The 115,343-nt window shown below is 48.2% G+C and carries 88 protein-coding genes, 1 tRNA gene and 2 pseudogenes (1 of these 91 running past the window's edge); 58 read left to right on the plus strand and 33 right to left on the minus strand.

Annotation, left to right across the window (positions count from 1 at the left end):
• The 9 genes from HZB61_03745 to HZB61_03785 all read right to left on the minus strand — a co-directional run.
• On the minus strand, window positions 1–4,881 hold a 4,881-nt coding region (locus HZB61_03745; GenBank protein ID MBI5055712.1), incomplete at its 3' end, for an SMP-30/gluconolactonase/LRE family protein.
• A gap of 231 nt (window positions 4,882–5,112) precedes the next feature.
• The gene (locus HZB61_03750) at window positions 5,113–6,168 is read right to left on the minus strand and encodes a hypothetical protein (GenBank protein MBI5055713.1); all 1,056 of its coding nucleotides are present in this window, start codon (window positions 6,166–6,168) and stop codon (window positions 5,113–5,115) included.
• 30 nt (window positions 6,169–6,198) lie between these two features.
• The gene (locus HZB61_03755; GenBank protein MBI5055714.1) at window positions 6,199–8,163 is read right to left on the minus strand and encodes a hypothetical protein; all 1,965 of its coding nucleotides are present in this window, start codon (window positions 8,161–8,163) and stop codon (window positions 6,199–6,201) included.
• 52 nt (window positions 8,164–8,215) lie between these two features.
• Window positions 8,216–9,478, minus strand: coding sequence for an outer membrane protein transport protein (locus HZB61_03760; protein ID MBI5055715.1), 1,263 nt, complete (start codon window positions 9,476–9,478; stop codon window positions 8,216–8,218).
• 68 nt (window positions 9,479–9,546) lie between these two features.
• Window positions 9,547–12,267 carry a CHAT domain-containing protein gene (locus HZB61_03765; protein MBI5055716.1) on the minus strand — a complete coding sequence of 907 codons (2,721 nt, stop codon included), beginning with the start codon at window positions 12,265–12,267 and terminating at the stop codon, window positions 9,547–9,549.
• 19 nt (window positions 12,268–12,286) lie between these two features.
• Window positions 12,287–12,931, minus strand: coding sequence for a zf-HC2 domain-containing protein (locus HZB61_03770; protein MBI5055717.1), 645 nt, complete (start codon window positions 12,929–12,931; stop codon window positions 12,287–12,289).
• A gap of 87 nt (window positions 12,932–13,018) precedes the next feature.
• On the minus strand, window positions 13,019–13,618 hold the full coding sequence (locus tag HZB61_03775) for a sigma-70 family RNA polymerase sigma factor (protein MBI5055718.1): 600 nt from the start codon (window positions 13,616–13,618) through the stop codon (window positions 13,019–13,021).
• Window positions 13,619–14,089: 471 nt separating this feature from the next.
• Complete coding sequence (locus HZB61_03780; protein ID MBI5055719.1) at window positions 14,090–15,298, minus strand: ATP-binding protein; 1,209 nt, start codon at window positions 15,296–15,298, stop codon at window positions 14,090–14,092.
• A gap of 254 nt (window positions 15,299–15,552) precedes the next feature.
• Window positions 15,553–16,395, minus strand: a complete 843-nt coding sequence (locus tag HZB61_03785; GenBank protein MBI5055720.1) for an HAD-IIB family hydrolase — start codon at window positions 16,393–16,395, stop codon at window positions 15,553–15,555.
• A 222-nt stretch (window positions 16,396–16,617) separates the two neighbouring features.
• On the opposite strand from HZB61_03785, the gene HZB61_03790 reads away from it, so the two are divergent.
• Genes HZB61_03790 through HZB61_03800 form a run of 3 tightly spaced genes read left to right on the plus strand, consistent with a single transcriptional unit; the run spans window position 16,618 to window position 20,722 of the window.
• Entirely contained in the window at window positions 16,618–19,287 is a 2,670-nt protein-coding gene (locus HZB61_03790) for a cation-transporting P-type ATPase (GenBank protein MBI5055721.1), read from the plus strand.
• A complete protein-coding gene (locus HZB61_03795) occupies window positions 19,280–19,699 on the plus strand; it encodes a phosphate-starvation-inducible PsiE family protein (GenBank protein MBI5055722.1) in 420 nt (139 codons plus the stop codon). Before HZB61_03790 ends, HZB61_03795 begins: the two co-directional genes overlap by 8 nt.
• Before the next feature lie 18 nt (window positions 19,700–19,717).
• Complete coding sequence (locus HZB61_03800) at window positions 19,718–20,722, plus strand: HAMP domain-containing histidine kinase (protein ID MBI5055723.1); 1,005 nt, start codon at window positions 19,718–19,720, stop codon at window positions 20,720–20,722.
• On the opposite strand, the gene HZB61_03805 is transcribed toward HZB61_03800, so the two are convergent.
• Entirely contained in the window at window positions 20,701–20,892 is a 192-nt protein-coding gene (locus tag HZB61_03805; protein ID MBI5055724.1) for a hypothetical protein, read from the minus strand. The genes HZB61_03800 and HZB61_03805 overlap by 22 nt on opposite strands.
• 93 nt (window positions 20,893–20,985) lie before the next feature.
• On the opposite strand from HZB61_03805, the pseudogene HZB61_03810 reads away from it, so the two are divergent.
• Both HZB61_03810 and HZB61_03815 read left to right on the plus strand, forming a co-directional pair.
• Window positions 20,986–21,405, plus strand: a pseudogene (locus tag HZB61_03810) (recombinase family protein).
• Window positions 21,397–22,221 (plus strand): recombinase zinc beta ribbon domain-containing protein, encoded by an 825-nt coding sequence (locus tag HZB61_03815; GenBank protein MBI5055725.1) that lies wholly within the window; start codon window positions 21,397–21,399, stop codon window positions 22,219–22,221. The pseudogene HZB61_03810 and the gene HZB61_03815 overlap by 9 nt, the downstream one beginning before the upstream one ends.
• Here the strand turns inward: HZB61_03815 and HZB61_03820 are convergent.
• Window positions 22,180–22,255, minus strand: a tRNA-Asn gene (locus HZB61_03820). The two genes, HZB61_03815 and HZB61_03820, sit on opposite strands and share 42 nt — an antisense overlap.
• A gap of 598 nt (window positions 22,256–22,853) precedes the next feature.
• Here HZB61_03820 and HZB61_03825 point away from each other — a divergent pair.
• From HZB61_03825 to HZB61_03885, 13 genes are all read left to right on the plus strand, one after another.
• Window positions 22,854–27,074 (plus strand): CoA activase, encoded by a 4,221-nt coding sequence (locus HZB61_03825; protein ID MBI5055726.1) that lies wholly within the window; start codon window positions 22,854–22,856, stop codon window positions 27,072–27,074.
• A 517-nt stretch (window positions 27,075–27,591) separates the two neighbouring features.
• Window positions 27,592–27,750, plus strand: coding sequence for a hypothetical protein (locus tag HZB61_03830; protein MBI5055727.1), 159 nt, complete (start codon window positions 27,592–27,594; stop codon window positions 27,748–27,750).
• A 162-nt stretch (window positions 27,751–27,912) separates the two neighbouring features.
• Complete coding sequence (locus HZB61_03835; GenBank protein ID MBI5055728.1) at window positions 27,913–28,272, plus strand: phage holin family protein; 360 nt, start codon at window positions 27,913–27,915, stop codon at window positions 28,270–28,272.
• A 270-nt stretch (window positions 28,273–28,542) separates the two neighbouring features.
• Complete coding sequence (locus HZB61_03840) at window positions 28,543–30,366, plus strand: HAMP domain-containing protein (protein ID MBI5055729.1); 1,824 nt, start codon at window positions 28,543–28,545, stop codon at window positions 30,364–30,366.
• Between the two features lie 3 nt (window positions 30,367–30,369).
• The gene (locus HZB61_03845; protein MBI5055730.1) at window positions 30,370–31,038 is read left to right on the plus strand and encodes a response regulator transcription factor; all 669 of its coding nucleotides are present in this window, start codon (window positions 30,370–30,372) and stop codon (window positions 31,036–31,038) included.
• Between the two features lie 133 nt (window positions 31,039–31,171).
• A complete protein-coding gene (locus HZB61_03850; GenBank protein ID MBI5055731.1) occupies window positions 31,172–31,945 on the plus strand; it encodes a DNA-binding response regulator in 774 nt (257 codons plus the stop codon).
• Between the two features lie 115 nt (window positions 31,946–32,060).
• A complete protein-coding gene (locus HZB61_03855; protein MBI5055732.1) occupies window positions 32,061–32,816 on the plus strand; it encodes a DNA-binding response regulator in 756 nt (251 codons plus the stop codon).
• A 281-nt stretch (window positions 32,817–33,097) separates the two neighbouring features.
• Entirely contained in the window at window positions 33,098–33,928 is an 831-nt protein-coding gene (locus HZB61_03860) for a sulfide/dihydroorotate dehydrogenase-like FAD/NAD-binding protein (GenBank protein MBI5055733.1), read from the plus strand.
• Window positions 33,929–35,368 carry an NADPH-dependent glutamate synthase gene (gene gltA, locus HZB61_03865; GenBank protein MBI5055734.1) on the plus strand — a complete coding sequence of 480 codons (1,440 nt, stop codon included), beginning with the start codon at window positions 33,929–33,931 and terminating at the stop codon, window positions 35,366–35,368.
• Between the two features lie 68 nt (window positions 35,369–35,436).
• On the plus strand, window positions 35,437–36,156 hold the full coding sequence (locus HZB61_03870; GenBank protein MBI5055735.1) for a response regulator: 720 nt from the start codon (window positions 35,437–35,439) through the stop codon (window positions 36,154–36,156).
• Window positions 36,157–36,245: 89 nt separating this feature from the next.
• Window positions 36,246–36,629: a (2Fe-2S) ferredoxin domain-containing protein gene (locus HZB61_03875; protein ID MBI5055736.1), complete on the plus strand. Its 384-nt coding sequence runs from the start codon at window positions 36,246–36,248 to the stop codon at window positions 36,627–36,629.
• 147 nt (window positions 36,630–36,776) lie between these two features.
• Entirely contained in the window at window positions 36,777–38,657 is a 1,881-nt protein-coding gene (locus HZB61_03880; GenBank protein MBI5055737.1) for an NADH-quinone oxidoreductase subunit NuoF, read from the plus strand.
• Between the two features lie 254 nt (window positions 38,658–38,911).
• Window positions 38,912–41,308 (plus strand): molybdopterin-dependent oxidoreductase, encoded by a 2,397-nt coding sequence (locus HZB61_03885; GenBank protein MBI5055738.1) that lies wholly within the window; start codon window positions 38,912–38,914, stop codon window positions 41,306–41,308.
• 24 nt (window positions 41,309–41,332) lie between these two features.
• Here the strand turns inward: HZB61_03885 and HZB61_03890 are convergent, their stop codons facing one another.
• Both HZB61_03890 and HZB61_03895 read right to left on the minus strand, forming a co-directional pair.
• Entirely contained in the window at window positions 41,333–42,064 is a 732-nt protein-coding gene (locus HZB61_03890; GenBank protein ID MBI5055739.1) for a VTT domain-containing protein, read from the minus strand.
• On the minus strand, window positions 42,061–42,801 hold the full coding sequence (locus HZB61_03895; protein ID MBI5055740.1) for a glycosyltransferase family 2 protein: 741 nt from the start codon (window positions 42,799–42,801) through the stop codon (window positions 42,061–42,063). The genes HZB61_03890 and HZB61_03895 overlap by 4 nt, the downstream gene beginning before the upstream one ends.
• 161 nt (window positions 42,802–42,962) lie before the next feature.
• On the opposite strand from HZB61_03895, the gene HZB61_03900 reads away from it, so the two are divergent.
• Together HZB61_03900 and HZB61_03905 are read left to right on the plus strand one after the other, a co-directional pair.
• Complete coding sequence (locus HZB61_03900) at window positions 42,963–44,639, plus strand: glycosyltransferase family 39 protein (protein MBI5055741.1); 1,677 nt, start codon at window positions 42,963–42,965, stop codon at window positions 44,637–44,639.
• A 66-nt stretch (window positions 44,640–44,705) separates the two neighbouring features.
• Window positions 44,706–47,261, plus strand: coding sequence for a cation-translocating P-type ATPase (locus HZB61_03905; GenBank protein ID MBI5055742.1), 2,556 nt, complete (start codon window positions 44,706–44,708; stop codon window positions 47,259–47,261).
• On the opposite strand, the gene HZB61_03910 is transcribed toward HZB61_03905, so the two are convergent.
• The gene (locus HZB61_03910; GenBank protein MBI5055743.1) at window positions 47,258–48,634 is read right to left on the minus strand and encodes a dihydrolipoyl dehydrogenase; all 1,377 of its coding nucleotides are present in this window, start codon (window positions 48,632–48,634) and stop codon (window positions 47,258–47,260) included. The two genes, HZB61_03905 and HZB61_03910, sit on opposite strands and share 4 nt — an antisense overlap.
• Before the next feature lie 171 nt (window positions 48,635–48,805).
• On the opposite strand from HZB61_03910, the gene HZB61_03915 reads away from it, so the two are divergent.
• A complete protein-coding gene (locus HZB61_03915) occupies window positions 48,806–49,900 on the plus strand; it encodes a radical SAM protein (GenBank protein MBI5055744.1) in 1,095 nt (364 codons plus the stop codon).
• A gap of 66 nt (window positions 49,901–49,966) precedes the next feature.
• Here the strand turns inward: HZB61_03915 and HZB61_03920 are convergent, their stop codons facing one another.
• Entirely contained in the window at window positions 49,967–50,791 is an 825-nt protein-coding gene (locus tag HZB61_03920) for a nucleoside hydrolase (GenBank protein MBI5055745.1), read from the minus strand.
• A 432-nt stretch (window positions 50,792–51,223) separates the two neighbouring features.
• Here HZB61_03920 and HZB61_03925 point away from each other — a divergent pair, with 432 nt between their 5' ends.
• The 9 genes and pseudogenes from HZB61_03925 (at window position 51,224) to HZB61_03965 (ending at window position 62,810) form a co-directional block, all read left to right on the plus strand.
• Window positions 51,224–51,958 carry a TIGR04283 family arsenosugar biosynthesis glycosyltransferase gene (locus HZB61_03925; GenBank protein ID MBI5055746.1) on the plus strand — a complete coding sequence of 245 codons (735 nt, stop codon included), beginning with the start codon at window positions 51,224–51,226 and terminating at the stop codon, window positions 51,956–51,958.
• A 536-nt stretch (window positions 51,959–52,494) separates the two neighbouring features.
• Window positions 52,495–54,789, plus strand: a complete 2,295-nt coding sequence (locus HZB61_03930) for a PAS domain S-box protein (GenBank protein ID MBI5055747.1) — start codon at window positions 52,495–52,497, stop codon at window positions 54,787–54,789.
• A 57-nt stretch (window positions 54,790–54,846) separates the two neighbouring features.
• Window positions 54,847–55,464: an MEDS domain-containing protein gene (locus HZB61_03935; GenBank protein MBI5055748.1), complete on the plus strand. Its 618-nt coding sequence runs from the start codon at window positions 54,847–54,849 to the stop codon at window positions 55,462–55,464.
• Window positions 55,465–55,499: 35 nt separating this feature from the next.
• Entirely contained in the window at window positions 55,500–57,500 is a 2,001-nt protein-coding gene (locus HZB61_03940) for an MEDS domain-containing protein (protein ID MBI5055749.1), read from the plus strand.
• A gap of 48 nt (window positions 57,501–57,548) precedes the next feature.
• The gene (locus HZB61_03945) at window positions 57,549–57,980 is read left to right on the plus strand and encodes a response regulator (GenBank protein ID MBI5055750.1); all 432 of its coding nucleotides are present in this window, start codon (window positions 57,549–57,551) and stop codon (window positions 57,978–57,980) included.
• Window positions 57,981–58,122: 142 nt separating this feature from the next.
• Window positions 58,123–58,536: pseudogene (locus HZB61_03950) on the plus strand (response regulator).
• 543 nt (window positions 58,537–59,079) lie between these two features.
• On the plus strand, window positions 59,080–60,177 hold the full coding sequence (locus HZB61_03955; protein ID MBI5055751.1) for a PAS domain-containing protein: 1,098 nt from the start codon (window positions 59,080–59,082) through the stop codon (window positions 60,175–60,177).
• Window positions 60,178–60,425: 248 nt separating this feature from the next.
• Entirely contained in the window at window positions 60,426–61,034 is a 609-nt protein-coding gene (locus tag HZB61_03960; GenBank protein MBI5055752.1) for a chemotaxis protein CheD, read from the plus strand.
• A 144-nt stretch (window positions 61,035–61,178) separates the two neighbouring features.
• Window positions 61,179–62,810, plus strand: coding sequence for a PAS domain S-box protein (locus HZB61_03965; GenBank protein ID MBI5055753.1), 1,632 nt, complete (start codon window positions 61,179–61,181; stop codon window positions 62,808–62,810).
• Window positions 62,811–62,902: 92 nt separating this feature from the next.
• Here the strand turns inward: HZB61_03965 and HZB61_03970 are convergent, their stop codons facing one another.
• The 4 genes from HZB61_03970 to HZB61_03985 all read right to left on the minus strand — a co-directional run bounded on the left by HZB61_03970 (window position 62,903) and on the right by HZB61_03985 (window position 67,109).
• On the minus strand, window positions 62,903–64,084 hold the full coding sequence (locus tag HZB61_03970; GenBank protein MBI5055754.1) for an amidohydrolase: 1,182 nt from the start codon (window positions 64,082–64,084) through the stop codon (window positions 62,903–62,905).
• A complete protein-coding gene (locus tag HZB61_03975) occupies window positions 64,071–64,358 on the minus strand; it encodes a YggU family protein (protein MBI5055755.1) in 288 nt (95 codons plus the stop codon). The genes HZB61_03970 and HZB61_03975 overlap by 14 nt, the downstream gene beginning before the upstream one ends.
• A 75-nt stretch (window positions 64,359–64,433) precedes the next feature.
• On the minus strand, window positions 64,434–65,324 hold the full coding sequence (gene truB, locus HZB61_03980) for a tRNA pseudouridine(55) synthase TruB (protein ID MBI5055756.1): 891 nt from the start codon (window positions 65,322–65,324) through the stop codon (window positions 64,434–64,436).
• 57 nt (window positions 65,325–65,381) lie between these two features.
• Window positions 65,382–67,109 carry a DNA primase gene (locus tag HZB61_03985; GenBank protein MBI5055757.1) on the minus strand — a complete coding sequence of 576 codons (1,728 nt, stop codon included), beginning with the start codon at window positions 67,107–67,109 and terminating at the stop codon, window positions 65,382–65,384.
• A gap of 91 nt (window positions 67,110–67,200) precedes the next feature.
• Here HZB61_03985 and HZB61_03990 point away from each other — a divergent pair, with 91 nt between their 5' ends.
• The 5 genes from HZB61_03990 to mutL all read left to right on the plus strand — a co-directional run bounded on the left by HZB61_03990 (window position 67,201) and on the right by mutL (window position 74,369).
• Window positions 67,201–68,841: a diguanylate cyclase gene (locus tag HZB61_03990; GenBank protein ID MBI5055758.1), complete on the plus strand. Its 1,641-nt coding sequence runs from the start codon at window positions 67,201–67,203 to the stop codon at window positions 68,839–68,841.
• 70 nt (window positions 68,842–68,911) lie between these two features.
• Window positions 68,912–69,628: a UbiA family prenyltransferase gene (locus HZB61_03995; protein ID MBI5055759.1), complete on the plus strand. Its 717-nt coding sequence runs from the start codon at window positions 68,912–68,914 to the stop codon at window positions 69,626–69,628.
• A 289-nt stretch (window positions 69,629–69,917) separates the two neighbouring features.
• Complete coding sequence (locus tag HZB61_04000; protein ID MBI5055760.1) at window positions 69,918–70,898, plus strand: glycosyltransferase family 2 protein; 981 nt, start codon at window positions 69,918–69,920, stop codon at window positions 70,896–70,898.
• A 110-nt stretch (window positions 70,899–71,008) separates the two neighbouring features.
• A complete protein-coding gene (locus HZB61_04005; protein ID MBI5055761.1) occupies window positions 71,009–72,472 on the plus strand; it encodes a B12-binding domain-containing radical SAM protein in 1,464 nt (487 codons plus the stop codon).
• 172 nt (window positions 72,473–72,644) lie between these two features.
• Window positions 72,645–74,369 carry a DNA mismatch repair endonuclease MutL gene (gene mutL / locus HZB61_04010; protein ID MBI5055762.1) on the plus strand — a complete coding sequence of 575 codons (1,725 nt, stop codon included), beginning with the start codon at window positions 72,645–72,647 and terminating at the stop codon, window positions 74,367–74,369.
• A gap of 180 nt (window positions 74,370–74,549) precedes the next feature.
• On the opposite strand, the gene fabF is transcribed toward mutL, so the two are convergent.
• Window positions 74,550–75,929, minus strand: a complete 1,380-nt coding sequence (gene fabF / locus HZB61_04015; GenBank protein ID MBI5055763.1) for a beta-ketoacyl-ACP synthase II — start codon at window positions 75,927–75,929, stop codon at window positions 74,550–74,552.
• Between the two features lie 129 nt (window positions 75,930–76,058).
• Between fabF and HZB61_04020 the strand changes: the two genes are divergently transcribed.
• The 8 genes from HZB61_04020 (at window position 76,059) to HZB61_04055 (ending at window position 85,654) form a co-directional block, all read left to right on the plus strand.
• Window positions 76,059–76,427, plus strand: a complete 369-nt coding sequence (locus HZB61_04020) for a C_GCAxxG_C_C family protein (GenBank protein ID MBI5055764.1) — start codon at window positions 76,059–76,061, stop codon at window positions 76,425–76,427.
• Entirely contained in the window at window positions 76,424–76,900 is a 477-nt protein-coding gene (moaC, locus tag HZB61_04025; GenBank protein MBI5055765.1) for a cyclic pyranopterin monophosphate synthase MoaC, read from the plus strand. The genes HZB61_04020 and moaC overlap by 4 nt, the downstream gene beginning before the upstream one ends.
• Window positions 76,901–77,003: 103 nt before the next feature.
• Window positions 77,004–77,474 (plus strand): NAD(P)H-dependent oxidoreductase subunit E, encoded by a 471-nt coding sequence (locus tag HZB61_04030; protein MBI5055766.1) that lies wholly within the window; start codon window positions 77,004–77,006, stop codon window positions 77,472–77,474.
• Complete coding sequence (nuoF, locus tag HZB61_04035; protein MBI5055767.1) at window positions 77,470–79,296, plus strand: NADH-quinone oxidoreductase subunit NuoF; 1,827 nt, start codon at window positions 77,470–77,472, stop codon at window positions 79,294–79,296. Before HZB61_04030 ends, nuoF begins: the two co-directional genes overlap by 5 nt.
• Window positions 79,297–79,313: 17 nt before the next feature.
• A complete protein-coding gene (locus tag HZB61_04040) occupies window positions 79,314–79,775 on the plus strand; it encodes a cyclic nucleotide-binding domain-containing protein (protein MBI5055768.1) in 462 nt (153 codons plus the stop codon).
• A 150-nt stretch (window positions 79,776–79,925) separates the two neighbouring features.
• Complete coding sequence (gene fdhF, locus HZB61_04045; protein ID MBI5055769.1) at window positions 79,926–82,613, plus strand: formate dehydrogenase subunit alpha; 2,688 nt, start codon at window positions 79,926–79,928, stop codon at window positions 82,611–82,613.
• A gap of 242 nt (window positions 82,614–82,855) precedes the next feature.
• Window positions 82,856–84,793 (plus strand): 1,4-alpha-glucan branching protein GlgB, encoded by a 1,938-nt coding sequence (gene glgB, locus HZB61_04050; protein ID MBI5055770.1) that lies wholly within the window; start codon window positions 82,856–82,858, stop codon window positions 84,791–84,793.
• A 90-nt stretch (window positions 84,794–84,883) separates the two neighbouring features.
• A complete protein-coding gene (locus HZB61_04055) occupies window positions 84,884–85,654 on the plus strand; it encodes an ABC transporter ATP-binding protein (protein ID MBI5055771.1) in 771 nt (256 codons plus the stop codon).
• Between the two features lie 10 nt (window positions 85,655–85,664).
• Here HZB61_04055 and HZB61_04060 read toward each other — a convergent pair whose 3' ends face one another.
• The gene (locus HZB61_04060) at window positions 85,665–86,600 is read right to left on the minus strand and encodes a class I SAM-dependent methyltransferase (protein MBI5055772.1); all 936 of its coding nucleotides are present in this window, start codon (window positions 86,598–86,600) and stop codon (window positions 85,665–85,667) included.
• A gap of 214 nt (window positions 86,601–86,814) precedes the next feature.
• Here HZB61_04060 and HZB61_04065 point away from each other — a divergent pair, with 214 nt between their 5' ends.
• The 3 genes from HZB61_04065 (at window position 86,815) to recQ (ending at window position 90,613) form a co-directional block, all read left to right on the plus strand.
• Complete coding sequence (locus HZB61_04065; GenBank protein ID MBI5055773.1) at window positions 86,815–87,717, plus strand: pirin family protein; 903 nt, start codon at window positions 86,815–86,817, stop codon at window positions 87,715–87,717.
• Between the two features lie 149 nt (window positions 87,718–87,866).
• Window positions 87,867–88,181, plus strand: a complete 315-nt coding sequence (locus HZB61_04070) for a pyrimidine/purine nucleoside phosphorylase (protein MBI5055774.1) — start codon at window positions 87,867–87,869, stop codon at window positions 88,179–88,181.
• Window positions 88,182–88,450: 269 nt separating this feature from the next.
• Entirely contained in the window at window positions 88,451–90,613 is a 2,163-nt protein-coding gene (gene recQ / locus HZB61_04075; protein ID MBI5055775.1) for a DNA helicase RecQ, read from the plus strand.
• Between the two features lie 52 nt (window positions 90,614–90,665).
• On the opposite strand, the gene HZB61_04080 is transcribed toward recQ, so the two are convergent.
• Window positions 90,666–92,522 carry an ATP-binding cassette domain-containing protein gene (locus HZB61_04080; GenBank protein MBI5055776.1) on the minus strand — a complete coding sequence of 619 codons (1,857 nt, stop codon included), beginning with the start codon at window positions 92,520–92,522 and terminating at the stop codon, window positions 90,666–90,668.
• Window positions 92,523–92,779: 257 nt separating this feature from the next.
• On the opposite strand from HZB61_04080, the gene HZB61_04085 reads away from it, so the two are divergent.
• From HZB61_04085 to HZB61_04095, 3 genes are all read left to right on the plus strand, one after another.
• Entirely contained in the window at window positions 92,780–93,955 is a 1,176-nt protein-coding gene (locus HZB61_04085) for an AAA family ATPase (GenBank protein ID MBI5055777.1), read from the plus strand.
• Window positions 93,956–94,081: 126 nt separating this feature from the next.
• Window positions 94,082–95,221 carry a class I SAM-dependent RNA methyltransferase gene (locus tag HZB61_04090; GenBank protein ID MBI5055778.1) on the plus strand — a complete coding sequence of 380 codons (1,140 nt, stop codon included), beginning with the start codon at window positions 94,082–94,084 and terminating at the stop codon, window positions 95,219–95,221.
• Between the two features lie 98 nt (window positions 95,222–95,319).
• Window positions 95,320–95,805, plus strand: a complete 486-nt coding sequence (locus HZB61_04095; protein ID MBI5055779.1) for a DUF615 domain-containing protein — start codon at window positions 95,320–95,322, stop codon at window positions 95,803–95,805.
• Between the two features lie 23 nt (window positions 95,806–95,828).
• Here HZB61_04095 and HZB61_04100 read toward each other — a convergent pair whose 3' ends face one another.
• A complete protein-coding gene (locus HZB61_04100; protein MBI5055780.1) occupies window positions 95,829–96,596 on the minus strand; it encodes a hypothetical protein in 768 nt (255 codons plus the stop codon).
• A 266-nt stretch (window positions 96,597–96,862) separates the two neighbouring features.
• Between HZB61_04100 and HZB61_04105 the strand changes: the two genes are divergently transcribed.
• Window positions 96,863–98,218, plus strand: coding sequence for a DEAD/DEAH box helicase (locus tag HZB61_04105; GenBank protein MBI5055781.1), 1,356 nt, complete (start codon window positions 96,863–96,865; stop codon window positions 98,216–98,218).
• A 91-nt stretch (window positions 98,219–98,309) separates the two neighbouring features.
• Here HZB61_04105 and greB read toward each other — a convergent pair whose 3' ends face one another.
• On the minus strand, window positions 98,310–98,804 hold the full coding sequence (gene greB, locus HZB61_04110) for a transcription elongation factor GreB (GenBank protein ID MBI5055782.1): 495 nt from the start codon (window positions 98,802–98,804) through the stop codon (window positions 98,310–98,312).
• Window positions 98,805–98,975: 171 nt separating this feature from the next.
• Between greB and HZB61_04115 the strand changes: the two genes are divergently transcribed.
• Entirely contained in the window at window positions 98,976–99,248 is a 273-nt protein-coding gene (locus HZB61_04115) for a hypothetical protein (GenBank protein ID MBI5055783.1), read from the plus strand.
• Window positions 99,249–99,343: 95 nt separating this feature from the next.
• Here HZB61_04115 and HZB61_04120 read toward each other — a convergent pair whose 3' ends face one another.
• A complete protein-coding gene (locus HZB61_04120; GenBank protein MBI5055784.1) occupies window positions 99,344–99,772 on the minus strand; it encodes a hypothetical protein in 429 nt (142 codons plus the stop codon).
• Window positions 99,773–99,961: 189 nt separating this feature from the next.
• Between HZB61_04120 and HZB61_04125 the strand changes: the two genes are divergently transcribed.
• From HZB61_04125 to HZB61_04140, 4 genes are all read left to right on the plus strand, one after another.
• Window positions 99,962–100,291: a YtxH domain-containing protein gene (locus tag HZB61_04125; GenBank protein ID MBI5055785.1), complete on the plus strand. Its 330-nt coding sequence runs from the start codon at window positions 99,962–99,964 to the stop codon at window positions 100,289–100,291.
• 153 nt (window positions 100,292–100,444) lie between these two features.
• Window positions 100,445–100,828: a response regulator gene (locus HZB61_04130; protein MBI5055786.1), complete on the plus strand. Its 384-nt coding sequence runs from the start codon at window positions 100,445–100,447 to the stop codon at window positions 100,826–100,828.
• Window positions 100,829–100,919: 91 nt separating this feature from the next.
• A complete protein-coding gene (locus HZB61_04135; protein MBI5055787.1) occupies window positions 100,920–101,165 on the plus strand; it encodes a glutaredoxin family protein in 246 nt (81 codons plus the stop codon).
• Between the two features lie 99 nt (window positions 101,166–101,264).
• A complete protein-coding gene (locus HZB61_04140; GenBank protein ID MBI5055788.1) occupies window positions 101,265–101,828 on the plus strand; it encodes a hypothetical protein in 564 nt (187 codons plus the stop codon).
• A gap of 581 nt (window positions 101,829–102,409) precedes the next feature.
• On the opposite strand, the gene HZB61_04145 is transcribed toward HZB61_04140, so the two are convergent.
• The 8 genes from HZB61_04145 to HZB61_04180 all read right to left on the minus strand — a co-directional run bounded on the left by HZB61_04145 (window position 102,410) and on the right by HZB61_04180 (window position 112,329).
• Entirely contained in the window at window positions 102,410–102,682 is a 273-nt protein-coding gene (locus HZB61_04145) for a chaperone NapD (GenBank protein ID MBI5055789.1), read from the minus strand.
• Window positions 102,683–102,836: 154 nt separating this feature from the next.
• Window positions 102,837–103,385 (minus strand): nitrate reductase cytochrome c-type subunit, encoded by a 549-nt coding sequence (locus tag HZB61_04150; GenBank protein MBI5055790.1) that lies wholly within the window; start codon window positions 103,383–103,385, stop codon window positions 102,837–102,839.
• Between the two features lie 23 nt (window positions 103,386–103,408).
• Window positions 103,409–104,206: a quinol dehydrogenase ferredoxin subunit NapH gene (gene napH / locus HZB61_04155; GenBank protein MBI5055791.1), complete on the minus strand. Its 798-nt coding sequence runs from the start codon at window positions 104,204–104,206 to the stop codon at window positions 103,409–103,411.
• A 60-nt stretch (window positions 104,207–104,266) separates the two neighbouring features.
• Window positions 104,267–105,052, minus strand: a complete 786-nt coding sequence (napG, locus tag HZB61_04160) for a ferredoxin-type protein NapG (GenBank protein MBI5055792.1) — start codon at window positions 105,050–105,052, stop codon at window positions 104,267–104,269.
• A gap of 54 nt (window positions 105,053–105,106) precedes the next feature.
• Window positions 105,107–107,878 carry a nitrate reductase catalytic subunit NapA gene (napA, locus tag HZB61_04165; GenBank protein ID MBI5055793.1) on the minus strand — a complete coding sequence of 924 codons (2,772 nt, stop codon included), beginning with the start codon at window positions 107,876–107,878 and terminating at the stop codon, window positions 105,107–105,109.
• Window positions 107,879–107,998: 120 nt separating this feature from the next.
• A complete protein-coding gene (locus tag HZB61_04170; GenBank protein ID MBI5055794.1) occupies window positions 107,999–109,459 on the minus strand; it encodes a hydroxylamine oxidoreductase in 1,461 nt (486 codons plus the stop codon).
• A gap of 358 nt (window positions 109,460–109,817) precedes the next feature.
• Window positions 109,818–110,501: a response regulator transcription factor gene (locus tag HZB61_04175; GenBank protein MBI5055795.1), complete on the minus strand. Its 684-nt coding sequence runs from the start codon at window positions 110,499–110,501 to the stop codon at window positions 109,818–109,820.
• Window positions 110,502–110,658: 157 nt separating this feature from the next.
• A complete protein-coding gene (locus HZB61_04180; GenBank protein ID MBI5055796.1) occupies window positions 110,659–112,329 on the minus strand; it encodes a DUF3365 domain-containing protein in 1,671 nt (556 codons plus the stop codon).
• A gap of 86 nt (window positions 112,330–112,415) precedes the next feature.
• Between HZB61_04180 and HZB61_04185 the strand changes: the two genes are divergently transcribed.
• From HZB61_04185 to HZB61_04195, 3 genes are all read left to right on the plus strand, one after another.
• The gene (locus HZB61_04185) at window positions 112,416–113,153 is read left to right on the plus strand and encodes a zinc dependent phospholipase C family protein (protein MBI5055797.1); all 738 of its coding nucleotides are present in this window, start codon (window positions 112,416–112,418) and stop codon (window positions 113,151–113,153) included.
• 133 nt (window positions 113,154–113,286) lie between these two features.
• Window positions 113,287–115,020 (plus strand): arginine--tRNA ligase, encoded by a 1,734-nt coding sequence (locus tag HZB61_04190; protein MBI5055798.1) that lies wholly within the window; start codon window positions 113,287–113,289, stop codon window positions 115,018–115,020.
• 145 nt (window positions 115,021–115,165) lie between these two features.
• Window positions 115,166–115,343: the 5' end (the start) of a hypothetical protein gene (locus tag HZB61_04195; protein MBI5055799.1), read on the plus strand. 266 nt of this gene lie beyond the right edge of the window; only the first 178 of its 444 coding nucleotides appear in the window; the start codon lies at window positions 115,166–115,168; its stop codon lies beyond the right edge, outside the window.

A 115,343-nucleotide genomic window follows, 5' to 3' on the forward strand; every position in this document is an offset into this window, starting at 1 on the left:
CTGTGACACCGATGATATGTCCCCTGCATCGTCCTTCGCAAAAACGGCGACCTCGTATTTGCCGAAAGCATTAAATATATTCCCTGTGCTTCCCTCATACCGGTTGTTCCCGACATCCGAAAGCACCACTATCGTCTGACTACCTTCACTGTCTCCCGGCCCCTTTGGAGATGTTACCACTGCCCACACCGGGTTTACCGCTGCAAGCGTACCCACTGTCGTTACATCGTCAGCGCGAATAAGAGTTGAAAGCGCACCCGTTAAGGTATTCGGTATTGCCGACACCGACCCTATCATCGGGTCCTTTCCCGCAAGCCTTATCCCCACCCCTATGGTGTAATTAAAGGCAACTGATCCGTCACTGCTCTCATTGCCCGTTCCATTGCCGTTATCGTCTATCCACGCCTTCTGCTCCTGTGCCGTCGAAAACTCCATCGCGCTCCGCGCATTATAAAACGCGTCACGCACGTTCCACCCGTTCATTATCCTCTTCCAGAAATAATTCGAGAATGATATGTCTCCGTCCGATAGAAAATACGCCTGCCCCCCCGAGCTCCCTATCAGTATACGGTCACGGTTTGGGTCTGCCAGCTTTGAATTGAACGCCCCTGAATAACTTGCGTCATATATCACCGTCACCTTGCCGGGAATAGTGTTTTGCAGAGTGTCAAGCCAGGTATCCAACTGGGTCGCTGTAAGCGTCTCCTGAGGCTCAGTTCCCTTGATATTAAATGAACCTGCATCGCCATTGCCGATCATATACAACACCACATCTTCCACACTGTCCGCTCCCCAGGTCTGTATCGCAGATTGCAAATTGCTCAGTGTCGATGTACCGTCAAAGCCGGATGTGAATGCCACAGGGCTGTATAAACATATATCTTCATTATTGGTACATCCCTGCTCACTGTCATCTTTATAACCCTGGAACTTCAGCGCGTTATACGCCGCCTGTGCGCCCTTCTGTATTCCATCCCAGTTCGCATCCGACTGGCTCCCTCCAGCCAATATGATCGCCCTTCTCTTTAACGGAGTTCCGACTGCAACCGTTGTGGTCATCGGCATGGATGTGTTGCCTATCCGGTCCTTTGCATAGATTGAGATATTGTATGTGCCGTAGCTGTCCGCTATGTTGAATTTGTCATAAGTCGCTGTATACTGACCCAGAGTTCCTTCTACCGGCATCAGTTCGATAGACGGCAGTCCGCTTACAGTGTTGTTTGACGCACCTGATGCGTAGCCGGGCGGAAGTATTACCGCCCATACGCGAGCTATGCCGTCCCTGTCCGTTACGTTATCGGCTGTTAATGTGGCTGTCGACTGAGTCGGTGCACTTGCAGATATACTCCCTATTGTCGGCATATCCCCGGAGATTATTGCCCCGTTTCCGATATAGGTGGTCTGGGCCAGGGCGCCATCATTAAGCAAAGGAGTTTGATTGTCTATTGCCGTTGTCAAGGCGCTCGTTGCATTGTCAAATGCTTCCTTGACGTTTGAGCCGTTAAAGACGTCCGTCCAGAAGAAGTTTGAGAAGGACACGCTGCCCTGGTTCACAAAGTATGAGCTTTCTCCGGAGGATGCGCTTGAGACAAGCACGCGCTTCTTGCCTGATGGAGGCGTATTAAGCGCTGTCAGGAAGCTGCCGGATTTGCAGGCGTCGTAGACAAATGTGACCTGACGGCATGAATTCGATGTCGATGCGCCGCTTATTTTTACATCGTCAATCTGCCACCACCAGTCATAGGCGGCATTATAATAATGGAAGCGTATCATCACATTGTTCTGTCCGGCGGCAGATGAAATATCAACAACCTCCGTTTTCGGACCCCGGTAATCCGCGCCGGTTTTTTGCCATACAGTCGACCAATCCGTTCCTCCGTTCACGCTGACATCCACATCAGCGACCTCCGCGCCTCCACTGGAGTAGTAACGAAAGTCGGTCCTGAATTCGAGCTTGACCGTGCTCATACCCGACATGTCTAAAACAGGCGTTCGCAGTTCGGTGTTCATATTTACGGCCCCGGCATTATCGCTGTCAGCAATGGCAAAGTTCCCCGGGCCGCCGGTCAGATTTCCACGGCTGCCGGGATCATCAAAGCGCCAGACCGCGCCGCTCAATGCATTGTCAACCACTGTCCAGCCCGGAGGCAAACCGTTTTCAAAGGATTGAGCAAGAATGTTGGATGTGATGGTACCGCTTATTTTTACGTCGTCAACCTGCCACCACCAGTCATAGTTGGCACCGTAATAATGAAACCTTATTATCACACTGTTTTTTCCGGCGGCTGTGCCTGTAATATCGATAGACTCGGTATGAGGTCCCCTGTAATCCGCGCCGGTTTTATGCCATACAGTCGACCAATCCGTTCCTCCGTTCACGCTGACATCCACATCAGCGACCTCCGCGCCTCCACTGGAGTAGTAACGAAAGTCGGTCCTGAATTCGAGCTTGACCGTGCTCATATTCGACATGTTTAAAACGGGAGTTCGCATTTCGGTGTTCATGTTTACTGCTCCGGCATTATCGCTGTCAGCAATGGCAAAGCTCCCGGAGCCGCCGGTCTGATTTCCTCGATTAAGAGGATCATCAAAACGCCAGACCGCGCCGCTCCCGGCATTGTCAATCACGGTCCAGCCCGCAGGCAGGCCGTTTTCAAAGGATTCATTCATGAGATACGAAGTCGGGCAAGGCTGGTTTTGATAGGTACCCAGCCATGAGTCAAGCTGAGAGACTGACAGCATCTCTGTCTCGTCCATGCGAAAGGTCCCGTTGCCGTTTTGGTCCACACCGCCGTGGTCCACAAGATACACGAAAAGATTGTCGGCGTCAGAGGCCCAGTTGACGGCAGCCTGCAGATTCGTATTTTTCGCATAATCGTCCACGTCTGAAATCTTATCTCCGTCGAGGTCGAGGTCTTTATCTTTATCAGATGACAGATAGTAAATCCTGTCGCTTGAGAAGCCCTGGTTCATAAGCGCCCAGTAAGCAAAATTGGCCGCAGTCTGCGTCGCCTCCCACAACTTGTTTCCCTCATAAGGACCGCCACCTGCCACGACTATTGCCTTGTTGTTGGAAGAGATACTTAATCTTTTAATTACCTGAACACGGTTGTTAAGCGGGTCCGGAATATAAAGCTTATCGTTATTGATAGATAAATAATTTGGTGTACTAAACAGCCCTGGTCCATATCCTGGTCCTCCGTATTTTGAGATGAAATTCCCGTTTGGGTCGAATTTCTGGATGCGATTTTTAGTAGTATCGGCAATATATACATATCCCTCGCTGTCAACAGCAATCCCTTTTGGAAAATTAACATCCCCGTCGTCATCCCCAGGATGGCCGCCCCACTTTCTTTCATACGTACCATTCAGGGTAAATTTTTTTATGTAGTTGTTATTTGTATCTGCAACATACATATAACCATCACTGCCAACTGCAACCCCATATGGATGATTAAGCAGAACGTCTCCGGAGCCTGTCTTTCCCCATTCAGTAACATACTGGGTGTCCGGGGAGAATTTTTGAATGCGGTTATTGCCTGTATCCGCCACATAAATATAACCGCTGCTGTCAATCGCTATTCCTGTAGGGCCATTGAATTGCCGGTTTCCAACACCGGGGGTCCCCCATTGGGTTTCATATTGTCCGGCCGGGGAGAATTTTTGAATACGGTTATTGTTTGTATCTGCCACATAAATATAACCGCTGCTGTCAATCGCTACGCCCGTAGGGAAATTAAACTGACCAATCCCAGCGCCTGGGCTCCCCCATTGGATATCATATTGTCCTTCAGATGTAAATTTTTGGATGCGGTTGTTGAGCGCATCGGCCACATATACTATACTGCTGCTGTTAACCGCAATGCCCACGGGCAAATTGAACTTCCCATTCCCGGCACCGTCGCTTCCCCATTTTGATACAAATTCAAGACGTGTTGAAGTAAATTTTTGGATGTGATTATAATCAGTGGTATATACAAAACCGTCGTTATCAACTGCTATACCAGACGGAGAAATGAACTGCCCATCTCCAAATCCTTGTTCTCCACATTTTCTGCTAAATGTTCCGTCGTCGTGGAATCTTAGTATGCGATGGTTACTTGTATCAGCCACATATACATCTCCGTACCTATCAACTGCTATGCCATTAGGATATTGAAATTGTAGGTTCCCTTCGCCCCGGGTTCCCCACTGGTGGATATATACTCCATCCGAACGGAATTTCATGACACGGTGGTTATTTGAATCAACAACATATACTTCTTCATCATTAGGCGCAACCGCTATGCCCTTAGGAAGATTAAACTGTGTGTTCCCATCGCCGTAGCTTCCCCATTGAGACTTATACATGCCGTTTGAGTCGAATTTTTGTACGCGGTGGTTACTTGTATCAGCAACATATACATAACCTTTTCTGTCAACCGCTATGCCACCTTGAGGAAAGTTGAATTTTCCATTTCCAGTGGTGCCATAGCTTCCCCATTGGCCCTTATACTTTCCTTTTGAATCGAACATCTGAATCCTGTTGTTGTCCGTATCCACCACATACACATTACCACTGCTATCAACCGTTATGCCTTGTGGATTACTAAACTCTCCGTTGCCAGTGCCAAAGCGCCCCCAACTTGCTACAAGTTGACCGTCGGGCGCTAACTTCATAATCCGGTTGTGATTCTTATCAGCAACGTAAACATAACCGTTGCTGTCAACCGCTAAGCCCTGTGGGTAGTCAAAATACCACGGCTGCTGGAGCGCGGGCCAGAGGCGTTCGAACTTATAGATATCTGCTGATAATGCAACGGCAGGCATAAAAAACAGGACGGCAAAGACAACGACTGTAAGCCTCAAAAAATACTGTTCAATTCTTACCCCTCTTTTCATATATTCTCCCCTGAGACCTCTTAACTCCTGACTCAAACCTCTATTCTAATTAGACGCAATTAGCCTGCAAATCTTTCATGTGTGCAGCTTTTTATATGACAAAAAGTCAGCCCGATTGAAAAAGCCCTGATGAAGATCGGGGCTAACTATCTGATTGAGAAGAGATAAAGGTAAAATAATTATTGCATATGACAAAAGGTTTGTACAGAACTTTTTTAATAAGGATAATTCCTACTGGACTATGACCCGGTCCAGCGTCCTGATCTCATCAGGACTGCCTTTTATCACCTCTGCCTTTGACATGTCCTTCATGACTTCCGTCACCCTGGCGTATCCGATGATTTTTCCCTTTGGACCCGATGGCCCCTTCTCAGGGATGCCGCTTCGGTATATAACAAGTCTGCCGTGCGGAGCGATCTCCCCTTTTTTCAGGTCCGTATAGATTTGACCGTCTTTTTGCTTTAACACGATACCGCTGAGCATAGGAAAGTCATTATGCAGATGGACAGACAGCGCCTCTGCCAGAAAGCTCATCGCAGCAAGACCTTTTCCTGAGCTGTAAATTTTTTCGGTTGCCAGGATTTCAGACGTTTCGGTGTCGATCACTCTGCCTACGATTTCCGTGCCATTGCCTGTTTCCGTTATACTGCCGGTTACAACAGCTTGGGCTGACATCAGCTTGCCCAGTTTCACCGCCGCGTTCTCATCAACCAACTGCGTGAGGTTGAGCTTCTGCTCTTCCAGTATCCTCTCTATATGGCCCCTGTCAACCAGTTGAAAGCGGCCCTGAGTTTGCAAGGCGAGAGTCAAAAGATCAAGCAACATGGCGCTTTCTCCGGTTGCCGACCCATTCTTCTCAAAGGGATATATCGCCACTCTCAGACGTCTTGCAGCGACTTCTGCCGGCAATTGAGAAAGCTGGATTTTTTTTCTGATCACGACGATGTCCTGTCTGGCCCGGTTGTCCGCGCTATCTACCGCCTCAATGGTAATTCTGTTGTTTCCCTCTTTGAGTTCGGCAAGATGGCTGAAAATAACACTCCGTCCGGGATGGTCCAGGATTGAAGAACCATTGAGCGTTAATGATTTAATTGTATTGTCATCAATGACCTGTCCTGCTATATATATTTTTTCAGTGTAGACAGTCCGGCTGTCCGACAAACCCTGAAGCTCTATAGCCGGGGGACGACTGTCATCTGATGCGCTGGGCCCTGTCCTGACGGACACTAAGGCAATCAGGAAAGCAAAAAAGAATATAAGCAGATTGATCTCTCTGTTCTTTTCCATATCAGATGAAAACGGGTTATTACATAAACCCTACCTGGTTATAACCATATCCTGCGCCCTGATATTATCAGGGCTTTTTCTGCCTGACAGCCTGGCCTTTGAAAAATCCTCGTGGATTTCTTCAATATCAGCCGTTCCCAGGTTTTCCATGTCGTAACCAAGTGACTTGCCGGTCAGGGGGTGCCTGATCTCTTTCCCTTTTCTGTAAACTATAATTCCCATGTCACCCTTTATTCCTTTGCCGGTCCCAAGATCGGTAAAGACAAACTTCTGGTCCTTTTTTATGACAATGCCTTCAACAAGAGGGAAGGCGCCCGCGACTTTTAATGCCAGACCATCCATAAGCTGCACAATGGAATCAGGACTGCTGTCTTCGCTGTATACATCTTTAACTTCCATGATCTCCGAAGTTTCAGTATTGATGACCTTTGACGTGAATTCAACAGACCTGCTGTCTGCAATAACAGATGTAGCAAGGATTGTCTCGGCAGCCATAAGCCTGCCGACTTTTATTGAATATTCCGGATCAGTGAGTTTTTCCCTTGTAAGGTTCTGTTCGAGCATTACCTGCTCCAGCCTTGCCCGCTCCGTGACATTGAACCTTTTCTGGTTGACAAATGAGCCGGTCAGATGCTCATATGCCGACAGTCCAGCGGGTATGTCCTTGTTCCCGTTTTCAAAAGGCAGGATGGATATACTCATTCTGCTTCCGACCTGCAATACTTCAGGTATTTTTCTTGTAACACCAAAACCTGCTTCCGATCTGTTACCTGATGTGTCCATGGCCTCAACCTTTATATTATTACCCCCCTCATTCAGCTTCACCAGCTTACTGAAGAATATTTTTCTGCCCTTCTTTGAAAAAATGTCCCGTCCGTTGACAATGATCTCCTCAACTTTTTTGTTGTCGGACACCTCACCCTCCACATAATATTTATCTGCAAACACCGTGGGGACCGCTTCCGTATCTTTCAGTGTAATGACCGGCGGCCTGTCATCTGATGAAAACATGTCAGCCGCTGAAAAAACCAAAAGCACAGGAGCGGATTTAATATTGGCGGCAGAAAGCTCCCTGTCTATGTCCACCTCGGCTTTAGTAATATTATCGAGTTTGTCATAGGCCTCTATAACAACCGTGGCCGAGTCAGCAGGGAAATCAAAGTAATGTGTTTTTTTACCGTCTGTCACTACAGCCTTATCATTTATCATCAGTCTGCTTATGCCCGTGCTGTCATTAACTTCGCCGGTTATCCTGACAACTTCTTTGCCTTTACTCATTTCCTTAATAACATCAAATATGCTTATTGAGGGTCCTTCCCTGTCAACGGTAATTGCTACAGTCTGGACCGATACATTGCCCAGGAGATCTTCGCTGACAACCTCTATCTGTTCCGTATCATCAGGAACACTTATCTCTTGAGTGAATTCCATTTCTTTTTTCGCAAGGCCGATCCTGTATTCAGTATTATTGACAAACAACTTTGAAATATAACCATCGCCTGCTGCTTTACCGGTCACCTTAATTTTAAAACTGTTCACCGCAGTGTCTTTTAATGGAGACCATACTGTGATCGAAGGTGGACCAGGTTTTAAGTCCTGCATAAGAAGCCCGGCTTTTCTTGCCTTATTCAAATAATAAATTGCCTTTGACGACTCCACATCCTTAAGAGACTCTTCCAGCTCCGATATGGCCTTGCTGATCTCCCCTTTATTGAAATAGACTATACCAAGCTCCCTGTGAGGGAAATAGTCTATGAAATGCATCCCATATGTCCTTGCCATCCTCTGATCTTTTGAACGCCGGGAAACGGCTGACTTAAAGCTGCTGATCGCATCTTCCCATTCTGCTGAATCCGAATAAGAGACCCCTCTGCCGTAGTAGTTATACCAGTTTCCCCTGAATGTGCCGCTGTCGTCTTTAACTATCCCTCCGGGCGACGAGCATGACAGCAGCGTGGCTGCTATTAAAAGGATGGATGTTCTTTTCATCTTCATTGCGCCCCCCGGAAAAACGATTCAAGGCCGAACTTATTTTAAAATGACAGTATTATTCAAAATAAAAAATTGACGATACCATTGCTGCATGCTGGTATATATCGGCGCTGCTCCCTTTAACAGAAGGTATATCGCCTGTAGTGTTGTTCCCGGTCCTGTAAACATATGACCAGTCTATCGCGATTCTTCCGTGCACCAGTCCTCCGCCGATCGATATCCCGTAAAAATCATCAACGCTTCCCATAGCAGGTTCGGGGTCATAAAAAAGTCCGAACCTCAGTGGGAATACATATGTCCCCCTGATATGCAGATATTCGGTACCAAGACGTATCTGTGTCGTGTCCTTCAGGCTTCCTTTACTGATCGGTTCCCTGGTTACGGGGTTGGTTTCATTCCCGTCTCTGTCCGTCAGAACAAATTCTGACCAGTCGGTCCTGTAGATATCGAATGCGACAGTCCAGACGTCGGAATGTCTGTAAGCCAGACCGACGCCGTATGAGGCAGGCATTTCCATTGAGGTGTCAAAGCTGTCACTATCAGGTGATTCTTCATGAATACCCAAACTGGGGACGTCTAATGTAACTGTTTCGGTAAATTTGTGCCGCAGGTCTGCATCGAACGCAGTTTTATAAACTCCTCCGACTGTAAAATTTCCGTTTATTGTCCATAAAAAACCCAAATGTCCGTTGACACCCTCAAAATCAACTTCATCTCTGAAGTCAATTGCGGTTGTCTGAAAACTGTTTCCAGCTACTGTCTTCTGCTTCATGACCCATCCGTTTCTGCCTGCCCAGTCCTTCCACAGGTTAAGAGTCGCTCCAATATAAAATTCAGGCGTAACCTGCACAGCCAATGCCGGAGATATCGCATAAAGCTGCCCTTCCTGATCGAACTCAATATACTGGGTAACTGAAGAGCCTTGCGGGATGAACTCAAAATCTACCATCTTGTTCATCTCATAAAGCCGCTGGTAATTTAATGAAACGAGCATGTTCCTGTTAAAGGCTGTAAAAGGGACAGCCACGCTGGCATAGTTAAGGCTGTCGGACTCCATTTTGTTTTCGGTTGCAATTTCAGGATGCGCGTCAGAGCTGTAACCCTGTTTTCTTCTGAACAATGAGTACACTGCCGATACCTCGGGCTTTTCGAGCTTGATAAGTCCCGCAGGGTTCCAGGATGCGGCGGTGGCATCATCGGCCACGGCAATAAAGGCGCCTCCCATACCAGTGGCCCTTGCTCCTGAGCCTACCGGATTTAAAGTTGATGAAAACTCGACCTGGTCCTGGGCATTTACAAAGGAGTAAGTTGATACCATGGCAATAACCACTAATAAGCACGATCTGCAATATCTTTTTATGCTCATCTCACACCTTATTACTACGCTTAATCATTAATTTCACGTATTCTGTCACCCTGTTTTATCAGTCCCGGCTTTCCCGTAACAAGTGCAAAGGAGCTGTCTTTTTCTACCTCACCAATTTCGATGATAACTTTTGCAGACTGAATTCCGCCGCTTTCAGGTTGTTCCTGAATAACTTTCAGCCTGTCCCCTTTTTTCAGTCCATGAATCTGTCCAAGATTTATCCGGCACCTTCCGCCTGAAACTGAGAGGACCTTTCCCCTGAGCGGGAAGCTCCCGCTGATCCATTTTGCAATACTGTTTCCGAGGTCATTTACCGTGTTCATTTCTATTTCTCCTGAAGAAGATCCCGTATTAATCACTTTTACGACCTGAGATGTTTCCGTGTCGATAAATTTCGAGATGACCATCAGTCCCTTCCTGTCTGGAATGATAGTCCCTGACATGATCAAGCGTGCTGAAAACAGCTTTCCGATCCTGAGCGACGTAAGCGGATCGGAAAGATCGGACTGGCTCAGCTTCAGCTCTTGAAGGAGTTTGTCAAGAATTTCTCTTTCCACGATTTTGAACCTCGTTTCCTCCTGAAGAGCCAGAGGAAGGAGAGTGAGCAGTTTTTTAGGATTACTTTCATCACTGCCGTCGAGAGACTTTACATCCATGAATACCATTGTGATCGGCATTGAGTTCCACTCGTCACGGACGTCATTCTTCTTTTGAAATCTGTCCGCTCTGTAGTCTTTAGCGAGAGAGGCCACGAGTTCATCAATCCTTTTACGTTCGGCCTCTTTTTCCCCTGCAGACACAGCACTGACTGCCGGTGATACTGTTGCATTTACTCCGGCGCCCGGTTCCGTCTTCCCCCTGCCGAAAAAAAGTGCTGCAACAGCAGCGATAAGCAGGACAGCAATCCCCGCAATTATCAAACTCCTATGGGACTTCTTTTCTTCTCCAAGCTGTATCACACTCTCTTTATGTCTCAGTTCAGGGGACACCGTCGCTTCATTGACCGGTTTATCAGTCTTATTTTCTTTTTCGCGGGCTTCCATTTCAGCATAAACGTATGCCGTTGTCGGGTCGCCGTAAAGCATGTAGCCGGCCCAGACAATCGTGTCCTCGCCATATTTGTTAATCAGGGCAACCCGGGCCTTTCTCATTGCCTCACCGATCGTTGAGCCTTGTGCAATGTATTTGTAAAAGTGAATAGCAAAATAGGACCCTGCCTCATCGGGAATTTCCCAGAATGTCCCGATATAATGCTGCACCCCGGCCAGTAAAAAAGCGTTGGCAAGACCGAATATCCTGTCCTCATAATCTTCTTCAAGCTTCCACTCTTCGGAGTGCCCCGACTTGCAAGCATTTGAAAAGACCAGCGACGGCATAGGCATAGCGCCCCTCATATTTTTTATGTCCTCTGCTCTCAGCATCCCGTCTTTCAGGACCCATCCGCTGTTCTCAGGGTCCAGGGAATCATGCTCGGCATGCCCGGCATAATGGACAATATCGAAATTCCTTATTTTTGCTTTTACATAGTCAGTCCTGATGTCTGTCGACTTTAACGTGACATCGACCCAGTCATCAAGGGCGCTGATTTCATTTTTGATTTCCACCCCTTCCTCATAGGAAGCTTTGAGGTCCCCTCCGGGGTCAGCCAGGAGCTGCATCTTAAGCGGCCTCCCCAATGCCCTTATGACGACAGATACCTGCTGTTTTGTGCTTACGGACCTGCCCAGGCTGAAACGCCGGCACAGGAACTCTTTGCCGTCAAAAAGCAGCTCCCAGGGGACAAAGACAAGACTGTCGTCAATGTTTACCATCAGATTCTTTACGCGTGTTTTGATCAGCTTGTCCTTGACGGACACGGGGATGAGTTCGTCGAACATCAGTCTGCCGAAGTCTTTCAGTTTGACCAGCAGGTCACTGCTGATCTTTCCCCGCCGGTTGGCCCTGTTGAGAAGATCAATGACCCCGCTTGTGTATTCCTTGATCTTTGCCTCATTGAAATTAATTTCTTTGTATCCCTTGACAGGACTTTCCTCCCGGCCCGCCCTTTCATACCCGCTTATTTTCAGTTTCTGACCCGATATCGAAGCCTCAAGAACGAATATGCTTTCATTCCCGTGTGAAAGTGTCCTGGTTATCCCCATGCTTAATGCTTCTTCATGCCATACCACCCTGTATACTTTTATAGCTTTCTTTTTCCCTTTGACCTGAGCATCTTCCACAAAACGGAATATGAACTCATCATTGTTTCTTACTTCCCGGTACATGTCTTCCGTAATAAAAATCTCGCCGGCGTCCGCAAGGGATTCAACCCTGCTCGCAACATTGACAACGTCCCCGAACACGTCCCCTTTGTCAACTATGGCCGTTCCATAATTCAGCCCTATCCTCACGTGAATGTGCTCGCTTTCGGCCCCGCCCTTATTCACTTCCCTCAACTTGCGTTGTATTGCAATGGCGCAACCCAGGGCGTTCGACGGAGAGTCAAAAACGGTCATGGTCGCATCACCTATAGTTTTGAGCAGCTCTCCGTTAAATTCCTTTAATAAAGGCAGCACTATCTCATTGTGCCTGTGTACCATGACCCTGCCGTCAATGTCCCCTCTTGATTCGTAGAAGGAAGTAGAGCCCTTGATATCGGTAAACATAATGGATATTGCCCTGCTGAATTTCGATTTCAGCAGAGAATCGATCTTTTCTCTTTCCGCTAAAATTTTATCTATGTCTGTCATGTTATTGTCCATGGACCCTCCCTGCTGCCGGCTATTGTATTTTAAGAGATATTTCTCCTAAGACATTCATGTTCTTATGAAGCCTGATTGTATATTTGCCTGTGGTGATGTCTTCCAGTGTCGTTTTTCCATCTTCAAGGAGGGTCGATATAAGCTCCCGCCCTCCGGATATAAGTTCAATCCTCAGGTTATTTAAAATGCTCTTATCTTTAATAGCGGCAACATGTATTCCGATATTACACAGGCTCCCGGCAGTTTTTTCAATATCGAGCTCTATTTTAATATCTTCAAACGATTTTTTAAGTGCTATCATCTTTGGAGATTCTGTCCTGCCGGCGCGTAAACCTCCCACAGGAAGGGGTGTCAGCACGTCAAAATTTTCATCGCAATGGATGACCCTGACAGAGTCTTTTATAAGACCCAGTATTATATCGAACAGGCTGTTTTTATCATGAAACAGGTTGACCGCGTTCCGTATAATATGTTCCGGGACGTCTTCAAGGTTTCTATCGTCCTTCTTAAGGATGACACTTCTGATTGCGCCAAAATTCCCCCGACAGTCTTCACATTCCATAAGCGCCTGTTCAAACGACTGTCTCTCTTCCGGAGAAAGCCTTCCATCTATATAAGCGGAAATCTCAAAGTCGCTTAAACATTTCCTGTGTTCAGGATGCATTGATACCTCTCTTTAAAGTTCTCACAATCTTATTCAATCCGTCACGTTCTTCATTCGATAGTATTTGACGTGCTCCATTCCGTTTTCTTACATGTCCTGTACATATTTTTTGATTTTTTCAATAATCCTGTGTTTGCCTGTATATACCGCAGACACCGACATATTGAGAACCTTTGCGGTATCTTCGGGAGAAAGGCCCCTGTGCAAAAGCAGATCGTATAATCTCCTGTCTTTTGGTGATAAAGCATTTATGGCCTTTGCCAGCATAGTGCTCTGCTGCCTGTCTTCGGCGTATCTGTCCGGCATATATCTGTTATCAGCTATGGTGTCCCAGATTTCCCCGTCCTCCTGTACAGGCTCTACAAAAAGCCGCGTCCTGTCTTTCCTCATATGGTCGATTGTCATTCGAATCGTCATTGTCGTTAACCATGTGGATACAGAGCATGAATATTCGCTGTTGAATTGTCTTAGCTTTTTCATGTCGTTTTCCAGCAGGGAAAGAAGCACTGCGTTAAAGAGGTCTTCAACGTCTTCCGGGGCGCAGGTAAAAGAATAGGAATGGAATGTCCTCCTGATAAAATTCCAGATAAGCCGGGAATACCTTCTTACAAAGACTTCCCAGGCGTCCCTGTCTTCATCATGGAGGCACTTGTGTATCAGCTCATTGTCATTCAGATTATTCTTCATTATTCATGTATGAACGGAATTTAACCATAAGACCCTTCCCCGTTATCAGATTTCATCAATCCCGCCGTCTTCAAGTGCCGGCAATAGATTTTCTATCTGAATTCACTGGTGTCCAAAATAACAGATTATCAATTATTCACCTCTTGTAATATATAGGTTTTCGACAGATTTTTGATGATTTTCATTTCAGGTTCCCCATTATGTATGACCTGATGCGGAAACGGCAATAGGACTGGAAAATTAAAATGGATCTATGGGAATTGCCTCCCATAGATCCGCAAAAACTTAACTCAGCAGGAAGTTTTGCTGAGAGTAATGACTGGCTCCGCGGGCGTGACGCTCAACAAAACTTTTTGAGCTATTTTTTTACGTTCTTAATGGTTCCGGTCCAGTTGAAAAACCCAAGAACCGCTTATCGGCTTCGCCGTATTTCTTGACGGGTGACCGAATTCTAAATCGTGGATAGCAACACTATAGCAATGTTTTAATAAACTGTGTAATATGCATATGCTTTATGCCTTTTTCACCGCCCTCTATCATCTTGTCCATTGAGACAACAAATTTAGGGTAATTGTCCGATATACTGTGAAGGTTCCCAAATTCCCTGTCCCAGGTCTTTTTATCAGGTACAAGATACGCTACCTGCACATAAAGCTTCTCTCCCTTTTTTTCGCCGACGAAATCAACCTCCTTTGTGCCCAACTGCCCTACTGTAACGGTGTAGCCCGACGCCCTGAGATGCATATAAACTATGTTTTCAAGCACCTTGTTGATGTCGGACAGGCGATAACCAACAAGGGCGTGTCTCAGTCCGCAGTCCTGAAAATAGTATTTGTCGTTGATCTCAAAGATCCGTTTGCCGCCGATCTCGGAGCGGCGCACCTTGAAAATGAGAAACGCGTCGGACAAAAAGGAAAGATAATTGAGAACTATATTAGGTGAGATTTTAGTCTTCTGCGATTTAAGAAAATCGCTTATCTTCTTCGCAGAAACCAGACTTCCCACATTATCCGCCACATACTCTACGAGTCTCTCAAGAAATGCTACGTTCCTGACGCTATATCTGGCAACCACGTCTTTGAAAAGTATCGTGTTGTTTACGCTCTTAAGATAATCATAGACAACTTCATCGCTCAGCTCCAGATTGATCAAATACGGGAGTCCCCCGTATTTGATATATTGCAGAAGCGAATCTTCGGAGTTGTCCAGCTTGTGGAAAGTCAGGAATTCGGGGTATGACAGACTATAAACCTCAATTTCTACATATCTGCCCGATAAGTAGGTTGCCAGTTCGCCAGAGAGGAGATCGGCATTGCTGCCAGTGCAGTAAATATCATATCCGCCGCTCGCCTGAAGGTCCCTCAGCGCCTTTTCAAACTGAGAAATACCCTGGATTTCGTCTATAAAAAGAGAAAGCTTCCTCTTTCCTTTGGCTGACTGCTTAACATAGTGCAGCAGGTCACGGTAATCTCTGAGGGCCTCAAACTCATGCAGCTCTTTGTTGATATAGAGGATATCGTTCTTTTTAATACCCTGCCCGACAAGCTCATCCATGATTTGAAGCAGAAGATAACTTTTCCCTACCCTCCTCTGACCCACAAGTACTTTGATTACGTCCTTTTTCATGAAGGGGCGTATCCGCTCAAGATAATATGTTCGCTTAATATTCTTTTTGTTCATGATTAAAACTCTTTCATTATTGTCTAATAGTTTTAATTGTACTTAAAACTCATAAATTGAGCAATGGGGTTTGCACGACAGTCCTGAAAAACTTTTTGGATCTTTTAAAAATCTTCATCTTTATCGTCAAGGAATATTGATCTTACCTGCGGCAAAACCGCAGGGAATCTAATGTAAGGAATAATTTTATTGCATGCGCTCGCTAATCCCATGGCAAGACGACGGGGAATACGCTCGCTGTCCATTTAAAAGATCTAAGGGATATGGGGCGAATTCTCAAGCAGGCGGTTTATAAGAGCTATCACTATGTTATTCCATCCTTCAGGGCCGATTCCGTCTGCCTTTATTAAACCGGGCAAGTTTATCTGCGCGTCATAAGCTCCGCCAGGTTTCTGAACGATAACCGGATAATCAACCGCTTCAAGCATCGGTATGTCATTTGAGCTGTCGCCTATGGCAATAGCTGAGATTTCAGCAAATTCCCTTTTGTATAAATCAATCAGAATAGATACGGCTTTCCCTTTATCACTGTTGCTGAGGATATGGTGAAATTGTCCCTGTGTATAGGTAAAGCCTTTCTTCTTAATGCGGTCTAACAGTTTACGGACATCTTCTTTTCCATCTGTAAATATAAACGGCTCATCAAAATCCCTCTCCTTTGCCATCTCCGCCTCTTCAATACTCAGTCCGGTTACGACTGAGACTTCCTCGACCGTCATATCGCCGAATCCTTTTATGTCAAACCCTTCTGTTCTGAGTTCATTCAGTGCTTTCCTCAGATCGGAATATTTTGCCCCTAGTCTTATCAAATCATATGGGTTGTCTTCCTCTATCATCAATTCGAGATCTGAAAGCTGGAACTTGAAATAGCCCTTAGGAATAAAGATGCCCCCGCCGTTTTCAGAAATGAAGGGATGGAGATTGTACAGCTTCCTCCTGTAATGTTCTATCTCTTTTCGTGTCTTGCTTGAACAGATAATAAGCGGTATATTTTTCTCTTTGATCAATTGAAGTGCAGGCAGGGCTGCTTCAAAGGAATAATCTGAGTAGTCCAGAAGTGTCCCATCGAGGTCTGTAAAGATGATGCTTTTTTTCATTTGTATGTAAAGAATATCATATGTCCTGCAATTTATCATTTTTAGTAACATCCCCTGCTGACAGTTTTCTTTTATTAACTTTTCAATACCCCACAGTCTCTGCTGTGGGGAAGTTCATTAATGACGTGACCTGAAGTGTCTTGTATTTGAAAGTGACGTATGAGAAAATTGAACTATGTATTCCATCTATAAAACAGCACACCCGCAGCAAGGAGGTAAAATGTGGACTGGTATCAGATAGGTTTAAAAGAAGTATTTCAAAAATTGGAGACTTCGGATAAGGGACTGACCGATGCAGAAGCAAAACAGCGCATAGCGCAGTACGGTCCGAACAAACTTATTGAAGAAGAAAAGATAAGCAAGCTGAAGATACTGCTCCATCAGTTTACGAGTCCGCTTATTTATATTCTGATCATCGCCGGCGTTGTTACATTCCTGCTTGAAGAATATATAGACTCGGGTGTTATCTTTGCCGTGGTGGTCCTCAACGCGGTCATCGGCTTCATACAGGAATATAAGGCAGAGGAGAGCGTCAGGGCTTTAAAGAAGATGGTTGTGCCGAAGGCAAAGGTTCTTCGGGAGGGAAGGGAAAAGGAGATAAACAGCGAAGAACTTGTCCCCGGAGATATCGTACTGCTTGCATCCGGCGCCATGGTCCCTGCCGACCTCCGGCTGATACACACCATAGAACTGAAGATCGAAGAGGCGATGCTTACCGGCGAGTCTCTCCCTGCTGAGAAAACCACAGGCCCTATAAAAGAAGAAAACCTGACCCCCGGCGACCAGAGGAATTTTGCGTTCATGGGGACGGTCGTGGTCAACGGCAGGGCTAAGGGGGTTGTGGTAGAGACAGGGGGAACTTCTGTGCTCGGAAGCATTGCCAGAGAAGTCAGGGAAGTGGGCATTGTGAGGGCGCCCCTTCAGGAAAAGATTGACGGCTTTGCGAAGCTTATAGGTCTTATCGTTCTTGGAGCTTCAACCGTGCTGTTTATCGTCGGATTGCTGATCGGCGAAAGCGCCAAGGACATGTTCATGACTGCAGTGGCTGCTGCCGTTGCTACAATACCGGAAGGGCTCCCCATAGTCGTAACCATAGCAATGGCAGTTGGAGTGGCGAGGATGGCGAAGCTGAATGCCATTGTAAGAAAACTCCCGGCGGTGGAGACACTGGGAAGCACCACGGTCATCGGCTCTGATAAGACAGGTACCCTCACGAAGAATGAGATGACAGTAAAGCTGATTTACGACGGTAAACATACATATGAGGTGACGGGAAGCGGTTACCTGCCGGAAGGAGAGATCCTTCACGAAGGCATCTCTGTGGAAGCGCACGACAGGAAGCAATTGATGCACGTCCTGCGCATAGGGCTTTTATGCAATGAGTCATATGTCTACGAAGAAGATGGGCAATACAGGGTTGACGGCGACCCGACAGAAGGCGCGCTTATTGTTTCAGCAATAAAGGCAGGATTAGAGACTGAAACGGAAAAGGAGAAATATCAGCAGATATCGATTGTCCCCTTTGAGTCTGACCGGGGTTACATGGCAACGCTTCATAAGCATCATGGGAAGAAATTAATATTCGTCAAGGGTGCTCCTGAAAGAATTATAGATATGTGCGTTAAATCCGTTGATGACACGGAGCTGGAAAAGAAGGATATCTTGCATGTTGCGACGGATTTTGCTAAAGAAGGACTGCGTGTCCTCGCTTTTGCATATAAAGAGGCGCCTCATGATATGGAAGAACTTACACATCAGAATGCGGAATCAGATTTGGTTTTTGGCGGTCTTCAGTGCATGATTGATCCGCCGAGGCCTGAGGCGATAGAGGCAATAAACGGGTGCAGGAGAGCGGGAATAAGGGTCGTGATGATAACAGGAGACCACGCTGTTACAGCGAGTGCCATCGCCAGGAAACTGGGCATAGACGAGAAGGGAAACGTCCTTGCAGGCAAAGAAATAGAAGACATGGATGATTCTGAGCTTTTTGAAAAGGTCCAGTCTGTCTCTGTTTATGCGAGGGTATCTCCGCAGCACAAATTGCGGATAATACAGCAGTTAAAAAACCATGGTGAAATAGTTGCTGTCACAGGAGACGGGGTCAATGATGCGCCTGCACTGAAGACAGCCCATATAGGAGTCGCAATGGGCAGAGGCGGCACGGATGTGGCAAAAGAGGCATCTGATATGGTTTTGACGGATGATAACTTTGCAAGTATTTTTAATGCAGTGAAAGAAGGCAGGATTGTGTTTGACAACATCCGCAAGGTCACCTTTTTTCTCATTCCCACCGGCGTCGCCGCCATTCTGTCCATACTGGGCACTATTGTCATGGGCCTTCCAATACCATACGTGCCGGCCCAGCTCCTCTGGATAAACCTTGTCACAAATGGGCTCCAGGACGTTGCCCTTGCCTTTGAACCCGGGGAAAAAGGAATTATTGACAGGCCGCCCAGAGACCCTAAAGAAGGCATTATGTCCCGAATCCTGATAGAGAGAACAATCGTTGTCGGGCTTATTATCTCAGCGGGTGTGGTTTATAATTTTGTGACCGCCTTAAATCAGGGTGATTCCATAGAGAAGGCCCGTACAGTGGCTGTCACCACCATGGTCTTTTTCCAGTTTTTCCAGGCATGGAACAGCCGCTCCGAACTTCAGTCGGTATTCCGCATAAAACTTTTAAGCAACCCTTTCCTGTTTTTCAGCATGATGGCCGCGTTCCTTGCCCAGCTTTCCGTGATATACGTGCCTGCGCTCCAGTGGGTTTTCAGAACAGAGCCGATAACTACTGGTGAGTGGTTGCGGATACTGATGGTTTCTGCTACGGTTGTGTTAGTCGTGGAGATTGATAAATGGATGAGGCGGAGGAAACAGGGGAACACGCATGTTTGAATATCTCAGGAAATTTAAAAAGATTCTGATTTCATCTCTCACCCTGATGATGGCCTTCGTCCTGCTGCTCTCCACTGTAGAGCTTGGATGGATTATTGCAAAAGATGTTATTACGCCTCCTGTATTCTTGCTGGAAATCAACGAACTGCTCGACATCTTCGGCCTTTTCATGCTGGTGCTCATAGGCGTCGAACTCCTGGAGACCATCATGAAAAACTACCTCACGGAAGGCGTGAATCACGCTGAAATTGTAATTTCCGTTGCGATTATCGCCATAGCCCGCAAAGTCATAATCCTCGATGTAAAGGACGTATCGGGCATTACCCTGATAGGAATAGGCTGCATTATCCTTGCCTTGTCGATTGGATACTTCCTTATAAAACATATGCGGAATGGAAAAGAGAATGAATAAGGTCGGAATAGTGCAATAATGTTCAGGAAAAACACCCATATAATTGCCATTGGAGCGTTTCTGGCACTGCTCACCATGGTGCATGTCTTTATTCTTCAGAAGCTGTCTCCGCGTGTTGTTCTTGAAGAACTGTACTACATACCAATTTTATTTGCCGCGTTTCGTTTCGGTCTGAAGGGCTCCATAATAACCTACCTGCTTGCGTCGCTGTTATATCTCCCCTTCTTTTTCGGTTTATGGTCTTCGACATATCTGGATTTGCTTGACAGGGCGCTTCACTTATTATTCTCGGCTTTATTTGCATTCCTTGCCGGTCTATTTGTAGAACGTGTGAAGCGGCAGCAGAAGGAATTGGAAAGGAACCGCTATCTTGCAAATCTCGGCCACGTTGCCGCGACTATTGTGCATGATTTAAAAAACCCCTTGATCACCATTTTAGGCTTCGCACGAAGAATCCGAGAGGGAAAAGGAAACATCGATACCGCCGCAGAGGCGATAACTGAATCAGTACAGAATATGCAAAAGATAGTCCATAACGTACTGGATTTTTCAAAGCCTGTTCAGTTGGAATTAAAAGAGGGAGACTTGAGAAACGTTATCAGACAGGCATCTGAATCTTGTATGGCAAAGGCAGAAGAGAAAGGGGTCAACTTGTCAGCTGACATCCCTGAGCTTCCAGTAACTGTAGCAACAGACAGCTTCAACATGCAAAGGGCGCTTATCAACCTTATCAATAACGCTATCGAAGCCTCCGGCAAAGGACAGCGCGTAAGGATTGCTATCGTAGCCAGGAAAAGTCGTGTTGCTATTACGATAAAGGATTATGGTTCAGGAATGGACAGCGAAACTGTCGAAAACATCTTCTTTCCTTTTTACTCAAAAAAGAGCAGCGGCACGGGCCTCGGAATGGCGATAGCGAAGAAGATTATTGATGGACATCAAGGCAGAATTATTATAAAGAGTCAGACAGGAAAGGGAACGGAAGTGGAAATCGAACTGCCCTATAACCCTGCCACCGGGTGATAAGAGACAGCAATGACAATGAGGCTTTTTTTGAGGAGTGTCTTCTGGATCGTGATAATGTCATGGCTGAGGAACTGAGCTTTGATCTCCATTGAATACATACTTGCCGGGACAGCGGTCCTTTTGCTCCTGAGCATTATTGCGAGCAAGGCCTCGGATAAACTGGGCATTCCGGCACTGCTCCTGTTTCTTGTTGTGGGGATGCTTGCTGGCTCGGACGGCCCAGGCGGAATTCATTTCGATGACCCCTACCTCGCGCCCATATGGAGAGAGAGCAAACCTCGGAAAGGACTACGGACGTCATGGCGTTCAGAGCAAAACAGGGCATGTTCAACGGAGGGTATCCGAGACTGGGTTACGATATAGATTATGAAAACAAATGTCTTGTAATAAATGAAGCAGAAGTCCCTATCGCTAAAGAGGCATTTGAAACTTATCTGAATAAAGGCTCTCTAAGTGAGACAGCCACTGCCCTTAACTCAAGAGGCTATAGAATGAAGTCATGGACGGCACAGACCGGAAGAAAAATGGGCGGCGACAGGTTTTCAAAAAATAGTCTCAGCCGGTTACTGAGCGCCCCGGTTTACATCGGTAAAATAAGGCATAAAGATAATCTGTACGATGGCAAGCATCCGGCTATCATAGACGAAGAAATATTCCATTCAGTGCAGTCCATGCTCAACATCAATAATGTCACGAAAACAGGATACAGGCAGGATAATAATAAGTCTCTTCTGAAAGGTCTTGTTTATTGCGGATCATGTCATTCGGCAATGACCCCGAGTTTTTCGTTATCAAAGGGGAAAGAATATTATTACTACCGGTGTCTTGCTGATAACGACAGAAGCAAAAAACAATGTCACACTGGAAGTGTCAATGCGCGTCAAATTGAAAATCTTGTTATAGAGGAGTTGAAGTTTCTTGCAAGAGAGCCGGAGATAATTGAGGGAGTGGTTGAAAGCGCAACAAAAGAACAGAAAGAAAAAGTAAAAGAGCTTGCGGCAAAGAAGAAGACGATACAGGAGAGCCTTAATCAGGCAGACAAGAAAGCAAAGAACCTTATGAATATCCTCGGTGAGGCAGGAAAAGATGGAGAGCGTTTCACTTATATCATGAAAGAGCTTAATGATCTCGAAGACCAGGCCTCGGGACTTAAAAAACAGATCGATTATATTACTTTTGAGATGAACAACCTGGAAAACAAGATTATTGATGCTAACGCTATCCGGGATAATTTCAAGGTCTTCAGAGATGTATTTAACCAGCTTACACAGGATGAAAAGTACGACCTGATGCATCTGTTAATCAAGAAGGTGGTCTATTATGAAGACGCGAAATATAATGGGAACGGCGTAACTGGCGATAAAACCGGCAAAATTAAAATGGATCTATGGGAGCTGCCTCCCATAGATCCACATAATCTGAACTCAGCAAATGGTTTTGCTGAGAGTAACGCCTGGCTCCCGGGGAGGGATTCGAACCCCCGACATGGTGGTTAACAGCCACCCGCTCTGCCGGCTGAGCTACCCGGGAACACTTTGCAAGTCACTTCATTAACTAAGACTATACATTATAAAGAATACCTGCCAACAAATTCAATATAAGAAATTTTCAAATTCTATAATGCGGAAATTCAATTGGCGGGGACTAAACATCTGCTTCAGCAGGAAACAATAATGGAATCCCTTACATGCGCGGAGAAAAGGGCTTTTTTGCTCAAAGGCGGGCTTAAAATAATTTGCGATACCCTGTAAGGTAAAAACCTTAATTTTCTATTCTGGGGTATTTGGCAGTTTTTTGTTTCCCCTGCGCTTGAGGGGAAAGCTTTCTTACCGCCAGCAACGCCATTTGTTGGCCGATTTGCCCGGTTCTTAGCTTAATCCGTTCCAGGGTATCGCAACATCATCTCCTGCTTTTAGTATAGCGCGATTTTGTACATAGTCAATAACATTAATCTAAATAGTGATAAATGACAAGTAACGATTGACGGGGAGAATGTGTGCCGGGCTTTTCAACTTTCGTCTGGTACAACCATGTAATTTGACAGGCAACAGAATTAGGAGTATAAAAGAATTAGAAGGTAGACACTCCATTAAATTCAACCGTGTACTACTGATCTCAGGGACTGAAGATGACAACTCAAAACAATTCAAACATCCTCGCAATAGATATCGGTTCAGTGTCTGTTTCAGTTGTAGAAATGGGCCTGAAAAAAGAAGTTGTTAAATCAGCTTATGAATTCCATCACGGCAATATCATTGAAACCGTCAGAAAGGTCCTGAAAGATTTTGATCTCTCCGGTATTTGCGGTATCGCCTCTACCTCCTCAACCCCTGCGGTCATTAAAGTAAGCGGTCAGTATGACAACCGGATATCAATAATCACAGCCGCCCGGCATTTTCACGATAAGATCGGGGCCATTTTAATAGTCGGCGGTGAGAAGTTCGGTCTGATAAGCTTTGATGAGAACGGCAATTACCTTAGTTTCAGATCAAACACCTCATGCGCGGCAGGCACGGGCAGCTTTCTCGACCAGCAGGCCAAAAGACTTAACCTGAGCGGCATAGAGGAGTTGAGCGAACTCGCGTTCAACAATAAAGGCATAATACCTAAAATCGCTACCCGGTGCGCAGTATTCGCGAAGACAGACCTGGTCCACGCGCAGCAGGAGGGTTACTCCCTGGAGGAAATCTGCGACGGCCTGTGCAGGGGGCTGGCAAAAAATATAGTGGACACGCTGTTCAAAGATACAAAGACCAGTCCTCCCATTATATTCACCGGCGGCGTATCAAGGAACAGGGCCGTTGCCAGGCATATCCAGTCAATTATCGGGATGGACATTATCGCGGATGAAATGTCCTGGCTCTACGGCGCTATCGGGGCAGGACTCAATCTTATCGAAGAACCGGACCTGCTCAATAAGCTAAATATAAAGTCTGTGGATGATGTCCTCATTCACAAGCCTCCTGAAAAGAAACACTACTATGAGCCGCTCAGTCTGAAACTCTCTGACTACCCTGATTTCAGCAGCGTTGAAAAATACGACTACACCGCATTTGGTCTGGGAGACCTGTACCCTGTGGAGGTTGATATCTATGAGAATCTTCTACCTTCAATAAAATATGATGTCTACCTTGGGATTGATATTGGCTCTACAAGTACAAAGGCAGTGCTGATGGACAATGACCGGAGCGTTCTTGCCGGATTTTATACAAGGACAGCCGGCCGGCCTGTTCATGCGGTGCAGAAGTTATTTGCGTCCATTGATGATGTTATTGAAAAGAAGAACCTGAATGTCCGTATCACCGGGACCGGCACCACCGGGGCGGGAAGGAAATTTTCAGGAAAGATAATCGGGGCTGATATCATAATCGATGAGATCACCGCCCACGCGCGCGCAGCGTATGAACTCAATCCAGAAGTGGATACAATCATTGAGATCGGAGGACAGGACTCAAAGTTCACCACCTTGAGAAAGGGCATAGTTACATTCTCTGCGATGAATAATGTGTGCGCTGCCGGCACAGGTAGTTTTATCGAGGAGCAGGCGCTGAAATTACAATGCCCTTTGTCTGATTATTCCTCAAGGACGGAAGGCAAAAGGGCGCCGGTTTCAAGTGACAGATGCACAGTGTTTATGGAGAGGGACATCAATCACTATTTAAACGAGGGGTACACAGTCGATGAAGTGTTAGCGTCGGTGCTTCACTCTATTCGAGAAAACTACCTGATGAAGGTCGCGATCGAAAGCAGCATTGGAAACACAATATGCTTTCAGGGTGCGACCGCAAAGAACAAGGCCCTTATAGCCGCCTTTGAACAGAGACTGCAAAAACCTATTCACGTGTCCAGATATTGCCATCTGACAGGCGCGCTCGGTGTCGCGCTTATGCTTTTGGAGCAAGGGGTAAAGGCAAGCAGGTTCAAAGGGCTGAAGCTTTATCAAAAACAGATACCGGTAAAATCTGAGGTGTGCGAACTGTGCGCCAATCACTGTAAGATAACCGTTGCCGATGTTGACGGTGAAAGTGTCGCGTATGGTTTTTTATGCGGAAGGGACTATGATACGAATAAATATATCAACAATAATCTCTCCGGTTTTGATCTGCTGAAAGAGAGAAGAAAGGTTTCTTCATTGAAACCTGCCGGGGAATATAAAGAGCAATGTACCATCGGTATTCCGGCGGCGCTTCACATGTTTGAAGATGTGCCGCTCTGGAAAACATTCTTTGAAGAGCTTTCCATAAAGACCATTGCCAGTGAGCATTATACAGAGGCGGTAAAAGAGGGGAAGCGTCTGGCCGGCGCCGAATTCTGCTCGCCCATAACCGCCCTGTACGGGCATGTGAAATATCTGCTTGAGAAGGCGGATTACATTTTCCTGCCCTTCTATCTCGAAAAGCAGTCAAAGGAAAAAGACGTCAGACGCCAGTTCTGTTACTATACCCAGTTCTCGCCCTCACTCGTTTCCCAGACTGCTGACAGAAACAGGTTCCTCATGCCGCTTGTTAACTATTTATACAATACGTTTTATACGAAGGTGCAGCTTTACAAAATGCTGAAACCTGTCTTAAAGCACGGCATCAGTTTCTTTGATGTTTCCAAAGCATATGACAGGGCGCTTGAATTCAAGGATTCATGCTCGCTGAGATTAAAAGAAATATATAAGAGAGAAACAAACAGCGATGATATACACGTTGTGTTTTTAGGCAGGCCCTACGCAATCCTTTCCGAAGCCATGAACGGAGGGATCCCGGATATCTTTGCGTCATTAGGCATTAAGAGTTTCTTCCAGGATATGCTGTCCTACGCGCCGGAAGACGTGGAGTCATTAGAGCCGCTTTGCAATGAGCTGCTCTGGTATTACGCCTCAGAGATCTTAAGGTCCGCCGAGGCCGTTGCGCGGTCCGAGAATGCATACCCGGTATATGTGACCTCGTTCAAGTGTTCGCCTGATTCTTTCGCCGTAGAGTATTTCAAGAAGCTAATGGATGCGCATGAAAAGCCCTACCTCATATTGCAGTTGGATGAACACTCTTCAAAGGTGGGATATGAGACGAGGATAGAGGCAGCGGTCCGCTCTTTCAGCAATCATCATCGCTCTCATTCTAAGGACGGGGCAAAGAAACCAGTTACATACGGGCCATCGCTCATTCCGTCTAAAGAGAAAGAACTTTCCGGTAAGATACTGCTCATTCCAAACTGGGACAACCTCAGCCTGAGTCTGATCGTTGCCAATCTTAGAAGTGAAGGGATAGACGCAAGGCTTCTGGAAGAAACTCAGACAAGTATTCAAAAGAGCCTGCGGTACAACAGCGGCCAGTGTATTCCGCTTAATATAATTGCCCAGGCATTTATTGATTATGTGGAGAAGCATGAGCTCGACCCTGCCAAAACCGTTTTGTGGATGCTGGACACGACCCTGGCCTGCAATCTCAGGATGTATCCTCATCACATAAAAAGCATATTGAGCACCTATGGAAAAGGAATGTCGGAGGCCGGCGTTTATACGGGGAGATTGTCCTTTATGGACATCTCGATAAAACTTCCAGTAGACACATATTTCGCCTACATGTTTGGAGGGCTTGTCAGGAAGATGGGATGCAAGATACGGCCTTATGAAAAGGTAAAAGGGGAAACAGACAGGGTGATCAAAAAGAGCATTGCTATCCTTTCGGACGCCTTTCTCGGAAACCGGTCAAAGGAAATTGCTGTTGCTGAAGTAGTGTCGTATTTTGAAGCCATTGAAACACGTTACGAAGAAAGGCCCAAGGTGGCCATCTTCGGTGATATGTATGTGCGGGACAATGAAGTGTTGAACCAGGACCTCGTGCATTTCATTGAAGACAACGGCGGCGAGGTCATCACGACCCCCTTCAGCTCTTACCTCAAGATGATCTCAGGGCAATATTTCAGGAAGTGGTTCATTGAAGGAAAATACCTGGACATACTGTCTTCAAAGACATTGATCGCCACGGTGACCATGTTAGAGAGATTTTATTATAAATTCTTTGAGCGGATATTGAATGAACCCGAACCGGAATATGATGAATCACCGGAGAAGCTCCTTGCGGAATATAATATCAGGGTGGAAAATACCGGCGAATCAATGGACAACATACTGAAGCTATTTTATATAAAAAAGTATTACCCCGATGTAGCGCTCTTCGTTCAAACAATCCCCGCCTTATGCTGCGCATCTGTCATTACTGAAGCGATGGCAAAAGAAATAGAGAAAAGAACAGGAACTCCCATGGTGTCTATCACATACGACGGCACCGGAGGAAATAAGAACGATATTATCATCCCCTACCTCAAGTACCCGGCGTCGAGGCATCTTATTGTGATTTAGAAGGTAAGTCACGGTCTGTAGGCTCCTTTGGGGCCAATATCCAAGTTGTTGAATGCTGTCATTCCCGCATGTAGTAAGCGGGAATCCAATTTAAATTTCAGTTGACGAGAGAAGAGTACACTACACTTTTAAGGTACCAAATCGGCACCTTGAAAAGAGGTCAGAAGCGCCTGAAGATCGGGTTTAAAAGAGAAGATTAAAATAAGGTTTCAACGGGCCTTTTATTTAACTTTTCCAATTCGGCACGCAGTGCGTACCAAATTAACATGGACACATTGCCGTTTGCTTCTGTCAGTTGAAAACGGGAACGCCCGAAAGAACTGGCAAGGGAGTTACGGCGTGAGATGGAGTTGATCAAGGGGGAGAAAAGGTTGCATAGATAAAAGTTTTTGAATAATTCAAATATCAATAGGAAAGTCTGACCCCATACATTCCCATACACTATTACATGGAAATTTCAGGCTATTTCCAGGCCAATCCCCATATTGGGATAGCACTGGGAGGGGTTTTATTGGTCTTGCTCATGCGAAAGCCGAAGTTGTTTTTTGTGATCGCGCTGATAGTGGCGATCAATGTATTCGTCCTGTACCTTATTTCTTATGCGGCATCAGTATCAGTAACACAAAAGCAAAACCTCGTCATTAAAGCGGCATCGGAGTTAAAAAACTCTCCCTGATGCCTTCAGAGCGTAGGCTCGAAAGATCGCAAGAGCAGAAGCGATGTCCCCATTTTTTTGATCTTAAAGAAGAACTGGATTCCGGCTTAAAGACTGCCGGAATGACAAAGAGTTGTTGACCGCTGAAAATGTTTTGATATACTTCTACTCAGGAGCTGACCGGTGAACATACTGAAGAGATGGCTGATATCAGGTCTTTCCCTTTTCGCGGCAGCGTGGCTTGTTCCGGGCATAAGAGCGGAAGGGAATGCGCTGGCCGTCTATTTCGTAATGGCCGCCATCCTGGGGCTCATCAATCTGACCTTGAAACCGATACTCTTACTGCTCTCCCTGCCGATCACCATTCTCACACTTGGACTGTTCATGCTTGTCGTCAATGCGCTCATGCTCTGGTTTGCCTCTGACATCGCGGTCAAACTGTTCAATATCGGATTCTATGTCGACGGGTTCCGGCCCGCGTTCCTGGGCGCCCTTATCGTAAGCGTTGTCTCGACGATATTGTCAGCTCTTATACGGGACTGATACAGAAAATAAGCTTTCAGCTCTCAGCAATCAACTATCGGCGAGAAAGAGGAGACCCCTACCCTGCTTATAAGTCCATTAGCTTTTTCCAATTGTAAATCAAAGTATTTTGTGATAGATAAACTTTATTGATATTTCAGCCGAACCTTTTGCAATAAGAGGGGCAGGACAGTGAAGCGTTTTAGTAACGAAGCAAAACAGCGGGCCGCCGAAGTATAAGTCTTTGGCGGGTCCGTTTTTTGTTTTCAGGAGAGAGTTTTGAGGTCGGGCTTGAGCTTCAACAGTATCAGGACACGGCTTACTTTCTGGTTATTGGTCATGACCATGATCCCGCTTTTTATGGTCAGCGTGGCGATCTATTTCTACATGGTGAACTCCCTGAAGGTGTCGATATACAACAGGCTTGAAGCTGTCCGCGACCTCAAGGCCGATGAGTTGAACCACTGGCTTGATGAAAGGACCATGTATGTCCGCACTATCGCCGCCGATGACAATATCCGCGTCCTGGAAGATAACAACGCCTCTATTTCCGGGGCGCGGGACCAGCTCAGAAAATATATGCGGAATTATTATGCCTTTCAGGAGGTCCTTGTTGTCAGCCCGAATACCAGAAAGGTAATGGTCTCTACCGACAGGAACAACGAGGGCAAAAAATTCTCAAAAGATATTCTCTTCAAGGATGGAACAAAAAGCCTGAACCTCCTTACCGAAGACATACATTATTCCGGGGCAACGGACATCCCCTGCATGGATTTTTCACTCCCTGTTTTCAGGCGGGCGGACAGCGTCAGCGTAACAGGCTTCATCGTTGCCAGGGTCAACCTCGAGGCCTCTCTCTACAAGCTCTTGAACCGCATGGGAATGGAGAGGACAGGCGAGGCCCTCCTTGTCAACAGGGACGGTATCGCGCTTAATGAGCTGCGCTGGCTCAAGGGTTCAGCGCTGAAGACGAAACTCAGGTCAAGGCCGGAGACAGAAGCCTCGCAAGGACACACCGGCATCATCGAGGCGTATGACTACAGGGGGGAAATGGTGCTGGCTGCTTATACTTTTATACCGCAGACCGGTTGGGGATTTGTAGCTAAACAGGACCTTAAAGAAGTGTATGCGCCCATTTATCAACTTAGAAGATGGATGCAGGCTATCAGCGTCATAACTTTCTTCGGGGTGATCATTGTGGCCTTCTGTGTTTCCCGGTCTATCTCCAATCCGATCAAGGCGCTGCACAAGGGAAGTGAAATAATCGGAAAGGGGGACCTTAATTATAAAGTCGGCACGGACACAAAAGATGAGATCGGCAGGCTGTCCAGGACCTTTGACCTTATGATAGAGAATTTAAAGTCACTCACTGCGTCCAGGGATGATCTGAACAAAGAGATTGCTGAGCGCAGGCACCTGGAGAAAATGCTTATCGAGATCAAGGAGCACGAACGCAGGCGCATCGGGTATGACCTGCATGACAACCTGGGGCAGCAGCTTACGGCCATTTCATTCATGACACAGGGGCTCGAAAATATATTGATGAAGAAACATGTCCCTGAGGCTGAAGACGCTGGAAGGATCACATACCTTATCGAAACGGCAAAGGCGCAGGTCAAGTCCCTTTCAACGGGGCTCTCGCCCATACTCGAAAAGGGTGAGTACAGTCTCATAACAGCCATGGTGGACCTCGCTGCGAATTCTGAAAGACTCTTCGGGATACCGTGCACCGTCAAATGCAATAAATCCGTCCTCCTGTATAACGAAGCCGCTCTGATACATCTCTACCGTATCGCGCAGGAGGCCATTACCAACGCCGCAAGGCACGCAAGGCCCATGCAGATAAAGGTCCGCCTCAACAAAGAAGGTGATGTAATTACAATGACGATCAAAGACGACGGGACCGGGTTTACGCCAAGCCGGGGCAGGGGCATGGGCCTGGAGATCATGAGATACAGGGCGGGTATAATCAACGCGTCACTTGATATTCATTCGGACATCAAGACCGGGACACATGTAAGATGTATCTTCCCGGATACGCGGGAAAGCGATGCCTTTGAGAACAACCAAAGGCCGGAACGTTCAATGTTCCCTCTATTGATCAAAGGAGTATGAACCATGAAGACCCCAAAGACCGAGAGCAGGATACAGAAGCATAAAGTTTTTATTGTGGACGACCATTGCGTTTTGCGTGAGGGACTTTCACGTCTCATCAACAGTGAAGAAGACCTCCTGGTATGCGGAGAGGCCAACAACGTTTCCGACGCGCTGGATTTGATAGCGGCCAGCAAGACCGACATCGCGATAGTTGATATAACCCTCGGAGACGGCAGCGGGATCAGGCTTATAGAAAAGCTCATGCATTCGCGTCCCGACCTTCCGGTGCTGGTCCTTTCCATGCACGACGAATCAGCTTATGCCGAACGGTGCCTTAAGGCAGGGGCCAGGGGCTACATCATGAAACAGGAGCCTTCCAAAACACTGATAGCGGCGATAAGAAAGGTCCTGAACGGAGAGATTTACGTCAGCGATAAACTGAATGTGCAGCTTTTGCACAAGCTCGTTAAAAACAATTTCGAGGACCTCGATTCCCCCACCAAGCTACTCAGCAACCGCGAACTGGAAGTCTATCAGCTCATCGGACAGGGACTGAAAAAGCACGAGATAGCGGAACGGCTGACCCTGAGCGTAAAAACCGTTGAGACTTACGTGGAGCACATCAAGATCAAACTGCAATTAAAAGGCACCCACGACGTTCTCATGCACGCGGTCAAATCTTTTGATTGAGGATGATCAGCATCCTGAAATTCCCAATGTCCCGCATAAGTAAATTACCTAAGCGCGCATAGGTAATCTCTTCAAAAAAACCTTTCACTATCTCTGGATTTACAAAGCAGCCCATGCGCCCGACAATTTCAATATGAGTGATATTTTAGTAATAGACCGCGCGGAGCAGGAGAATTTTTGGACGGACCTCAAGGGCGAGTGGAAGATCCTCTTTGTTTCCGCGGCTGACAAAGGACTGAATATGCTCTCTGTGAACGTCGGCCTCGTATTCCTCAGTACAGGCCAGCCGGGTATGAACAGCATGGAAGCACTCAGCATAATAAAAAAAGATTGGCCTTCCACGGCGGTTATCATGATCTCCTCCGGCGGGACGGAAGAAACGTGCATGGAGGCTTTCAGAAGAGGGGTGAGGGATTATATGAAGACGCCGCTGAACGCGGAAGAGGTCCTGCAAAAGATAAAACTACTGTTGAATGCGAGAGACACTTCGCAAAGACGCAGGCATATTTCCTTGTCAGTTGAGACCGTTCCTGAGGCGCATTATCCTGATGTCCCTTCGCATATTTTAAACGGCGTGCTCAAGGTGAGGGATTTCATTGCACAAAACTATTCCGAGTCATTGACCCTCGCGGGCGCGTGCAAAATGGCCTCGATGTCAAAGACCTACTTCTGCCGCTTCTTTAAAGATATCACGGGACATTCCCTCAGAGGCTATCACCATGCGGTGAAGGTGCAGAAAGCGGAAGCGCTCCTTAGGGACAAGGACCTTTCCGTCATGGACGTGGCTTTGAAACTCGGGTACAGCGATTCAAACTACTTTTCCACGGTTTACAAAAAGACCACCGGCATCTCTCCGAAATACCGGAAGCGGCGGGACATCTCCCCGCAGCCCTTTACACACCCCTAATCCCCTCTTGTTAGAGGGGACATGAAAGACCGGCATCATCCGGTTTTGGAAAAACATCAAGAAGAATTGAACAGGATTCAAGGAAATCACTCCCGCATTTTTATAAAGTTGAAACATGATGAGAGAAATCCTGGTGATGGATTGTAAGGAGCGCGAGAATTTCTGGAAGACGCTCAGGAGCGGCTATAAAATACTTTTTGCCACGACTGCAAAGCGCGGGCTGAGTATGCTCTCTGATAACGTTGACCTTGTATTTCTCAGCATAGAACTGCCTGATATGAACAGCATGGACGCGCTCAGGCTGATAAAAAATAAATACCCTGCGACCGCCGTCATCACGATCGCATCATGCGGCACAGAAGAGACCTGCGTAAAGACTTTGGGCAGAGGGACGATGGGCTACATTAAAAAAACTCTTGAAGCGGAAGATATACTGCAGGAGATCAAAACGCTCATAGACCTGAAAGACGTTTCTCCGCAGCGCAGCCCTGCATCTTTATCAGCGGAAAATTCCCCGGTTGAACATTTTCCTGATGTACCGTCACATCTGATAAGCGGCGTGCTCAGGGTGAGGGATTTCGTTTCTCAAAATTATTCCGGGTCATTGTCCCTCTCAGCGGCCTGCAGGATGGCCTCGATGTCAAAGACCTACTTCTGTCATTTTTTCAAACATGTCACGGGCCACTCTTTGCGGAGCTTTCATCACATAGTGAAGGTCCGGGCGGCGCAGGAGCTCTTGCGCGATAAAAGATCGTCAATCAAGGATGTCGCGCGGGAACTCGGGTACAGCGACCCGAACTACTTTTCCACTATTTACAAAAAAGTCACGGGCGTTCCTCCAAAACAACGGCATCTCTCCACACAAAGCTGACATCCGTCCAAAAGATTGGACAAAAGCAAAGAAATTTTGAACAGGATTTAAGGAAGCCCGTCCGCTTATCAGCTAAATTTGAAAATAACAGATAAAGAAAACCAGGAGCAACCATGGTTCGAAGACATCTTGAAAGCGATGGGATTTTTAAAGAGGACATTGAAATCTATTCTCTTTCAGAGTGCATCTTTCGACTTATCGCTAAGGTATCGCGCAATATGTCTCCTCACCATACTTGCTCCTGGTTTATAAAAATTCAAAAAGGAGAGGAGGCATAGGCGATGTTTAAAATTTCAAGAAAGGAAGAGCTGTCGGAGTACATAACCCTGTTTGAGATCGAGGCGGGTGATATCGCGAAGAAGGCGAGGCCGGGCAATTTTTTTGTTCTCAGGACCCACGAGCAGGGAGAGAGGGTGCCTTTGACCATTGCTGATTTTGACAGGGACAAAGGGACCATAACTACCGTCTTCCAGAAGGTCGGCAAAACAACCAATCACCTGGGGACATTTAATGAAGGCGATTTTATCCCTGATGTGGTCGGCCCGCTCGGCAATCATTCTCACATAGCGAATTTCGGGAGTGTCGTGTGCGTTGGCGGCGGCGTAGGCATCGCGCCCGTGTACCCGGTAGCAAGGGCGCTCAAAGAGGCAGGCAATAAGGTCACATCAATTATCGGCGCACGCACCAGATCAATTCTCTTCTGGGAAGAAAAGATGCGCGCCGTCTCAGACAACCTGATCATCACCACGGATGACGGCTCTTACGGCACAAAGGCGCTGGTCACAGTCCCCCTTGATGAAATTCTGAGCAGGGACAAAGTGGACCTCGTGGTGGCGATAGGCCCGGCGGTCATGATGAAGTTCGTTTGCAAGACAACTGAGAAATACAATGTGAAAACCATAGTCAGCCTGAATTCGATCATGATCGACGCGACCGGAATGTGCGGCGGATGCAGGGTGGAAGTCGGGGGCGAGACAAAGTTCACCTGTGTGGACGGACCTGAGTTTAACGGCCACGCGGTTGATTTTGACCTGCTTGCCAAGAGACTGCAATCGTATGTGCCGGAGGAAAATACCTCCCTGTGCTGCGCGAGAGAGAAGGGAGGAATGTAAATGGAAACGAAGGCGGAAGAGAAAAAAACAAAATCCAGGGTGATGATGAAAGAGCAGCCGCCTCTTGTAAGGGCGAAAAATTTTTTAGAGGTCCCTTATGGATACACGCCTGATGAGGCGGTTGATGAGGCGAACAGGTGCCTGTCATGTAAAAGTCCCGCGTGCAGGGTGGGATGCCCGGTTGAAGTAAATATACCTGAATTCATCGGCCTGATAAAAGAGAGAAGGTTCCTCGACGCCTGTTACAAGGTCAAGGAGAAAAATGCCCTGCCTGCCGTGTGCGGAAGGGTATGTCCACAGGAGCTTCAGTGTGAAGGCCACTGTCTTTTGGGAAAGAAGGGAACGCCGGTCGCTATCGGGAACCTTGAAATGTTCGTTGCCGATTATGAAGCAAAGAGCGGCAAGGTCAGGGTCCCCGACAAACCAAAATCTACAGGAAAAAAAGTTGCCGTGATAGGCTCCGGCCCCGGCGGATTGACCTGCGCGGTGGACCTTGCAAAACACGGGCACCAGGTCACTTTATTTGAGGCATTGCACAAACCCGGAGGCGTCCTGATCTACGGCATCCCGGAGTTCAGGCTTCCCAAGGCAATAGTGGAAAGAGAAGTCGGGTACATAAAAAATTTAGGAATAGAACTCGTATCCAACGCGGTGATCGGAAAACTTCATACCCTCGACGAACTGCTTGATGAGCAGGGATATGACGCGTGCTTCATCTGCATAGGCGCGGGGCTGCCTATGTTTTTGGGAATACCGGGAGAGAACCTCAACGGCGTCTGCTCCGCCAACGAATATCTGACAAGGGCGAACCTGATGAAGGCATACCTCTTTCCTGAATACGACACCCCGATAAAGAGGGGCAAAAGGGTCGCGGTGCTTGGCGGCGGAAATGTAGCGATGGATTCAGCAAGGGTGGCGCTGCGTCTCGGAGCTGAAAAGGTCTATCTCATCTACAGGCGTTCCGAGGCTGAGATGCCTGCGAGAAAGGCGGAAGTCCACCACGCGCATGAGGAGGGCATAGAGTTTTTATTTTTAACAAACCCTGCCCGGTTCATTGACGACGGCAAGGGCAACGTGTGCGCTGTTGAGTGCATAAAAATGGAACTCGGAGAGCCTGATGCATCGGGCAGGAGAAAACCGGTCCCGGTGCAGGGCAGCGAATTCCAGGTCGGGATAGACGTGGCGATCCCCGCATTGGGAACAAGAGCCAATCCGCTTTTAACAAAGACTATGCCTGATCTGAAGGTAAACAAAAGCGGCTACATCTTAGCTGAAGAAGACACAGGCATGACATCAAAGAGAGGCGTATTCGCGGGCGGAGATATAGTCACAGGCTCCGCAACTGTGATACTCGCTATGGGCGCAGGAAGAAAGGCGGCAAAGGCTATCAACGAATATCTCAAATGGAAGCACTGGGGTTTTCAAGCGATAAGCGGTTAGCTTTCAGCTCATTGTTTTTATTTTTAGCTTACAGCTTATTGCTAATAGCTAAAAAAGGAGGTGCAGCAATGACGGACAAAATCAACATTCTGGTCGTAGACGATGAACCAATAATTATTATGAGCGCCGAGCGGGTGCTTAAGGCCGAAGGCTATAACGTTGAGGGCGCGCTCAGCGGGAAAGAGGCGATGCTGAAAATGGGGCAGAACAATTATGACCTTGTCTTAACAGACCTCAACATGCTCGAGGTTGACGGCATCACTCTCATAAAGTGGATAAAACAGTTCCGGCCTGAGATCGGCATCGTGGTCATTACAGGCTACCTGTTCCAGGAGACAATTAAAGAGGCCCTCAAGCTCGGCATACATGACCACATGATGAAGCCGCTTACTCCCGTGGTGTTAAAAGACGTGATACACAAAGCGATAGAAGGCATACGGCCAAACGCGTCAGAACATAAACCGGAAAAAGAATTCCCGGCGTCAATGTTTGCGGAGCTGGACAATGTGATCCGGCAATACAGCAGGGGGCCGGGCTGTACTGTGCCGGTGATACCGGTGCTGCTTCGCGCCCAGGAGATTTTCGGCTGCCTCCCGGCAGTGATACAAAAGCGCGTCGCTCTGGGTCTGAACATATACCCGGCTGAGATACACAGCATCGTTTCATCGCACTCCGGTTTCAGGACGGGACCCGGAGGCGGCAAGGCCGGCTCAAATTCAGGCACAGGAGAAAGAGTATGGAGAGGTGTCATTTGCAAAACAGGAAAGGGTATCAATGAGTATCTCTAAGATACAGCTATGCGAGCTCATTCGCAAAAGAAGTATTTATTTAACTGCAACGGCGCAGAGGAATGGAGAAGTGGGAAAGGAGAAATGAGATGAATAAGCTTAGCGTGGAAGACCTTATAAACATCAAGGAGAAATACGCATCGGAATTCACATTGAGAAATGGCGGATACAGGGCCAGGGTCATTGTCCATATGGGGCCCTGCGGAATTGCCGCGGGCGCGATGAAGGTAATGAGGGCCATGATGGATGAGGTATCAAAGTCCCGGGTGACCGATGTGCTGATAAAGAAATCGAGCTGCGGCGGATTGTGCGCGAGTGAACCTCTGGCGACAGTCGAGCTGCTGGACCACCCGCCCGTGAAATACTGCAAGCTCAATGATAAGAAGGCGAGGGAGATCTTCAGGGAGCACGTCCTTGGCGGCAGGCCGGTGGAGAAATACGCGCTCGTAGTGGGCTGTGAAACAACTTGCTGAAAAAAACCGGAAATCAGCTTGGGAGGCTATTGCAAGATATTTATAAACTCAATTAAGCCGTCATTCCGGACTTGATCCGGAATCCAGACCCTCCAGAAATCTCTGGATTCCCGTTTTCACGGGAATGACAGAAAGACGAGGTTGTTTATGGGAACGATTCGCACGAATTTAATGTTATGTACAGGCACGGGCTGTGTATCCAGCGGAAGCCGCAAGGTAACGCTCGCCCTGCACGAAGAGCTGAAAAAGAGAGGTCTTGATAAAGAAATAGAGATCGTCCTGACAGGCTGTAACGGCTATTGCGCTGAGGGGCCTGTCATGGCTGTTTATCCTGATGAGGTCTTTTATCAGAAACTGACCGTGGAAGAAATTCCCGCTCTCGTTGAAGAACATTTCCTCAAAGGCAGGCCTTATCAGAAGCTGATGTTTACCGGGCCGGAAAAAAAGTCCGCCATCCCTTTATTGAAAGATATACCTTTCTTCAAGTACCAGGTCTCGCTGGTGCTGAGGAACAAGGGGCTTATTGATCCAGAGAAGATCGCTGACTATATAGCAAGGGACGGTTATCAGGCGCTTGCAAAGGTCCTTACGGAGATGAGGCCGGAAGAAACAATAAAGGTGGTGGCGGATTCAGGATTAAGGGGAAGAGGCGGCGCAGGCTTCCCCACAGGAAAAAAGTGGGAGCTCGGTCTAAAGATCAAATCCGATCTGAAATTTGTTGTGTGCAATGGCGATGAGGGCGATCCCGGGGCCTTCATGGACAGGTCGGTCATGGAGGCCGACCCTCACGCTGTCATCGAGGGAATGATAATCTGCGGTGCGGCAACTGATTCGCATAAAGGCTACATCTACGTGAGGGCTGAATATCCGTTAGCGGTCAAGCGCCTCCAGATCGCAATTGACCAGTGTTATGACGCGGGGCTGCTTGGAGAAAATATCCTCAATACCGGTTTTAACTTTGACCTCGATATTTACCAGGGCGCCGGCGCTTTTGTGTGCGGAGAGGCAACGGCCCTGATGCGCTCTATTGAGGGAAAACGAGGGATGCCGAGGCCGAAGCTCTGGCGTTCGGCGGTCAAGGGATTATGGGACAAGCCCACAGTGCTGAATAATGTCGAGACCTTTGCGAATATCCCGCAGATCATCTTAAACGGCCCTGACTGGTACAGGAGCTTCGGGACCGAAAAGAGCACGGGGACAAAGGTCTTCGCGCTTACAGGGGCCATAAACAATGTCGGGCTGGTTGAGGTCCCGATGGATACAACCCTCAGGAAAATAATCTACGACATCGGCGGCGGGATAAAAAAGAAGGGGAGAAAATTCAAGGCCGTGCAGCTTGGCGGCCCCTCAGGCGGCTGCATCCCGGAGGAATACCTGGACACCCGCGTCTCCTATGAGGACATCAAGGACAGCGGCGCGATAGTAGGCTCAGGCGGGATGGTTGTAATGGATGACAGCAACTGCATGGTGAACATCGCGAAGTTCTTTCTCGAATTTACAGCGGATGAGTCCTGCGGGAAGTGCGTGCCATGCAGGGTCGGAACAAAAGTAATGCATGACATGCTCACCGATATCTCTGAAGGACGCGGCAGAGAAGGAGACCTGGAAATCCTTGAAGACCTTTCACACGATATCATCGAGGCGTCGCTCTGCGGTCTCGGACAGTCGGCCCCTACCCCCGTGCTTTCAACACTGAGGTATTTCAGGCGCGAGTATGAAATGCACATTAATCACAAGTGGTGCGCGACCGGGGTATGCCGCGACCTCTGCACATTCTACATTGATGAAAAACTCTGTAAAGGATGCGGCGCGTGCCAAAGGGCGTGTCCCTCAAAGGCGATCACAGGCGAAAAGAAAGAGCCCCATAAGATCAGCCAGGAGCACTGCGTGCATTGCAGGACCTGCTGGGATTCGTGCAAGTTCAATTCCATAAAGATCCTCCCCGCCGCAGCGAGAAAGGCAAGTGAGGCAGATTTGCGGTTTATGGTCAGCATGGCTGAAAAGACCATGGCAGAGGTTAAAGAATAAGTAAGAAGTAGGAAGTGAGAGGTAAGAAGTAAAAAAAGAGAGCAGTGATTCTTTACTTTCCACTTCCAACTTCTCACTTCTAACTTTTATTTATAAACGGCGAGAAAGGCAAGTGAGGCAGATTTGCAGTTTATGTCCAGTATGGCTGAAAAGACCATGGCAGAGGTTAAAGAATAAGTAAGAAGTAGGAAGTGAGAGGTAAGAAGTAAAAAAAGGTCAGTACGGAAAAAGGCAGCACCATTCTTCAGGCTGCAATGAGCAACGGGATAAAAATACCCAATCTCTGCTATGACAGGAGGGTCGCGCCTCACGGCGGCTGCAGGTTATGCATCGTGGAGATCGAGGGACAGAAAAAACTGGAGGCGTCCTGCGCGACATTAGCGACCGAAGGGCTTGTCGTGTGGACAGATACCCCGAAGGTGAAAAAGGTGCGTCAGACCGTTCTTGAGCTTATGTTGGTGCACCATCCGCTTGACTGTCCGGTATGCGACAAGGCAGGCGAGTGCGATCTGCAGGAGCTGGTCTTTCAATACGGCAAACCCGCGGGACGTTTTGTAAGGGACAGGAAACACGCGCTGCCTGATACAAAGGGGCCTTTTGTAGAATTGACCGCCAACAGGTGCGTGCTCTGCGGCAAGTGCGTGAGGCTCTGCGCGGAACATCAGGGGCGCGGGGCTTTGGGTTTTATCGGCAGAGGTTTTCCAACCGTTGTTCAGCCCGCATACGGCGAGGCGCTTGAATGTGATTACTGCGGGCAATGCATTGATGTATGCCCGACAGGCGCGCTTCTGAACAAGACCTCCAAATTCAAGGCGCGGCAGTGGGCACTCGAAGAGAAGGACACGATATGTCCCTTCTGCGGATGCGGCTGCACCCTCACGCTCGGAATCTGGGAAGGAAAGATCCTGAGGGCAAGAGGGCTGCAGGACAAGGGTATAAACGAAGGCGATCTCTGCGGCAGGGGGAGGTTCGGCTTTGATTATATCTACAGCGAACACCGTCTCAACTCCCCGATGATAAGGAAAGATGGAGAGCTTGTGCCTGCCTCATGGGATGAGGCGCTTAATTATATACGCGGCAAGTTGAAAAATATAATCACCGCGCACGGCCCTTCCTCCATCGGGGCGACAGGCTCGCCGCGCTGCACGAATGAAGACAATTACGTCTTACAGAAATTTATGAGGAACACCATCGGCTCGGACAATATCGATTCCTCCGCGGCCTTCGGCTACGGCCTCGCTGAGAAGGCATGGAAAATGTCATTCGGTCAAAGCAGCCACAGGATAAACCAGAAATCCCCGCTTAGCAAAGAAGTGGTACTCATTCTTGAGTCGGATATTTCCGTGACCCATCCGGTATCCGGCCTCAACATCCTTCAGGCAAAAAGACAGGGTGCGCAGCTCATCGTTGCCGACGGCAGGGAGACAAAATTAACAAGGCACAGCACACAGTGGCTGAAGATGAAAAGCGGGACCGGCGTTGCCCTGTTAAACGGTATTATGAAAGTGATAATCGACAGGGGGCTTATTGACACTGCCGTTGCGGAAAAAGTCCCTGAGTTCAATTCTCTCAAGGCGATGCTTGAAAATTACACAACAGGGAAGGTTTCCGAGATCACAGGTGTCAGCGAAGATGAAATTATCAGCGCTGCTGAGACTATCGCGAAGGCAAAGAGCAGGATGATCTCCCTTTCCGTCAGCGCATCCGAAAATACAAAAGGACTGGACACGGCCCTGGCCGCAGCAAATTTGATCAATCTTTTAGGCGAAGGCCCTGATGCTCTACAAATTCCCGCTGAATACTCAAACACCTTCGGCCTTTATCAGATGGGCGTCAGGCCTGACAGCGCGCTTCATGGTCAGGGGATCTTCGAAATGTTTTACAGTGAGAACAGCGGCATAAAAGCCATGTATCTCATGGGAGAAAACCCGGCGGTCAATTTTCCTGACAGCGGGAGTGTCATCGAAAAACTGAAGTCACTTGACCTCCTGATCGTGCAGGACATTTTTCTTACGGAAACCGCAAAGCTCGCGCACGTGGTCCTGCCTGCCTCAAGCTGGGCAGAAAAAGACGGCACATACATGAATGCCGAAGGAGTCATGCAGAAGGTCCACAAACTCGTGGGGCCTTCAGGCGATTCGCTCCCTGACTGGATGGTCCTCAGAAATCTCGCGCTTGTAATGGGAAAAGACCTGGGGATAACAAATCTTCAATCCGTGCAGGAAGAGATAAAGTCGCTCTTATTGAAAAGACCGGCGCAGGATGAAATCCACAGGACCTTTAACCCGGTTGAATATGTCTCCTGCGAAGGGCCTGCTGCGGACTATCCGTTCAAACTCGTAGTCAGGGATGTGCTTCAGCATTCAGGCAGTATGTCAACGAAATCGAAATCACTTGGCCTTGTCGCTTCCGGGGCGCGGCTTGAAATAAACTTTAAGGACGCGGAACGGTTTGGCATTTCAGACAACGCTCATGTCAAAGTAACTTCGCCAAGAGGCTCGGCGTATCTTAAGGCCGCTGTCTCGGATGAGGTCCCGGACGGTTTTGTCTATGTGCCGGCGCATTTCCCTCACAGCGGGGTAAGCGCGCTTACTCACCTTGCGGGTAACGGAGGAATTTCAATGGATGCAGTGAGGGTTGAAACAGCATGATGGTTTGAGGTCCTTGGCCTGAGACTAAGTTGTTTCTGCCTTGTCCTTTGATAATTTTTGCGACAACTCCCTGCCCAGCGGAGAGCGCTTGTAGAATGTCTTGACCGTCAGGATAAGCAGGACCAAAAGACATGAAGCAATGGAGACCCTTAAAGCGAAGCCCCCGCGTACGCTGCTTCCAAAGAGTGTGAAGATCGCGGCCGCAGGCAGGAGGCCGATGATCGATCCTAAAATAAAGACTGATGTCCTTACTGAGGTCAGCCCTATCAGGATGCTGACAAACATGCATGTCAGAGGGAGCTGCCTCATCATTATGATCACCAGTAACCCGTGGCTCTGAAGATGGCCTTCAACAGCCTTAAGACGGCTGCCGATCTTCTGATGAAAAAGCGGGCGTCCTAAAAAACGTGTAAGCCAGAAAAGCACGCCGGAACCGGTGACGGCAGCCGCGGTGGACAATAATGTCCCGCTGAAGAAACCGAAGACCATACCAGCCAGAATGTGGATGATTGAGCGCGGAGCGCCCATGGCAATAAGTATTGCGCCGCCTGCAAAGAATATGACAGGCGCCATTGAATGATATCCTGCCAGCTTTTCCTGCAGCAGGTGCACGTGCGCAGGGTCAAGATAGTAACCCAATGGGGAATAGCGGACCAGCGCCAGAGAGCCTGTGAGCAGAAAAGTCAGCAGTATTGTTTTTATGATGTTCAGGCTGTTCTTTCCGTTTTCCGGTCCGACAAGACCGATGTCCTTCATGAAAAGTTCTCTCCGTTATCGGTATCAACTCTATGCCCCGGCACACACCGCCTTCGCCACCACCTCATCGCAAAGCAGTCAACTATTCCCCTGAACATGCGGTTGCCTATCCCGTATTTGGTCTGTCCGCGCGTCCTCGGCCGGTGATTGACCGGGACCTCTTTCACGGAGTATCCCTGGAGACGAAGCAGCGTCGGGAGGAAGCGGTGCATCCCGTTAAAGATAGGGACCTCCCTTAGAGCGGACCTCCTTAACGCCCTGAATGTGCATCCCGCGTCAGTGATTTTGTCTTTTGTGACCCAGTTGCGAAACCCGTTGGCGATACGGGATGAGACCTTCCTGACCCAATTGTCTTCGCGTTTTTTCCGCACACCGCAGACCGCGTCAAAATTGCCCATGACTTCAAGCAGAAGGGGAATATCGGCGGGATCATTCTGCTGATCTCCGTCAAGTGTGATAAGAATGTTCCCTCTGGCGTGAGCAAAACCTGTTGCCACAGCCGCGCTCTGTCCGAAGTTGCTCCTGTGACGGACCACGCGGAGTTCCGCATATCGTTTCTTCATTTCCTCAAGCACTGAAAAGCTGTTGTCGGTACTGAAATCATCGACGTATATGACCTCAAAGGGCCTTCCTGTGTTCCTGAGAACGGGGAAAAGCTCCCCGATCAGAGGTCCGATGTTCTCTTCCTCGTTGTATACGGGAATGATGACTGTCAGTTCGATTTCAGGAGTCAACATATCAGAATTTTTCCATCTCGCTTTCAGATAATCCGGCGGTTATCATTGATGATTATACCTCGCGGGTTATTATAGAACAATCATAAGCATGACGGCAAAAGAATGACAATGAAACGCGTGATATGTCTTTTTTTTCATTCTATGTTGTATCATTTCAAAACATGTCCACAAGTTCATTTTCAGAGACAAAATACACACTCCGGGATTGCTTATTGCTCCTTATCTTCGGCGCGATCATCTACATCCCGTTCCTTGGAATTCCGGTTTGGGACGGCAATGAACCTGTAAGGGTAATCGTTGCCAAAGAGATGCTCAGGACCGGCAACTGGATAATGCCCATGCTGCACGGAAACCCATACTTCGCAAAGCCTCCCCTGATGAACTGGCTCATGGCCGCAAGCGGCGGTTTGTTCGGCGTGGTGAATGAGTGGACCAGCCGCCTGCCCTCCGTGCTGTTGATGCTGATGACCGGGATGTCTGTTTATTTTCTATCTAAGAAATGGCTGGCAAGAGAGGGCAGGCTCTTCGCCGCCCTTATGATGCTTTGCATGTACGGGCCGGTCAGGGCAGGCAGGGAGGCGGAGATAGACAGCCTTCAGACCTTTGTCATCTCATTCATCCTCCTTCTCTGGATAAACGGATATTTAAAGCAATGGAAACCGGCTGTGCTGTGGGGCCTTACTCTGTCCCTTGCCGGGATCGGATTTCTTTCAAAGGGCCCCCAGATGCTAATGTTTTTTTACATGTCCATAATACCGTACCTGCTTTTAAGGAAAAGAATCTCATTTTTCTTTTCAAAGGCGCATGTATTCGGGTTAGGCCTTTTGCTTCTCGTCCTCGCTGTTTATTTAATGCTGCTACTTCAGTGGACAACGCTTGAACGCTACATACACATGTGGCTCGGCGAGGGAATGCAGCGCACTGAAAGCAGACACATTTCAGCATACCTGCTGCAAGTGCTCGAATATCCGTTTGAGCTGCTGCCGTCTTTTCTGCCGTGTTTATTGTTCCTTATTCCCCTTGCAATTTATAAAGACCTGCGGCAGGAAGCAGGGAAATTATTCGACAATGAATTTTTTACGTTTTCTTTTGTCGTGATCGCCGTCAATCTGCCTTTTTACTGGCTGCTTCCAAACACGCGGTACAGATATTTTCTCCCCGCATATCCTTTTGCCGCCCTCGCGGTAGGGTTTGTTTTTGAATTGTATCTCAGAAAGATGCAGGCCTTTCCGGCAATCAAAGTATTCTTTGTGAAGTTTTTAAAGGTCCTTGCGATACTGACGCTCTCCCTGGCAGTTGCAGTCATCCCCGCGGTCATCGCCCTGCATTTGAAATTTTCTTTCTTGATATTATTTTTCATTGCATGTCTTATGATCTCAGGCATGGTTGTTTTATATAAAGCCGGTTCCGCGCGATTGCCGCACGTCCCCGTATATGTGACGGCCATAACAGCGCTCTTTTTTCTGGTCTACACTGACATCACTGTCGGGCTTGATAAAAAACGGGGAAGCAATCCCAGGGAGATCGCCAGTGAGATAGACCTTTTATTGCCCCAGGATGCTGGCGTGGTATACGAGATGGGGTACAGGAGGTATCTGACAATAACCTGCTATTTAAACAGGGAAGTACGCCAGGTGAATTCGTTTGCGGATTTGAAAGAACTGAAAAAGGAAAAAGGCGGGATTTATTTTATCTATGACGCCGAGCTCCTGGATGTTATCACCGGGGAAGATAAAAATATCTTCCTGAAGGAGATCCATTCAGAAGAAATATATTCAAGGAAATACAAAAGCCGCCGCCGGGGAGACAGGGCAATCGCGGTCGGGAAAATATCCTGATTAGCAACAGGGACCATCATCCTGTAGAATTAAAATATCTATGAAACCCGGCAACAGAGAGGGACATTGGAAAATAACCTTGACATCAATACCGTCTCAGGGCTTTCTGAAGCAGAAGCGGCCCAAAGGCTGAAACAGGAAGGGTATAATGAACTCCCTTCAGCCAGGGAGCGCAGCATCTTCGCCATTGCGTTTGAAGTGGTCCGCGAACCGATGTTCCTGCTTCTGATCGCAGGCGGGGCGATCTATCTGTTGTTAGGCGATATAAGGGAGGCCGTGATGCTGCTGAGCTTCGTCTTTATAGTCATGGGCATCACGCTTTACCAGGAGCGCAAGACCGAGCGTGCTTTGGAAGCGCTCAAGGACCTGTCCAGCCCCCGCGCCCTGGTAATAAGGGACAGAGTGCAAAAAAGAATACCGGGACGTGAGGTAGTAAGGGGCGACATCCTGGTCCTCGCCGAAGGCGACCGCGTACCTGCTGACGCTGTGCTCATTTCATGCACAAATCTCTCGGTTGATGAATCTTTACTGACTGGTGAATCCGTGCCTGTCAGTAAAACCTCTTGTGACGGCATGAAAGAAATGGCGCGCCCCGGAGGCGACGACCTGCCTTTTGTCTTTTCCGGGACACTTGTGGTACAGGGTTTCGCTATCGCGCAGGTAAAGGCCATCGGCATCAACACCGAGCTTGGCAGAATCGGAAAGGCGCTGCAGTCAATTGAACCGGAAGAAACGCTTTTGCAAAAAGAGACCGGGCAGCTCGTGCGCAATCTCGCAATATTCGGACTGTCCCTTTGCAGTATTGTGGTTGTCGTGTATGGCCTGACGAGGGCCAACTGGCTGAACGGATTCCTTGCCGGGATAACCCTTGCGATGGCAATGCTGCCTGAGGAGTTTCCTGTAGTGCTCACCGTATTCCTCGCGTTGGGGGCATGGCGAATTTCCCGGAAAAGGGTCCTCACGCGCAGGGTGCCTGCCGTGGAGACACTCGGCTCAGCGTCTGTGTTGTGCGTGGACAAGACCGGCACACTTACTCTAAATAAAATGACCGTGCAGAAGGTCTTTGCAGACGGAAAGTTCTGCGATATAAGTCATGCGCACAATGACCTTCCTGAAGAATTCCACGAGGCCGTGGAGTTCAGCATACTTGCGAGCCAGCTTAAGCCATTTGATCCAATGGAAACAGCGTTAAGGGAACTCGGCACGAGCGCCCTTTCTGATACGGAACACCTTCATGATAACTGGACCCTGGTGCAGGAATATCCCCTGTCCCAGAAACTTCTTGCCATGTCGCGGGTCTGGAAGTCGCCTGACAATATGAATTATGTCATCGCTGCCAAAGGCGCGCCCGAGGCCATCGCGGATATATGCCACATGAATACTGAGCAGATCCAAAGCCTGTCGGAAAAAATCAACTCGATGGCTAAAGAAGGCCTGAGGATAATAGGCGTGGCCAAATCGGATTTCAGACAAACATCACTACCCGGTGAACAGCATGATTTTAAGTTTGAGTTTCTCGGCCTGATAGGCCTGGCAGACCCTGTGCGCCCCGGAGTTGCGGATGCAATTAAAGAATGCTACAGCGCGGGCATAAGGGTTGTAATGATCACCGGAGACTATCCCGTCACCGCCCAGAACATTGCGAAACAGATCGGGCTGAAACAAACAGACGGGACCATTACCGGCGCGGAACTTGACAGAATGGATGGACCAGCACTTCAGGAACGGATCAAAACAGCCAATATCTTCGCGCGTGTCGTGCCTGAGCAAAAGCTGCACATAGTGAACGCGCTTAAGGCAAACGGCGAAGTCGTTGCAATGACAGGCGACGGCGTCAATGACGCGGCAGCGCTTAAAGCGGCACACATCGGAATTGCCATGGGAGGGCGCGGCACGGACGTAGCGCGTGAGGCATCTTCTATTGTTTTGCTTGACGATGATTTCTCTTCCATCGTGCAGGCTGTGAGAATGGGACGGAGGATCTTCGACAACCTGAAAAAGGCCATGACCTATATCCTGGCAATCCATGTTCCAATCGCAGGCATGTCGCTGCTTCCGGTGCTTTTCAACTGGCCCCTTGTGCTTTTACCTTTTCATATAGTGTTCATTGAATTGATCATTGACCCAGCCTGCTCAATTGTCTTTGAAGCTGAACGTGAAGAATCCGGCATAATGGACAGACCTCCGCGCAACCTTCATGAGCCTTTGTTTAACAGGAGGAACATAGCCATCAGCCTGTTGCAGGGGCTGAGCGTACTGATCATTGTTTTGGCCGTCTTCCTTACAGCGATGCAAAGGGGACAGGGTGAAACAGACGCCAGGGCCTTGAGTTTTACCACGCTTATTATCGCGAATATCGGTTTGATCCTGACGAACCGCTCGCGGTCACGCACTATTTGGAGCACCTTGCGTACCCCGAATACAGCCCTTTGGTGGGTACTGTCAGGGGCGCTTTTCTTTCTTGGAATGGTCCTTTATATTCCCTTTTTAAGAGAGATGTTTCACTTCAGCACACTGCACTATACCGATCTCATCGTCAGTGCAGCAGCCGGGGCCGTCAGCATATTCTGGTTTGAAGGTTTCAAGATAATTAACAGGCAGCGAAAAAAGTTTTTGTATTAAGAAGCAGACGGGGCTTCAAGGTTCCCAAGCGTCTCCGTTATAAGGCCTGAAAGGGCGGGGAATATGTGCATGCACCCTGTGATCGATTTTACATTGCCTTTGTTGATCATCGCATTGACTACTTCCTGGATGAGCATCGCCGCGTGAGGCCCGATGATATGAAAGCCAAGGAGCCTTCCGGTGTTCTTTTCAACTATTGCCTTTGCAAGACCTTCCTGCTCCATCATGGCCTCCCCCATTACCGTGTCTGAATATTTCGCCCTGCCCACAAGGATCTCGTGGGCCTGCCGCGCACTCTCCTCTGTCAGGCCGACTGAGGCAATTTGAGGACAAGTGAACACAGCGTGGGGAACGGACTGAAAATCCATCCTTAGTTTTTTTCTCTTTGTGGCATTGTGCCATGCTATCTCTGCTTCCTTATCTCCTGCGTGGGTGAACATCGCCCTTCCAATGGCATCGCCCAGCGCCCATATGTGTTTCTTATTGGTCTGGAGATAATCGTCAACCTTTATGAAATTGGCTCTGTCCGCCTCAAGTCCCGCGTTTTCGATCTTCAAAAGGTCCGCGTTAGACTGTCTTCCGGTAGCGACCATAAGTGCTTCCGCTGAGATCTCCTTTGACTCACCCGTTCCGACATCCTTCACCCGCAAAGCGTAACCGCCGTCAGCCTGCCTCACTTCCTCCGTCTCCGCCGCGAGGATTTCAACACGCTTGCCCAATTCATTCTTTAAGAGCTCCGATATTTCCGGCTCCTCAAAAGGCAGGAGCCTTGCGTTTCTCATGACCACCGTGACCTTTGTGCCGATTGCCGAAAAGAAATGCGCGTATTCAACCCCTATGTATCCGCCTCCGATGATGATCATGCTTTCAGGCTTCTCTTTAAGTCCAAGCACGCTCTCGTTGGTCAGATACGGGACATTGTCCAATCCCTTCAGCGGCGGGACCACAGGGCGGGCGCCTGAGGCGATGAAGATCTTCTTCCCTCTTATTTTTTCATCACCGGCCTCAAGTGTATGGTCATCAATAAAGCTGCACTGCCTGTTATAGAAATCGATGTTGGCGGTATCTTCGAGTGCGGCTTTTATCCCGTCTATGCCTGTGGTAACGACGCCCCTCATCCGCTCCATGACCGCACTGAAATTGACATTGGTTATTTCCGCCTGAATGCCGAGCCTTGCGGCCTCCCTGACCTCAAGGACCCTGTCGGCAGTGTGTATCAGCGTCTTTGACGGGACACATCCTGTATTCACGCAGGTCCCTCCCGGATTTCCCTTGTCTATGAGGGCCACTTTCAAATCATCCGATGCCGCGTTAAATGCAATTGCCAGCCCCGCATCTCCCGCTCCAACCACGACAACATCATATCTTTTCATGATTCACCAACCTCGCACGATTTTCATTAAATGACAATAGAATTATATCACCATTTCTGATGTTGGAAAGGTATTGACGTTACAGTTTCAACCTTCATTAGCCGAAAAATTGTATAACTGTTCAAGGTTATAATATGATATTAAATAAGTCCGGAAAGCTAAATAATCAGTATGCCCAGCAAGGATAATCACAAGCAGTCTCCTGTCTTAAGAAATCTCAAGAATGCCGGGGTGCGGCTTAGCACTTTAAGGAAATATAACGGCGATCCCAGAAGGCCCACCACCATGCACGTTGGAATTACTGACAGATGCAACATGTCCTGTCCCTACTGCTTGTATAAGAACGACAATAAAAACTTCAAGGTACTCAACGCGGTCAAGGCGCTGTCCCTTATAAGCGAGATCGACAGTTCCGTCATACTGTTAAGCGGCGGCGAGCCTCTGATATTCGGCGACATCCTTGATACAACAAGAACGATCGTCCGGTCATGCAGGGAGGCAGGGAAGATCACCGGGGTGCTGACAAACGGGATTACACTAAAAAGCGTCTTAGAAAAGGACTTCCCGGAATTTATACCGGGAAGCCGGTTCTTTTTCCAGATCTCAGTTGACGGGCTGAGGGAAGAGCATAATAAATTAAGAGGACACTTCGATCTGATAATGAAGAACATCGGACATGCGAAGAGCGCCGGACACCTGATCTATACAAATACCGTAGTGAGTAAAAGGAATATAAATTCTCTTCATGAAATGGTGAAGTTCATTTCCGGTTTCAGCGACCGTGTCTATTTAAACCCGATGGTCAACAATGATGATACATTGACGTTAGATGAGACGGATCTGAAACGCCTTGGAGATTATATTATCAACCGCCAGGACTTAAAAGTCGCTAACAGCATCAACTTTGGAAAGTTCCTGAAGGGGGAACAAAACCTCAAATGCATGTTTCACAGCCTGGTAAGCGTTACGCCTTCGGGTAAACTCAAGTTCCCGTGTTACTGCTACGCGGAAGGTTCTGAATATCTCAATTCATTTCAGGAGTACCTTAACAAGGTGTATCAGCATAGAAAGCGCTTTGAAGAACGGTTGTCGCCGCAGTGCAGGACCTGCTATAATCACTGCCTGCATGAATCCTATGTCTATGCGCAATTGTCCATGAACGAAATTATTGAACAGATGAAGCGGCCCAAAAATTTATATAAAAAATATATCCGCCCTCTTTTTAAATTTGCCTGTAGAGACGCCATTAATGGCGTCTCTACATAATTGGATGGAGGGGCCCCGTGCAGACCCGTAACTGCCTTCTCCTGGTTTGTGAAATGGTAATGTGGGCTAACGTGCCGTATCCAGCGAATCTAAAAAATCCTTTTTGATACTCTCCGCGTCAATATCCGTGATAACGGTCATCGTTCCTTTCGTATCTGAATGATCGAACTTCCCGTTTTCTAATATGGCAGGACGCTTCGCCGTTATCTGTGCGCACCACTCAGGCGATTTCAGCGCCGCTATTGCGGCCACATCATAAACCGGTTTCGGGAAACCGAAGCGCCTCATCATAAACAGCTTCCACAGGTAGTTTCCGATCTCGCCCTTTCCTTTTATCCGCTGTTTATCGCTCTTGTATATCTTGAGTTTGCATGCCGGCCCGCATACAGGCACAAGTGTAAGGTCGATATCCGAGTCGAATATGACCTGCGCGGACAATATGTCATTTTCATCATTAAAACAGAAACCGCCTTCCGGCCATTTTCTCCCGGCAAGCCACAGCGCCTTTATCTTTTCTTTTATTTTAGGCTCGATCAAATATGCTGACGCTAAATTTGTTATCGCCCCGATGCAGACAATATAAAGAGGCGCGCCGGAATTTTTCAGCGCTTCTTCAATGATAAACCTTGCCGCGGGTGAATCCGCAGGCGCTGCCGCGTTTGCGAGCGCCTTCTCAGCTCCCCGTAACACGGGATATCGCCCCTCCATGCCAAGGAGCTTCAGTACAAAAAGGACCTCATCGTAACTTTTCTCCATGCTCCCCTTTTTACCGAAGTGAGCGGCGGTAAGGCCGCGTATCTCAAAACTCTCTGAGAGAGCGGCATACGTAATTGCGTACTGGTCGTCGATCTCGTTTTTAGCGTCCGTGTCGATGATTATTTTCTTGAGCATGGCAATTTGTAATTTTTCTTCGAATGTTTTTTTTATGACTATAATCTATAATAAAGACACCTGCAAAAAAATCAAAGAAGGAACGTGTATCAATTAATGTCGCAGTCTGCTGTTAAAGCTGGTTCGAAAAACAAGAAACGGAAACTGCTTACCGTTTTATTAACGGGTTTCCTGTTATTCGCAGTTGCCGGAATTTTTACCGGGGCCTTTGACAACGTTTTCAATTTTTGCAAGGCGTTCATTTATTGTAACACCTCTGAGCTTCCTGTAAAGAAATAATAACGGTCTCTCCTCACTGCACGATAATTGAACACGTTGTATAGTTTTTGAACTGTTTAGCACGCCGCATGTTGAAATTTCTTTCAAATTTATTGAGCATTGAAAAAGTTTTTGGTGGTACCGGTTTTGCTTATTAAAAACTTTTAACGTCTCATGAATTCAAAAAAGATATCCATAATAATTATTACCCTTAATGAAGAAGAACTGATCGGGAGTCTTCTGCTCTCGCTGAGGGACATTGAAGATACAGAACTTATTGTCTCTGACGGGGGAAGCATTGACAGGACAGCCAGGGTTGCAAAAAAGTATACGGACAAGGTCATCAGGGGAGAGAGGGGAAGAGGATTGCAGCTTAACAACGGCGCGGCATTGGCCACAGGGGACATTTTATGGTTTCTCCATGTAGATTCAACGCCGCCGCATAATTTTAAGCATCATATCTGGAATACCCTGGATAAGCCTGGTATTGCAGGCGGGGCCTTTACACTTGAGATCGACTCCGGGCTGTCCTCATTGAAAGTCATATCAAAGGTCGCCGGACTCAGGTCAATGGTGTCGCGGATCCCCTATGGCGATCAGGGCATATTCGTTAAAAGAAAAACGTTTGAAAAGATTAACGGGTTTAAAAACATACCGCTCATGGAAGATATCGACTTCGGCAGGAGGTTGAAAAGAGAAGGCCGGATAGCGATATTGGACCAGAGAATAAAAACCTGCGCCCGTGCATGGGAGAGAGACGGCGTTCTGAGGACCACCCTTAGAAACTGGATTTACGTAACACTCTTTTTCATGGGATATTCCCCACATAAACTCTATGAACGGTATTACCGTAAAAACATCCGTCTTACCATGCAGAGGGACGTAATAAAACAGAGGAAGCACCGGTAAGCGTTAATTTAATTTCCAGGACAAGACACGTATAAAGCCTCGCATTAAATTGCGGGGCTTTTGTTTTTTTACCATTCTTTATGGGTAGTTATTCTGGTTGACACATGCCGCTTTTGTCTTATAATGTATAAGTACGCACTTTCTCTCAGAGAAAATATTTTTGGCAAATTCAGCTTATGAAGTCTTTTTTTTACTATAGAGCCGGACAACTTTTCTGCGCCACATGAAAATAACTTGTGATGCCTGAAAAAAACAAGTCAAAAAAAGCTTCACCAAAAACGGCAGGGAGAAAACAACTCCGTCAGTTCATGACTTCCCGTCTGTTGGACATAAAAAAATGCTGCTCAATGCGCGAATGATATTGCAGGGGGACAGGCAGACCGGGATGATCCTCCTTGCAATAGAGGACATATCGGGGGAGTAATGATCCCCTCCGGTTGAGGGTGTGAATTAATCCCTCTTTCGGCGGGGAGACACATATTATCCCTTGACGGGGGAGGGTCAGGGTGGGGGTGACTAAAGGTGAGATACAGCTTATGAAAAAGAAGCAGAACGAATCCGGGGCCCTGCGTAAAAAGGCAGAGAAGAAACTGCTGGGGCAGGAAGGAAAAGTAAAGGAGCTTTCCGCCCTTGATCTCAAGCGTCTTGTGCATGAATTGGGGACGCACCAGATCGAGCTTGAGATGCAGAACGAAGAGCTGCGCAGGTCGCAGGCCGAGCTGGAAACGTCCCGCAGCAGGTATGCCGACCTGTTCGACTTTGCCCCCATAGGCTACTTTGTCTTTGATAAAGACGGAGTGATACTGGAATCAAATCTTGCCGGCGCTAATCTCCTCGGCACAGACAAACGATCATTGACCGGCAAGGCATTCTCTTTCTTTATGGTTTCCGATGACAGGAAGATCTTTACAGCGCATATAGCGGAGGTATTGAGCAAACAGGTCTTGCAGGCATGTGAGATAAGAGTGGGGAAAAAGGACAGGTCCGTATTCCATGCGCGGATACAGAGCATCGCGGTGGAGGACGAAAAAGGCGGGCTGACCCTTTGCCGCTCGGCAATAAGTGATATCACAGAGCGGAAACAACTGGAAGAGACCCTGAGGGTGTCTGAAGAAAAATACAGAAGTATTTTTGAGGGCGCGAATGACGGAATTATTTCCACTAACCTGAGGACAGGGAAGTTCCTGTTTGTCAATAAACGGATGTGCGAACTAATGGGTTATTCGGAAGAGGAGATATTAAAACTCGAAGTAAAAGATCTGCATCCCCCGGAAAGCCTGCCTCTTGTTCTTATGCAGTTCAACAGGATGGCTGCCGGAGAAGCGACTGAAGCGGTTGAAATACCGGTGCTGAAAAAAGACAAAAGTATAATATACTGCGATATCGGCTCCTCTTTTTTAGGTGGAAACGATAAAACGGTTTTGCTCGGCTTTTTCAGGGATGTCACCACGCGCAGGATGGCTTTGGAAGCCATGCGGAAAAGCAACCAGAGACTTGAGATACTTTCCGACGCGGCCCGTCTCCTGCTGACAAGCAATACGCCTGAGAAGATCGTGGAAACAATATGCCGGAAGGTCATGGACTTTCTCGACTGCCACGTCTTCTTCAATTATCTGCTTGATGAGGAAAAGATGAAGCTCAGGCTGAATGCCTATGCGGGTGTGTCCGAAAAGGCCGCAAAGGAAATAGAGTGGCTATGCTTTGGCGAAACGGTTTGCGATTACGTGGCGAGGGACGGACGCCGGATCGTCGCTGAAAATATCCAGGAAACGCTGGACCACCGGACGGACCTTGCGCGTTCAATCGGGATGAAGGCGTTTGCCTGTCATCCTTTACTTGCCAGAGGGCGGGTCATCGGGACGCTTTCATTCGGCACCAAGTCCAGGGCCTCTTTTACAGAGGATGACCTGGCCCTGATGAAGACCGTGACCAACCATGTGGCTGCGGCAATGGAACGCAAGAAGGCAGAGGAAGAAATAAGAAAGCACCGCGAGGAGCTTATGATGCTCGTGGAAGAACGCACAAAAGAGCTGCAAAAGATAAATGAAGAGCTTGAACGGGAAATTACAGAACGTATGGAGATAGAGGCTGAGATTGTTAAGCTCAACAGAGACCTTGACAGGCGCGTAAAAGAGCGCACCGCCGAACTCGAGGCCGTAAACAGGGAGCTTGAGGCGTATTCCTATACGGTCTCTCACGACCTGCGCGCGCCGCTAAGGAGCATCGAGGGTTTCACAAAAGCGATAATGGAGGATTATGCTGACAAGTTTGATGAAACCGGCAGGGACTATCTACTCAGGGTGACTTCAGCAAGCCACATGATGTCGCAGTTCATCGACGCGCTGCTGGCCATGTCCAGGCTGACGAGCGTAGAGATAAAGGAAAATACCGTTGACCTCAGCGCCATAGCCCAGGTGGCCTCATACGAGCTCAAAAAGAAACAGCCCGAACGCCGGGTGGATTTTATCATAGCCGAAAAGTTGAAGGTAAAAGGCGACATCAACATGCTGAGGGTTGTGATCGAGAACCTGTTTGACAATGCATGGAAGTTCACATCCCGTCATCCTTCCGCAAAGATCGAGTTCGGCATGATGAATGAGGAAAGAAGCCAAGGACCTGTTTATTTTGTGCGCGACAACGGCGCGGGTTTCAATATGGAATTCGCCGACAAACTCTTCAGCCCGTTCAGGCGGTTTCACAAAGAATCCGAATTCCCCGGCATCGGCATCGGACTGGCAACGGCATACAAGATCATCAAGCGGCACGGGGGTAAAATCTGGGCGGAGAGCGAAGTGGAAAAGGGAGCGACTTTTTACTTTACGCTTGGGTAAAATAATAGGTCTTATAGGACTGATACGACATTTTATTTTCTTAAAGGAGGTGTAGTCATGAAAGCATCTGGAGAGAAAAGAAATTCAGGTATAGCCTTGATCGGAGATTTGCCCTGGGGCAGTCACTTCTGTCAGTTCTACTCGACAAAAAAGGACCTGTTGGACGTGCTTGTTCCTTATTTCAGGGCCGGGCTGGAGAACAATGAATTATGCGTTTGGGTGACCTCGGACTTTCTTACCACGGAAGACGCTTTAAAAGCCATGAAGAAAGGCGTGCAAGGCTTTTCAGAATACCTGGCAAATGGGCAGATGGAGATTTTCCCTTATACGGACTGGTATCTCAAGGGCGGTAGCTTTGACCTCAAGAGGACGCTCAACATGTGGATGGAAAAGCACAATGAGGCCCTGTCCAGAGGGTTTGCGGGAATGAGAGTGAGCGGCAACCCTTACTGGATCGACAACAAAAAAGACTGGGACGATTTCGCCTGTTACGAGGCGGAGATAAACAACGTGATCGGCGGAACAAAACTGCTGGTGCTCTGCACCTACTCGCTCAAGAAGTGCGGCGTGGTTGAGATCATGGACGTCGTCAAGAACCACGAGTTCGCGCTTGCCATGAACCAGGGCGAGTGGCAGATCGTCAGCAATCCGGCCTGCGCTCACAGGCATTCATAACCCCATAAGTCTTATGAGGCTGATAGGACATATATATGCACACTCTACGCTCTGACAAACGGAAATCAGGCATTTCTTTAATCGGTGATCTGCAGTGGGGCAGCCACTTCTGTCAGTTTTACCAGACAAAGAAAGACCTGCTTGACATATTTGTCCCTTACTTCACGGCAGGGTTGAAGAATAACGAGCTTTGCGTATTTATCACATCGAGGGCGCTCGGCGCTGAGGATGCGAAGAAGGCCCTTAAGAAAACCTTGCCGCATTTTGAGCTATATGCAAAGAACGGGCAGATGCAGTTGGTCCCTTTCAGCCGCTGTCATGAAATAAAGGGGCAGGGGGCAGGGGGCAAGGTCATCGCCTCTCTGCTTGACAGCGCCATCTCCAAAGGCTTTGACGGACTGAGGATCGCGTGCAGTTTCCAGAACAAGAATGGCGGCAAGCCCCTCACATGTTTCGGGATCGATACTATAAACAAATACAACGCTCTCGCGGCCTTTGCATATCCCCGCAACAGGTTTGACGCGATAGGGCTTATGGAGGTCGTAAAGAACCACCGGTTTGCACTGGTGAAAAATTCAGGCAGGTGGGAGGTGCTTGAAAGCTCGGAGGCGCGGACCGTCAAGGACGCACTGAAGAGGAGCGAAGAGAAGCTGCATTCCCTCTTCAGCAACATGTCCGAGGGTTTTGCCTATCATAAGATTGTGCTTGATGCGAAGGGAAAACCCTGCGATTATATTTTCCTTGAGGTCAACAGGTCCTTTGAGCGGCTTACCGGCCTTAAAGGGAAAGACGTCATCGGGAAAAAAGTCACGGAAGCCATGCCGGGCATTGAAAAAGACCCCACAGACTGGATAGGGAAATACGGCAAGGTCGCTCTGACCGGAAGGCCTATGCAGTTCGAGAGCTATTCGGAGTCGCTTAAAAAGTGGTATTCAGTCTCCGCCTTCAGCCCGCACAAGGGCTATTTTGCCGTGACGTTCACAGACATCACCGGGCGCAGGCAGGCCGAGGAGGCGATAACACGTCTCGCTTCTTTTCCGCGTCTTAACCCCAATCCGGTCCTTGAAGTAAATCAGGCCGGAGAGATCACATTCCTCAATGAGGCTGCAATCAGCGCATTAAGAGCAATGGGGCTTGGTGAAAACGACGCCGCATTGTTACTTCCTCAGGATGTTGGCCAGATCTTCGGGGCCCTGCGTGATAAACAGAGAAAGATATTCTATCGTGACATAAAAATAAAAAACACCATATTCGCTGAATCAATCTACGTTGCGCCGGAATTCAACTCCATCCGCATTTATGCAATGAACATAACCGAGCGCAAGAAGGCCGAGGATGAACTGAACCAGCGCACCGCTGAGCTTGAAGCCGCAAACAGGGAGCTTGAGGCCTTCAGCTATTCAGTCTCGCACGATCTGCGCGCACCGCTCAGAAGCATCTCCGGTTTCAGCCAGGCGCTGTCTGAAGATTACGCAGGCAGGCTGGACGCGGAGGGCAAAGATTCACTTGAGCGAATACGCGGCGCCGCGCAGAGAATGGGACAGCTCATTGACGATTTATTAAATCTTTCCCGCGTGACACGGGCCGGGATAAACCGGGAGAAAGTGGACCTCAGCAATCTTGCACTGAACATTGCTGACACGCTCAGGAAAACGCAGCCTTCGCGAAACGCGGAGTTTATTATTGCCGAAGGTCTTTTTGCATACGGGGACGGGCGCTTGTTTAATGTGATGCTGGAGAACCTGCTCAACAATGCGTGGAAGTTTGCCGGAAAACGCACTCATACTGTAATAGAATTCGGAGTTACTAAGCATGAAGGCAAACGGGCGTATTTTGTAAAGGACAACGGGGTCGGTTTCGACAAAAACTTTGCCGACAAACTCTTCAGTCCCTTTCAGCGGCTTCACAGCCCGGTCGAATTCCCCGGCACCGGCATCGGCCTCGCCACAGTAAAGCGCATAATTGAGCGTCACGGCGGGCGGGTGTGGATCGAAGGTGAGATTGATAAGGGAACTACGGTGTATTTTTCGTTATAATAAAAATTGTCTTATAAGACCTATAGGACTCATAATTAGGAGGACTGAATGCAAACCAGAAACATACTTCTTGTGGAAGATAACCCTGACGATGTTAAGCTGACACTGCGCGCTCTCAAAAAAAACAGGATCCTGAACGAGGTCGTTGTTGCGCAGGACGGGGTCGAGGCGCTGGACTACCTCTTCGGCACCGGGAATTTCGCCGGGCGCGACATGAGCGTAATGCCGCAGGTGATACTGCTTGATCTGAAGATGCCCAGGATTGACGGGCTGGAGGTCCTTCAACGCATCAGGGCCGATGAAAGGACCAGGCTCCTGCCGGTTGTTATCCTTACTACTTCAAGCGAGGACAAGGACAAAATAGAAAGTTATAAGTTCGGCGCTAACAGCTACATCCGTAAACCGGTGGACTTCAACCAGTTCGTAGATGCCGTGCAGCAGCTGGGACTTTACTGGCTGGTATTGAACGAAGCGCCGTAAATTGTTTTACGTCACAGACCTAAAACACCCTTAAGCTGTCATTCCGGCAGTCCTTAAGCCGGAATCCAGTTCCTGAAAAAGACTCTGGATTCCCGCTCAAAAACCTGCGGGAATGACATGCAGTGAACATGGAGATACTGAAATGTCCAAGCCGTTACATTTATTGATTGTCGAGGACTCGGAGGACGACGCACTTCTTCTTCTGCGCGAGTTGAAGAAAGGCGGATACGGGCCTTTATTTGAGCGCGTCGAAACACCCGAAGCCATGAAGGCGGCCCTTGAAAAAGGCCGGTGGGACATAATCATTTCAGATTACGTATTGCCCAGGTTCAGCGGACTTGCGGCGCTGGACATTCTCAAGCAGAGCGGGCAGGACCTTCCGTTCATCATCGTATCAGGCAACATCGGAGAGGACATCGCGGTTGGGGCGATGAAATCCGGGGCGCACGATTACATCATAAAAGGCAATCTGGCAAGGCTCGTCCCGGCAGTGGAACGGGAACTGCGCGATGCCGGGGTGCGCCGCGCGCGCAAGCGCGCGGACAGTCTGATTAAAACTACTAACGAACTCCTCAAACTCTTCCCCGGTAAATATTCGCGCAGGGAATACCTCGAATCAGTGGTAAAGATCATCAGCGAATGGAGCGGATGCCGCTGCGTGGGCGTCAGGGTCCTGAATGAACGCGGAGAGATCCCTTATGAATCCTATTGCGGTTTTGATTATGAGTTCTGGAATTTGGAGAGCTGCCTTTCCATCAGCAGGGACCAGTGTATCTGCATCAGGGTAGTGAACGGGAAACCGGACCCGCAGGACATGCACGCTATTACAGAGGCCGGATCATTCCGCTGTGATAACACGACCAGGTTTATTGAGGGACTGACAGAGGATGAAAAGAAAAGGTTCCGGGGCGTATGCATTCAGAACGGTTTTACATCTCTCGCTGTTGTCCCGGTCCGTTTTCTTGACAGGACGTTTGCTGCAATTCAGCTTGCTGACGAAAGGGAGTTTATGGTCCCTCTTGAAACCATAGAGGCCCTTGAGACGATAACACCGCTTATCGGCGAGGCGATCCACAGGTTCAACGTGGAAGATGAACTCATGAAAAACTTCGAATCCCTTCAGAGCGCCAACGAGCTCCTTGAAAACGTCTTCTCCAACGTCTACGTCCTGATCGCATACATGGACAAGGACTTCAATTTCATCAGGGTGAACAAAAAATACGCCGAATCGGACGGACGGGAGCCGGAATTTTTTACCGGTAAAAACCATTTTGACCTCTATCCGCATAAGGAGAATGAGGAAATTTTCCGGAGAGTGGCGGAGACCGGAGAACCTTTTTTCATAAGGTCAAAACCTTTTCTACACCCTGAGCGCGGGATGACCTTCTGGGACTGGAGCCTTAAACCTGTCAAAGATGCTGACGGCAAGACCGCCGGACTGGTGCTCAGCCTGGTTGACGTAACGGAAAATATAACGCTCTATGCGGAGCTGATGCGCGCAGACCACCTCGCCTCAATCGGCAAATTGGCCGCGGGCGTCGCGCATGAAATAAACAACCCGATAAACGGCATCATTAATTACACCCAGCTTCTGATAAATAAATTTGACAGGGAGAGTAAAGAGTACGACATTTCCTCCAGGATCATAAAGGAGAGCGACCGCATCGCCGGTATTGTAAGAAACCTCCTCTCCTTTGCCCGCGACAACAAGGGAGAAAAAAGACCCGCGCATCTAAGAGAGATACTTTCTGACTCGCTTGCGCTTGCCGGGACGCAAATGAGAAAAGACGGGATAGGACTCACAGTAAATATCCCGACCGACCTGCCGCAGGTTGTTGTCCAGCCCCAGCATATAGAACAGGTGTTCCTGAATATAATCCATAATGCCCGCTACGCCCTGAACAAGAAATACCCGGAGGCTTATGCCGAAGGCAAAACTTTTGAGATCACCGCCGAAACTCTGACCATTAATAATAAGCCCTTTGTACGCATTATATTTTACGACCAGGGCACGGGAATCCCCCCCGGCGTACTGAATAAAATAATGAATCCCTTTTTTACGACCAAGCCTGACGGCGAAGGCACAGGCCTCGGGCTGAGCATCAGCCACGGCATCATCAGCAATCATGGAGGAAAGCTCACGGTCGACAGCGTTGAAGGCAAGTTTACAAAGGTCATAATAGACCTCCCCCTCTGAACACAACTCTCAACTCTATATAAAGCAGTTAACCACGGAGACACAGAGGCACTGAGTTGGAAAATAAGAGAAAATACTAAGGCGCATCCTTCACCTCGGTTGTTACGCAAAACTCTCCGGCATCCTGTTGTTTTCTCTGTGTCTCTGTGTCTCCGTGGTAAATGAACTGCCGTTTTTTTTAACTCTATTTGTAGCTTTTCCGGAGAAAGTGATAAAATCGGGTTGAAATAATACGGATCGGGTTTTAAATGAAATTACCGGAAACAAAAAACCAGTTGCACATCAGGATCAAACCTGGCGAATATCTCGCTTCCAGGCAGAGCGTAATTATCTCGACAGTGTTGGGCTCATGTGTAGCCGCGTGTTTATATGACCCGGTGCAAAAGGTCATAGGGATGAACCATTTCCTCCTGAGCAACAGGCGTTACGCCAGGAATATGCCGTATTATGTTACAGAAGCGGGCAGATACGGAATTCACGCCATGGAAATCCTTATCAATGAAATGCTGAAGCTCGGTGCGAGACGCGAAAATCTTCGTGCCAAGGCCTTCGGCGGGGCGTCATTATTTCAACCTTCAGGTGAGGCAGGAAATTTCTTTTGCGTAGGAGAAGTAAACTCTAAGTTTATCCGGGAATTCCTGGAGACAGAGGGGGTCCCGCTGGTGACCTCGGACCTCGGCGGGGACAGGGGCAGGGCCATTCATTTTCACTATGATGATTTTTCCGTTTACGTAAGAAAAATACAGAAGACCGTCAACAAAAAACTGGGCCTGAAGGAAAAACAGTTCTGGCAAAGGAGCATGGAGATACAGGAGCAGAAAGCAGTTGAATCCGATATCTGGCTTTCTGACATGTAAATAGGTTTGTCCATAAACTCAAAATTGAACTGTCATTCCCGCAGTCTTTTGAGCGGGAATCCAGTTTTTCAATAAGTTCTGGATGCCCGATTACTGACTTCGGGCATGACAAAAATAATAAAACAGACACTAAATGAAACCATTATGAAAATCAGGGACACTTTAAAATTCTCAGCCGGCAGCAACATAACAATATTCGGCTTCATCCTTATAATTCTTGTATGGATATTTGAGGCCGCTGTGCACTCCTTCATACTTAAGGAAGGCGCCTTTTTGGAACAACTGCTATTCCCTGATATGCATGAGATGTGGATGCGTCTGTTGATCTCTTCCCTTTTAGCAGGTTTTATTGTCTACGTACAAATGGCCTTTAACAGGCAGCTAAAGATAAAGAAAGATATGCTGGCAGAGATTAAAAAGACAAACGATGAAAGGGCAAAGACGGAATCAGTTATCGCAAGCGTGGGCGACGGCTTATGCCTGATGGATTCGAATTGCAGGATCACATATCAGAACAAGATCCATGAAGATATCTTCGGGAAGCAGATCGGCAATTACTGTTACAAGCTGTATAAGGGTGAGCCGACCTGCAAAGAGTGTCCCGTTTACAATACCTTCAATGACGGCGATATTAACACAACGGTAAAAACGGCGACCATTGATGCGGAACAGATGTACTTTGAGATCACGTCTTCGCCGATGAAAAATGCGGCCGGGGAAATAACAGCGGCCATTGAGATTGTCAGGAATGTAACAGAACGAAAATGGGCGGAAGAAGCGATTGTCGCGAGCGAGATGCGGTTCCGGGCGACCTTTGCCGAAGCGGCCATCGGGATGGCGCTTGTTAACATGGACGGCTGTCCCTTAGTTAGCAATTCCGCCCTGCAAAACATGTTAGGGTACAGTTGGAAGGAGCTTTGCAATATGGTCTTAAAGGGGCTTACCCATCCGGACGACGCAGATGCCGACAGGCGACTTTACGAGGAATTGATGGCCGGCAAGCGCAACTCCTACCAGATAGAGAAGCGTTACATCCGCAAGGACGGACAACTGCTCTGGGGGCACCTGACCATCTCCCTGGTCCGTGGTCCGGAGGGCAATCCCCAGTTTGCCGTAGCTATGATTGAAGATATATCCGACCGCAAAAAAATGGAGGGCCTGCTTATAGAGATTGAAGAAAAGGAACGCCAGCGTATAGGCCAGGATTTACACGACGGGCTGGGGCAGCTTCTTACAGGCATTGCCTTTAAACTCAGGGGGCTTGGGCGCAAGCTTGAGAGAAACTCTTCTGCGGGGGTTGTGGATGCCGCGGAGATATCCGTTCTCGTAGACGACGCCAAGGTGCTGGTGGGCCAGATCGCAAAAGGGCTTTCCCCGGTTGAAACGGAGCATGACGGCTTCATAAGCGCGCTTGAGCAGTTGGCTGTTAATACCTACAGGATGTTCGGGATAGATTGCGTCTTCTTGTGCGACAGCCCGGTCTCCGTACAGAATAAAACAGCAGTCACTCAATTATACCGTATTGCCCAGGAGGCTGTGACCAATGCGGCCAAACACGGTAAGCCGGAACACATCTCCATTTCCCTTTCGGAAGAAAACGGCAAGGTCTCAATGACGATAAAAAATGACGGCGCGGGGATCCCTGATATGTCGGGAAAACAAGACGGCATGGGATTAAAGATAATGAAATACCGCGCTAACCTCATTAACGCCTCGCTTGAAATTAAGCGGGATGTCACCGGCGGCACAATCGTGAAGTGCCTCCTGTCCGAATAGTAAATATTGGGCCGCAGATTGACGCGGATTACACAGATAAAGAAATCCGCGTCAATCTGTGCAAATCAGCGGCTAAGAAAACATCCTGAAATTTATTTATCTTTACGCAATTTGGTTATTGAATACCTGACGAGTTCGGAAAGATATGCGGCGCCGACCCTGAGGACTTCTTCGTCAAAATCAAACCTCGGGCTGTGGGAGGGGACATGCTCATTCCCTTTTATCGCGCCTCCGAACCTGACAAAACAGCCTGGCACTTTTTGCAGGTAATACGCAAAGTCTTCGCCCCCGAGAGTTGGAAAAGGGATGGCGATCATGTTCTTCTTCCCGACAACTTCCTCAGCCACATGCCATGCAAACTCATACGCCCTCTCTTCGTTTATCACCGGAGGATACCCCGGCTTGAGCACGACCTGTACCTCCGCATCATGAAGAAATGAAAAAGAGGACGCCATTTTCCTGACCTTATCGATCACCAGCGTCCTTATCGACTCATCCGTTGTCCTTATCGTGCCTTTCAGGACCGCCTTTTCCGCGATCGCGTTATGAACGGTCCCCGCCTTGACATATCCGACCGTTATCACCGCGGGATGAAGGGGATCAATTTCCCTTGAGATGATCGTCTGTAAATTCATCACAAGCTGGCTTGCGATTATAACGGCGTCAACGGCCTCATGGGGCCTTGCGGCATGTCCGCCCTTGCCGGTGATCTTTATTTCAAAGCCGTCGGTAAATGATGTATGCAGTCCTGTTTTTATTCCAATTTCGCCGACGTGATGGTGTGTCTCGATATGTCCTCCGAAGATCATATCGACTCCATCAAGGACGCCTTCTTCTATCATAGGCTTGGCCCCGCCTTCGTTTTCCTCGGCAGGCTGAAAAATAAAAATGACATTTCCGTCAGGAGGATCTTTCTTTAACACAGCAGCCGCGCCTAATAAAATGGCAACATGGCCGTCATGCCCGCAGGCATGCATAAGCCCGGGGACTTGTGAAGAAAATGGAAGGCCTGTTTCCTCAAACACAGGCAGGGCATCCATGTCAGCCCTCAGCGCGACAGTCGGCGCGTTTTCATTAATTGTTAATTTCGCGACTATGCCCGTCTGCGCAACGCCTGTTTTACAGGGGATTCCGAGTTTCTTCAGGCAGCCGGCAATAAGCTCAGCGGTCTTTTCTTCATTAAATCCCACTTCAGGAGAGCGGTGTATCTCCCGCCTTATATTTCTCATCCACTCAAAAAGCCCATCGCTGACTATTTTCTTAATCCTGCTCATTTGAAATACCTCTTTGACTCACGCCATGAAGCTTTACGATTTTATTCTTTGAACTCTCCCCTGAGATTATCTCAACGTCCTTTTTGGCGATCCCGTATTCCTTTGCAAGAAGATTTATAAGCTCCTTGTTTGCCTTGCCTTCAACGGGCGGCGCAGTCAATTTGACCTTCAATGCGTCTCCGTACGGGCCGACTATCCCCGCACGGGACGAGCGCGGCTCCACCTTGATCTTCAGCGTCAGTTCATTTTTTGGATTTGGTTTTGATTTACTCATACACTAACTCCCCTTGCCCCTTTATTCCCCTCTATCAAGAGGGGTTAGGGGTGTGTTCCCTCTTAATTAAATCCGCTACGCTGCAAACACTACATCCATCTTTATCATGTCCCTTTCAGGAGAATAGCTGCCTACTGCGAGAAGCTCGCCTTTGAGCGATCTTATTCTTATGCCCTCAGCTTTTTTATAGTCATCCGAAAGAGACAACACCTTGACCGGATTGCCGTGGGCAACGCCGTTTGCCATTGTTTCGTTTATCGTCAGACCGGGCATCCATGACAGGGCTTTATCCATTGTATAAACGCCCTTGCCGGGTTCATTCATATTTATATCCTTAAGCTCTTCGATTGTCAAACTGTCTTCAACCCTGAACGGGCCGACTGCCGTGCGTTCAAGCCCGGAGAGATGCGCGCCGCTGCCGAGTGTTATGCCTATATCATGGCACAGCGTCCTGACATAAGTGCCTTTTGCACAACGCGTCCTGAATGTAACGTAAGGCAGATTGAGATCCAAAAGTTCGATATCGTAAATGGTTACCGCTCTAAGCTTGCGGTCGATCTCGATCCCTTTGCGGGCCAGTTTATAGAGCGGCTCGCCCTGGTGCTTTAACGCGGAAAACATCGGAGGCTGCTGGAGGATCTTACCCTGAAAAGATTTCAAAGCCTCCTCAATAACCCCCTCTTCGAAATCAATCTTATCTGAACTGGATAAGACCTTGCCGTACGCATCCTGGGTGTCTGTTGTTTCTCCTAATTTCATTACCGCCATGTATTCCTTGTCAAGCGAGGAAAAATAATTGGCAAGCCGTGTCGCCCTGTTGATGCAGATAAGCAGAAGGCCCGTGGCCATCGGGTCGAGGGTCCCGGTGTGGCCGACCCTTTTTTCTTTTAAGATCTTTCGCACTTTCATGACCGCGTCATGCGAGGTAATGTCTTTGGGTTTATTCAGACTGATAATAAGGTCCATGGTATTTTTGATCCAAAAATCTATTTTCAATAATTCAGATGTTGAATTATAACGGCGTTAAGGTTTCCTGTGTTTCAGAAGTTTCTGGTGCTCTGACTGAAGAGATTTTAACAGATTTAAATCCTTTTTCAATTCCGCTTCTTTGATCTTCCTCTGTAATTCCTGCAATAATATCTTCCGCCTGTTTTCTCTTATCCTGGTAACGCAATCGTCTATCGTCTTCTCCGGGTCTTCGAAATGGTCTTCCAGTGATATCTCCGTGAGAAAGTTTTTCTCTGCCTCGTCACACTGTGAATACAGTCCTTTGAAATCCGTTGACCCCTCTTTGATCCTTTTAAACACCGACCTCGCCATAATGTCTTTAAAATCCTCTTCAGAAAGAATGTGCGAGACCTCTTCAGCCTTCTCCGGCAATTGCAGAAGCAGTTTTATCAAGGTCACTTCTTCTACGGGCCTGGGCCCTGAATGAGACACGGAGGAAGCGGTTTGTCCTTCAGACGAAGACTGGCTCCTGACTTTCTTGAATTCCTCCCTGATAAATATCTCGTTTACTCCCAGTTTCTCGGAAAGCATTTTTATGTATTGCCCCCGGAGGATGCTGTCCTGGACTTTAGAGATCGCTGTTAATGCCTCGCGCGCTATCAGGCGTTTATCGCCTTTCTGCCGCATGAAGAAGTCAACTATCGACAACGGGTTGTCGAGCAGCTCCTGAAACGCCTCTTTGCCTTTTTCCCTCAGAAAACTGTCAGGGTCTTCTTTGTCCGGAAAAGAAAGCACCCTGACATTCAGTCCCGCTTCCAAAAGAATATTGGCGGCGTTTTTGACCGCCTTTCTCCCGGCCTCGTCACTGTCAAAGACAAGGAGCACGTCTTCTGTAAACCTCTTTATTAGCTTCCCGTGTTCCAGCGTAAATGCCGTGCCCAGCGGCGCAACCGCGTTTGAAAAGCCGTACATGTGGGTGGTGATGACATCAAGGTAGCCTTCCATAAACAGGACACGTCCCGTTTCCTTTATCGCGTCTTTTGCGCGGTGTATCCCGTAGAGGACCCGCCGTTTGTTAAAAATAATTGTCTCAGGCGAATTCAGATACTTCGGCTCATCGCCATCGATGGACCTGCCGCCGAATGCGATAACATCGCCCTTTAAGTCATAAATGGGAAACATTATCCTGTCCCTGAACGTATCATAAAAACCCTTTGCGCCCTGTGTGACGAGCCCGGCCTTTTTTATTATTTCCGGCTTGTAGCCTTTGCGCGAAAGATACTTAATAAGCGCGTCCCAGGTCTTTGGCGCGTATCCAAGAGAGAAGACTTTTTGGGCGTTTTCTTCGATCCCGCGCTTGTTGAGGTATGCCTTTGCCTTGTCACTTTTTAAAAGGTAGTGCTGAAAAAAAACAGCGGCGTCCTTATGCATGTTGAGAAGGACCTCTTTTTCCCCGCTTTGGACCGTGTCCTTTTGAAAAGTCTTGAGAGGGACCCCCGCCTTTTTGGCCAAAACAGCGACAGCCTCCGGGAAGGAAAGGCTCTCATATTTAACAAGGAAGGAGAAGATGTCGCCGCCGCTGCCGCAGCCGAAGCAATGATATATCTGTTTTGCGGGATTGACGGTAAAAGAGGGGGTCTTCTCTGTGTGAAAAGGGCAAAGCCCCTTCCAGTTCTGCCCGGCCTGCTTCAGGCGCACATATTCGGATATGACGTCAACGATATCAAGCCTGTTTTTTATTTCTTCAAGGGTGCTGTCGGAAGGCATGAATAAATGATACAGGATGCCGGATGCAGGATACAAGCCCTCTTGTTTTAACCTTTTTTCCCCGCCTACAGATATTGAATGTTTCAGCCGATAAATATATGAGGTAAATTAAAAAAACGGACATGAAATGATCGAAGGGAGATACGGTTTGCTTACACTGCTTTTAAAAACTATTGCTCAGAAAGATAATTTATGCATCCAGTGCGACGGCACCTTGAAGGACCTGATCAGCCTGATGAATGTAAACAAGAAAGGCGTGGTTGTCATCCTGAATGAAAACAAGGCTGTCGGTATTTTAACTGAACGCGACGTAGTCGAGATCCTGTACAACGGGGTTGATATGTCCTCAAGGATAGACTGCCACTCAAAACGACCTCTCGTTGTGACCAAAGGGGACAGGACCATCGGTTACGCCCTTAATTTAACTTTAGAGAACAATATCAGAAGGGTGATAGTGGCGGACGATGAAGGTAATTTTCTCGGCATTGTGACCCAGCAGGACCTGTTGAAATATCTTGAAGAGGATTTTTACCGGCTGACGATCAAGGTCAAACACATCCTGAAAAAGACCGGGAGCCTGATAAGCGTCTCTCCCGACACCACCTTAAATATAGTGCTGCAGCAGATGATCCAGCACAAGATCAGCGCCGTCCCCGTAATTAAAGATAATAAGGCGCTTGGAATCGTGACAGAAAAGGACATCCTGAAGCTGACTTGCGAAAATGTTTCGCTTAAAGACCATGTGGGAAAATACATGTCCTCGCCCGTTGAGACCGTCAACCTTGATACGCCTCTTGCTGAAATAGTGGAAGTCATGAATTATGAGGGCATCAGGAGGGTAGTCGTTGTTGATAAGGACGGGGCCGCCGTTAACATCGTGACCATCAGGGACGTAATGGAAAACCTCGAAGGCGATTACAACAGATTTATCGAGGGGAAACTCAAGACGGCGAGAGAAATTTTAAATCTGCTGCCTGAAATGCTTATTGAAGTGGTTGATGTGGGAAGCGAGCATCTCGTGATCTGGGCCAATGACAAGGTCATCGGCAAATTCGGCAAGGAGATCCTGGATAAACCCGTTACTAATTTTATACCGAAGGAAAACTGGGAAAGGATCTCCGCGACTTTAAATAAGCTGCATAAGATCGAGCGTATTAAATTCAAAAAAGAGGACAGGATATTTGAGCTTTCCGGGTTCCTGCTGAAAACATTCGGAGATAACGAGCAGGGAAGATATCAGCTTATTATGAGAGACATCACGGAAGATATTAAACTGTCGACTGTCGATCCTCTTACAAATATTTACAACAGAAGATTTATCAACGGGTTCTTAATGAAAGAGATAGAGCGCTGCAAAAGGACCAACAGTCACTTCTCCATCGTCATATCCGACATAGACGATTTCAAGATCATAAACGACACCTACGGTCATCTGGCGGGAGACCTCGCCCTTAAAGCCGTATCGCAGATCATAGTCGACACCGTGCGTAACCTGGATGTCGTGGGGAGGTACGGAGGGGATGAATTCATGATTATTCTCCCTGAGACATCAAGCGACATAGCCTCTTATGTTATTGACAGGTTGAGGTGCAAGATAGAAAACCTGGAAATATCGCTTCCCAAAGGATTAGCGGCGAAAATAACGTGCAGTTTCGGAATTGCCACTTTCCCGGATGACGGGACCGGATCGGATGACCTGCTGGTAACAGCCGATGAAAGATTATATAAGGCAAAAAGCATGGGGAAAAACAAAATCGCCTGCGTGTAGAAACGGTGACGGGTAACAAACACGCAGACCACTGACTTTTCCGGTTATCTTTGATAAACTCGTTTTTAAAATGTCCCTGAAAACAGTTAAAAGCTACCTCGACCTCTGCAGGGTCAGCAATCTTCCGACTGTCTGGACCAATGTGCTGGCAGGCGTTGTCCTGTCAGGCATACCTTTTTCACTTCATCACTTTATCACTCTGTCACTTTCTCTTTCTTTCTTTTATTCAGGCGGCATGTGCCTGAATGATATCTTCGATGCGAAAACGGACACGGGCAAAAAACCTTTCCGTCCCATTCCCTCTCAAAGAATATCAATAAATAGCGCTGTCCTGTTTACCATTGCACTTTTTACTATCGCAATATTGCTTCTCGTTTTTGTTCCTCACCGGGAGGCAATCTATGCGGGCTTGCTGCTCCTCATATTAATTCTCATCTACGATAAATTTCATAAAGGCCATCCATTAAGTGTCATCCTCATGGCAGCGTGCAGAGCAATGGTCTTCGTAGTTTCTTCAATTGCAGTTGCAGGGACGGTCGGGAAGTTTGTTGCGATCGCGGGGGCGCTCCAGTTTATTTATGTTCTTGTGATCAGCATCGTCGCCCGATATGAAAATAAAGGAGGGATGAGAGGATATTCTTTTCCTGTTGTCCCGGTTATGCTTGCCTGTATTTCATTGCTGGACGGGATTGTGATGGCTGTCCTTATTTCACCTGTATGGCTGACAGCGGGAATTACCGGGACAACCCTAACCCTATTGGGACAAAGATACGTGAGAGGCGATTAATTAGAGTCTGTCCATAAACTCAAACATTGGATCGTCATTCCCGCAGTCTGTTGAGCGGGAATCCAGCTTTTAAATAAGTTCTGGATGCCCGATTAAAGACCCCCGATTACGAAATTCGAGGGCAGGCTTCGGGCATGACAAAAATATAAAACAGCAATTTATGGACAGACTCTAATTCCTCTGGAGCCATAGAGCAAAAGAAAGAACCTTTGCACTCTGGCACTTTTGAACTTTTGCTCTTTCCCGAAATTGATTTTATAAAGTTATAACGTTTATACTTTTATATCGCATGATTTCAATCGTGGTCCCCACATACAATGCCGCACGGTTTATGCCTGACCTCCTTGGTTCTATTTTCAGAAACAAAGTCGACGATATGGAAGTGATCATCGTCGATGACTGCTCAAAGGACGATACTGTAAAGATCGCGAAGAACTATCCCTTGAAGGTTATCGAACTGGGAAAGAACGGAGGGCCTGCGAAGGCGAGAAATATCGGGGTGGCGGAAGCCAAAGGCGATATAATATTCTTTCTTGATTCAGACGTGATCGTGCTGGACGGGGCCATTAAGGAAGTCAAGGATTATTTCGATAAGAACCCCACTGAGAAATGCATTATAGGCGTATGCGCCACCGAGCCTCTGAACAAGGGGTTTGTCCCCAGATACATGGCGATGTTTGAATATATTCATCTTATCGGGACCCCCGGAAACAGGGTGAGCGTATTCGCACCGAGATGCGGCGCGATCAGGAAAGATTTTTTCCAGGAGATCGGCGGATACAATGAATCCTACAAGGGAGCTGATGTGGAAGACTTTGAGCTGGCAAGAAGGATAAACAGGACAGACCCCATTATCTTAAACAGGAACGTCATGGTGAAGCACCAGTTTGCCGGCTTCAGGCAGGCAGTGAGGAATTATTTCAAGCGCGCGGTGATGTGGATGCACCTGTTCTTCAGGGAAAAGAAGCTTGATAACGCGGGGCCGACAGCGCCCGGAAACGGGATAGCGGCGATGTGCGCTTTTTTCAGTTTTATCACTTTGTTCTTCATGCCGTTTATTGACGAAGCAAAGTATGTCGTCCTTGCGCTCTTTCATGTCTTCGTTATCGCAAACTTTAAGTGGTGGAATTTCATGCGCAAAGAGGCGGGATTTCCATTTGCGGTGAAGGCGCTCTTCTTAAATTATTTTCTGGGGATTGATATCATGATAGCAGCGATGTACGCCGTAATAAGTTATCCATTATCTAAAAAGGAGATACTGCCGAGTTGAACCACAGAGACACGGAGGCACAGAGTCAAGGAGTCAAGAATATATATTTTTTGCTTTTTTAGCTTACATTTTTTCTCTGTGTCTCAGTGCCTCAGTGGTTAAAAAAAATTATGAATAAAAATTTAGTCGTCTTGGCTTACGCAAATGCAAGTCCGTTCCCCTATCACGCGTGGACGCCTCTTGCGATCCTTTCCCTCGGTGCTTACCTTGAAAAGCAAGGTATAGAAGTTGAATACTTTGACGAAAGGATCCACAAAATAGAAAGGTTTAAAGAACTCGTTGCAAGAAAACCCCTCCTGCTCGGGCTTTCCACCATGACCTGTTTTCAGATCAAGAATACCCTGCGGCTTTCAAAGCTCGCGCGAAAGATCGCCCCTGAGGTCCCCCTTGTCTGGGGAGGGACGCATCCCTCCATGATGGCGGAGCAGACACTTGAATCCGAACTTGTAGATTTTGTTGTAAAGGGAGAAGGCGAGCAGACCCTGCTTGAATTAGTGCGCGCATTGCAGGGAGGGAATAAGGATTTCAGCGGCATTGACGGCCTCGGCTGGAAGGGCAACGGGAAGAACACTTTGAACAATGACAGAGAGTTTCTCGATATAGAAACCTTACCGTTTCCCTATGACGGCAAAGGCAAGGACATACTGCTGGAATACCTCAGAAGGTCTTCCGATACACTGGAGAATATCGGCTATGAATCGTCAAGGGGATGCCCGCATAAATGCGGGTTCTGCTATAACGTTTATTTTCATAAAAACGTTTGCCGTGTAAAAAGCGTTGATAAGGTCAGGAACGAACTCCTGAAACTGAAGGCCCTCGGCGTCAACAAATTAACTTTCTATGACGATACATTTCTTGCAGGCAAAAAGGACATGATGCTGAACATCCTCGACTTGCTGAGAGAAAACAATTTTAAATGGATAGCCAATGTAAGGATAAATACTTTCAGCCCTGAGCTGTTGAAAAAGTTTGAAGACAGCGGGTGCGTTTATCTGTTCTTTGGAGTTGAGTCTCCGGATGACGACGTTCTGAAATACATCAGAAAAGGGCAGAACAGGAGAATGATCGACGAGGGGATTGCCACAGTGTCAAAGGGAAATATCAAGACCCTCTACTCTCTGATAATCGGTCTTCCCAACCAGACGGATGAGATGCTTAAAAGGACGCTTGATTTTGCGGATGAGATACGCAGGCTGCATCCCGGCGCGGAGGTGCCCATACAGCCGTATGTCCCGCTTCCCGGTACGGCATTATATGAGGAGGCATTGAAGGCGGGTTTCAAACCGCCGACGCACCTTGAGGGATGGAAGAACTTCACCAATGATGAGGTACGGAATCCCTGGATAAAAGATCCGGCGCTTCTGCACGCGATCTACATCAATACTTTTCTCGCGTTCCGTTATGACAGGTTCCTCAGAAACTTCTGGAGCCGTCTGGTGTTCGGACCGTTGCATTCATTGTCCCTCTGGAGATGGAAGAACAGGAACTACAAGTTTTTCTTTGAACTCTATCTCTACCTCACATACAAACGCCTCGGTAGGTTCTTTATCTTTATTGAGAAGATGATAAAGTAGGTAAATCCGCAGATGTCACAGATTACACAGATTTAATTCAAGAATCCTCATTCTTATAATCAGGATCCTAAAACATACAGTCACAATTTCCAAAAGAATCTATTTGCAATTTATATGCTTATTATTGTAATTTTCATTATCTGCGAAATCTGTGGATAAAATTACTTAACTTATGCCCAAAATTGCTGTTCTCCCAGAGATATTAATCAACAAGATCGCCGCTGGCGAAGTAATTGAACGGCCCGCATCGGTTGTCAGGGAATTGATTGATAATTCCATTGACGCCGGCGCGACACAGATAAATATTGAGGTCCTTCACGGAGGGAAAAAACTCATCAAGGTTTCAGACAACGGTTCCGGCATGGAAAAGGATGACGCCTTGCTTTGTTTTGAGAGACACGCGACAAGCAAGATCAAATCGGAGGACGACCTTTTCGATATATCCACTCTTGGTTTCAGGGGCGAGGCATTGCCAGCCATAGCTTCAGTCTCGAAAATAACGCTTCTGACAGCCACTGCAAATTCTGGGTCGGGTTTAAAAATAGAGATCGGCGCCGGCCAGAAAAAAGAAATAACAGACGCGCCTCCTTCGCGGGGCACGACAATCGAGATAAGGGACATTTTCTACAACACCCCGGCGCGGAGGAAATTCCTGAAAAGCACGACCACCGAACTCTCCCATATCATCGAGATAGTCACACAGAAGGCGTTCGCGTATCCTGAGACAGCTTTTTCTCTCACGCATAACAACAGTGAAATTCTGAATGTCCCTGCGGCTGCAAATCTCAGGGAAAGGTTCATTCAACTCTACAATGATGAATTGGCCAATGAATTCCTTGAGACGGGAAAGGACGAAAGAGGGACAAAGGTTTACGGGTTTGTGTCCGCGCCTGATTTCGCGAGGGCCAGGAGAAGCCATCAGTACATATTCGTAAACAAACGCCCGGTGAAAAACCCGACCATCAGCCATGCGGTTTATAATGCCTACACCAACCTGATCGCAAAGGACAGGCATCCCGCGTATTTTCTTTTTCTTGATATTGATCCAAAGAGGGTGGATGTTAACGTGCATCCGGCAAAGCGCGAGGTGAGATTTGAAAGCCCGGATGAGGTCCACAGGATAGTGGGGTCTGCAATTCAGGAGGCCATGAATCCTCATCACGACAAAGAGACGGGCCAGGTCCCTGCTTCTGACACTGCTTTTGAAACCCGGCAGTATACGGGACATCAATTACATGATAATCCCTTTGTCCGTGAATCTGCATTGGGGATGTTCAACTTATCGCAGACGGATTTTTTTACCTCAGGCGTCACACAGGACATCAGGAAGTTCTTTTATCTTGGAGAATGTTTTTTTGCGACTGCTACCAATGACGGGCTGCTGATCATTGATCAACATGCCGCGCATGAAAGGATACTGTTTGAAAAGTTCCTGAAGAAAACATCCGTTGAAACAGAAGCCCTCTTCCTCCCCATGCGGCTGGAGCTGCCCCTCAAAGAGTATCACCTTATTATCAAGCATAAAGATTTCCTCCGGGAACTTGGAATTGACATGGATGATTTTGGAGGGAGCAATGTAATTGTAAGGTCATTGCCGAAGGAGTTGAACAAGGCAGATATGAAGGGGCTTCTCATAGATATAGCTGCCGGCATTATCGAGGAAGAAACAAGCGGGATAAAGAGTGACGTGACGGGACAGAGTCTTTTAAGAAATATAGCGGCCCGGCTTGCGTGCCATAAATCGGTGAGGGGAAGCGAGCCGCTTAACAACGAGGAATTGACAAGGCTGATGTCCGACCTTGATAAGGCAGATGACCCTGACAGATGCCCGCACGGCAGGCCGACAAGAATTCACCTTTCTCTTGATGATCTGAAGAAAATGTTCAAAAGAAAATAAAACAATTAGTCCCTCTGAAAGCAATCAGGGAATGCTGCCTCAGAATTTCTATACGACACCTTTAAGAAGAGCCAAGGGCATGGCGCAGCGTAGGGTTTAAAAATGACAGAAATTGCACTTAAACAAAATTTAAATATTCTGTCGATTATAGAAATTCTGAGGCAGTGTTCCCTGTTTGCGCTAACCGTTTGAATGGAATCTCTTCAACACCAGCACTGCATTCACCCCCCCAAAGCCGAAGGAGTTTGTGACAGCGACGTTTATCTCTTTCTCGATTGTTGATGTCACATGTTTTAGTTTGCAATCCGCGTCCGGCTCATCGAGATTGATTGTCGGTACGATGATCCCCCTGCTGATTGAGATCACCGTTATTGCCGCTTCCACTGCCCCGGCAGCGCCTAACATGTGCCCCAGCATGGATTTGCATGAGCTTACGTAAATATCACCCGTCAATTTGCCAAATACTTTTTTGATCGCCTCAGTCTCCGCCGCATCCCCAAGGGGAGTTGACGTAGCGTGTGCGTTTATATAATCAACTTCATTTGCTGAGACATTAGCGTCTTTCAATGCCCTGTTGATCGCGAGGGCTTCACCTTCACTGTCCGGCTGTGTCTGATGAAACGCATCTGAAGACATTCCATATCCTGACAGCTCCGCGTAGATCCTTGCCCCTCTTTTGCGAGCGCTGTCGAGTTCTTCAAGAACAACAACCCCGGCGCCTTCGGCAATAACAAATCCGTCCCTGTGTTTATCAAAAGGCCTGCTTGCCTTTTCAGGTTCATGGTCCATTCTTGAAAGCGCCCCTGATGCCGCGTATCCGCCAACCGCAAGTTTGCAAATAGGCGCATCCGAGCCTCCGGCAATGGCAATGGCAACCTCGCCCCGCTGGACCATCCGGAATGCCTCTCCGATCGCGTTCGTTCCCGATGCGCACGCAGTTGATATTCCCAGCGCAGCGCCTCTTATTCCCAGCTTCATGGAGATGTAAGACGGGGCCATGCTGATCGTTGTCGCAGGCATAAGATAAGGCGAAAAGCCTGACGCGTGATGCGTAATGCGTGATGAGACAGTCTGTCTTCTGTCCTCTGTTTTCTGACTTCTGACAAATGCCTTTTCCAAAGTCGATATCCCGCCCCTGCTTGAGCCGATGACGATTCCTGCGAAATCGAGTGACGGGTGACGGGTGATGGGTAACGAGATTAGTTCGGAGTCTTTTCTGACTTCTGACTTCTGACTTCTGACTTCTGCTTTCATCAGTCCCGCGTCTTCCGCTGCCATCATTGCCGCTGCTACTGCGTAATGGATAAAAGGATCAAGCCGCTGAATATCTTTTTTTGAGATATACTTTTCAGGAGAGAAGTCTTTTACTTCCCCGGCGATCCGGCCCGTCAGGTCAGAGGGGTCAAATTTAGTTATGGGTCCTATGCCGGACCTTTTTTTGGTTAAATTCTCCCATGTCGTCTCTATGTCATTGCCAAGCGGCGTCACCGCGCCGATACCAGTAATTACAACCCGTCTCATGATGGGATATAGTAACACATGCGGTTTGCGATTCGGCATTCGCAGCGGCGGTCCCCACGCCCTGTGTTATAGAAAATTTTCCCTCTAAGAGGGTATTATAAATCCATGAATCGGACCACCGACGCGGTATCTCTTTTCAATACAGGTTTCAACTGAGCGCAATCGATATTGGCGGCTTACGGGGTTAAGCTGGGGCTTGATCATGAAACAGCGCTGAGGCTTGGGAACTTTTTCGGGGGCGGCATAGGGAGGATGGGAGATACCTGCGGAGCGGTGACCGGGGCGTTGATGGTCATCGGCCTTAAATACGGCACAGCAGATACGGGAAATAAAGCGTCAAAGGTAAAGGGTTATGACCTTTCAAAGAAATTTGTCGATGAATTTAAGGCCAGAAACAGGTCCGTCATTTGCAGGGAGCTTATAGGTTTTGACATAGGTTTAAAAAAAGACCTGGACGCTGACGCATGGATGATCATCTCTGAACGGTGTCCGAAATTTGTTCAGGATGCCGCGGAAATATTGGAGGAGATATTATGAAGAAACTCACGCACATTGACAAAGAAGGCAAAGCCCGGATGGTTGATGTAGGCAATAAACCTGCGACTCAGAGAGAAGCTGTGGCAACAGGCGCTGTTTACATGGAAAAGGAAACCCTCCGCCTTATTGCAGATAATAAGATCGCAAAGGGAAACGTCTTTGAAACAGCAAGGCTTGCGGGCATTATGGCTGCAAAGAAGACGCATGAACTGATCCCGCTGTGTCATCCGTTAAACATCACTTCCATTTCCGTAGATTTTATGGCAGACAAGAAAAAGAACAAGGTTGACATCGAGGCAAAGGTAAAATGCACGGGGCAGACAGGCGTTGAGATGGAGGCGCTTACCGCTGTATCGGTTTCAGCCCTCACCATTTATGATATGTGCAAGGCGGTGGACAAGGCCATGGTCATCTCCGGCGTTATGCTTATTGAAAAGCGCGGCGGAAAAAGCGGCGAGTGGAAGCGAAAATAGTCTTTGACTAAAATTATTCTTTCAGATAATATAACCTCCTTTAAAAAATCTTGTTTGATAGGCTATACTATTTATCCACAACTTTTCCGAAAAGGGTGATTCGATGATCGAGAAGAAATGTGAACAGATTCTGGAAAAATATTACTCTCAGAAAGGCAGCGTAATATCCGTCCTTCAGGATGTGCAGGAGGCCTTCGGCTATATCCCCGAGGATGTGGTTTTCTGGTTTTCCGACAAGCTGAATATCCCCGCAAGCAATTTCTTCGGAGTGGCAACCTTCTACGCGCAGTTTTATCTGAAACCCCGCGGCAAAAACATTATAACGGCATGCTGCGGCACCGCGTGTCACGTCAGGGGCGCAAGCCCGATGATAAGCAGGATCAGGGCTGACCTGGCAATTGCCGAGGGAGAGAACACCACTGATGACGGGCAATTCACCTTTGAGAATGTAGCGTGTGTCGGCGCGTGCAGCATTGCGCCGGTGCTCATTATAAATAAAAAGATCTACGGCAACATGTCCCCGGACAAGGCTTCAAAGACGTTGAAGGAATTTGAAACGGGTGAAGGCGATTAAGATGGCTGAAAAGAAAAAAACTGAGACAAAAGCTAAACCGAAGGCCGGGAAACCGTCCGTTAAAGACCTGACCATCAGGGTCTGCGTAGGAACAGGCGGGCTTGCGGCAGGAAGCAGCGAGGTCATTGACCAATTTCATAAGGAACTCGAAGCTCATGGGCTTGCGGCGCACATCGAGAAAAAATGCGTGAACAAGACGGGCTGCCGCGGATTCTGTGCCAAAGACGTTTTGGTAGACGTGATCCTTAATGACAATTTATCAACCTATCAATTCATAAAACCGGAGATGGTAGGCCGCATCGTAGAGGACCATATTATAAGCGGCAACCCCGTTGAGGAATGGCTCGTGGGCCCGGAGTATCACACCTTTCATGATAAACAGACAAAGATACTCCTGAAACAGTGCGGGCAGATCGATCCTGAAGACATCGACGCGTACATCGGCATCGGCGGATATGAGGGGGCCAAAAAGGCGCTTTCGCTTACTTCGTTTGAAGTGACCGAAGAGGTGAAGTCATCAGGGCTTCGCGGAAGAGGCGGGGCCGGATTTCTTACAGGCCTCAAATGGGAGCTTTGCAGCATGTCCAAAGGCACGCCGAAGTATATCATCTGCAATGCGGATGAAGGCGACCCGGGCGCGTTCATGGACAGGTCTGTTATTGAAGGCAATCCTCACTCGGTTTTGGAAGGAATGATCATCGGCGGTTACGCCATCGGCGCAAACCACGGTTATGTCTATATCCGCGCTGAATATCCCCTTGCAATAGCGCGGCTTGAAACTGCAATTAAGCAGGCCACTGAAAGAGGCTTTATCGGGAAGAACATATTCGGCAGCGATTTTGATTTCGATATAAAAATAAAACAGGGCGCGGGCGCGTTTATCTGCGGTGAAGAGACAGCGCTCATAGCCTCAATTGAAGGCAAAAGAGGACTGCCGCGCTCAAAGCCGCCATTCCCCGTCAACAAGGGTTTATGGGGCAAGCCCACTGTCATTAACAACGTTGAGACGCTTGCGAACCTGCCGTCCATTATTACAAAAGGCGCTTCATGGTATGCAGCTATCGGAAGCGAGAAAAGCAAAGGCACAAAGGTCTTCGCCCTTACCGGCAAGATAAAAAATACGGGCCTTATTGAAGTGCCGATGGGCATGTCTCTGAAAGAGATCATCTATGACATCGGCGGCGGCCTGGAAAAGAACCGCAAGTTAAAGGCCGTCCAGACCGGCGGGCCGTCAGGAGGCTGCATCCCGGCTTCGCACATTGACATGCCGGTGGATTACGAATCTCTGATAAGCATCGGCTCAATGATGGGTTCCGGCGGAATGGTCGTCATGGACGACACCACCTGCATGGTGGACATGTCAAAGTTCTTCCTGTCTTTTACTCAGAGCGAGTCCTGCGGCAAATGCGTGCCGTGCAGGATAGGGACCAAAAGGATGCTCGAAATTCTGACAAGGATAACTGAGGGCAAGGGCAAAGAAGATGACATAGAGCTTCTGATAGAACTCGGCACGGACATAAAACTTTCATCGCTGTGCGGCCTTGGAATGTCAGCGCCCAATCCCGTGCTTTCAACTATTCACTTTTTCAGACATGAATACGAGTCTCACATAAAAGACGGCATCTGTCCTTCAAATGTGTGCAAGGCATTGCGCCAGTATATTGTAAATATTGATCTCTGCAAGATGTGCGGCAAATGCTTCAGGGTATGTCCGGCAGGCGCCATCACCTGGGAGGCCAAGAAAAAAGCCGCGATCGATAAATCAAAATGCATAAAGTGCGGAGCGTGTTTTGAGGCGTGTCCGTTTAACTCAATTAAGTAATTATAGACGGGGGATGCATGATAAGCACAAGACGGTTAAAGGAAGTAACATTATTTAAAGAATTCACACAGGAAGAGCTTGAGAAGATCTCAACCATGATGAAAGAGGCCTTTTACCCGAAAGGCACCGTAGTCTGGGAAGAGGACAGCCCTGAACAGGGACTGCAGATCATTGACTACGGAAGGGTCAGGGTCAGCAGGAGGACCAAAGAGGGCAACAGGCAGATACTTGCCGTGCTGAAAGTAAACAATTTCTACGGAGAGCTTTCAATACTGGACGGCCGCGCGCATTCAGCATCGGTAGAAGCGCTGGAAGATACAAAGGTGTTCATACTGGCGAAGGCCGACATGGACAGGCTCTTACAGGACAGCCCCCAGACAGCTTACAAGATCGTCCGCGAGATGACGATCACTATCGTTGAGATACTGCGCGATATGAACGACAAGTTCATGAAGCTGGTTGATTACGTCTGGGAGTAGAGGGTAAGTTGCTAAATACAGTGGCAAGTAAAGACGTATGAATTAGTCGTCATGCCCGAAGTCTTTAATCGGGCATCCAGTTTTACAACGCCTGGATTCCCGCTTACTAACTGCGGGAATGACAGCTTTTAAAAGACTCGGAGGTAGACTTTGGACAAACAGGTAAAAATAAAGATCAACGGCATAGAGGTTGTCTGCGAGAAGGAAGACACGATCCTTGAGGCGGCGAAAAAGGCCGGCGTCAGGATCCCCACCCTCTGCCACGATGAGCGCCTTGAACCTTACGGAGGATGCCGCCTGTGCATTGTTGAAGTCAAGGGCGTTAACAGGCCGCTGCCTTCATGCACCACTCCAGTGACAAACAACATGGACATCGTCACGGAAAGCAGCACGATAACAAGGATAAGAAAGAACCTTATTTCCCTGATCCTTTCAAACCACCCAAACGACTGCATGAGGTGCGAGCAGACAGGCGCCTGCGACCTCCAGGACCTTGCGTATGAATACGGAGTTGACGGCAAGCGTTTTGAAGGCGAGATGTGGAACCTGCCTATCAGGGAAGATAACCCTTTCATAACATATGAACCAAACAAGTGCATCCTGTGCGGACGCTGCACGAGGATATGCAATGAAGTTGTGATGGCTGGAACGATAGAGCTTGTCGGCAGAGGCTTTAACTCAATGCCCGACACAGCATTTAGAAAACCCCGCTCCCTTGAAAACTGCGAATTCTGCGGGCAATGCGTATCCACCTGCCCGACCGGCGCGCTTACAGACAGGAAGGGAAGGGGCAGGGGGCGCTCCTATGAAATGAAAAAGGTGAAGACCACCTGCTCCTACTGCGGGACAGGATGCAACTTCTTTTTAAACGTAAAGGACAACAAGGTCGTAAAAGTCACTTCTGATTATGACGCCCCTGTGAACAAAGGCAACCTCTGCATAAAGGGACGCTACGGTTATGACTTCATTCACAGCGCGGAGAGGATAAAGACGCCGCTTATTAAAAGAGGCGGCAGCTTTCACGAAGCCACCTGGGATGAGGCGCTTGAACTTATCGCAAATAAATTTAAAGAGCTGATCGACAGGCACGGCCCGGAAAAGGTCGGCGGCTTTTCATCGTCCCGCTGCACCAACGAAGAAAATTATCTCATGTCAAAATGGGTGAGATGCGCAATAGGGTCTAACAACGTAGACAATTGCGCGCGTGTCTGACACGCCCCCACTGTTGCCGGTCTGGCAACCAGCCTGGGAGCGGGAGCTGCCACAAATTCATTATCTCAGATGCCTGACATAGATACGCTCTTTTTGTTCGGATCGAATCCGACAGAGGCGCATCCGATAGTTTCGTTCTGGCTTAAAAAGGCTTTGCGCAGAGGCGCGAAGCTTATCGTGGGCGATCCGAGAAAAACCTGGATGGCAAGACGCGCTGACGTTTGGCTTAACCTGAAACCCGGCAGCAACATCGCAATGCTGAACGGTATTGTAAATGTGATTCTGCAAAACGGCTGGGAGAACAAAGAGTTCATCGCAAAAAGGACGGAGAGCTTTGAGGAATTGAAGGCGAAGGTCAGCGAATATGACCTTGACCGCGTTGAAAAACTTACGGGAGTTTCAAAAGATAACATCATTGAGGCGGCCCGTTTATATTCACACGCCGATAAGGCCATGATCGTTTACGGCCTTGGCGTTACCGAGCACCAGACCGGAACGGAAAACGCAATGGCAATTGCAAACCTCGCGCTTGTCTGCGGACAAATCGGCAGGCCTTCAACGGGCATCATGGCGCTTAGAGGACAGAACAATGTCCAGGGAGCTTCAGACCTCGGGCCGCTGCCTGCCACGCTTCCCGGTTATCAATCAGTTACAGATGCGAATGTACGCGCGAAATTTGAAAAGGCATGGGGCGTGAAAATAAGTCCCAAGCCCGGACTCAAATCAGTTGAGATGCTTGATGAATGCAAGAGGGGGAATTTCAAAGGGCTCTTCATCCTGGGAGAAGACCCCGCGCAGACAGACCCTGACCTTCATCATGTTTGGAGCGCGCTTGAGTCGGTTGAATTTCTTGTTGTGCAGGATATCTTTCATACAGAGACAACACGCTTTGCTCATGTGATACTCCCCGGCGCGAGCTTCGCTGAAAAGGACGGCACCTTCACAAACGGCGAGCGCAGGGTCCAGCGCGTGAGAAAGGCGATTGAGCCTCTCTCCGGAATGGCTGAGTGGCAGGTAATCAGCAAACTGTCAACCCTGATGGGTTACCCGATGAATTACAATCATCCTTCCGAGATCATGGATGAGATCGCAGGCCTCGTGTCAATCTACGGAGGCATCAGCTATGACCGTCTTGAGAACGGAGGGATTCAGTGGCCGTGTCCGACAAAGGACCATCCCGGCACAACGACTTTATACTCGGACCTGTTTTCAAGGCCCGGGGGATTGGCAAGATTCATGGCGCTTGACCACAAAGGCTCAGGAGAAGTTACGGACAAAAATTATCCTCTCGTCCTGATCACCGGAAGAATACGCGAGCACTACAACAACGGCTCCATGACAAAGAGGTCGCTTGGAATAAATGAGGTCGTCCCTGAAGAACTGCTTGAAATAAGCCGTGAAGACGCGCAGGAGCTGAAGATCAAAAGCGGCGATATGGTGAAGGTCTCATCCAAACGCGGCGAAATCAAAGTCCGCGTCAAGGTCACAGACCGTTCACAACCGGGGAATGTGTTCCTCACATTCCATCACAGAAACGCGCTTTCAAACATCCTGACCTCGGAACACAGAGACCCGATCACAGGCACCCCTGAATATAAATCATGCGCGGTGAGAGTGGAGAAGTAGTTCCCTTTCTGTGTCTTTTATATCTGATGTTACCCCGTTAGAAGTATAACGGGGTACTTGCTTTTCAATTTCTTTCCTTCTTTACCCATGCAAAAATCATTTGTAAGCTTCAGGAAAAAATGCTAACATTTGCTGTATTCAGCAGCATGAAGCGTGATAACTTTATATTTTAATAAAAGATTCCGGATACCCAAACATCGGGCACAAGCAAGCCGGAATGACATGGAAAGGGAGGATGAACCATGGAGCTAAGAAATTATGAGACCGGCGACAAGGTCAGATATGACGCAAGCAGGTTGACCGAGCAGGATATTTATCTCTTTAAGGAAGGCAATCACTTCAGGCTCTATAAAAACCTCGGCTCGCATTTGATGGACGTAGAAGGTGTCAGCGGAGTGCATTTTGCCGTGTGGGCGCCCAACGCGGAAAATGTATCGGTCATCGGCGACTTTAATCAGTGGGACCGGGACTCTCACCAGCTTGCCCCGAGATGGGACGGCTCCGGGATATGGGAGGGTTTTATCGCGGGGCTTAAAAAAGGAGACCTCTACAAATATCACATTGTCTCAAGATTCAACGATTACAAAGTGGAAAAAGGAGACCCCTTTGCCTTTTACTGGGAAACGCCTCCGAAAACAGCTTCGGTTGTCTGGGACCTGAAGTATGAATGGAATGACCAGGGATGGATGGCAGACAGGCATGAGAATAATTCCCTGAGCGCGCCTTATTCAATATACGAAGTCCATCTCGGCTCCTGGAGGCGCGTGCCTGAAGAGGACAACAGGTATCTCACCTACAGGGAACTCGCCCATCAGCTCGCGGACTATGTGAAGGAAATGGGGTTTACTCATGTTGAGCTCATGCCAGTTATGGAGCACCCTTTTTACGGCTCATGGGGATATCAGACCCTTGGATATTTCGCGCCGACAAGCAGGTTCGGCACCCCGCAGGATTTCATGTACCTGATAGACCACTTGCACCAGAACGGCATCGGCGTGATCCTCGACTGGGTGCCTTCGCACTTTCCTTCAGACCAGTACGGCCTGTCCTATTTTGACGGGACCTATCTCTACGAGCATGAAGACCCCAAGAAAGGCTATCACCCCGAATGGTGCAGTTACATATTCAATCACGGGCGGAATGAAGTCAGAAACTTCCTTATCAGCAGCGCCATGTTCTGGCTTGAGCACTACCATATCGACGGGCTGAGGGTGGACGCGGTCGCCTCAATGCTCTACCTTGATTACGCGAGAAAGGAAGGCGAGTGGATACCCAACATATACGGCAGTAAGGAAAACCTTGAGGCCATAAGCTTTTTAAAGAGGTTCAATGAAATGGTCTACACCTTCTATCCCGACACGCAGACCTTTGCCGAGGAATCAACGGCGTGGGCCATGGTCTCGCGGCCAGTCTATGTCGGCGGCCTGGGCTTCGGCATGAAATGGAACATGGGCTGGATGCACGATACGCTGAAATATTTTTCGCATGAGCCCGTGCACAGGAAATACCACCATGACCAGCTAACGTTCAGCATCTGGTATGCGTTCTTTGAGAATTTCGTCCTGCCCCTTTCGCATGACGAGGTGACCCACGGCAAAGGGGCGCTGCTTGGAAAGATGCCCGGCGACGAGTGGCAGAGCTGCGCCAACCTCAGGCTTTTGTTCGGCTACATGTGGGGGCATCCCGGAAAGAAGCTCCTGTTCATGGGAGGGGAGATCGCGCAGTGGAGGGAATGGGTCCACGAAGAGAGCCTTGAGTGGCACGCGCTTGAACATCCTTCACACCAGGGTGTGCAGAGATGGGTGAAGGACCTGAACCACTTTTACAGGACAGAACCCGCGCTCTACGAACTGGATTTTTCAAACGACGGATTTGAATGGGTGGACTTCCATGACTGGGAAGACAGCGTTATCAGTTTTGTCAGAAAAGGGAAAAACACGCAGGACATCATCCTCGTAGTATGTAATTTCACTCCTGTGCCCAGGCTGAATTACAGGGTGGGAGTCCCACGCGGCGGCTACTGGAGAGAGATGATGAACAGCGACGCGGAAATGTACTGGGGAAGCAACGTCGGCAATTCCGGCGGCGTTCAAGCAGAAGAGATGCCTGCGCACGGGATGGGACATTCCCTGTCACTTACCCTGCCTCCGCTGGGCATAATATTTCTCAAGAGTGCATGATACCGAAACGGGGCGTTCATCAAATACAAAAACAGCGTTTAGTCGGCGATGGGACATTCAGCGCTTTTACTCTTTTGAACTATTGCTCCGATGATTATTGACATCAAAAACGTCTCCTGCATATTGGGGAATAAACATGTTCTGCGTAATATCAACTGGACCGTAAGGCCCGGCGAGCACTGGGCCATTATCGGACTGAACGGCTCCGGCAAGACAACCCTTTTGAAGATGATCAACGGATACGTGTTTCCATCAACTGGTGAGATGAGCGTTTTGGGGAAACCCTTCGGCTCATATGATTGGCGGGAATTGCGCAGGGAAATAGGCTTCATCAGCTCCTCGCTCCAGGAAATTTTTTACGCAAACGAAACCGCGAAGGAGATTGTGCTCAGCGGTATTTTTTCGACGATCGGGCTTTATGATAAACCAAAGGCAAAGGATGTTGAAAAGGCCTTGTCCCTGCTGCGCCAACTCGACTGCTCCCACGCTGCAAACCAGCCTTACGCTGAGTTGTCACAGGGAGAAAGGCAGAAGGTCCTCATCGCCCGTGCCCTGATCAGCTCTCCGCAATTACTTGTCATGGATGAGCCTTGCGCGGGACTGGATATCTTTTCAAGGGAACATCTTTTATCGTCCATTGAAAATCTGGGCAAGAGCGCCTCTGCCCCTACCCTCATTTATGTCTCTCATCACATAGAAGAAATACTGCCGGTCTTTACGCACACACTGCTGCTGCGCCGGGGCAGGATCCATTCCTCCGGCAGAACTATGGAAATCCTTACCAAGGCCAATCTCTCATCTTTTTTTGAGACACCCGTGGATGTAAAAAGGCATAAGGGCCGGGTGCGGGTGGAGATATGAGCATGCGGATTTAGCCCGGTTTTTGCGCTGTCACCAGGAAGGTCAGTCCTGTTTCATCTTTCTCTATTTTAAAATCGCTGGGTGAGAAACCCGCGGCGGTCAGAAGGCCGATAATTTCATCTTCATCCCTGTAGATCAGTTTCCAGTCCGCCAGGTATTCCTGCCAGACTTTGTAGGGATTGCCTCTTTTGATATTTGTAAAAAACAGGATGCCGTTTTGATTCAGCATTTTATTGAAGGCGTACTTCAGGAAAAAAGAGATGTGTTTGTCCGACAAATAATCAAACAGGCCTCCCGCGAGTATTACGTCAAAAGGCCCTGACATTTCTATCGTTCTCAGCGATTGCAGGAAGTTGCCTTTGATCAGGTGTATCCCTGCGCTGAGACCATTAAGCCTTTCCCTCGATAGTTCCAGTGCGTCGCTGTCTATGTCATGAAGGACTATTTCGCACCGGACATCATGGATGTATTTTTTTATCTTTAAGAAATCCCGGCTCCCACCGCAGCCCACCGACAATATCTTCCGGCCCGGCCCGCCGTTTAAAAGCGCGTCAAGAATGATCTCTGACTGGCGCTGCACTTTATTTCTGTGCTGCTGCGCCATCGCGCTGTTCAGTGCGTATTCTTCAATGTAATACTCGACTTTCCCGTACGTTGATCTGTTCTCAAGATCACATATGTATTCCACGGTCTCAAAATCACCGGGGTATTTTCTCGGCCAGTCCTGCATACGTTTAACAAAGACCGAGCGGCTGTGAATGTCCCGCGCGGGCTTTATGGTCTCTTCTATCTCTGAAAGAGACATGCCGTTTCGTTCAGCTTCAAGGATATGGAAGCAGAGGTCATGCATACCTGAAACAACCTTATGGAACAGTTGGGCATTGCCGTCCGTGATGAGGTTTTCAAGAGATGTGAAGTTTGTTACGCTCTGGCGCAGTTTGTCCATAAAATACCTGCAAGGAATTTTGTTAAATTAATTCAATCAATAAAACAGGGTTTAAGAAGCAGGCTGAATTGTTTTTTATTCTATAAGAGATATATTAATTTTTCAATGCGCCGCACGACAGGCGTCACACTGACCGGTTGACCCGCCAGGAAACTGTGATAGTATTGAAATATGAAACCGGCCTGAGTCAAACTTTTATTGAAGGAGCTTTTTCATGAGCGCTGTCAGAAAAATAAAAAAGATATTTAAGAGCAAACCCACCATTGAAGGCGCGGGGGTGCATTTAAAGCGCGCCTTCGGATATTATCAGGTTCCCCTGCTTGATCCGTTCTTGCTGCTTGACGATTTCCATTCCGACAACGAGGATGATTACATAAAAGGCTTCCCGTGGCATCCGCACAGGGGGATCGAAACGATCACCTATATGCTTCATGGAAAAGCCGAGCACGGCGACAGCATGGGGAACAAAGGAGTGATACATGCCGGAGATGTCCAGTGGATGACCGCGGGCAGCGGGATCATTCATCAGGAAATGCCTAAAGGACAAGAGGACGGACTGATGTGGGGATTTCAGCTTTGGGCGAACCTTCCCGCCTCTGACAAGATGATGGAGCCGAGGTACCGTGATGTAAAAAAAGAGACTATCCCGGAGATTACCGCTGACAATGGAACGAAGATCAAGATTATATGCGGTGATGTCAAAGGCACGAAAGGGCCTGTCAAAGATATTGTGATCGACCCTGAGTATCTCGACATCACTGTTCAGGCAAGGTCGAATTTCAGGCACCGGGTAAAGACCGGGCATACGGTCTTTGCCTATGTTGTAGAAGGCGCGGGATATTTTGATGAGAGACGCGACCCGTACGCATTCGAAGTGGAAGGGGCCAATTATTTCGATCTGAACAGGTCCTGTTTATTGGCCAATGAAAACCTCATAGTCTTCGATGACGGCAATGAGGTTTCTGTTACAACCGAAGATAAGCCGGTAAGGTTTCTTCTGGTATCGGGCAAACCAATTGGAGAGCCGGTGGCCTGGTACGGCCCTATCGTTATGAACACGCAGGAAGAGCTCAGGATAGCCTTTGAGGAATACCGCAACGGGACCTTCATTAAGTAATTTTTGAACTTCCGTGCTTTTGTTTTTTTTTGCTCTTCTGAACTTTTGCTCTTCTGAACTTTTGCACTTTTGTACTTTTGCACTTGCATATCCCGCACCGTCTCTGCTACATTCATCGCATTAAATAAAAATATATGTGAGGTATCATCATGTCTGAGTTTAAAAATGTAACGGTTGTGAAGAAGGCGAATATCTATTTTGACGGCAAGGTGACGAGCAGGACCGTCATTTCCGGCGATGGCTCCAGGAAGACCCTTGGGGTGATGCTGCCCGGAGAGTACGAGTTTAATACCGCTGACAAAGAGATAATGGAAATCCTTTCAGGGGATTTAGACGTGCTCCTGCCCGGAGAGAGCGGCTGGAAGACGATCAAAGGCGGAGAGTCATTTGAAGTTAAAGCTAATGCTAAATTCTCCCTCAAGGTCAGGGCGCTTACCGATTACTGCTGCTCCTTTGTCCGCTGAAAGTGTTATCAAAGCAGTTAACCACGGAGACACAGAGGCACCGAGTTAAAAAATAAGAGGAAAACCCGGAACTCATTCTTCCCCGTGTGGTGATACAAAACTTACCGGAATCCCGTTGTCTTCTCCGTGTCTCTGTGCCTCAGTGGTAAATAAATTGCCGTTTTAAGGTTATGCGTAATAATTAAGTCTAAAGATGCTGCCTTGTTCATGCAGAACTATTCCCTCTTTATGTTAGAATAACGGTCTAATGGGGGGCAGCGAAAGACACCTTGAATTCATCGATATTCGATACGCTTAAAAACGTTTTCGGTTTTCAGACATTCCGTCCGAACCAGGAATCCATTATCAAGAACATCCTTGGCGGCAAAGACGTATTTGCGGTAATGCCGACCGGCGGCGGGAAATCATTGTGCTACCAGTTGCCCGCGAGGCTTATGCCCGGCACCGTGGTCGTCATCAGCCCGCTCATCTCTCTGATGAAAGACCAGGTGGATGCAGCGGTTGAGAACGGAATATCCGCTGCGTTCATGAACAGCTCGATGAATGCCGAAGAGGTCTCCGACGTTTATCGTAAATTACAATCCGGCAAGCTCAATCTGCTTTATATCGCTCCTGAGAGATTTGCCATGCCGCACTTCCTTGATAAGCTGAAGGCCTCTCCGGTCTCACTCTTTGCGATTGACGAGGCGCACTGCATATCCGAATGGGGGCATGATTTCCGTCCTGACTATCTCGGCCTTTCTCGCATTCCTGAGATGTTCCCTGCTGTGCCGGTTGCGGCCTTTACCGCGACAGCTACCGAGAAGGTGCAATCCGATATTATCAGGAAGATCGGCCTCAGAAACCCGCATACCGTGCGCGCGTCTTTTAACCGCCCGAACCTCTTCTATGAGGTTAAGACGAAATCAGGAGTGGATGAGCAGATACTCGAATTTCTCATGGAACATCCAGGTGAATCAGGGATCATCTACCGCACGACCCGTGATTCCGTGATGGAGACCGCGGACTTCCTTATATCAAAGGGCATCTCCGCACTGCCGTACCATGCCGGGTTGTCCGCCGAGGAACGGAGCAAAAACCAGGAGGCCTTCAACAGGGATGAGGTCCAGGTGATAACGGCGACCATTGCCTTCGGCATGGGCATTGATAAATCGAATGTGCGCTTTGTCCTTCACGCCGACCTACCGAAAAATATCGAAAGCTATTATCAGGAGACCGGCCGGGCAGGCCGTGACGGAAGCTCAGCGCGCTGCCTCCTGTTCTTCAGCAGAGGGGACATACCGAAGATCAGATATTTCATCGACAGGATAACGGATGATAATGAGCGCTCCATCGCCATGGGGAAGCTCAACCAGATGGCGGGATACGCGTCGCATAATGTATGCAGGAGGAAACAGCTCCTCGGATTCTTCGGGGAGGACTACACCTCCGGCAATTGCGCGGCCTGCGATATCTGCTCCGGGAACGTTGAACAGATCGACATCACTATCGAGGCACAGAAGATAATGTCGGCAGTGTCACGGACAGGGCAGAGGTTCGGGGCGGGGCATATTGTGGACATTGTAACAGGCGCGGACACCAAGCGTATCCGGGAGCTTAAACATAACGAGATAAAGACCTACGGCGTCGGCAAAGACAGGGACAAGAGATACTGGCGTACCATTGTTGATGAGCTTATTGCGCAGGAGGCGCTTATGCAGGAAGGCGATCCATATCCTGTGCTGAATATTACGAAAAAGGGTTCAGACATACTGTTCGGCAGGGAAAAGATCACGGCCTTGATAAAGGAAGAGGTGAAGACGAAGGCACTTGCAGAAAAGGGCGGGGAATATGACCGGACGCTTTTTGAAAGACTCCGCAGTGTCAGAAAAAGGCTGGCGGATATTCAGCAGGTCCCTCCCTATATCATTTTCTCTGACAAAACCTTACAGGACATGTGCAGGCGTTTCCCGTCAACCCTGCCAGAGCTTAAAAAGATCAGCGGCGTAGGCGATACGAAACTCGAACGGTATGGGGAGGATTTTGTCGCTGAGATAAAACGGTATCTTAATGAAAACCCCGGTATATCTATACCAGCGGATGTTCCCGTGTATACACACAGTGCTGCGTCTTCGCAAAAAAAGAAAAAGAGTCAGACTGTCGAAGATACCTATGAGCTTTCCAGTAAAGGGATGTCTCTTGAAGACATCGCGAAACAGCGCAATCTCTCGCCTGCAACCATAGCGTCCCATATGGAACGTCTGATCATGGAGGGACGCGAGGTTGATATCGACCGCCTCATTGATCCGGCAAAGCGTAAGTTGATAGAGGAATTCTTTTTATCCGGCCAACAGTGGGCGCTTAAGCCGGTAGTGGAGCAGTTCGCCGGCACAGTAAGCTACGAAGAAGCCCGCCTTGTAAGGGCGTGCCTGGTTCGTAAACGTCAGGTTTAATCCTCTTATATTCAAGGTAGGGGCGGGTTTCAAACCCGCCCTGCAAACCGTTCTACACCATCTCCATATTGCTGAGCTTTTCTTCAAACTCCTTTGTCTTGTCTTCAATCTCAGTCTGCAGGCGTTCGAGCTCAGAGAAGAGGGAATCGATCTTTGATTGAGAATCGTGGAGAGTCTTTGACAGTTTCTTTATAGTGTCGCCGTCGCCCTTAGCTGAGGCGTCCATTATATCTTTATTGCTCTGCTCTACAATCGCTTCAAGGCTGACGATCTCGCGTTCAATTTCAGCGCTTCTCTTTTGCAAGGCGCTGAGGGTCCTTGATTTCTCGTTGACAAGTTCAGCTCGCAGGCGGCGGCGGAGTTTCTTGTCCACGGCTTTGCCGCCGTTCGTTTTAGTGTCGCGAGGCGTTGGGGGGGCTTCATTGCTCCAACCCACCCTGTCAAGGAAGTCCTGATACGTGCCTTCAAAAAGGGTCGCCTTCCCGCCGTCAAAGATAATGAGCCGTGTTGCGATGGCATGGAGGATCATTTCACTGTGGGTAACGATGACTACAGCGCCGCTGAAGTCTTCTATCGCTTCGACCAGGGAATCGGTGGACTCCATATCGAGGTGGTTCGTTGGTTCATCAAGCAGCAGCATGTTGGCGGGGCTGACGAGCAGTTTGCCAAGAAGCACACGGCTCTTCTCTCCGCCGGAGAGGACGCTGATCTTTTTCAGCGCATCGTCCTTCGGGAACATCATGATCCCGCATATCGCGCGCGCCGGTCCCCTGCTATGGTCGGGGTGCGCGTCCATGATCTCTTCTTCAATGGTCTTCTGCGGGTCCAGGCGGTTTATATTTGTCTGACCGAAATACGCAAACTTAAGGTCATTGTGACAGCGCACCTCGCCGCTCAAAGGAGTTAATTCCCCGGCCAGAAGGTTCAGGAGCGTTGTCTTGCCCTTGCCGTTCTTTCCTATTATCGCGATGCGGTCCTTCTTTCCGACAAAAAAGCTCAACCTGTCAATCAGCGGTTCGCCGAATTTATATCCGAAGTACAGGTCTTTCACTTCCATGAGCTGTTTGCTGCTGAAGGGGGCGGAGTTAAAGCTGAAGTCAAGGTTCTTTGTGTCTGATAATTTTTCGAGCTTCTCCTTTTTCTGCAATGCCTTGACCCTCGACTGGACCGCCTTTGCCTTGGTGGCCTTTGCCCTGAAACGGTTTATGAACTGTTCGATCTCCGCCCGTTTTTTCTCGTCGTTGACCCTGGTTTTTTCATATATCTCTTCTTCCAGCATTAATTGCTGATACACATTTTCCGTAGGTCCGGCTATCTTTCTCACCCCGCAGCGATGGATCGCCATTGTGTGTGTGGTAACAGAGTCCATGATCGAACGGTCATGGGTAATTATCATCAGCTCTTTTCTCCAGCTTCGTAAAAATTGCACAAGCCAGCGGAGCGACACGATATCGAGATAGTTCGTGGGTTCGTCAAGCAGCAGGAGGTTCGGGTCAGAGACGAGTACCTTCGCGAGGTTCAGCCTCACCTGATACCCGCCGGACAACTGCGCTGGGGATAGAACGAGATCTTCAACGGAGAACCCGAGACCCATTAGTATGGCTTCCGCCTTGTAGCTTTCGTCCCTGCCGTCTTCGTACTTCGGCAGGCTCAGGCACGCCTCTTTCAATACGCTCTCTTCGGTAAACCGGATGTGCTGTGATAGATGCCCGATCCTGTAGCCGTTTGGAATGCTGATAGTCCCGGAGTCCTGATGCTCCTGTCCTAATATGAGCCTGAACAGCGTGGTCTTGCCGTGGCCGTTCCTGCCGACCAACCCTACACGCTCTCCGGGATTTATTATAAAGCCGATCTTATCGAAGAGCACCTGACGCCCGTATGATTTTTCTAAATTGCTTATCTGGATCATTTTATTATCGATTGTAATGAGGCGAGATATTTTGTGTTCAGTAATGCGCAGCAAAACTACCCGCAGGTATTATTGTAAGCTTTATGATGGAGTTAATTCAAATCTGTCATTACTGACGGATTGAAATATTGTATTTGGTTCCTTTAAGATAACCCTATGCATGATAAATTAATCTCTCTGCTAACCAGATTTATAGTTGAGGATTAAAGTCCGTTGAAGTAAATCCCGTTTATCTAAACAAGGAATTTTAAGATACAATGTACACTGAACACTTTGGCCTGAAAATACTGCCTTTTGAAAATGTCCCTGACACAAGGTTCTTTTTTGATCAGGGAGAACATGCCAGGGTGCATAAGAGGATAACAGACTCTTTCAAAGCAGGTCGGGGATTGATGGTGGTAACAGGGCCTATCGGGTCAGGCAAGACAACCCTGAGCCGGATGATAATATCTGATTTTTTAAATAATATAACCCTCATATGGATGGCCTTGCCTCCTGAGAACAGCACCGACCTTTTTCTTTTTATCGCGCATGAGCTTGAGCTGAAACCTTCATCAACCGAGAAGGTCTTCCTTTTAAGGGACATTAAGGACGCCCTCTTAAAGATTAATTCTGAAGGCGGCAAATGTCTGCTGATGATAGACGAATCGCATCTTATGACAGAGGACACGCTTAACGGCATCCGCCTGCTGAACAATCTTGAAGAAGATTCGACCAAACTTATTCAGCTCCTTCTGCTCGGACAGGAGGAATTAATGGGAATAATCAACAAGCCGGAGATGGAACCTTTCAGGCAGCGCATCGCGGTTTTGGAAAATATGGGAAAGATGAACGTCGACAGGATACGTGAATACATCTCGCATCGTATTAAGATAGCCGGCGGAAACCCTTCCATATTCTCAGACACCGGGTGGGAAGCCTTGGCCGTCGCCTTCGGCCCGGGAAGTACGCCTCGTGTAATCAATTCATTGTGCGACAGGTCACTCCATGCAGCCTTTGAAAAGAAAAAAACAATAGCAGAGGTCGATGATGTCTATGAGGCTGCGCAGGGGATGGGATTAGAGAAAGATATTTTTTTCTATAAGATTTCACTCAAGCAAAAGGAGAGAAAAGAACAAACCGCATTTGCCGTGCCTGATAATGCTCTAAAGGGACCTCAAACACCTGGTAAAGAGCCGGTGCCTTCATTTAGCAGGAAACCGGTGGTGACCGGCATTGAACATCTAATAAAACAACCGGAGATATCTCAAGCAGCTCAGACGGGCTCAGGGGCCGGCCATTTAATATCCGGGACAATTCGAAAAGTCATAAAGAAACCGGCGCTGCTACTCTTGTTATCCATAGCAGCGCTCCTCTTAAGTGTCTTTTTCTACTGTGAACGGTCCGGCTCAATTGACTTAATGACCTGCCTTCAGGAGTTAATCGGTTTTTAGATAAAGGCGTTTTAACAAACGCCCTTCATTGCGCTTGACCGTGCATACACAGGGGGCGGCCCTGCTTCCACGCTTCGCTTTATGACTTTTGCACTATTGCACTTTTGAACTATGGTACTATTATCTATGTATGAATATCAGAAAGATAAGATTTACTTTGCTCAAGTTGCCAATGACATTAGAGAGCTGGCAGCAGAGGAGCTCTCCGAACTTGGCGCAAGAGAAATCAGATCTGAATACGGGGGAGTCTACTTTAATGCGGAAAAGGAAGCGCTTTACCGGATCAATTACTTCACAAGACTCGCATCGAGGGTACTTGCGCCCCTGCTGTCTTTTCATTGCCGCACTACCGATGAACTATACAAGAAGGCAAAGAAGATAAAGTGGACGGATTTTATTTCCCTGAAAAAAACCTTTGCCATTTTCGCCAACGTATCAAACAGCATGATAAATAATTCTCACTATGCGTCTCTGTGTTTGAAAGACGCAATTGTCGATTCATTCCGGGAGATGTCAGGGGAAAGGCCTGATGTCGATCCGGGCGATCCGGATATATGGCTGAACCTTTACATCAGAAAGGACTACGCAGTCATAAGCCTGGACACATCAGGAGGTTCTCTGCATCGCCGGGGATACAGGAAAGACTCCGTGTCCGCTCCCATGCAGGAAACGGTTGCCGCCGCGATTATGAAATATTCACAATGGGACGGCTCTGTCCCGCTTTACGACCCGATGTGCGGCTCCGGCACGCTGCTCTGTGAAGCGCTGATGCATTACTGCAAAATCCCTTCGGGTGTTTTCCGTGAACGCTTCGGATTTGAATTCCTGCCTGACTATGATAAACCGTTGTGGACAAAAGTAAAGAAAGAACTCGACCTGCAAATCCGGCAATTGCCGGACGGACTTATCGCGGGAAGCGATATATCCCCGGAAGCTGTTAAGATATCAAGGACGAACATAACGAATCTGCCGCACGGGAAAAAAATAAAGCTTGACGCGCTTGACTTCAGAGAAAGCGGAGGTTTGCAAAATGGGGTCATTATCACAAATCCTCCTTACGGCGTCCGCATGGGAGACAGGGAGGACCTCGATCTCTTTTATGAATCGCTTGGGGATTTCCTGAAGCAGAAGTGCAAGGGTTCTTCCGCGTATATTTATTTCGGAGAGCGGGAGTTTATCAAAAAGATCGGACTGAAAGCGACGTGGAAAAAGCCTTTGAAAGCAGGCGGCCTTGACGGCAGGCTGGTAAAGTATGAGATGTTTTAAAAAATCTACCCCTCTGTATCTCCCCTTAAAAAAGGGGCGAATTAAAATCCCCGCCTTGATAAGGAGGGGCAAGGGGAGGTCAGGAAAAGTGCAGATAAATGGAAATTAAAAGCAAAACACAGAGAAAAAAAGAAGCTGAAGCTTTACAGAAGCTTGGGAAAAAGCTTATGGAACTTCCGCCTGAACAGCTCAAGGGGATTAAGCTGCCGGAGGAAATTTTCAATGCCATTAAACATGCAAAGACAATCAAGGCGCGCGGCGGACTCCGGAGGCAGATGCAGTATATCGGCGTCCTGATGCGAAGATATGACCCTGCGCCTATTCAGGAAGCGATGCAGAACATTGAAGAGGGGAACTACAAAAAGACCACGGCCTTCAAAGAAATTGAACAGTGGCGGGATGAGCTTGTGGCAGGGAATGAATCGCTAATTGAAGTCATTTTAGAGAAATGCCCTGATGCAGACCCGCAGCAATTAACTCAGCTCGTACGTAACGCCGTAACTGAAAGAGATCACAATCACCCTCCCAAAGTATTCAGAGAGTTATTCCGGTATCTGAAAAAAATCCGGACGGACGCAGGGTAAACATTTATTGCCGGCAGATGAACTTAAACGTGTATCAACACTTTAGCGAGCAGCGATATTGCGATATCAAGATGTTCCTCAGGATTGAACAAAGGCCCGAGCATCTGTGCCTGGCTGCCACGGTTTAACAAACGGTCATCGAACACGGCGACAGGGCTTTGCCTCCTCAGTTCCGCGACGATATGATTGAAGTTTGCCGCCCGTGACATCTGGAGCGCTTTTCCAAGAGACCCATACTGGAGTGCATTTTCGCGGAGCACAATCGTTTGCAGATTTGACGCACAAACATAAAGAAATCTTTCACGGTTTTCCTCCGCGGTGCGGACTTCATGACTTGTGTCCCTGGTCATTGCCAGCCCGCTTGTCATAAGGGCCCTGCCCATGCTGAACTTGCGTGCCTTTACAGTTTCTTTTTCCGTGTGGACGGTGATACCGATACCGTACAGTATAAGCCTGATATCACGATATGGCAGTATAAGGTCCTGCCGCTGGCGGGATTTGACATTCAGCGATTCCCCGGTAAGTTCAAAGCTCCCAGCGAGGAAGCGTTCTTTATCAGACCCGATCTCGTCATGACGGAGAATAACAGTGTCAAATCCGTTTGTCCTGAGTTTTGCCGCGCAGTCTTCCGCTGTTTGATATTCCTGAAAAACGGCGATGATCGAGGGGCCGCCGTTAGGAACGCGCAGACGGGAACGCGCTTCATATACCGTCTTGCCGAGCGCTGCCGCAAGGGCTTTCGAGAGCCTGCCTTCGTCTTTATCCAGATTATAAATCGCTACAATGTTCATACAGTCAGTAAGTAGTCCGGTTATATTCTCTTTTAAACGGCTATTACCGGGTGCAGCTTAACCCGGATCTATTCATGGTGAACTTTGTTCCATGGTTGCTTTGCTGGTCCTTGCGCGCTTCCTATACTTGACAGGGCCCCCACAAAGCTGGTACTCTTAGTCAACAAACAACTGCAGTACACGGATGAGAACTACGTCATTGTAATCCTCTCAATACACCCTGGCTTTTTTCCCCCGAACGCAGAACAAACAGAAAAAGGAGTTTTATGGAATTTATCGATTTTAATTTTCACCCCAATGTTGCGGCCGGGGTAAAGGCCGCAGGTTATGTAACGCCGACACCGATCCAGGCCCAGGCGGTCCCGCCGGTCCTGAAAGGAAGCGACGTAATGGGACTTGCACAGACCGGAACAGGAAAGACAGCGGCCTTCGTGCTGCCGATCCTGCATCGCCTGATGCAGGGACCGCGCGGCTGTGTGCGCGCCCTTATTGTCGCGCCTACGCGCGAACTGGCTGAACAGACCCACGAGGCGATCGGAATTCTGGGACGGCAGACCCGCCTCAGGAGCGTTACAGTTTACGGCGGCGTTGGGATAAGTCTGCAGATACAGAAACTGCGCAGCGGAGTCGAGATTGTTGTTGCATGTCCGGGCCGTTTGCTCGATCACATTAATCAGCGCACTATCAATCTGTCGCATCTGGAGGTGCTCGTGCTTGACGAGGCAGACCGTATGTTCGACATGGGCTTTCTGCCTGATATCAAAAAGATCATCAAACACATACCGGAAAAAAGACAGACGCTGATGTTTTCTGCGACCATGCCCGATGATATACGGAGGCTGGCGCACGAAGTCCTCAACACCCCGGTCACGGTGCAGGTTGATCACGCAGCGCCGGCGAACACGGTCGCACACGCTCTTTATCCGGTCGAGCAGCAGCTCAAAACCGCGCTTCTCATGGAACTGCTGCGCCATACCGACACGGACTCTGTACTGATCTTTACCCGCACCAAGCACCGCGCCAAGCGCGTGGGACAGCAGTTGGTAAATGCGGGCTACCGCGCTGCATCGCTGCAGGGAAACTTATCGCAGAACAAACGGCAGGCCGCGCTCGACGGATTCCGTAAAGGCGCTTATCAGATACTTGTCGCGACAGACATCGCGGCGCGCGGCATAGATGTCTCAAGCATTTCACACGTCATAAACTACGATATGCCCGATACCGCGGACGCGTATACACACCGGATTGGACGCACGGGACGTGCCGCGAAGACCGGCGACGCTTTTACTTTCATTACCGGTGAAGACAATGACATGGTGCGCGCCATTGAACGCGTCCTCGGTGAAAAAGTGGAGCGCCGCATGCTGGAGGGCTTTGATTATAAAAAGTCGATGCCTGCGCGCGACACTGAATTCGCCCGCCCTCCACGCGAACCGCAGCGCCGCAGGGTCCATGCCGCAGCAACCCATAAACAACCAGGGCATAACACGGGAAGACCGGAAAAGCGGAAACAGGTAACTGCGGAAGTCAAAAATAAATCCCATCGTGTTCCTGCTTCACGGCGTTTCACATGGTCAAAGGCAGACACAAGCAATAGCCGGACACACCATCCCGTCGTTTGATGTAGACTGGTATCCAGAACTTTCTTAATAAGAATGTCATTCCGCACTTGATGCGGAATGACATTTCTTCGTATGGTTCATTGCCGGGTGATTAATAGCGGATGGATGTCACAACAAAGGCAGATGTGCCGTTCGGCCTGCTTACGATAACGTCGTCACCTTCCGCCTTGCGCAATAATGCCTTTGCCATGGGTGAGTCAATACTTATAAAATTCTTGTCGGGGACAATTTCATCCGGCCCGACAATGCGGTACTCGTACACGTTGCCGTCGTTGTCCTCAATCTCAACCCATGCGCCAAAAAATACCCTTGAAGTATCATCAGGTGTCCTGTCCACAACGATCAGGGCGTCCAATCGTTTCTGAAGAAACCGCATTCGGGCATCGATCTCCCGTAACTGTTTTTTGCCGTAAATATATTCCGCATTCTCTGAACGGTCTCCCATGGCAGCAGCCTCGGCAACGGCCTGAGTGACCTGGGGACGCTTGACCTTCCAGAGATAGGAAAGCTCATCATTTAACTGCTTTTGGCCAGCGGGCGTGATATACGGGGAGATGTTTGGTTTATCGCGTAATGGTTCTTTCATATAGTGATATCATATCATCATTCCATTGAAAAGGTGCGAGTTTTCCATTTTCTCTGCCAATCCGCCTGGTTCTAAGATATTATCAGTTGAACAGTTTTTTAAAATAAAGATATGCTGCAATTAGTCCGATATATTAATTATTGCTGGGACGTAGTTAGTGGAGGACAATTTATGAGTGATACGATGCTGGCTGAATGCATTTATGTAAAACGAAGAAAAAGTGACTTCGGAGAAGGCCGCACCTCAAGGGAGTGTGTTTTAGAAACGCTCTGGTTCCCGCATAAAGCCGGAGAGGGCTTCGTGGAGCTTTTCCCCATAACGGATGATCTTAAGCGTGTCTTGATGATAACGGAAAAGATCCCTGTCGACGAATTCAATGAGGAATTTTCCATGAGGGAAAACAGCAGGGACATCTATCTTGAGTTGAAAAAGACAATCCCATAGCATTCAATGGAATCTGGAAACATCGATCTTTCCAGACTCAAAGAATAAATACCCTGCCTTCAATCAACAATCAAACTACTTTCCCGATACGCAGGTCAATCAGTGTCCTTTGCCATGTAAACCTTAAGCCCATTGAGTTCCGACATGTATGCGTCATGGCTCTTTTCGTCTTCCAGTAAATGCGACAAGAGCAATTTAGGGATAGGCAGGGTGGTCATATTAACCGCCTGCTCGGCAGTAGCTATGGCATTTTTCTCGATCTCGATATGTTTCTCTATGAAGGTATCCACTATCCTCATATCATCAGTGCTGAACGTGACTGTTGAATCAAGACTGAGCCGGATTGCCTCCAGGATATGTTTGTGTTTTTCCGAGTCGAGCTTTAACAGATCAATCATCGCCTTGACCATGGGATTCTTGCTGCTGTTCATTAAGCTGTTCGCCGTATTGATAGTGCCTTCCTCCATCACTATCCACCTTTTTATCAGCTCTTCAAATTTTTGTCTGTTTGCAGATGAAGTCATAAACTTTCCTCCTTTATTTGTTGGCTTTAGAAAATTGTATCACATGATTTGCCCCGCCGCAAAAATATTTTCGATGTGAAGTTAATTTTCAGCGAACTGACCTGACGGGACAGTTGACAACCCATCCGTCATGTGTTAATTAACCAGTATAATTTGAAATAGTTTTGTATTTTCCAAAGGAGGACCCAAATGGACAGCAATGCAAATAAGAAAATAGCAGGGGCATTAGTGATCGGAGGCCTTGTGGGCGCAGGGCTTGCTTTGCTTTTTGCGCCGCAGTCAGGGAAAAAGACAAGAAAAGACATTTCGAGGTTCACGAGGAATGTTGTTGATGAGGCAAAGGACATGATCGAAGACGCAACAGAATCCGTTAAGGAACTGACTGACAGGATCAGCGACAGGATATCGGACCTTTCGTCATCGCGCAGAGAGCTTGCAGAGGACGCAAAGAAAAAGATTGCAAAGACGCTTGAAAACGTACAGAGGTCTATTGAAAAGCAGAAAGAGAAATTCATCTGAGAACTTTCTCTATTCCCTCTTTTTCATCTCTCCTCTGCAACCCTTCACCCTTAGTAGTAATTAAACAGGTGAGGCCCCGCTCCTGCAGGGGCATGGTGTACTTCCATTGACACGTGCATATCAGGCCTATGCAGGAAGATGGGCCGGCGAAGGATGTATTGTCCTGGACAAGGAAACAAGAGAAAAGAAGATGATGAGACCACTAATAAGCTGCTTCAGGCCCTCCTCAAAAAAGAGGGCGCCGTTGAATCCGCGTTAAACGGCAGGGAGGCGCTCGATAAAGTCACCCATGGGTTTTTTAACGCCATCATTTCCGATATTGAAATGCCTGTAATGGACGGAATTGAATTTTATAAAGAAGTCTCAAGGGCCGACCCGTTAATGCAGGAGCGGTTCCTTTTTTTCACTGGCTCCTATTCCCCTGAGCATCTCGACTTTCTGCGCGAGAACCATCTGCGGCATCTTAAAAAGCCTGTGCCGATGAAGAGCATAATACAGGCTGTTCATGAAATACTCTACAGTTCTAAAGTGCCCTGAAAAATCATTGGCCGGTTGACCTGTCTGCTTGTTCTGAAAATTTGTTAAAATAATGCGGACACTACGCAAGGACAGCTCGTTTTTATTTAACATGGTCAGGTTAACGTTTTATTATAAAGATGGATGCTGGTTATGCGATACAGCAGAAGAGCTGTTGAACGGGCTCAAGGCGAGGTACGACATCAGAATTGACAAAAAAGCTATTGACTCCAATGATGAACTCTATGAAATGTACAGGTTTGACATCCCCGTGTTTGAATTCAGGGACGGTTCAATGCTTCACGGGCGTATAAAGAAACAGGACCTTCTGGATAAACTCGAAGAAAACAAAGAATAAAGTAACGCCGGCATTTATCCGATAATAAACCTGTTGATAGTCAAAGGGAAAGAGGCTTGATGCAGTTTATCAGGAAAGAAGAGGACCGCGAAGGGAGAAATGCTTAACAGGTTATATATTGTAACAGTCTTTTTATTGATATCAGGCTGTGTAACTGTGCCGCCCATACAGCATGACTTGCAGGCTGAAGAGAAGTATGCCGCGGTTTACGGCGACGTCTGGCAGCTGGTAACTGGCTTTCTCTCGGATGAAAATATCTCTGTGAAGACCGGAAATAAAGAATCGGGGGCAATACTGACCTCCGAGGTCGAGGTCCCATACGAAGGTTTTCAGTATGTGTCGGACTATTGCGACTGCGGCCGGCTTGGAGGTTTATATGTTTATCATGAAATCAAGGGAGAATATAAAATCCAGATATCGAGGCTCGCAGAAAAGGTAGCCGCCATTAGAATAGATTCGCGCTACAGGGCGTCTTTATGGCTTGGGGAGGACTTCGTCGGCTGGGTGCCGTGTGAATCGAAAGGATATTTCGAGAAGAAGTTATTTGAGCAGCTGACTTCCAAGTTTAAAACCTACCAGGAGGAGAAAGATAAAAAACCTGCAATAAAAGAAAACATTCCAACCTCCCCCCCGGATAAAAATGAGCCGGATGTTTCTCCCTAAGAAAGTATCGAACTTCGCAGTGAAGTCAATTATTGATTTCTTAGAGTGTCTTCGATTTTTCCGGCAGCACATAAGGCCATGAGAAACATGCCCAGCATGCTTCCGACTACTAATCCCAGCACAAACATTATCATGGGGCCCCCAATGTTTAATTGTTTACACTTAAATTAAGTTCTATAAAATTATTAAAATTATAGTGCAAATAATATACCCGAACAAATAAATTATATTTATAATTTTATGCTCCTACAGGGACTTGGATAAAAAAGAGCATGTCATTTTATTTATCAATTTTAGACTTATTTTTTTGATGAAAATTAACAGTCATATTGGCAGCATTTTGTCAGTATGACAGTGATAAAACCGCACGCAAATTAATGCCTGCGCCGGTTTATTTATGAATTTTTGGAGTAAGCCATGGTTCAAAGACATCTTGAACCGTAATGCGTGATGCGTAAAGTGTAATGGGTTGAAATGAATAACTCATTACGACTGGGTAAAGGATTCAAGGGTTAGAGGGGGGATTCGGTGGGAAACCCCTTGAACCCTTACCAGTTTGATTTTTTCCGTGCTACCGCACATCAACTCCCGGATCTATTGATCTTGCCAAGCGCATCCCTTAGCTCATCTTCACAGTATGAATATACCAGATTTGCATTCAGCACAAACGGAATGTTCTGGATACGCTTCATATTTTCCATTTGATCATAGATGCTCTTGCCTTCGATCGTTACGATAATCTTCCCCTGAGCGTCGTAAAAGTGCACCTCGCAGAAGTCAATCGCATCAATTTCTGCTATTACTCTTTCAGTATGTACAGGAGCTGTCCTCACAACAATACTCGATACATTCATGTCTTACTCCCTGTTTATTTTTATAAGGTTTGATGTCATTCACGCAAGCGAAGCGCGTCGGGGATCCTGCTTCAAGAAGATTCCGGACATTCATCCTTCGCAGTGCTATGGAGAACGGAAGCCGGAATGACAGATAAGTATCTTTCAACTTCATCTATTCCGCCTTAACGCCTTCATTCAGGGTGTCCAATAAATTGGACCTGTATTTGCCTTTCTTGCTCCTGAACTCGCTCTTGAAAAGGTTCTTCACCGGGGGCGTTATAGTCGTCTGTATGGCATGACACTGCATGCAGTTGTAGCGTTTGCCGTCGAGATTGCCTGCGAGGTCTTTCCCCGTGTCAAGATCGAAAAAGTGTGATTGAGGTATCGCGGTTGCCCCCGTGGCTGACACGGCATCAGGCATATGGCAGCCCATGCACATGTTGTCGGTCCGAGCTATCGGCAGCATTCCAGTTATGTCGTGTGAGATAAGAGGAGGGCTGTTCTCAAATGACCTCTCGAATTTCTTCCCTGTTCCCGGTTCTTTTGTAATAGGCGCTCCACGGGCCGGAAGCTCCTTGCTTTCATCATAAAGTGTCTCTTTCCTCAAGCCGAGCTCCTCCTCTGTAAATGCCTTCCCGGTCTGCGCATATACAAGGGCCGCCCATAATAAAACAATTGCGGTCAGGGCGACCGTCAGCACTATGTAGATTTTTCTTGACATGGATACCTCCTCCTTCATTCTCATTAATATTTTTTTGAATATATATTGCCGAACTGTACGGCATTGTCCTTGCAAACCTCTACGCACCTTCCGCAGTTTATGCATTCACCTGAAAGGACCGCGCCGCTCTGTTTGCCGACCATGTGCAGGACCTGGCGTTCAGGACAGATGTCCAGGCATTTCATACACAACGTGCATTTGTCTTTATCGTAGCAAATCCTCAAAAAACCGAACCTGCCTGTCAGGGCGTAAAAGCCGCCTAATGGGCAGACATGTCCGCAGAAGCCGTTCTTTACCGCAAAGAGATCAAACAGGAATACAATTAGCATAAAGCTCCATCCAAAGCCCATTCCGTAAATTATCCCCCTGTGCAGCGCGCCTATCGGGCTTACCCATTCAAAGGCGGCTACGCCGAGAACAGCGGAAAGTATCAGCGACAATCCGGTCATCCAATACCGCGTTTGTCTTTTGATCTCCCATGATTTCCATTGTTCGTCAAACTTAAACAGCCTTCTTAATTTATTAGCTAAGTCACTCAACATGTTTACGGGACAGACCCAGCCGCAAAAGAGCCTGCCGCCGGTTAAGGCATAGAAGAGAAAAATTATTACTGCCCCGATAATTGCATCTTTAGCAAGCGCGGCCCCGGCGAATGAATTCTGCAGGACCGCAAAAGGGTCAGACAGCGGAATTGCATTAAGCGCCCTGGCGGAACTCAGATCGCCTCTTAAGACCTTCCAGTCAAACGCATTGCCCGCAAAAAAGAGGAATAGTATTCCGACCTGCGAGAACCTTCGTGCTATGAGATATTTATGTTTCATAGTTTTTTTTAGTTGTTAGTCAAAAACCAATCCCTAACCCCTAATCCCCAATCCCTTTTTTCAAAACTCCTCATTCAGATAATCCTCCGGCTTTTTACTGCTCCGTGGGGTCTGCGTTGTAACGTCCTCAGTAACATCTTTCAAACGCTCTTCATCGCGTTTGTCCCAGCCTTTCGAGTATCTCAAACTTGACTCTCCCATTGCTATCTCTCGCGGAAGGACGAAGATAGACGCCTTTTGAGTGACACATGCCTTTTCACAAAGCCCGCACCCCGTGCATGCGCTGCTGTGAACAACAGGGGCCAGTATTGCATGTTTTCCTGTCCTCTCATTTCTTGTGTAATCAACTGTAATGGCTTTATCAATGAGGGGACACGTCCGGTAGCAGGCGTCGCACTGGATCCCGAAATAGGCGATACATGTTTCCCTGTCAATTACCGCAAGCCCCATCTTTGCCAGATTAATATTCAGTCTCATTTCTCCGCCTTCGTCCTTTTCACTGACAAGGGATTTATCAAGCGCGCCTGTAGGACAGGCCGGTATGCACGGGATGTCCTTGCACATGCGGCATGGAGCTGTCCTTGGGGTGAAGTAAGGAGTTCCAATCGGCTTATGGTCTCCCGGTTTGGCGAGCGCAAGAGCATCATAGGGACATGCCTCAACGCACATGCCGCATTTTATGCAGGAGGCGAGAAACTCTTTTTCGCGCAGCGCTCCGGGCGGCCTCAATATTAAAGGAGCTGATTTGCCTTCTTCAATAAACCCGGCCCACCCAAGTCCTCCAGCGGTTGCAAGGCCGAGGCTTTTGATACTGTTAAGTAGAAATTTTCTTCTTTCAGGCATCATGTCTCTCGTTGTGTTTTCACAGTAGGGGCGGGTTTCAAACCCGCCCCTACGTTCTCATGCCTTGTAGATTTTCACCGCGCATTTTTTATAATCCGTCTCTTTGGAGATTGGGCAGGTAGCGTCGAGCGTTACCTTGTTTATCAGGACGTGCTCATCAAACCACGGGACAAAGATCAAACCCGTCGGCGGGTTATTGCGTCCCCTTGTATCAACGTGCGCCTTGACCTTTCCCCTCCTTGATTCTATCCAGATGAGGTCGCCGTCTTTGACTTCATATGACTTAGCGTCTTTCGGGTTCATGAAACAGACCGCCTCAGGCACTGCGCGGTATAATTCAGGCACGCGCATTGTCATTGTCCCGCTGTGCCAGTGTTCAAGCACTCTTCCGGTAGAAAGCCACAACGGATATTCGTTATTCGGTATCTCGGCGGGTTCAATGTAGTGTCTCAGGAATATCTTCGCCTTGTTTGGAAGCTTGACCTTCTCAGTGCCCTTTGGACCCATGAGGTCACCGGACGGAAGTTCCTTGAACGCCTTTCCGTAGAAGGCGAATTGCCCGCGGTTCTCCGCTTTGGCGTACGGGTCATACTCCGCGTTGAATCTCCAGAGCGTCTCTTTACCGTCAACCACAGGCCATCTCAATCCCCGCACATTGAGATATGTGTCAAAGTCCGCGAGGTCATGCCCGTGCCCGAGGCCGAATTTCCTGTATTCCTCCCAGAGATATTTCTGGAGGAAGAAGCCGTAACCTTTAAAGCCCTCGACCTTTCTCTTGTCGCCTGCGGCTTCCGAATTCAGAAACCCTTTGCCCACAGGGTCAGGCCATTTAAATGTCTTCGCGTCACTGTTTGCAAACAGCACATCAAAGAGTGTGTCGGTCTCTTTATATCCCATGGCCTTTGCCTTTTCCATAACATTCGGGATGGTGACCTCAGGTGAGATTTTAAACTCCTTCCACACTTCAGCCAATGTGAACATCTTTGAGAACTCAACCATCTGCCACGTGTCGGACATCGCATGGCCGACAGGCGTGACCTGTTGACGCCAGTGTTGTGTTCTTCTTTCGGCATTGCCGTACGCGCCCCATTTCTCAAATATCATCGCGCTCGGCAAGATCAGGTCCGCTACCTTCGCGGAGATCCCCGGATACGCCTCCGACACAACGATGAAGTTGTCCATCTCCCTTGCCGCGGTTATCCAGTGATTTACATTGGCGGTGTTCTGCCACGGGTTGTTTACCTGGACCCATACCCACTTTATCTTTCCGTCTTCAAGATCTCTCATGATCTTTACATAGTGCGAACCCGGCACGGGATTCAAAGTGCCCTCGGGCAGCTTCCATATTTTTTCCGTGACCTCCCGGTGCTTTGGATTTGCGACAACCATGTCCGCGGGAAGCCTGTGTGAAAAGGTGCCGACCTCTCTCGCGGTGCCGCAGGCGCTGGGCTGTCCTGTCAGGCTGAACGCGCCGTTGCCCGGCATGGACTGTTTGCCAAGAAGCAGATGCACCGTGTAAGCCTGTTCGTTGACCCAGGTGCCGCGCACGTGCTGGTTAAATCCCATGGTCCAGAAACTGACGACCTTTCTGTCCTTAGCAGCGTAAAGGTCTACGAGCGTAACGAGTTTCTTTTTGAACTCCTCAAGAGGCTCATCAGCGTCTCCCTTTGCAAGCTCCGCCACAAAATCCAGCGTGTACGGCTCAAGCCCCTTTTTGAAATCATCAAAGCTTATCAGCCAGTGATTGTCCGGCGTCTTGGCGTTCTTCATTTCCATCTTCTGCCCCTCCTGGATGCCGAGGGAGCTCATGGCCTGCGCCTCTTCTTTCGTGATTATTTTGAACGCCTCCATGCCCGCGGTATCAAGCTCGCCGGGTTTGTATTTAGCATGAGTTACTTGGGGGCGCAGTCCGTACCCGATGTCTACGGGGCCGGTTGCGAACACGCAGTTGTTGTCAACGAAATTCCGGTCAATCGCGTCAGGACGGTTATAAACGATCTCACGCGTAATGTAATTTAGTATTGCAAGATCAGTGTTGGGTTTAATTATGATCTCCACGTCCGAGATGCTGGAGCACCTGTTTGCGAAGGTAGAAATATTTACGATCTTTACCCAATCGGGTTTGCTCAGTTTTCTATCGGTCACTTTTGACCAGAGCACAGGGTGCATCTCAGCCATGTTCGCGCCCCATAGAATGATTGAATCCGCATAATGCATATCGTCATAATTCCCGGCCGGCTCATCAATGCCGAAGGTCTGCATGAATGCCGCGACAGCGCTCGCCATGCAGTGTCTCGCGTTCGGGTCAATATTGTTGCTCCTGAATCCACCCTTCATTAATTTAACAGCAGCGATCCCCTCCATGATCGTATACTGTCCCGAACCGAAGACCGCTACTCCGGTGGGACCGAGCTCGGTGTAAGATTTTTTGAATTGCTTTGACATTTCCTCAAAGGCCCTTTTCCATGTGACCGGTTTGAATTTCCCCTTCTTGTCGAACTCGCCTTTTTCATTTACTCTCAAAAGGGGTTCGGTAAGACGGTCCGCGCCGTACATGATCTTTGCGTTGAAATAACCCTTGATGCAGTTAAGCCCCATGTTTACAGGCGCGGCAGGGTCTCCCTTGACTGCGACGATCATGTCGTTCTTTGTCGCGACCATGATGCCGCACCCCGTACCGCAGAACCTGCATACGGCCTTGTCCCATTTCCATCCTGCCTGCGTCTCTTTCGCAGCAGCTAATAATTCATCCGGCACGGCCATTCCGATGGCCGTTGCAGCGCTTACCGCCGCAGTGGTCTTTAGAAAATCTCTCCTTGACACCAACATGGTGGCCTCCTAACCCGGCGATGCCGGAATAAATTTTTTTACCACAGAGGGCACAGAGGACAGAGGAAATGATGGAAAAAGAACTCCGTGCCTCAGTGCGCTCTGTGGTTAATTTTTAAACTACTTGTAGCGTTCCTGAAATTCCTTGACGCGTTTCGCGCGGTCGGCTTTGGCAGCCGGGTCCTCTTTGCCGATAGCCCAGTTATGATTCGGGGTATTCATAACTTCAGTAAGCATCGCCTCAAGCTCACCCGCGAACTTCTGCGCGTTTGCATCTTTGCTGGTCTTGCCCATTTCTATGACTTCCTTTAATTCAGGAACATATGAGCCGTACCAGTTCCTTGCAAGGTCGTAATTGCCGTGCCACTGCGTGTAGTCCGGAGCCATCATCGAAGCTGCATGACGCACACGGCGGCCTTCATGATGCCAGAGCTCAAACCAGGTGTAGTCGATCTTCTGGGCGAATGCCGCATACTCACTGCCCTTGACAGCCTTCAGCACGTCAGTTGCCTTCTTGAAAAGCTTCTCGCCGGGCTTGGCCCATTTGTCGCTGTAAAGGTCAAGCTGGGCCTCGTATTGGATATAGAACGCCTTGACGAAGTTTACGTTATGGCATGACGCGCACACTTTTTCCATGTTCGCCTTGCGCATATCACCCGTGATAGCGGCTGAGGGAAGATTCCACGCCTTGTCGGTTTCATGGGCCTGCTTTAACTGCGGCGGACGGTTGTTCCATTTAATGCGCAGCCCGACGTTGTGTGTGACCGGCATGTCACTGGTTGCCGACATATGGCAGGTTGCGCATGTAGGGGCCGCGGAATAATCCTCGCCCGAGATCCATTTGGCGGATTCGAGGTTCATCCTCTCCTTGTTAGCGTAATAATTGATGCCGTGCTTTGATTCCTGGTAGATTTCTATCTGCGGATGGTCGGGGCCCATGTGGCATCTGCCGCAGTTTTCAGGCTGGCGCGCCTGCGCCACTGAAAATTCATGACGCTGGTGGCATGCCGTGCAGCTGCCCTCAGAGCCGTCAGGATTTACACGTCCCATGCCTGTGTTGGGCCACACAGCCGGGTCCGGCTTTCCGTTCTTGTTGATCTTTACAACAGAGCCGTGGCACTGCCAGCAGCCGTTTACAGCCGCCGCTGAAATGCCTTCAGGAAACGCCTCTGTCTTCATGCCCCGGTTGCCTTCAGCGACTTCGGCAAGCGTGTTGTCCAGGGAACCCATGATACGGCCTGCCTTTGAGTGATGCGAATTCTCAAATTCGTCCACTTCCCTTTCATGGCATTTGGAGCAGTCCTTTGGCGACACGATAACTGAAATCAATTTACCTTCATGCTCGAAGGCATCCACGTCTCCTTTTTGCGCCTCATGGCATTCAAAGCAACCCACATTGGCGCGATAATGTTTGCTCCTGCCCCACTCCTGATAAATATTGACCGTGGTCTGGGTGTGGCAGGTTACACATTCCTGGCTGGCTTTAGAGAGTTCTTTTGGTATATTGATCCTTGTCTCGGCGAATACGCTTGTTGTCCAGATGAGCATGATACCTATTAATAACTTAACTATTTTTGACATCTTACCCTCCCAAGTATTTGTCCGCCCCTGAATCTGAAAAATTCAGGCGCAATGTTTGTAAGTTAATTGAATTAATAAACTAAGACTTGATCACCCCCTTTTTTCAGTTCCGGGACAAGAGGGCACTCAACCTGTTCCTCCTCTTGTCTTCCATTAGCACAATGAATCCGTCGAGTCAATATTTATAACAGTTGCTTATTCCGCAATTTGTATTTGCATCAATTGCAATTTCAAATGGCCGTGCGGCGTCTTTAAATTTGCTGACTATCTGATTAAAGGTTAACAGGTAGTTTTGTAAATGTGATGTAAAAGTGTGTAAAGGATCTGTAAATTTTGGAAGGTGTGATTCAGCAGGCTGTTATTCTTTAAACATATAGCCCGCGCCGGACACAGTGAGGATGTATTTTGGATTTGAAGGGTCTTTCTCGATCTTTTGCCTGAGATGCTGGATATGCACGTCTATCACCCTGCTCCATGAATAAATCTGGGAGCCTTTCCAGGCGGATTTCCTGATCGTGTCCCTGCTTAATGCCTCCCCCCGGTGGTTTATAAAAAAACAAAGCAGCTCAAATTCCTTTGGAGTAAGGTCAATCTTCTTCCCTGAGACAGTGACAAGGTGTTTTTTGAAATCGACCTTGATGCTGCCGATGCTAATTTCTTCTTTTGTGACCTGAGGGCCCGCCCGCCTGAGGCAGGCCTTTATTCTTGCCAGAAGCTCAAGAGTCTCAAAGGGCTTTACCACGTAATCATCAGCTCCGCTTTCAAGGCCGATGACCTTGTCAGAGACCTTGTCCCTCGCGGTAAGCATTATGACCGGAATTTGTGGAAAATCTTTTCTCAAACCCCGGCAGATCTCAATGCCGTCTCCATCGGGCAGGGTAAGGTCAAGAAGTATGAGGTCGGGGGGGTATTCAGATATCAGGGACTGCGCCTTTGCCCAGTTGTCTGCCGTATCAACCTCATATTCATTGAGCTGAAGATTTGCCTTGAGCACCTTTAATATGTCTTTGTCGTCGTCAACAGCAAGGATTCTGTGGTGCATCTTCTTATCCTGAAAAAAACTTATTAGCCACGAATTTTCACGAATTGACTCGAATAAAATCAGGAACAGATTTCGCTGATACGCAGATAAGTTTATTTTCTTTCATCTTGATAATCTGCGTTTTCGCGTCCGGTTTTATTTCTTGTTTCTTTCGTGATTATTCGTGCATATTCGTGGCTACCTTCCTTCTCTTAGGCAATGTGAAATAAAACGTGCTGCCCTTCACATCTTCACCGCTTATCACGTTAATTTCACCGTGATGCGCCTCGATTATACCTTTGCATATCGCAAGTCCGAGGCCGGTGCCCTGTTTTCTGCCTATTGTATAAAATTTGTCAAAGATTTTTTTCTGGACCTCAGCCGGGATGCCGGGGCCTTCGTCTTTTATCGAGACTGTAACGTTATCTTTATCCTCTGTAAATGAGACAGTTATCTCCGAGTCATCAGGGCTGTAGTTAATCGCGTTTGAGAGGAGATTTATCAAGACCTGTCTTATCCTGTCTTCATCGGCATGAATAAATATACCTGCGGCAGCCGTTATCCTGAACGTGATATTTCTTTCAATTGCTGTGGCGTGGAAACCAGTGACCACCTCTTTAATAAGAGATGGCAAGTCAACCTCTCTGAACTCCAGATCAAAGATCCCTGACTCAATACGCTCGATATCCAGAGTGTCATTAACCATCCGTATCAATCTGTCGGAGTTGTTTTTTATCACATCAAAAAATTCCTGAAGGTCATCTGCGCTTTTGCCGGTTTTGGGGAGCATTGAAAACCTTGCCGTTATATAATCCATCGCACCTTTAATGGAGGTCAACGGGGTCCTGAGCTCGTGTGATACCTTTGCGATAAAATCGGATTTTCTCTCATTCAATTCAGTAAGCCGCGCGTTCGCGTCCGCAAGGCTTTTCGTTGCGCTCTGCACCTTGTTTTCAAGGTCGGTATGATATTCCCCCAGAGATTTTGACATCGCAACAAAGGCCGTGGTGAGGTCCTCAAGCTCATCGCCGGTCCTCGTCACAGGGACCCCGGTCCCCCTGCCTTTTGAGAGGTCCCTCATGGACAGCTTCAACTGGTTTACGGGGCGCAGCACAAGCTCCTTCATCATAATAAACAGGACCAGCATCAGGGTCGCAATAGTGGCTGCGCTTGATAAAATGATAGTCCTTTTTTCAGAGTCTATCATTGAGAGGGCGTAATCCATGGGAATAGACACGCTGATAGCCCCCCTTATGTCTCCGACTTTATAGCCTTGATGCTCATGACATTTAAGGCAGGGCTGCTCAACATACAGCGGCGCTATGTAGCGGTAAAAATGTGACGGCCCTATTTTCTCCACGGTTGAAGATTCCTTTGTCCGGTTTGATTCAAACGCCATCAACGCGGTCCTCTCGAACTCATCAGGCGCGTTCTTAGGATTTATCAGTTTCAGGCTCGTTATATTGAACCAGTAGGCCCCTGACTTTTTGGCGTATTCCGACAGTTCCTTGGTCACCATGGCAGGGCTTTCTTTTATATATTTTTTGCCACTGATGGCCTCCATTTCCGGCTCGGAGAGATAGGGGTTCGGTTTTTTCCAGGGCATTTTCTCTACAAAAATGCCGCCGTGGTCTGCGATCCATCTCCGGGTAAGCACGATTTGCGCAAACAAAGTCTTTGCCTGCGTATCAAGCTGTTCAATGACGAGTTTCCTGTCCTTCTCCAGGATCAGGTAGGTTGACAAGCTCATGGCTATGGTCAGTACGACAGCCGTGCCTATAACGAATTTAAGGCTGAGGCTGATCTTTAACGCCCTGAACTCTCTTAAGAATGTCCTTATTTTTCGCATAACATCTTAAAAAGATTATACATTACATTTCCGTGAAAATAGTCAGTAGATTTTATTGAATTGAATATCATAAACTAAGGTCAGTTATGTTAGCGGCAGTTTGTTTTATATCAATTCTTCTTGTCCCATCACTCGCCCACGCATGGGGCCCCCTTACACATGTTTATCTCGGTTATCAGGTGCTGGACGTGGGAGCGGCCCTTATTCCCGCAGGTGTATACGGTATTTTAAAAAGATATAAAAGCGATTTCCTGTACGGCAATGTAATAGCCGACATAATCCTCGGCAGGAGGTTTCAGGGGCATGAGAAAAATTCCCACAGCTGGGACATCGCATGGAAGTTACTTGAAGCCTCAAAGACAAACCGGCAAAAGGCATTCGCTTACGGTTACCTGACCCATCTTTGCGCGGACACTGTTGTTCATAACAACAGGTCAACAATGATGCCTTTTGGACATCCGATTTTTGAGGTAAAGGCTGACAGCCTGATCGACAAGAAATATAGAACAGCGCTCAGAGAACTTGACAAGGTCATGCAAAAAAGACATGACCTTTTTCTTGAGGACAATCTTGAAAGCCACTTCTTTTCTTTTAAAACCAATAAAAGGATATTCAAGAGCTTTCTCGTGCTGTCGCGGCTGCCCAATTACTCCCCGATCTCCAATTTTATCGATGACCGGTTCCCCTATGAGATACCTGTGGAGGATATCAATAATTTCCAGCAGGAGGCTGTCTCAAGGATGCTGGAATTGCTGAGTAACGGCAAAGATTCAGAAGTGTTAAAAGAGCACCCCCTGGGAAGATATCAAAGAAAAGCCTCTTAGTCCGGCCCGGTTGCCCCAAATGAAAACCGGTTTCGATTTCTTATTTGAAGCAACGATTCCCTTTCATCGCGTTTTTGGATGAGGCCATCCGGTTTGTTGACTTACTTTTAATCTATCTTTAAACTTATTGTTCATGAAACAGATCGTTATTGACAACGTCCGGAACGCACTGGAAAACCTTAAAGAAAAGTGGGGCCTTGCCGGGATCCCCGATGTCGATGTTGAGGTCCCTAAAAATGAAGCAATGGGAGACTTCGCCACCACAGTGGCAATGGGGCTGACTAAGACCCTAAAAAAACCTCCGAGAAAAATTGCCGAGGAGATTGTTGAAGCCATAAAAGCAGGGGCACGTCGTGACGTGCCCGATGGCATCTTTGAAAGTATCGAAATAGCAGGGCCCGGATTTATTAATTTCAAATTCAGGAGGGAATTTTTTTACAGGGAATTTGAAAGGCTCCTGACAGAAAGGCATTCAGCGCTGAGGACTGATATCGGGAAAGGCAGAAGGGTGCAGGTCGAATTTGTCAGCGCAAATCCCACAGGGCCGCTTCATATCGGTCACGGAAGAGGCGCGGCTGTAGGCAATGCGCTGTGCAATATTTTGAAGGCGGCAGGCTTTGATGTGCAAAGGGAATTCTACATCAATGACGCCGGGCTTCAGGTCAAACACCTTGGGAGGTCTGTGTACGCGCGCTATCAGCAATCACTGGGGAACAATGTCCCATTCCCTGAAGACGGGTATAAGGGCGGGTATATTCAATCCATTGCTGATGAGTTTATTAAAAGGGCCGGCGATAAGTATCTTAACAAAACGTTTGAAGAGTGCGGGGCATTTTTCACAAACGTTGCTTACAAGAAGATGCTCGCCGATATCGCGCAGGACCTGAGAGACTTCGGCATTGTCTTTGACAGATGGCAAAGTGAAAAAGATCTTTATGAGAAGCCGGAAGACAAAAGTCAGAAGCCGGAAGTGGAAAGATCGATAGACGATTTGGCGGGCCGTGGATATATTTATCAAAAAGATGGAGCTGTGTGGTTCAAGTCTACTCTCTTTGGGGATGATAAAGACAGGGTAGTTGTGAAGCGGGACGGCGAATACACATACTTCGCCTCTGACATCGCATATCATAAAGACAAGCTCGACAGGGGATTTGATACAATTATTGATATATGGGGGGCTGACCACCACGGTTATATACCAAGGCTTAAATCGGTGCTTGAGGCGTTCGGCCTGCCCAGGGAAAAATTCAGGGTCATACTTATTCAGATGGTGGCGTTACTAAGGCATGGCGAGCCGGTCCAGATGTCGAAAAGGTCCGGGGAATTTGTAACTTTGCGCGAGGTAATTGACGAGGTCGGCGCGGATACCACGAAATTCATTTTCCTTACCCGGCGGGCAGACAGCCAGCTTGAATTTGACATAGAGGTTGCGAAAGAACAGTCAGCGGAGAACCCGGTCTTTTATGTCCAGTACGCGTTTGCAAGGATATCGAGCATCTTCAGGCAGGCGATGGAACGAGGCGTAGGGGCGGGTTTCAAACCCGCCCTGGCAGAAGAAGCAAAAGAAGACGTATGGGCGAATCTTGCTCCCGCCCTGTTAAAAGAAGATGAAGAACTTTCCATCATCAAAAGGCTCCTTCAATACCCGATGGTTTTTGAAGGAGCGGCGCTTTCAATGGAGCCGCACAGGATAACATATTATCTCCAGGAGCTTGCCGGCATGTTTCACTCGTACTACAATAAGCACAGAGTGATATCGGATGACGCGGAACTAACAAAGGCACGGCTCTCTCTTTGCAGCGCCGTTCAGATAGTGCTTGAAGAAGGCCTGAAAATTTTAGGCGTCAGCGCACCGGAGAGGATGTAGAGACACAGAAGAAATTATAGAAATATATCCACAGATTACACAGATGTGCACAGATTCTTAAAATAGAATTCCCATGTTAAGATTTTTTATCTGTGTCATCTGCGAAATCTGTGGATGAATTCTTTGAAACGAGAATGGAGGCACAGTGTTATACATTACAGCTTTAATCATTCACGTAGTCGCTGTTATTGTCTGGATCGGAGGGGTGGCGTTCGTCACCATGATCACGTTCCCGATGATACAGAGGGGAAGCAGCTCTCTTGAACAGGTGATGATGTTTCAGGGAGTGGAACACCGCTTCTCAAAGATAGCGAAGGCGATGG

This window comes from Nitrospirota bacterium (assembly GCA_016214845.1).
In the GTDB taxonomy this organism is placed as follows: Bacteria; Nitrospirota; Thermodesulfovibrionia; order UBA6902; family UBA6902; genus SURF-23.

Bases quoted from the DNA above. Each gene is read 5' to 3' on its own strand.
- HZB61_03800 (MBI5055723.1), top strand. From the start codon at position 19,718: ATGTTCAGGAAAAACACCCATATAATTGCCATTGGAGCGTTTCTGGCA.
- HZB61_03860 (MBI5055733.1), top strand. From the start codon at position 33,098: ATGTTTAAAATTTCAAGAAAGGAAGAGCTGTCGGAGTACATAACCCTG.
- HZB61_04095 (MBI5055779.1), top strand. From the start codon at position 95,320: ATGGAAATTAAAAGCAAAACACAGAGAAAAAAAGAAGCTGAAGCTTTA.
- HZB61_04055 (MBI5055771.1), top strand. From the start codon at position 84,884: ATGATTATTGACATCAAAAACGTCTCCTGCATATTGGGGAATAAACAT.
- HZB61_03990 (MBI5055758.1), top strand. From the start codon at position 67,201: ATGATCGAAGGGAGATACGGTTTGCTTACACTGCTTTTAAAAACTATT.
- HZB61_03765 (MBI5055716.1), bottom strand. From the start codon at position 12,267: ATGGACAATAACATGACAGACATAGATAAAATTTTAGCGGAAAGAGAA.
- HZB61_04170 (MBI5055794.1), bottom strand. From the start codon at position 109,459: ATGTCAAAAATAGTTAAGTTATTAATAGGTATCATGCTCATCTGGACA.
- napG (MBI5055792.1), bottom strand. From the start codon at position 105,052: ATGATGCCTGAAAGAAGAAAATTTCTACTTAACAGTATCAAAAGCCTC.
- HZB61_03960 (MBI5055752.1), top strand. From the start codon at position 60,426: ATGAAATTACCGGAAACAAAAAACCAGTTGCACATCAGGATCAAACCT.
- truB (MBI5055756.1), bottom strand. From the start codon at position 65,324: ATGGACCTTATTATCAGTCTGAATAAACCCAAAGACATTACCTCGCAT.
- HZB61_04150 (MBI5055790.1), bottom strand. From the start codon at position 103,385: ATGTCAAGAAAAATCTACATAGTGCTGACGGTCGCCCTGACCGCAATT.
- HZB61_03935 (MBI5055748.1), top strand. From the start codon at position 54,847: ATGAAAGCATCTGGAGAGAAAAGAAATTCAGGTATAGCCTTGATCGGA.
- HZB61_03750 (MBI5055713.1), bottom strand. From the start codon at position 6,168: ATGGAAAAGAACAGAGAGATCAATCTGCTTATATTCTTTTTTGCTTTC.
- HZB61_03925 (MBI5055746.1), top strand. From the start codon at position 51,224: ATGAATTCAAAAAAGATATCCATAATAATTATTACCCTTAATGAAGAA.
- HZB61_04135 (MBI5055787.1), top strand. From the start codon at position 100,920: ATGGTCAGGTTAACGTTTTATTATAAAGATGGATGCTGGTTATGCGAT.
- HZB61_04185 (MBI5055797.1), top strand. From the start codon at position 112,416: ATGTTAGCGGCAGTTTGTTTTATATCAATTCTTCTTGTCCCATCACTC.
- HZB61_04065 (MBI5055773.1), top strand. From the start codon at position 86,815: ATGAGCGCTGTCAGAAAAATAAAAAAGATATTTAAGAGCAAACCCACC.
- HZB61_03805 (MBI5055724.1), bottom strand. From the start codon at position 20,892: ATGCCCAGTTTATCCGAGGCCTTGCTCGCAATAATGCTCAGGAGCAAA.
- HZB61_04040 (MBI5055768.1), top strand. From the start codon at position 79,314: ATGATAAGCACAAGACGGTTAAAGGAAGTAACATTATTTAAAGAATTC.
- mutL (MBI5055762.1), top strand. From the start codon at position 72,645: ATGCCCAAAATTGCTGTTCTCCCAGAGATATTAATCAACAAGATCGCC.
- HZB61_04085 (MBI5055777.1), top strand. From the start codon at position 92,780: ATGTACACTGAACACTTTGGCCTGAAAATACTGCCTTTTGAAAATGTC.
- HZB61_04125 (MBI5055785.1), top strand. From the start codon at position 99,962: ATGGACAGCAATGCAAATAAGAAAATAGCAGGGGCATTAGTGATCGGA.
- HZB61_03845 (MBI5055730.1), top strand. From the start codon at position 30,370: ATGAAGACCCCAAAGACCGAGAGCAGGATACAGAAGCATAAAGTTTTT.
- fabF (MBI5055763.1), bottom strand. From the start codon at position 75,929: ATGCCGAATCGCAAACCGCATGTGTTACTATATCCCATCATGAGACGG.
- HZB61_04180 (MBI5055796.1), bottom strand. From the start codon at position 112,329: ATGCGAAAAATAAGGACATTCTTAAGAGAGTTCAGGGCGTTAAAGATC.
- HZB61_03825 (MBI5055726.1), top strand. From the start codon at position 22,854: ATGACAACTCAAAACAATTCAAACATCCTCGCAATAGATATCGGTTCA.
- HZB61_03945 (MBI5055750.1), top strand. From the start codon at position 57,549: ATGCAAACCAGAAACATACTTCTTGTGGAAGATAACCCTGACGATGTT.
- HZB61_03795 (MBI5055722.1), top strand. From the start codon at position 19,280: ATGTTTGAATATCTCAGGAAATTTAAAAAGATTCTGATTTCATCTCTC.
- HZB61_04140 (MBI5055788.1), top strand. From the start codon at position 101,265: ATGCTTAACAGGTTATATATTGTAACAGTCTTTTTATTGATATCAGGC.
- HZB61_03755 (MBI5055714.1), bottom strand. From the start codon at position 8,163: ATGAAGATGAAAAGAACATCCATCCTTTTAATAGCAGCCACGCTGCTG.
- HZB61_04115 (MBI5055783.1), top strand. From the start codon at position 98,976: ATGAGTGATACGATGCTGGCTGAATGCATTTATGTAAAACGAAGAAAA.
- HZB61_03885 (MBI5055738.1), top strand. From the start codon at position 38,912: ATGAGCAACGGGATAAAAATACCCAATCTCTGCTATGACAGGAGGGTC.
- HZB61_04190 (MBI5055798.1), top strand. From the start codon at position 113,287: ATGAAACAGATCGTTATTGACAACGTCCGGAACGCACTGGAAAACCTT.
- HZB61_04030 (MBI5055766.1), top strand. From the start codon at position 77,004: ATGATCGAGAAGAAATGTGAACAGATTCTGGAAAAATATTACTCTCAG.
- HZB61_04100 (MBI5055780.1), bottom strand. From the start codon at position 96,596: ATGAACATTGTAGCGATTTATAATCTGGATAAAGACGAAGGCAGGCTC.
- HZB61_04120 (MBI5055784.1), bottom strand. From the start codon at position 99,772: ATGACTTCATCTGCAAACAGACAAAAATTTGAAGAGCTGATAAAAAGG.
- HZB61_03955 (MBI5055751.1), top strand. From the start codon at position 59,080: ATGAAAAACTTCGAATCCCTTCAGAGCGCCAACGAGCTCCTTGAAAAC.
- HZB61_04070 (MBI5055774.1), top strand. From the start codon at position 87,867: ATGTCTGAGTTTAAAAATGTAACGGTTGTGAAGAAGGCGAATATCTAT.
- HZB61_03995 (MBI5055759.1), top strand. From the start codon at position 68,912: ATGTCCCTGAAAACAGTTAAAAGCTACCTCGACCTCTGCAGGGTCAGC.
- HZB61_03875 (MBI5055736.1), top strand. From the start codon at position 36,246: ATGAATAAGCTTAGCGTGGAAGACCTTATAAACATCAAGGAGAAATAC.
- HZB61_03910 (MBI5055743.1), bottom strand. From the start codon at position 48,634: ATGAAAAGATATGATGTTGTCGTGGTTGGAGCGGGAGATGCGGGGCTG.
- HZB61_04000 (MBI5055760.1), top strand. From the start codon at position 69,918: ATGATTTCAATCGTGGTCCCCACATACAATGCCGCACGGTTTATGCCT.
- HZB61_04060 (MBI5055772.1), bottom strand. From the start codon at position 86,600: ATGGACAAACTGCGCCAGAGCGTAACAAACTTCACATCTCTTGAAAAC.
- HZB61_04105 (MBI5055781.1), top strand. From the start codon at position 96,863: ATGGAATTTATCGATTTTAATTTTCACCCCAATGTTGCGGCCGGGGTA.
- HZB61_03770 (MBI5055717.1), bottom strand. From the start codon at position 12,931: ATGCATCCTGAACACAGGAAATGTTTAAGCGACTTTGAGATTTCCGCT.
- HZB61_04090 (MBI5055778.1), top strand. From the start codon at position 94,082: ATGTATGAATATCAGAAAGATAAGATTTACTTTGCTCAAGTTGCCAAT.
- HZB61_04145 (MBI5055789.1), bottom strand. From the start codon at position 102,682: ATGAATGTATCGAGTATTGTTGTGAGGACAGCTCCTGTACATACTGAA.
- HZB61_03965 (MBI5055753.1), top strand. From the start codon at position 61,179: ATGAAAATCAGGGACACTTTAAAATTCTCAGCCGGCAGCAACATAACA.
- HZB61_03895 (MBI5055740.1), bottom strand. From the start codon at position 42,801: ATGTTGACTCCTGAAATCGAACTGACAGTCATCATTCCCGTATACAAC.
- HZB61_03920 (MBI5055745.1), bottom strand. From the start codon at position 50,791: ATGCTCAAGAAAATAATCATCGACACGGACGCTAAAAACGAGATCGAC.
- HZB61_03970 (MBI5055754.1), bottom strand. From the start codon at position 64,084: ATGAGCAGGATTAAGAAAATAGTCAGCGATGGGCTTTTTGAGTGGATG.
- HZB61_04080 (MBI5055776.1), bottom strand. From the start codon at position 92,522: ATGATCCAGATAAGCAATTTAGAAAAATCATACGGGCGTCAGGTGCTC.
- HZB61_03855 (MBI5055732.1), top strand. From the start codon at position 32,061: ATGATGAGAGAAATCCTGGTGATGGATTGTAAGGAGCGCGAGAATTTC.
- HZB61_03760 (MBI5055715.1), bottom strand. From the start codon at position 9,478: ATGGTATCAACTTACTCCTTTGTAAATGCCCAGGACCAGGTCGAGTTT.
- HZB61_03940 (MBI5055749.1), top strand. From the start codon at position 55,500: ATGCACACTCTACGCTCTGACAAACGGAAATCAGGCATTTCTTTAATC.
- HZB61_03890 (MBI5055739.1), bottom strand. From the start codon at position 42,064: ATGAAGGACATCGGTCTTGTCGGACCGGAAAACGGAAAGAACAGCCTG.
- HZB61_03870 (MBI5055735.1), top strand. From the start codon at position 35,437: ATGACGGACAAAATCAACATTCTGGTCGTAGACGATGAACCAATAATT.
- moaC (MBI5055765.1), top strand. From the start codon at position 76,424: ATGAAGAAACTCACGCACATTGACAAAGAAGGCAAAGCCCGGATGGTT.
- HZB61_03915 (MBI5055744.1), top strand. From the start codon at position 48,806: ATGCCCAGCAAGGATAATCACAAGCAGTCTCCTGTCTTAAGAAATCTC.
- HZB61_03850 (MBI5055731.1), top strand. From the start codon at position 31,172: ATGAGTGATATTTTAGTAATAGACCGCGCGGAGCAGGAGAATTTTTGG.
- HZB61_03785 (MBI5055720.1), bottom strand. From the start codon at position 16,395: ATGAAAAAAAGCATCATCTTTACAGACCTCGATGGGACACTTCTGGAC.
- greB (MBI5055782.1), bottom strand. From the start codon at position 98,804: ATGAAAGAACCATTACGCGATAAACCAAACATCTCCCCGTATATCACG.
- HZB61_04005 (MBI5055761.1), top strand. From the start codon at position 71,009: ATGAATAAAAATTTAGTCGTCTTGGCTTACGCAAATGCAAGTCCGTTC.
- HZB61_03975 (MBI5055755.1), bottom strand. From the start codon at position 64,358: ATGAGTAAATCAAAACCAAATCCAAAAAATGAACTGACGCTGAAGATC.
- gltA (MBI5055734.1), top strand. From the start codon at position 33,929: ATGGAAACGAAGGCGGAAGAGAAAAAAACAAAATCCAGGGTGATGATG.
- HZB61_03900 (MBI5055741.1), top strand. From the start codon at position 42,963: ATGTCCACAAGTTCATTTTCAGAGACAAAATACACACTCCGGGATTGC.
- HZB61_04175 (MBI5055795.1), bottom strand. From the start codon at position 110,501: ATGCACCACAGAATCCTTGCTGTTGACGACGACAAAGACATATTAAAG.
- HZB61_03880 (MBI5055737.1), top strand. From the start codon at position 36,777: ATGGGAACGATTCGCACGAATTTAATGTTATGTACAGGCACGGGCTGT.
- HZB61_03775 (MBI5055718.1), bottom strand. From the start codon at position 13,618: ATGAAGAATAATCTGAATGACAATGAGCTGATACACAAGTGCCTCCAT.
- HZB61_04130 (MBI5055786.1), top strand. From the start codon at position 100,445: ATGTATTGTCCTGGACAAGGAAACAAGAGAAAAGAAGATGATGAGACC.
- HZB61_03780 (MBI5055719.1), bottom strand. From the start codon at position 15,298: ATGAACAAAAAGAATATTAAGCGAACATATTATCTTGAGCGGATACGC.
- glgB (MBI5055770.1), top strand. From the start codon at position 82,856: ATGGAGCTAAGAAATTATGAGACCGGCGACAAGGTCAGATATGACGCA.
- HZB61_03930 (MBI5055747.1), top strand. From the start codon at position 52,495: ATGAAAAAGAAGCAGAACGAATCCGGGGCCCTGCGTAAAAAGGCAGAG.
- napH (MBI5055791.1), bottom strand. From the start codon at position 104,206: ATGAAACATAAATATCTCATAGCACGAAGGTTCTCGCAGGTCGGAATA.
- napA (MBI5055793.1), bottom strand. From the start codon at position 107,878: ATGTTGGTGTCAAGGAGAGATTTTCTAAAGACCACTGCGGCGGTAAGC.
- HZB61_03815 (MBI5055725.1), top strand. From the start codon at position 21,397: ATGCTCAACATCAATAATGTCACGAAAACAGGATACAGGCAGGATAAT.